We start from the raw sequence: 97137 nt of genomic DNA, 5'->3' as shown, positions 1-97137 counted from the left end.
CAATCCGCGCCGCTTCCCATGCTCGGCCCCTCCCTCGCGTACGCCTGAACGGCGTCGCTCGACTCCCCAAACTTCGTTTCGGGAGAGGTTCTCAAATGCTGAAACCCGCTAAAACGCGGCCTCGATAAACTGCGCGACCTCGAGGTGAAGGAGGGGGCGGTTGCCTCTTCGCTGTTGGTGATCCAGAAAAGGCGAACGGTTCATGCCTTCTGCGAATCTTCACTGAATTCGCATGGAACTCTGTGAGCAACGTTTGCAGCAACTTCATTTTCGATCGTCAGAATCCGCGGGACTTACATCGTCCCCCGTTCTTACATCGAATTTGGATCACTCTCGTGGCAAAACGATTTCTTTCCCGTCGTTCGAATCAACGCCGTCAGCACCTGCGTGCGGGATTGCAAGCACTCGAATCCCGCCAAATGTTGGCTTCTGATTTCTCGTTGCAACTGCTCCACGCCAGTGATTTGGAAGGCGGTGTGGAGGCGATATCCGACGCACCTCACTTCGCGGCGATCGTTGATAGCTTGGAAACAGAAGCTGCCAATGACGGTCGCGGTTCGTTGCTCGTTTCGGCAGGTGACAACTTTATCGGTGGCCCCTTCTTCAGTGCTTCCGGAGATGGCAGTCTGCGAACTCCGCTGCAAGAAGCCTACCAAGGGTTGCTCGGCGAACCCGGCCTGAACAACATTCGCGAAGACGGTGGCCGCGTCGACATTTCAATCATGAATCTGCTGGAGTTCGACGCGTCGGCTCTGGGGAACCATGAATTCGACTTCGGTACCGACACGCTCGGTGGTTTGATTGGCACGGATATTCGCGGCAACACGCCGGGTGATGTGCGTTGGCTAGGGGCACAATTTCCTTCGCTCAGTGCCAACCTGGACTTCTCTGGCGATCCTAGTTTGGCCGGTTTGTTCACCGCCGACGTCCTGCCCACCACCGATTACCAAGCCGATCTTGGTGATCTGGCCGCAACCGCCGCTGCTCCCAAGATTGCTCCCGCGACGATTGCCGAAGTGAATGGAGAATCGGTCGCGATCGTCGGTGCGACCACTCAGTTGCTAAGCCAGATTTCGTCACCCGGCGCAACGGTTTCCAACGCGGGAGGAACCAACGACATGCAGGCTTTGGCCGATGTCCTGAACCCGATTATTGCGGACATCGCCGATGGCGACGACGACATCGCGGGCAACGCGGATGATGTCAACAAAGTCATCTTGATTAGCCATCTCCAGCAGATTTCGCTGGAAGAAGAATTGGCTGGATTGCTCAACGGTGTCGACATCATTGTCGCCGGTGGATCCGACACGCTGCTCGCCGATGCGCAAGACACTTTGCGTGCAGGCGATGTAGCCGAAGGGACTTATCCTTTGCAAACGACCAACGCGGACAATGATCCGACGCTGATCGTCAGCACTGATGGTGAATACAGTTATGTCGGGCGTTTGGTCGTGGATTTCGACGCCAATGGCGTTGTGATTCCTTCGATGCTGGACGCTTCGATTAGTGGAGTCTTCGCCACGGACGAAGCGGGAACATTGGCTGTCACCGGTGCGGCAGACATCACCACCGCGATTGCTGATAGCACCAAGGCAACCGAAGTCAACAAATTGGTTCACGCCGTTCGTGGTGTCGTCACTGCCAAAGACGGCGAGATCTTCGGTGCCACTGACGTTTTCCTCGAAGGACGCCGCGCGGAGGTTCGAACTCAAGCAACGAATTTGGGCAACCTGACCGCGGATGCGAACCTCGTGGCTGCTCGTCAGTTCGATTCCACGGTGGCGGTTTCGATCAAAAACGGTGGCGGAATCCGCGCCGCGATCGGTGCAATCGATGGATTGACCGGTGAAGAGCTTCCAACCGCGACGAACCCGGACGCGGGGAAGGAAGCCGGCGAGATCTCTCAACTGGACATCGAGAACGCGTTGCGGTTCGACAACGGTTTGACCGTGATGACCGTCACCGCGATCGAGCTGAAACGACTGATCGAACACGGCGTTGCGGCGACCGATGCGGCCGGCAATGCGACTCCCGGTCAATTCCCGCAAATCGGTGGTGCCAAGTTCAGCTTCGATCCGAACGAACCAGCTTTGGTGTTGGACGCTTCCGCCAACGTCGTTCAAGAAGGCCAAAGAGTTCGCAGTTTCGCATTGGTCGACGACAACGGTGAGGTCATCGATGTCTTGGTGCAAGACGGCCAATTGATCGGCAATCCAAATCGCGAAATTCGAATCGTGACCTTGGACTTCCTCGCTGGGATCTTCTCGGGCGGTTCACCGATCGGAGGCGATGGCTATCCGTTCCCCGCCTACGGTGATTCCCTGACACATCTGGCCTCGGCTGGTTTGTCGGATGGTGCGTCCGATGTCTTTACCACCGGCAAAGAGCAGGATGCGTTGGCCGAATACCTGCTGGCCAACCACAATCCGGACGGCGGAACCGCTCCTTTTCGAGAGAGCGAGACCTCGCCTGTTCAGGATCAACGCATTCAAAACTTGGCGGTCACCAACGACACAATTCTGACGCCATCCTCGATCGACAGTTTCAAAATCTCCGTTGCCGGCACCTTCGAAACCGGTGTGTTCGATGAATCGGCGGCGGAAATCGTGGCTCATGACCCGCAAACCCAGCGAGTCTTCTTCACGAATTCCGACGCCAACCACATTGGCGTGCTGGACATTGCCGACCCGACCTCTCCCACGGAACTCTCGCCGATCACGTTCCCCAGTGGGACCGGTGGCGTGAACAGCGTCGCGGTGTCCGGCGGCATCGTTGCAGTCGCAGTCGCTGCTCCAACGCACACCGATCCTGGTGGAGTTCTGTTCTTCGACGTCGACGGCAACCTGCTCGGCAGTGTCACCGTGGGGGCTCTGCCCGACTCACTGGCGTTTTCACCTGACGGGATGAAAGTGGTCGTTGCTGGTGAAGGCGAACCGGACGATTTAGAAGATCCCAGTCCAACCATTGACCCCTTGGGAACGATCAGCGTGATTGACCTGACTCGATTGCGTCAGGACGGCTTCATCACATCCTTCGACGTGACCACGCTCGATTTCACCGCGTTTGATGGACAAGAAGACACGCTACGCTCGCAAGGCGTCCGAATCTTCCCAGGCCGCTCGGCGTCACGCGATTTGGAACCTGAATACGCCTCCATTTCTCCGGACGGAACGCGAGCGTATGTGACGCTGCAAGAAGCCAACTCCGTCGCTGTCGTGGACTTGGTCCAACCTGAAATTTTGGAAATCCAACCGCTGGGCGTGAAAGATCATTCGCTCCCGGGCAACGGCATCGACCCGAGCGATCGGGACGACGCCGTGGCAATTGCACCGCATCCCGTCTTTGGGCTCTACATGCCCGACGCGATCACCTCATTCGAAGTCGGCGGACAAACTTTTTATGCCACCGCCAATGAAGGCGATTCGCGAGATTTCGACGAAGACCGGATCAAAGACATTGTTCTCGACCCCACCGTTTTCCCCAACGCTGCTGATCTGCAAGAAGACGATGTTTTGGGTCGTCTGACCATTTCGAATATCGATGGCGACACCGATGGTGATGGCGACTTTGATCAGCTCTTCACTTTTGGAGCTCGTTCGTTCACGATCTTCAATGCGTCTGGCGACGTTGTGTTTGATTCAGGCGACCAGTTCGAGCAACTCACGGCCCAGTTGGTTCCTGATCTGTTCAACAGCAGCAATGATGAAAACGAGTTTGATTCGCGCAGCGATGCCAAAGGGCCTGAACCCGAGGCCATCACCACCGGAGTCATCGGCGATCGGATGTATGCCTTTATCGGATTGGAACGTACCGGTGGCGTCTTCGTTTACGACATCACGTCGCCCGCGGAAGCCACCTTCGTTCAGTACATCAACAATCGCGATGCCAACGCGACGAACATTGAAGAAGCTGGCGATTTGGGAGTGGAAGACCTGAAGTTTGTCTCCGCAGCAGACAGCCCCAACGGTCAACCGTTGTTGCTCGCGTCCAACGAAGTCAGTGGCAGCGTCACCGTCTTCCAGCTCGGCCAGTCCGTGTTGGACGTGGAATTGCGTGCTGTCGCGACGCCGAGCCTCGCTGGTTCGACCGAATTGCCCTCCGCGATCACGACCAGCCCCATCGGCGGGACTTATTACGTCGAAGCCTGGGTGCAGGATTTCGACAACCAATTCAATGGCCTGGCCGGCGGACAAATTGATGTTCGCTACAACACCGATGTCGTCGACGCGGTTGGGATTTCCAACGATGACTACGACTTGCTGCCATCGGGAACGATTGACGATTCAGCCGGGCTGATTGACGACCTTGGCGGCGGAACCTTGCAGACCGGGCAAGGCTTGGCACCAACTTGGGTCCGTTTGGGTTACTTCGAAGTGGTTGCCACCGCCGGCGGAACCGCGACTTACACATTGGCACCCGGGGCTCTTCCGTTTGCACGATTTGGCGGAGGAAACCTGGACGCTGGGTCCGTGGATCTGACCGATGTTGAATCCGTTCAACATGTTCAAGCCGCAATGCTCGATTTGGCTGTTGTTCGGGACGACACCGTTCTGGGAGAAGGTGGCCGCGTGAACGAGGTGCCTGAATCGGTTGGCTATGTTCACGAATGGGAAAGCTTCACCACAGAAATCTATCTGACTCCCGAAGCCAACACACAAGCCGTAGACGCGGTTTCGTTTGACCTCTCGTACAACACTTCACTGACGAGTGCTTGGACATTCGAACCCGCCGAGTCGTTCAGTTTGGACGGCACGGTGAGCGTCGACGATGCCAATGGCTTGGTCAGCAATATCTCGCTGATCGCATCCACGCCGGTCTCGGATGGCGGTCCGATCCTGCTCGGTCGAATTCGTTTTGCACCAACCGCAAACGATGACGCTCCCGTCGATGAGAACAACAATTTCATTGGTGCGTACAATTTGGAACTGGCGGTCGAAAATGCCACCGTCACTTCAGGTAGCATCGTCGGCAGTGCCGGCGTCGGCCAAACTCCTGATACGGGCATGTGGGCGGTCCTTTACGACGCGGACGACAGCGACCAAATTGACTTCGCTGATTTCTCGATCTTCGCCAGCGTCTTTGGCGCGGTTGTCAGCGGAACCAACAGTCTGGCCGCTTGGGCGGACTTCGATGGTTCAGGACAAGTTGACTTCGAAGACCTTGACCTGTTCGATGCCAACCACGGATTGACTTCCGCGGAAGGCGATCAGCTTGGGTTCAGCAACACCTACCCCACGCCGGAATTGGCAGGTCCACCCGTCGCGATCGAATTTGCTTCGGCAGCCGGCCAACAGCGTTTGGCGGACTTCGGTCCATTCAGCAATCAACGCGTGCAAACGGACGTCAACAATGACGGCCAAGTCAGTGCGTTGGACGCGTTGTTGGTGATCAATGCGTTGAACCAACCCAATACGCAGATGTCTCGTGCGTTCCTCGATGTGAACGAAGACGGTGCCACAACGGCGGTCGATGCCCTTCGTGTGATCAACGCTCTCAGCAACAACGACGTTTTCGACAATGCAGTCCCATCTAGCGAGCCAAGCGATGAATCAAGTGTCGAAGTACTCGATGCCGTTCTCGGACAAGTCGAACGTGAGGCTCGCAAGCTGTTGAATGTGGCACCGCAAGCTTCACTCGACTACGCCGCGATCAGCCAAGTCGACTTGGACTCAGAAGAGGACCGAGAAGAACTGGAAAGCTTGCTCGAATCATTGTCACTCGACCAAGGTCAATTGCGTCTGATGTCCTAAGGCTCACGTCGTTTCCAAACGTCGCAAACGCCAGCGAAGTTCGTCTTCGCTGGCGTTTTTATTTGATAGGTGACCACACCGCGGAACGGTATAGAAAATTACTGCAGAGTTGTGCCGCACCCCCTACAATCGGATCGAATGTTTGAAGACCGTCCTTCGAGACCGTTCATTGTCAGAGGATTCAGCAATGCGTTGGAAACCAGTCACCAAATTGCAGTTTGTTTATTTGATGCTGCTCTTGATGGTCCTTCCGCAGGGCCAGGGGGCCTCGGATGAACTTCCGGATTCAGACGTCGACCGACTCACTGAGATCGCTGGGACGGCAGTTGATGAAGCTGGCAACGCGGTTCCCAACGCAGTTGTAGAGATTCACTATTTCGACGGATCCAATCCGCAACGGAAGAAGGAAGCCAAAGCCGATTCCGACGGCAAATTCCAGTTCAGCCTTCCGATCGCGAAGACGATGCTCGCCGCGACAACTTTTCGTGCGCAGAGCGATGATGGTTCTCTGCTGACGTTTGACCGAATTAGCAGAGATGCTTCCAGCCAGCGTCCTTTGCCAGTTCAGTTGCAGCTCGAAAAGACCCGTCCCGGGACCATTCAGGTGGTTGATCAAGACAATCAACCAGTCGAAGGAGCCAATCTGTTGGTCCAAATCGGCGCCTATTTCACGGTCGATGCTTTCGCGACCTCTGTCCCTGGGCAATACACGTTTTCCTATCCGCTTTCGAGCGGAATCCGATCGGTGATTGCTTGGAAGAACGGTCTGGGAGCGGACTACGAACTGTACGCGCTTTCACGAAACCAGCGAAACGACCAGAACGCAAAAGTCCCCGAGTTTCCAGAGGATGGAGCAACGCTTCAGTTGGACGGTGCGGAGTCAGTCACATTCATCGTCAAGGACGGCGATGGAAAGCCACTGGCTGACGTCGAGGTTTATCCATGGCTACTGCAAAAGGAATCAGAGAACGACCAAGTCAATCTGAGTTTCGGCCAAACTAATTTCGTCGAAAAAACTGGGGCCGATGGGCAGGTGACATTTGATTGGATGCCGCAGTGGCAAAAGAGCCCAGTGACATTTTGGCTGTCTCGCGATGGCTTCGTCCATTCGCGGGGGAACTATTTCCCATCGAAGGGCAACAAAAAGTTGTCGGTCGTCATGAACCGAACCGTTCCCATACGCGGACGCGTGGTCGACCCTGCTGGCAACCCTGCACCTGGGATCACCGTGGTCGCAAATGGTCGAGGCTATGCCACCGACCCCGGGCGAGAAAGAGTCACGACCGAGCATGACGGAACGTTTGAAATGCAAGTGCCGGGAGAGCAGATTTACCTTCTTTCCGTCGAAAGCGAGAAGTGGGCCAGCGACGGAGTTCCGACATTCGTGGTCAATCAGAACCAACCTGTGGATGGTGTGGAACTGAGACTTCGCCAGCCCACAGTCGTCACCGGACGCATCACGGACGAAGCCACCGGCGATCCGATCGCCAACGAGCGAGTTGGTTGCTACTTGTATGGAACGTCACTGGATGACATGGAGGACGTCAAGATCGCCAATCCAGATGGTTCCAACCTCTACGTTCGTCCCATGGTCTACTTCAGCACTCAAACCGATGATGAGGGTCGATACGAGCTGAAACTTGGCAACGGCAACTACAGTTTGCGTCCACCACAACGTGCGAAGTCGGTCGAGTTTGAAGTGGCGGGTGAATTGGAAAAGCAAGTCGACGCGAGCATTGAAACGATTGAAAAGATCGTGTTGCAAGGCATCGTCCGAAATGCCGCTGATGGCGTTCCCGTTCCAAACGCGACACTTGACGGTATCGCACGCGAATTCATCCGCACCGATTGGAAAGCCAAATCAGATGCGGACGGGAAATTCGCGGTCGAGACGGACGGCAGCGCGGCCTACATCCACACGACCGATGAACACGGCAAACTCAGATCCATCACCAAGATTGATGACAAGGTGAAGTCAGTTGAGATTGAACTTCATCCTGTCGGTTCCGCGCAGGGTGTGCTGCACAAAAGTGACTCAGATGAACCGGCGTCTAACACTGTCATTGTTTACGCCATTTATGTCCACGCGAAGGACAATCGTTCCTTCAGTCCGCGGTTTGGTGGGCAAGTGACCACGGACGATGACGGCAATTTCATACTTCCAAACCTGGCCGCAAATCATGAATACGTTCTTACTTTGGCACCTGACTCACAAGGACGCAGCGTTCGACTGGGAACCGTCTTCGTCGAACCAGGTGAAACGGTCGATCTGGGGGCGCTAGGTATCCCTGCTCCCCGGAAACCATATGTCCCACCCACACTGGACGAACGCATCAAGCGAGCCATGGCTGTGGACGGAACGCCTTTGCAACGTTTCAGCCGTGCGGTGCCGCGAGTCCAGCGTTCCAAACAAATGTTGTTGATCGCTATTGGAACCATCGACGAACCTCGCCTGCATGACTTCATGCAGTGGCGATACGAGGACAGCGACTATCGCAAGGTTCGAGATGACTACTTGGTTATGGCGATCTCCACCGAAAGCCAAGAACAAAAAGAACAAGCACGCGAGTTGCTGGACGAACTTGGGGTCAAGAACCTGGATCAAGCCATTGAGTTTTCATTGGTGCTGGTCAACGCGGACGGCGAGCTTATCGAACATGTATCTGACATGGACTTCATTGTCGAAGAGCAGCTTTCGAAGTCACACGTGATCGATTGGCTTGACTCGTTCCGCCCAGATCCGATTGACGCTCGAGAGCTACTGAAGACGACATTGGCTCAAGCCAAGAAAGAGAACAAACGTGTCATCGTTCAAGAAACGGCGACTTGGTGCGGGCCGTGCCACATGTTGTCTGACTTCCTCATTGAGCACCGCGATTGGGAAGCGGACTACCTGTGGGTGAAGATGGATCACCGCTACACCGGTGCTCGTGAATTGATGCAAGAACTTCGTGATGGGGCAGAGGGCGGCATTCCATGGTTTGCAATCGTCGATGCGGACGGCAAACGATTAGTAACTTCCAACCGAGAAAATGATGGCAGCAATATTGGCTTCCCATCCAGCGATAGCGGTCAGAAGCATTTGAAGCACATGTTGATGGAAACAAAGCTGAAGATGACCGAAGATGAGATCACGTCGTTTGTCGAACACTTGAATGACGAAGAGTAGAACAGTCGTCCCAGCTGTTCCGGTGCCAAGTTTGCTTTTGGAACGCATTTCACAAATCGAATGCGTCCAAACGCTCTCTCAATCCGTTCGCCCTCGCAACAACTTGCGAACCTCGCCTGTTGAAGAGGTCGTGCAGTTTTGAAGTGCTGTGCTTGCAAGGTTGAAATCACCCTCCTGAACGCAGTTGGGGAGGGTCGGAATGCGAGCGTTCAGCGAGAATTCCGGGGAGGGTAGTGCACGTCGTCTCCCATGCCCGGCCCTCACCCTCGCGTACGCCTGAACGGCGTCGCTCGACCTAGTATATCGCTCTCCACAAACTTCGTTTCGGGAGAGGTTCGTCATGACGAAACCCGCCCATACGCAGCACTGTTTCGGGCCTTCCGCCTCGAGCTAGGAGCGACGTCCCCTCCGGGGCGCCAAGGTCGTCAATCGGGGAGGGACGTACTCAGAAAAAAACAGCCCGAGAGAAAACTCTCGGGCTGCTGAAATGCTTCCGTTGGCGAGCCCTGCGTCAGGCTGCCAAAGAGTGGCTCATGCTCACGCGAACGGTGAGTACTTGCCTGGTGTTGGAGTTGGGTACTCGCCATCTTCGCCTGGCAGAGTTGGTGGAGTCGACTCGAGTGTGTACTCGTCGATTCCTGGGCAGAGGTCCTTGCCCTTTTCCATCAGGTCGTCCCATTTGACGATCTTTCCGGAGTAGCAAGCTTCGCGGCCGAGGATGGCACAGAAGGTCGATTTTGCTCCGTACTCACCTTCGTTGTAGATCTCGCCACGCATCAGAGCTTCGATCAAATCGTGTTGCTCTTGTTGGTGACCGTTCAGACGCTTGCCTTCGAAAGACCATTCGTTCTCACCCATGATTTTGCCCGATGGGTTGGCGGAACCCTTCGAACCGATGGCGAATTCGCCAACATGGTTCCAACCGCCGGCCAGGTGACGGCCTTGGCTGTGCATCTTCGAGCCGTCGGCGAATGTGTACTCGCAGAACGTGTGGTCAAAGATTTGCGACTTGGATGCGTCACCGCCCATGCGCTGCTCACGTCCGCCCATGCCGTTGCACTCGACGGGGTATTCACCTTTGACCCAGCAACCGACGTCCAAGTTGTGAATGTGTTGCTCGCAAATTTGGTCGCCACAGATCCAGTTGAAGTGGTACCAGTTGTTGCACTGGAAAGCCATTTCGCTTTGGTCTTCGCCTTTGTTGCGATACCAGATGCCGCCACCGTTCCAGTAAACCTGTTGCGAGAGCACATCGCCGATCGCACCGTCGTGGATGCGTTCGATGCACTGCATGTAGTGTGGCTCGTGACGACGTTGCAGTCCGATGCCGACCATCAGGTCTTTCTTCTTCGACTCTTCAACAGCCTTCAGAACTCGTTTGACGCCGGGAGCATCCGTCGCGACGGGTTTCTCCATGAAGATGTGACGTCCCTTGTTGACCGCGTACTCGAATTGTTGCGGTTTGAATCCGGGAGGCGTTGCGATGACGACCAAGTCGCAATCGACATCGATGGCAGCTTTGTAGCCGTCCAAACCGGTGAAGACGTTTTCTGGTGGAACGGCAACCTTGTCACCGAACTTGCGAGTCAGACCTTTGATCGTGCCTTCGGCTTTGTTGCCGAATGCATCGGCCACGGCGACCAACTTGACGTTGCCCTTGGTCGACATGATGTTGGCGGCGGCTCCGGTACCACGACCGCCACAACCAATCACGACGAAGCGAATGACGTCGTCACCGGCTGCGTGTGCGTTGGGAATTGAAACGCCGGCCAGCGTGCTGCCGGCCAATGTGGTGCCAGCAATCAAACCAGAATCCTTGAGGAACGACCGACGGCTCGCGTCGATGGTGCGGCTGGCATCTTTGGAAACGGGTGGCTTCGGCTGTGGCATCAGAGACTTCCTGTAGCAAAACGTGTTGAACGGGGCCCGAGGCGATCGGGACGTCCGCGTGAGGTCGGAAAACAAGGCGGGAACCACGACGAGCACCGAAAAGACAGGCTCGTTTTCAACAGTTAACCAGCGAGTCAAGGGATGGGGATCGGGCAAAATGCGTCGTGGCGAAAATCGATTATACCCGAGATCACTCCCTGCGGTGCCCCCAGTGCGAAGAATTGGTCCCCAAGTATTGGGAATTGTGGACTAAAATGAAGACAAGCGGATCTTTTCTTCCAACGATAACAGAGCAGTGACATGCGACGCTTTTTGATCGCTTCGACCTTGATTTTTGCCGTCTTCATGCCGACAGCGGACGCGCAAGGAGTGGTCGCCCGCTACCGTGGGGGCCCGGGTGCCGGCTTTGGGTTTTACGGACCTGCCTATCGGACGCCCGGCTATCTGGTTCCGCCCCCGTATTTACCGAGCACCATGGCCGTCGTGCCAATTGGTCCGCCGGTGGTTCGGCCGGGTTCGTATCGCGATCCGCTCTATCGATATCGAGGTGTCGTCCCAATCGGGCCGGCCATTCCGGTGCTGCCGTATCCCCCGGCACCCGCGATCGTTCTCACGCCGCCCGTGGTTGCGGGCCCAGGAATCGGTGGAGTTGAAATCAACACGCCCGGTTTCCGCCTCAGCATTCCCGGGCCTCCGCCTTATCCGGTTGAAAGTGCTTATCCGTCCGAGACTTCCTACCCATCGGATCCGGTGGTCGCCGCTTACCCGCCCACCCCCGGGCCAGCATTTGATGTGGCGACGCAGTTGACCGAAGGCGTCGAGCGTCTGGCCGCATCACTGAACACGATCGAGGACGGTGACATCTGGTGGGACTACCTGCAGATCGATGCGTTGCGACAAGTCACCGACAACTCTCAGGTCACCTCGGATGGTTCGATGACCAGTGAAGCTGCTGCGACGATCGAGTCCGCTGCTCGGGCGTATCAAGGTGTCACGTCGAATGGACAACTCGGCAATATCACGAGGCTGGATGGGTTCGCCGAAACGAGAGACGCTTTGGTGGTTCTTTCGCAGTCGCAATCGATTTTGTCCGAGCCAGCTGGCGCACCCGTCGCGGCCCCGTTGCAAGCAACGTCGACAATGTCGAACGAGCCCACGTTGGCTCCGTCGCCCGATGAAGCGAATGACGCGGATGTGTCGCAGCCAACCGGCACGGCGGATGAAGCCGACAGAAGTATTGAAGGCTCGGTCGAGGAATTGCCGGCACCGCCGAAGATCAAGATTTGATCGTTTGGTTGAATTGGGCGGCGCCGAACAGTTGTTCGCTGTTGGGCCGCGTGTTGATGGGCGCGTATGGGTGGCGAGGTGAACGCCTCGCTTTGTTCCAAAGCATCGGTTGGGATGCCATGTGGAACATGGCCTACAAAGCATCGGGCCGATTGCCATGTGGGATATGGCCTACGTGCTTTGTGGGTGACGCTTACTTTTGTGTGGCTAGTTTGCGGAAGTAGGCTTCGATGGCTTCGCGGTAATGAGTCGGCAAATCGCGGCTGATTTGTTGCAGAGATTCTTGACGTTCTGCGGGAGGCAGATTGCCCCAGCCGTTTTGGTCGTCAATCTTTTTGCGATCCGCGTCGCCTTGTCCGTTCGCACCTGCGATTCGGCTGTCATCCATGGGCGACGCTTGACCATCGCTTTGGCCGCCGTTCCCGCTGGCACTTTGTTGTTGCTGCTGCTGTTGTTGCTGTTTCTGCTGCTCTTCTTCGATCTTGTCGATCAGCTTGGTGAGCTTGTCGATGACCTCTTGCTCACGATCCTTGGTCGCTTCGTCGGCACGACCCAAATCCAAACGACGCGTCACATCGCTCATCAATCGAGAGATCTCGTCGAGCGAATCTTTCTTGAGTGGTTTAATGTCCGCGACCATCATCTCGGCGGTACGAGCGTAACGCGCGGGGATCTGGTCTTTACGTTGCAACAAGCGACGCAAGTCCGACAGTGAATCTTTGATCTTCAATTGAGCGTGGTAGCACGCACCGCGATAGAACAACAACGTCGCGGGATCGGGGCAAACCATCGGATCGACTTCGGCGAAAATTGGCAGGGCTTCGTCGTAGTAACGAGCTCGCACCAATTCGCGACCGATCCAAGTCCGAAGAGCGGCTCGCAATTCGTTGGGCATCGATTCAACGATCGCGTAGTCGGGCCCGTTGGGGTCCATGCCTCGCGCGGTCGTCAACAAATCGCCATTCAAGCGACGCATCATTTCCGACAACACATCGAATTGTGCCGATGCGGCATCAACCCAAGCGTTGAGCGGTTCCATGTCGTCGCGTTGGACTCCGATCAGAAAGCTTTCGGTCGCCTGGTCCATCAAATCGGGGGCGACGCCCAGTGCGTCCAATGCCGCGCGAAGTTGCTCGGCCATTTCGTCCGAATCTCGCAGCGGCCAATCAGCGTTGCTCTTCAAGCCGTCGTTGGCTTGGCCGGACTCCAAAGGCTGGGCTTCTGATTCCGGAATGATTTGGACAGATTCAGAACGTGATGGTCGCGAGACTGAGTTTGATGAGAACGATGCTTTGGCGGTGGCCGAGACGATGGCGAGTTCCGACGTGGGTCCGATTTCGGCCATGGCGGGTGACGCCAAAAAGGAGGCCGGCAGCAGAGTCCAGAGCGCAGCAGCGAAACGAATTCTCATCAGCAATGTCCATTCAAGGTCGCGGGAGGTGGTTCCCTATTTGTTCCGCTCGGTCACCAAATCACGCGTGATTTGATAAAGCCGATCTTGTCTTTGCGACAAATCGCGGAGCAATGGCAAGACGTCTTCGGCAGAAGTCTCCTTGCCATCCATCAAACTAGCATAGCGATCCGTGGAGCCCTGGATGCGAGTTTGCATCGTACGGATCAATTTTAACTCAGCCAACTTCTGGACAAGGGGTTCTTCTCCAGAACCCGACGGTTGCCCCCCACCGTCGCCCTGTTGTTCCTGTTGTTTCTTTTTTTCTAGGTCACGTTGTGCTTTGGCTAACGCCGCAATCATTTCCTCCAATCCGGCCAAGATGTCGGATTGAAGACCCTGAGTGACCAAATCAATTTTGCTTTGTCCCAAGCGAGTCGAGACTCGAACGGTGTCTTCACGCAATTGAGAGACGACTTCGGGGAACGCGACACTTGAGCCTTCTTCTCGCAGGAGCAACATCGCGCGGTCTGCTTCCAATGTGATTTTCTGCTCTTCGAACGCCAAATCACCGGCCTTCAAATCGGTTGCACGATTGCGTTGCACTTCGGGCGTTTTTGCGAGTTGAACGGTTTGGTCCAACACGGCGGATTGCATCGCCGCCATCTTTCGCAGACGAGCTTCGAGTTTCGCCAATTCGCGTTCCATCTCTTCTTCGCGAAGTTGTCGAAGGATCTTTTCCAATCGATCGATCGCGCGACGCAGTTCTTCTTCGGCTTGTCGTTGTTGTTCGGTGGCTTCTTTTCGTTCGTTCTGAGCCAGCTTGTCTTGAGCTTCTTTCATTCGCTCGATCGCGCGCTCGAGCTGCTCCTTCGCCTGTTCTTGAGGCGATTGCGGTTTGGGTGGCTGCTGTTGCGAAGACGACTGCTGCTCGCCGGATTGCTTCTCTCCAGTTTTCTGCTCGCCCGATTGTTGTTGTCCTTCTTCGGATTGCTGTTCACCGGAAGGTGCTTGCATGCCTTTCTCTTCGCCTGACTTTTCTTCGGCTGGTTCACCATCGGGTTGCTCGCCGTCTTCGGAAGTTTCCTTGGGCTCATCGCCTTCAGGTTGCTGCTGCGAGTCCTCGTCTTGTTGGCCGCCTTCTTTGGGCTGTTTGCCTTCCTTGGGTTGTCCGCTTTCGTTTTGCTCGCCGCTTTCGCTGGGCTGATCACTGCTGCTTTCTTCGCCCGACTTCTGTTCGCTGGACTCTTCTTGTCCCGCTTCCATCTCGCTCTTGTCGCCAGGCTGGTTCTCAGACTCTTCGCTCTTTGAATCCTGTGCTTCGCCCTCTGATGAATCGCTTTCGGATGGTTCGCCGTCCGCGTCGTCGGATTCCTCTTCGAGTTCCTTGCGAAGTTCTTCCGCGCGTTCGGCGATCGCCTTTTGTTCCTTTTCGACTTCGCTCATCTCGACACCGTTTTCGGTTCGAGCCCGGACGCTGCGTTCGTTGCGCTCGGTCAGGCGAAGTTGTTTGATGAGTTCCGAGATGCGTTTCTTTTCATCGCGAATTCGTGAGCTTCGGTCTTCGCTCATCAAGAGTTTCAGGATCGATTGCAGTTCCTCCGTCGCTGACTTTTGATCCGTCATTGCTTTGGATAGGTGGCCGTCGCCGATCATTTTGCCGGCACCGCGAAGTTTTTCCAGCACGAAACGTTCGCGTGATTGTTTGGCCACGCGTCGCAGCAAGGCCGAGCGTTCTGGGTTTTCGCTGGCTTCCATGTCAGCCAATCGAAGCAACAGTTCTTCGAGCCGTTCGTAACGAGTCGCGACACTGGATTGGCGTGACGCGAGCGTTGTGACTTCGTCGCCGGTTGATGACTGAGCAAACGTCGGTTTCGCGGTGATGCAAACCACCAGCACGGCCGAAGCCAACGCGAGTGCATGGACGAAGCGATTGCGGCCGTTTTCCATCGGCCAAACGATTCGGCGGTGTCGGTCAGCTTGGTTCATGCAATCGGCGTTCATTGAAGTGGCTTTCCATCCGCGGGACACGTCGCGGGGATGCGTCCAGTATGGAACCCGGTCGATCACCCGCATTCCTTTCTACTTGAACAGATCTTGGACCTGCTGGTTTCGAGTTTCTTCGGTTTCCTCGATCAATTCTTCCTGATCGCTGATCAACCCTCGGACCAAATCCAGAATTTCGTTGAAACTTTCTAGGTCAAGCATCTTTTCCAAGACGGCATTGAGCGACAGAAGGACTTCATCCGTCGTTGCAATTGCCGCCGTCGCTGCTTCCGTCATTTTTCCCCCAGACGATTCGGCGGGATCTTCCGCCATCAATACCCGCTCCATCGAAGTGATTTGACGCTGCAGACGCGGCAAGGGTTCCGTCACCACCGTCGACAATGGGTTACGGACGCCGTTTTCCAATCTTTCGCGACGGTCAACCGAATCGACGCGGTTCTGCACCATTTCAAGCAGCAGATCTTCCAGCCCGACGACTATCCCGGCCAACTCTTCCGTGGATTTGGTCGCCTGCAGTTCTGATTGTCGGATTCGCAACTGGACTCTTTGTCTCGCCCGGACATCTTCTTCGCCGTCGTCAGCAGTGTCATCATCAGCGGGATCATCGCCAGAGGATTCATCGCCATCGGATTCGTCGTCAGAGTCCGAGTCGGATTCCTCAGGAGATTCTGCCTCATCCGGAGTTTGCAAAACATCCAGCGCGTCGTTCTGCACCGCAGCCAAACTCTGACGCAAACGTTGGGTTTCATCGATGGCTTGTTCCAAACGCGAACGGAATTCGAGTTCACGTCGCTCGAGCGTCGCGAGCAATGTCTCTGGCGTGACGACTTGCAGACGAACAACCTCGCCGCGAATCGAGTGTGGTTCGCCCAGGTCGAATCGGTCCTTGGCTGTCGTGAAAATTTGCACGCTCGCTCCGGGAGCCAACCCGTTCACGGTGCCGTCGTCAGAGAGGTCTCGCAGGTCAAACGTCCAGGCGGCGTTTCCGTCACGATCCAATTCGGGCAAGACGGTGTGTTGCTGTGGTTCCGCGCTGGTAGTTGCTTCGCCGCTCGTATTGCCAGCATCTTCGGCGGTTTCTTCGGAGGCTCGGACCGCCATGGTCAGGCTCAACGATTCGACGCCGTAGTCATCTTTGGCGGTTGCTTGGATGGGCAGCATGGCGATGGGAGTGATCGACGACCCGATGCCCTTCATCGTCATTGACGTCTCGGGAACTTGGTCTCGAACGACGCCAATGAAGTATCGATACGATGCTTGAGCGGAGATGCCGGTTTCGTCTTTGGGTACCAATCGAACGGAAGTGGGGTCTCGCAAATCCGAGACGGACCATTCAAACGACATTCGATCGTCAGCGATTTTGACGACTGGTTCGGCACCGTCGGTGGATTCATCCCGTACACCTTCGGAAGTCGTGGCAACATCAACCGCGCCGAGTGGTTTGCTGCTGGTGCCTCGAAGAGTCAACGAGCTGCCTTCGCGAATTCGGAAGCCGGCTTGGTACTTGAGGATTTGGTCGGCGGCATCGGGCGATGCACCACCGGCGTCAAAGATTCGCAAGTAGTCCGGATAACGAATCGCCAATTCCATGTCCGCGATTGCGGGCGGATCAACGGCTTCGATTCGGTAGTCGAGCAAGCGATCGTCCAAGCCTCGAATGGTCATCGTCACGGACTCGGCCAACGAAGCGAGCGGAGGTCCGTCGAGAACAAACGATTGATAACCATCTTGAATGCGGCCGACCCGGCGAAGGTTGCTTTGACCACGGTTGCCGGAATCATCCACATAAGAAACGGTGCAGATCTCGGGAACGGTGTGGCCGAGTTCTTCCGTTGCCGCACGAATGCGAAGTGTTGTGCTGCTTCCGCGAGCCAACCGGAGCGTCTTGTCTTCGAATGTCAGAAGCTCGGTGCCGACTTCCTCGGTGGCATCCGCGGTGATGATCGGAGACTCGACACCGATCATTTCAAGCTCGGCTTTTCGTGGCCAAGGTGAATCGGAAAACAATGACAATCGTCCGACCGCGCGGGCGAACGTTTGCGGGCTGGCGATCGCCATCACCAATGCGGCCAGCAACAACGGAATGACCAGCATCAGCTTTCGGCGAATCGGTTCCCACCGGAAGACGCGTCCGAATTCGACTTGGTCGACCGCCGCGGCAGCTTCTTGGTGAACGTGTTGCAACAACACGGGACTGTGCGAATCGTGGGAACGATTTTCTTGAGTCAACTGAACGGCGGTGACCAAACGCCCGCCGAGACTTGGATGGTGACGTTCGATCAACAACGCGAGCGAGTCATCGGGCAATTCTCGGTTGAGTCGCCCCCACAACCATTTGGCCAGGATCAGAACGACCAGAACCGCGACGGCAAACAGCACGACCGCACGGGCCGAACGAGGCATCTCGCTGCCGCCAATTCGGACCGGCAGATAGTCGACCGCGAGTGCCACCCAAAACACGACCAGCACCAGCGCCGCGATTGCGAGCAGCGAATCCCAAACGATGTAGCGTCGCACCCGTTCGCGTAGTCGTGACAATAAATCACGAAGTCCCGGATCCAACGATTCAGTACGACCCATCCGATTCCCAATTCGATTTGTACGTGTTTCCGTCGTCCCCATCGTACCAACGATCCGCGATTGCCGTAGTGGACAACGCCACGAGTATCTCAGCAAAGGCCGTAGTGGATGAGGCAACAAATCCTCGAGTATTGGACTTGTTGCCTCGTCCACCACTGGGATTCAGAAGTTATTGTTGGCGGAGGCGGCTCGCTGTTCTTTTTCGCGTTGGCCGTAAACCACAGTTCGAACGCCTTGTTCATGCCCCACCAAGGCTCGGTCCCAATCGGTTCGCATGGTGGGACCGCCCGCCACCGAGACGTCGCCCGCGAATTCGCGGATCATCCAACCTCTTTGGGCTGCCGGTGAATCCGCCGGAGCGTTGCGACGACGCATCGCGATGTCATCTTCGTCGACCAGCTGGTGTTCCCGGTGGTCGGCGATGAATCGGGTGAAGTATCCCTCCTCGGACAACTCGTGGTATCGCAGGTCGATCTTCTTGCGAGTTACCCAAGAGGCGTGCTCGCCGGGCATTTCACCGGCGGCTTGATCCAGCATCCAGCGTTTGCCGAGCCAATCGATTCGTCCGAGCCCCTGCGACGTTTGGTTGCCGTCTTTGCGGAACTGACGAACCAGACGAATCGACTCCGCCCAATGTTTCAGTGCCTGATCGGCTTCGTCCCACCCGGACGCTTGGCGGGATTGTTGTTGTTGCTCGCGAACGAACTTCGCGGCCGCCCGGTAGTAATGCGTTTGCATCTCCAGCGAAGTCATCTCACCGTGGCTGGTCGGAACTCGCCGCAGCAGATTCCAATCACGATTGAAAACATGCAGTGCTCGAATCGGACGTCGCAATCTTGGTAGTTCTTTCGTCTGCTTTGCTTCGATCATGTCCAACACCAACGCGACGCTTCCGACCTTTGCCCATTGAGCCAAGTCGCTGAGGTTGGAATCAGACAACCCAATTTGCAAACGTTGTTTGCGTTTGAGCAAGTGACGAGTCTCAGCGATCGATCGCCAAGAGCGACCGCACAACTTGGATAGCCAGTGGCCGTAAACAAAGATTGGTCGTTCGCCGTTGAAGCCACCCATGTCGGCAACCCGGTCAATTCCCAACGCTTTACCTGACAAGAAAAAACGGCCGTCATGATCCAGGTGACCGGTTCCCATGATCGCGACTCGCGAAACGAGCAGGCCGGTCAGGTGGCGGCGTTGGGTTCGAAACGCGATGTGTGTCCCAATCACTCGCAGCGACAGAACGAGTGGCAGATGCAGCATTCTCAAACAGGCGATGGATAGCCATTGGAACCAGGTTGGCAGCGCGACGAACGTTTCTTCCGATTCATTGGTGTCGGGATGGTCGTGCAACCACGAAGCGTCGTCCTCGTCCAGCGTTTCGCGTTGAGTGTCGAAGCGAGCACCGCGTCGACGGACGATTGACCGAGCTTGCCGAACCGAGTGTTGGACAAGCGATGCGAAGACGATCGCGACAACAACGGGAAACGACATGAATACGCAAGCGATCTGCAGCGCCCAAACAAAACAGATCGCGATTCGGTAGACCACCAACCCAAAGCCGAATGCCACATCGGTCTCGTAGTTTTCTTGGCAACCGTAAAGATGGCCCGCCGCGTCGCAACTGTTTTTCAGGACTCGAAGTCGCCCGACGTTTTGATTGTCTGACCATCGAGCCTCGTTCGCCGCGTCTCGCATGATCTCGTCGATTGCACGTTGGCACGCGACCAGATCACTGGGCCGATAGACTTCCGGGGTTGCCATTTCAAACAACCCGCCTGGCCCATCGCGAAATGCCAGATGAGTTTCCAGGTTGATGGCCGAGCCGTTGGCCAAGAAACGACGATCGCCTCCATCGAGTCCTTCCACGGCGGGCAAGTGCCGACAAATCGCATCTCGCAACGCGGCATAGACCTCGCGAGCTGAAACGCCGGAGCTCAACGAACCGTCGCGTGGTTCGACAACGGTGGCGAATTCGGTTTCCATTCCCATCAAACGTCGACACAAACGCTGGCGGATGGCAATCTTCGCCGAGGACGGCGTTGTCCGGGGTGGGGGCGTTCGAGGCCTGGTCATGGTGCGGCCGCGGTCATTCGCCGTCGTGATGCGTGTTAGCGCGATGCAGATAGATCGCGGCATCGTCGCCGGCGTCCAGTCCGATCGCAAACGCCAATGTTTCGAGAGTCGCCGAGCAATCTTCTACGGGATTGGGGGCTTTCACGAGTTTCGGGGCTTCAACGGGATTGAGGGCTTCCACCGGACTGCAGGACGCTGGTGTTCTCAATTCAGCAGGTTGCATCCGTGAAGGACGCAGTCGTTGGCGACCTTTGGGCGTTCTGCCTGGCTGATCCAGCGGTTTTGTTTCAGTGACATTCATCGTTCAATGACCTTCCGTTCGCGATTGCGAACGATTCCATTTGCTCGGGCCGATTCATTCGTTCATTCATCGCCGGCATCAGTCCACGCTGACGCGTATCGCGGCTTCGGTTTGCGCTGGCTCAATTCGGTGCCATCCAGTTGGCCACCTTGGTCACCAAGAGCTTCAACGCGGAACGTGTCGTCATTCTAACACCGCATCGAAGCTTGGTTTCACCGTTGGAGAGCAGAATTCGTTTCAATCATGCGCAAAAATGCACCGAAACGAGGACAGACCGCACTGACGAAGCAGCCGTTTGTCCGGGGGGGGCTCACCGATCAAGTGGTTTCCTGAGGCCGAATTGAGTCACCATCGGCGGAGCAATTTGAGAACCACAAATTGCGATCTCAGTGGTCGACCGAAAACTTTCCGAGAGATTTTTTTGCAATTCCGAAAAAATTTTTCTCGCCGCCGCAAAAAATTTGTGGAATTTTTACCTGCGGGGATCACTTCAGGGCCATCTGGAGACCGCTTGGGCTGACCCGACGGCCCTTGACGTTTTGGCCCAAACGCACGTATTCTCTGGAAAAGTCGCCAGCGTAGCTTCAATTGGCAGAGCATCGCATTCGTAATGCGAGGGTTGCCGGTTCAAATCCGGCCGCTGGCTTAGACGAGCAGAAAATTTCCCAGTTTTTTGCCGCCGAGCATCGGGAAAAATTGGCATCGCATTTTGTGCGTCGATTTTCTCGACAAATTTTTGTTTCTGCAGAGCACATGTTTGCAGAGCAGATCGCCACCTGACTCCTTATCCCTCCTTTCGGATCGCTGTGCGAGCGAGCCGAAGTTAGCCCCGGACAAAACGAAGATGAGCGAAGTCGAACTCGAAGTTCTCGACCTGAAGCAAATGGTTCTGGCGAGCAACTCGTTCGGCCCCAGCGACGTCGCCGAAATTCGGCAGGCGATCACCGAAAACTACGGACACTTCGGTGAACTGCGCGACGCGGTCAACGAAATGGAGCAGGACGACGCCCTGACTCCCGCCGGCAAAACCAAAATGGGTGTTTGCCAATTCATGCTGGGCCGTTTCAAAGACGCCTCGGAGACTCTTTCCGCAGCTGACGGCAGCGCGATGGCGTTGTTCTACAACGCTCGTTGCCAGTTCGAACTGTCGAACTTCGACGGAGCGATTGAAGGCTACGAGCAAGCCAAGACGTCGGGATACAACGAAGATCAATGCAAAATTGGTATCGCGGAAGCAAAGCGTTACCAAGGCAAGATCGAAGAAGCGATGGCGATCTTGGACGACATCTTCGGCCCCGCCGAACAAACCGCTGACTACATGTACCAGCGTGCTGCAACCGCCGCTCAGATCGGTGGTCGCATGGAAGAAGCCATCAACTTGTACCAACGAGCCGTGTCGACCGACGAAAACCACGCTGGCGCGTTGTTTGGTTTGGCACTCGAAAACGACCGCTTGGGCAACGACGACGAAGCCCTTCGTTTGTACGAGCGAGCCGCCAAGGCATTCCCAACCGGCATCGGTGCCCTGATCAACTTGGGCGTGATGTACGAAGACAACGGGCAATATGACAAGGCTCAGCTTTGCTACAAGCGAATCCTGGATTGCCACCCCGATCACCCTCGTACGCAGTTGTACATGAAGGACGCTTCGGCGACCGGCAACATGCTGTACGACGAAGAAGCCCAACGTCGAAACGATCGTTTGGCTCAAACGTTGAACATGCCCGTTGCAAACTTTGAACTCAGCGTTCGAAGCCGCAACTGCTTGCAGAAGATGGGCATCGAAACGATTGGCGATTTGACCCGCCACAGCGAACAAGAATTGCTTTCGAGCAAGAACTTCGGCGAAACCAGCTTGGTCGAAATTCGCGAGATGCTGTCGCAGAAGGGTTTGTCGCTCGGCCAGTTCGCCGGCGAAAAGAAATCCAACGATCCGCCCGTCGACACTTCGCACATGTCGCCCGACGAGCAAGCTTTGTTGGAGCGTCCCATCGCAGACCTCAACCTTTCCGTTCGTGCTCGCAAGTGCATGACTCGTTTGCAAATCAACTCCATCGGCGAGCTGATCCGCAAAACGGGTGATGACATGCTTGAGTGCAAGAACTTCGGTGTGACCAGTTTGAACGAAGTTCGTGAAAAGCTGGGCGACCTCGGATTGAAAATGCGGGGCGACTGACCCGCTTGTTTCAAGGCTGTTTTTGAATGAGCCGCACCGCGTTAGTGGCGGTTAACCAGACGCCAACCGGGGCTAACGCCCATCGGCTAATCGTTGTTATTCGGTATACAACTAAATCAACAGCTCGCTAAACGGCTCACGTTAAGAATCGAAAGTCGACTAAATCAACAGCCCGTTTCGCTATGAATTGATTGGCACCGATGGAGGTGCCCGGCGCGGTGTGTTCCATACGCCGCGCGGACCGGTCCGCACGCCTGGCTTCATGCCGGTGGGCACGCTTGGAACGGTCAAAGGCCTGACGATTGATCAAGTTGCCGCCACCGGTGCGGACATGATCCTCGGCAACACATACCACCTGCGATTACGACCCGGACACGAAACCGTGGCCGCTCTCGGTGGTTTGCACAAAATGTGTGGCTGGGATGGCCCGATCCTCACGGACTCGGGTGGATTCCAGGTCTTTTCGCTTGGTGCGATCAACAAAGTCAACGAGCATGCGGCGACGTTTCGTTCGCACATAGACGGTGCGAAAATCGAACTGACCCCGGAGCACTCGATCGAGATTCAGCAGGCTCTCGGCAGCGATGTCGCGATGGTGCTGGACCACGTCATCGCTTTGCCCGCACCGATGACACAGGTCGAAGACGCACTGGCGAGATCGATTCGTTGGGCGGCCCGTTGCCGTAACGCTGCTGACCGAGAGGACCAGGCTCTGTTTGCGATTGTGCAGGGCGGTTTGGATCGAACGCTCCGGCAACAGTGTGCTTCAGAATTGGCGGCGATGTCGTTTGAAGGCTACGCCGTTGGTGGTTTGTCGGTTGGTGAACCTCCCGAAGACATGTACACGACGACCGGATTCACGACGCCGCATTTGCCGGCGGACAAACCTCGGTATTTGATGGGCGTGGGCACGCCACGTGATCTGCTGGAGAACATTGCCCGCGGCATCGATTTGTTCGATTGTGTGATGCCGACACGCAACGGTCGGAATGCTCTCGCGTTCACCGACGAGGGGCCACTGAAGTTACGCAATGCGGTGCACAAACTTGACACTCGTCCGTTGATGGAAGATTGCCCGTGTTTGGCTTGCCGGCACAGTCGTGGCTATCTGCGCCATTTGTTTGTTGCGGGCGAGATGCTCGGACCCATCCTGCTGTCTCATCACAATCTGATGTACTACGGACGTCTGATGCAGGCAACGCGCGACGCGATCGAAGCGGGCGAGTTTGAGGCGTTCAAGAATGCCAAGCTTGCGGGCTGGGGACACGAACCGTTCTACGAGTCGGTCTAGCAGACCAAGTGCACGCCGGTTCCGGGCTCATCACCCGTACGATGGACTTCCAAGTCCGTCGGTCTCCAAGCAGTAGCCGGATCCGCCAATCACGACTCCTCGAGATCGTCGTTTCGCAGAACGCTATCGCCGGCCGACAGACTCCCGTCGGCCAGCTTTTGCTTGATCTTTTCGCGAGTTGCCATCAAACGTTCGGTGCGTTCTTCGTTCTTGGCTTCGCGACGTTTCAGTTTCGCGTAACGCTTTTGAATGCCCTTTTCGGCCGCTTCCAATTCTTCCAAGCGATGCTGCAAGTCCGATGGCAATTTGGCGGACTTCGAACCACCGGTGGTGTCGCCACCCAACGAGGTCATCACGCCCGAAAGCGACGCGTCACCGGATTCATCTTCGGCGAGATCTCCGAGTCGTTTTCGGCGAATCCAATCGGGAGAAACAAATATCCCGTTGGCTCCAATCATCATGATTCCAAACGTCATCATGCCAAGGAACAACGCGATTCCGCCGTGGACAGCAACGGCGAGAGCCAGCGTGATTCCCCGCGTCAATCGTGGCCAAATGATCGCACAGTAGAAAATTTCCCAGAACATCGTGATGTGCGACAACGCCGTGAAGACTCGCGGGAACCGTCCCAGGAATGTCATGTCGAGCGATTGATATTCGTAGTTGGCGACGGCGAACCATACCGCGGTCCCGTCCCACCAAAGTTCACCCCGAGCTTTCGCTATTCCGCCGAACAAATAGATCACACACAGATGAATCTGCAGCAGACGCGTTGCCACGTTGGCGGTGATGGTTTTCTTGTCCGCGGGGAACAACCATGCTTTCAAACCGGACAGCGTTTTCTCGCCGTCATCGGTCAATCGTCGTCGCAGTTTCGAGTCGATCGACCACACCGCTCCGCAGGGAGTGAAGACCAGGTACATCGCGCAGTACGTCACGATTTGGTCCAATCCGAAGAGGCTGCCAAGCAGTCGATGAATCACCATCAGTTGCAGGAACCATGCCAGAGGGCCGGTCACGCGAGTGAGGAAGCCGAGCATGAAGCAGGCGGTGACCAGAATCGTTACGATGTGGTTGAGCCACAGAACGGTCGCGTTGTCGACCAGCCAAAGATACGACCATGCCGCGGTTTGTTCGCCGAGCGTTCCGTCGTGCAATCGAGCACTGGTTTCGTTGTCGATCCAGGCTTCCGTGCCGATGAAGGATGAGAAGTCGGTCGCGAGAACCAAGTGCGAATACAACAGCATCGCTCCGGTCACGATTCGCAGCACGGCGAGCGTGTCGATGTGACGCGGTGTGAACCAGAATCGATCCCAGGCGTCGACCCACGACGCGGCGTACTGTTTGAAGGATTCGATCATCATGACGCGTCCTCCTGTGCATCGTCTGGTTGGTTGGCTTCGTCGATGGAGGTGTCGGTGTCAGTTTTGTTTTCGCCATCCGGGACGGGGACCGGTTCTGAATTCGACGGATCGATGGGAGTTGCGTTCTCGGCGTCCGGTTGAGGCAAGGCTTCGGCGGTACCGAGCAGCCCTTCCAACGTGATCGGAACGTCCGGCAATTCGACGTAGGCTCGTTCGTCAGTCAGCGATAAGTTCTCTCGGGTGAACAGAACGAAGTCAGGCAGTTGGTGTTCCAGACGCACGATCGCGACATCGGATTTGCCGGTCGACTCTAGGTGCCGGACCATCGAATCGAGAATGCGTTCGTAGCGTTTGCGTCCCAAGCGAAGCGTCTGCAATTCTTCAGGGCTGAGTTCGGGCCCGATCAGCTGACTGACCTCCAGTGGCAACGCGGGCTGGTACGAGTCATTCAGGAACTCGGCCAGCATGAAGTGCCGGTGATATTTCAGCCGGGGCCACTGGTCGTCGAGGTCGGGGAACACCTGAACGGTATTTCCGGCGTCGGAGGTCGCTCGAATCAGGTGACTGGGGCCGGGATCGGGAGCGAAAAAGGCATACCCGCGATCCATGTAAAACATTTGGGCGACGGGCGAAATCATCGACAGCAGCGTTCCGACCGATGGTGACAAACCGCGAGCCCCACGTGCTTGGAAAGCGAGCGGTGGCAAAACGATCGTCAGCAGCATTCCGATCAACAGGACGCTGATCAGAAATCGATTTCGGCGTGAAAGCGGCAATGAATCGGGTTGAGTCACTTGTGTTTGGTGGTCCCGGAGGGATTGGCAGTTGCGGAGTGATCGTCGTTGGTTGGCGGCGATTTGGCCGTTTTTTACGACGTGGTTCACACGGCGATACAGTGGAACGGATCGGGGGGACGCTTCGATTTTCGCCCAACCTTAATCCGTCCGCATCCCATGTACAGATGACGGCCTTCGCCAGGCACAACCGCTTTCATGACACGCCCACGCCCCAAATTGCTGGAAACGACCCCCGCGGGGCTGCATTGTCCCATCGGCGGATTTTATGTCGATCCCGTCCGACCGGTCGATCGCGCGGTGATCACTCACGGGCACAGCGATCACGCGAGGTGGGGGTGTCGGCACTATTTGTCAGCCAAACCCGGCGAACCGATTTTGCGAATGCGATTGGGCAATGAAGCTGAATTCGAATTCCTGGAATATGGCGAGCCCCGAACGATTGGCGGCGTCCACGTTTCGCTGCATCCGGCCGGGCACATGCTCGGTTCGGCTCAGGTGCGACTTGAGTATCGAGGCGAAGTCGCTGTCGTGACGGGAGACTACAAATTGCAATCGGATGCGACGTGTGCCGATTTCGAACCGGTGCGGTGCCACACGTTGGTGACGGAGTCGACCTTTGGATTGCCGATTTACCAGTGGCGTGAAGACGTTGAAATATTTGCCGACATCAATGATTGGTGGCGGACATCAGCGGAGGAAGGCAAATGCTGTTTGTTGTACGGTTACGCGGTCGGCAAGTCACAGCGATTGTTGTCCGGTTTGGATTCTTCCATTGGTCCGATCTACACGCACGGTGCGGTTGAAAAAGGCGTGCAGGCTTATCGTCAATCCGGAGTGGAATTGCCTGAGACGATGGCGGTGACACAGCGAATTGAAATGGCGGGCCAAGCCAACGACGCGAAATCCGAGGCGAACGAGTCCGCTGGAAAGTCGCCGAGGAAACGGTCTCACAAACGAACCGCGAAACTGGATTGGGCAGGTTCGATCGTCGTCGCGGTGCCGAGTGCTCACGGAACACCTTGGATGCGAAAGTTTGGATCCGTCAGCACGGCGATGGCCAGCGGTTGGATGGCGGTCCGAGGTGCCCGGCGACGTCGGGCTGTCGATCGCGGGTTTGTGCTGAGCGACCACGTGGATTGGTCGGGGTTGATGAACGCGATTGTTTGGAGCGAGGCCGAGGATATCTGGGTGACGCACGGCAGCACCGCCGTCGTCAGTCGCTTTTTGAATGAAGGTGGTTTGGCCGAACGTTTAGTCGCGGAGCGAAGAACCGATCGGCACCAGATCCGTGCTTGCGAAATTCCTTCCTACTGGGAAACCGCCACGGCCGACTCCGACGCGGACGATGACTGACGGATTTCGCAGTTTCACGTTGGTTCTGTTTCACGCGGCCGATGAGTCGCGTCGCCTGTTCCGCACACGAAGCGAAAAAAAATCGAGCGATTCTGAGCCACAAACCTCGCATCATCGCGATCCGTGGCAGAATTCATCTTGGTTTGGAGAGCCCAATTTAGGCATAAGCGTTTGATCGGCGCAAATCGTCTGGTCGCCGGCCTTCTCAATTGCTCTCTAATATCAGTCATCGAATGCGTCAGGATTCCCGACGATCGCTGTTGTTGTGGCCAATCACGGCATCCATCGCCGTCATCGCAACCACCACTTCGCCCTATCTTCTGCAGTCGACCGGTTTGTTCGACCCGGATGCGGTGTTCGCCAAATTCGGATTCGACCGATCCGTCGATACCGATTTGGCCGCGAAGCCTGATTCCGGTGAAACGTATTTGACGTCGGACGAAAGCGATCCAGTCTGGGATGCTGCTCCGAACAATCCGCCAAACGATTTTCTGTCGACCACTTCGCACGGTTTTGGGGCACCGGAACCGCTGACGCCGCTCAATCAAGCGGACGTGAAATCACCGGAAACGCCCGCCGAAGATGCTCATCGTCCTGACCGTGGCGGTCGAGGATTGTCCTTGCCCGAGCGTTTGGCCGACGATGCGTCGGAGTCTCCCGGTGTGCTTCAAGCCCCGGTGATTGACCTCGAAACTGAGCTGGCTGGATTCTCTGAAACCCTGGAACTGGAACCTGCGCTCGAACACATTGCCGCCGCGGTGCCCGCCTCGTTGTCTCCCGGGTTGGATGACCCAACGACGAAGCAATCTGAATCGGTCTCACTGCCCACTGAGATGTTCCACACAGAATCGCCAGACGCGGACGACGAATCCGATTCGTTGATTCCCGAATCGGTTGCGGTCCTCGCAAAGCCAAGCGTGCGAGCCGAGGATGTTCCCCAGTTGAATCTGGATCTGCCTCGCTTTGTTCGTCCACCAGTCGTCTCGCCCGCCGAAAACGCAAGTGCGGCGAAAACTCACCATGCGACCGGTTGGCCACTTCCGAAGCAATTGCGATTGGAATTGTCGGAGTTGTCCTCTCACGCGAATTTGGCGTTGGATTCCAATGAAGAGCTAAGCGACGTGTTGTTGACATCGGTCGATATCGAGCGAACCGATTTGAAGACCGCTCACGACGAAATGCTGCGAACCGGAAACCTGCAAAATGGTTCCGCATCTTCCGCCGAAGCGATGCGTCGTCAGGCGACGTCGATCGTCATGGGACGCTGGGCGGAGGAAGTCGACGAACGACTGAGCCAACTTCGCCAGCTCGCTCGATTGGGCGAACAAGACGCCGGGCCGATTCTGCGTGAGCTATCGTCGTTGGCCGCTGCCGGATTGCAGTTGGCCGAACGAGCTCCCGAACGCGATCAACAAGTGCGTTGGTTGCAGGCGTCTCATTCGCTATCGCGTCGCACGAGTGTGTGGGCATCGATTTGGCAATTGGCTCGCGGACACGCCGGTTCATTCGAACCGTCCGGCACGTTGCCAAACGAAACGCTGACACTGCACAGTCAAAACAAGGTGCACGAACGGTTTGATGTGCACCAACTGATTCGCGATGTCCGCGAAAGATTGCCTGAGACTGGTGATCCAAATGGTTGGACGACCTTCTTGTTGCTCGACAAAATTCAAACGCTCGCGTCTTCGGATGACATGGACGAGCGTGCCCTGACGGCCCAGCGATATCTTTCGCGTATCACTTCGAAGCGATTGGCACCCGAGCACGAAGAATGGTTGAGCCAGTCGGCGCTTCAGCAATTGACCGAAGCCATGAAGACATGGAGTGCGATCCCAATTGACTATGTCGCGTTGCTGCAAGATCTGGAACGAGCCGAAGCGGACGCGATCGATTTAGCGGCTGTGAAGGTGACCAATGCGTTTCAGTCGCTGCGGTTTTCAGACGACGCTCACGCGGCACGAGTCGCCAAGGCAATTGATCTGAACTACCGCAATGCGAATGTTCGAACCGCGATCTCGGCCAAATTGATCGAGCGATTGATTCCATCGGTTCCCGATCGCACGTCTCCAATCGCGACCCAAGTTGCCGGAACGCCCGTGCGAGGAACCAGCAACGTCAGCACCGCAATGGATCTGCGTTTGAATCCGGTGCCCGGGCAATGGAGCATTGACTTGTTGACGCGAGGCGATGTGTCGACACGCAGCTACGCTCATCAAAGTGGTGTGACCGTTCATGCCAATGGTTGGGCCGAGTTTGACGCGTCGACTCCGATCCGGATCACGCCGGACGGTTTGACCGTTGGCGGCACCGAAGTCCAGGTCAACGCCGACAACCGATTGCAACGCGTGGATTCGAAGGTCAACGAGTGGCCGCTGATCGGATCGTTGGTGCGTGGCATCGCGGTAAAGAAATACGAAGACACCAAGTCGCTGGCCAATCAACGAACACGCCAACAAATTCGAGATGAAGTCACCACGCAGACTCAGTCGGAATTGGGGACTCAAACGTCGAAGGCGGAAGAGAAGTGGGACGACCTCGTGCTCGGACCGCTGGGGCGTTTGGAGTTGTCACCAACCGTGATCGATTTGGAGACCACGTCGGAACGATTGATCGCTCGATATCGTTTGGCGGGCGATTGGCAACTCGCCGCTCACACGCCTCGACCACGCGCGTGGAATGATAGTTGGTTGAGTTTGCAAATGCACCAATCAGCGATCAACAACACGTTGGAACAAATCCTTCCTCGTGGCGAAGTCAAAACGTTCGATCAGCTTTACACCGATACGTTTGCTTTGTTTGGCAAAGAAGGTGCGACGCTACCCGAGGAGGTTCCCGGTGATGCTGAAATCGCATTCTCACCGACTCGGCCGATGACGATTGAAATTGAAGACGGCAAGATGTGGTTGACGCTTCGTGTGGTTCGATTGAGCCAACCGGGCAGTCCCAAGCTGACTCGATTCATCGTCCGCGCAGCGTACAAGCCCGAGATCGACGGTCGCAACGCGAGGTTGGTTCGAGACGGGCACCTGCGAGTCAGCGGGCCAGGGATGTCGATGCGACAGCGACTGCCGATCCGAGCGGTCTTCAACAAAGTGTTGGCGGAAGATCGAGTGATTCCGTTGACGACGCCTAAGTTGATCGAGCATCCTGCGATGCAAGATTTGGTTGTCAGCCAGTTGGAACTTCGTGACGGATGGTTGGCTCTGGCATTGAGCCCCGAAGCCGCACCAAGCGTCGCCAATCGCTCGCAAGCCAACAACCGCTGAGCGTCAAAACGCCCCGCCAAGTATCACACCGATTCGAAACGAATCCCTGTGCTCCTGAGGCCCTGAGCCCCTTTCCACTCCCCCCACTACATCATCTGCATGTAGCAGGCGGCGAAGAGGACGGAGTGGGCGATCAAGCAGAGTGCGGCGCCGACGAGCCGGGACGAGAACATTCCGAGAATGGAAAGGCCGCATCCAAGTCCCGTGACCAGGATGCCGCCGGCCGGGAACAATTGCCAGCAGGCGACCGAGAACACCAGCACGATCAACGCCGCGATGACGCTGGCCTGCAGGATGCCGGACTCGGGCACCCAAACTTCTTCTTGGTGAAACGCCATTGTCGCGGCGATGACGGGGCGATCGGTTCCGGCCGCGAAGGGGCTGCCTCGCCGGATCGGGCTCGGTTCGGCGTCAGCGGAGACAACGTTTCCGGTTTGCGGATCCGATGCCGCATCGGAAACGGATTGATCCGGTGGAGTCGGCGAAGGGTTCGGTTCACTCATTGAAACGGCGACTTCGGGATGGAGACCAAGAAGTTTGACAGGCAAATATTCGGTTGGAATGCCAGATGCTGGACGGTTAATCCTTGTCCATCTTTCCAAGCCCCAGTTATTCTATACATACCGCTCGCCGCCGCCCAATGAGGTCTTTTATCAGCACTATGTCGTCGCCAATCGCTTCCCCCTCTCGCTCGTTTTCCCGTTCTTTGCGTCGGTCGCGGCGTCCGTCTCCTTTTTGTCGCTGGGCAATTGGGCTTGGCCTGATCGTCGGCGCGATGCCGGTGTCCGCCGTTCTGAGTGGCACCGATTTGGTCGGCTCGGTGAGTGCTGACGAGCCAGCCGCCGCGGCGGTGACGAACACCAAACCCGAGGCTCTTGAGCCGGATATCGCTGAGGCGTCGGAAGAAGCGTCTCAGGCGATGGCGGGATTCAAAATCCCCGAAGGCTGGGAAATCAAACTTTTCGCGGCCGAACCCCAAGTCGCCAACATCGTCGCGTTCGCAGTGGATTCGAAGGGCCGAGTCTACGTGTGCGAAAGCTATCGGCAGAATCGCGGTGTGACGGACAACCGAGGCCACGACGACGAATGGTTGCTGGCCGATTTATCGGCGGAGACAGTTCAAGACCGAATTGATTACCACAAACGGTTGCTCGGCGAAGCGGCGATCACCTACGCCCAACATGACGATCGGATCCGCCGTCTGACCGACGCCGATGGCGATGGTGTGGCGGATGAGTCCACCGTGGTGGCCGATGGCTTCAACGGTTTGGAAGAAGGAACCGGTGCGGGCGTTCTGATCAACGGTTCAGACATCTATTACACCTGCATCCCCAAACTGTGGAAATTGACCGACGCGGATGACGACGGCGTCGCGGAAGATTCGCAAGTTTTGTCGGATGGTTATGGCGTCCGAGTCGCTTTCCGTGGTCACGACATGCACGGGCTGATTCGCGGCTACGACGGTCGTCTGTATTTCTCGATCGGAGACCGTGGTTACCACGTGACGACCCCCGAAGGAAAACTGTTGTCCAACCCAGCCGTCGGCGCGGTGTTCCGTTGCGAGATGGACGGCAGCCAGTTGGAAGTTTATTGCAACGGTTTGCGAAACCCACAGGAGCTGGCTTTCAACGACATCGGTGACTGGTTCACCGTCGACAACAACTCGGACAGCGGCGACAAAGCCCGTTTGGTTCATCTGTTGGAAGGTGGCGACACCGGATGGCGAATGCACTACCAGTACTTGCCCGATCGCGGACCGTTCAATCGCTTGAAGATTTGGGAGCCACACCACAACGAACAACCGGCTCACCTTGTTCCGCCGATCATCAACTTCACCGACGGCCCATCGGGACTCGCGTTTTATCCGGGCACTGGGTTCGGCGAACAACTCGACAATCAATTCTTGATTTGTGATTTTCGAGGTGGTCCGTCCAACAGCGGCATCCGTTCGTTCTCGGTCGATCCCGATGGCGCTTTCTACAAGATGGGTGCAAACGACCAACCGATTTGGAACATCCTCGCGACCGACGTCGCATTCACTCCTTCGGGTGAGCTCTTGGTCAGCGACTGGGTCGACGGCTGGGATGGATTGGGCAAAGGTCGTTTGTACACATTGAGTGACCCGGCTCAGCAAGACACCGACATTGTGTCCGAGGTCCAGGAACTGCTCAGTGGCGAGATAACCGCCGCATCGGTGGAAGATCTGACCAAGCAACTTCACCACATCGATCGTCGCGTGCGTTTGAATGCTCAGTGGGAACTGGCCAGTCGCGGCGAAACACAACCATTGATCGACATTGCATCAGCGACCGACTTGGACGCTCGTATTCGTTTGCACGGTATCTGGGGATGCGAGCACGCGGTGCGTTTGGATGCTTCAAAAGCATCGGATGTGTTGGCTGCGAACCGTGGTTGGTTGACGGATTCCGATCCGATCATTCGCGCCGCCGCATGTGCTTTGGCCGGCGATCGGAACGATGCCGAATCAATCGCGAAGATCAGCGAGTTGCTGTCTGACAAATCGGCTCGCGTGAAATACTTCGCGGCGATGTCGTTGTCCGAATTGTTGACTTCCGAAACCGGCAATGCTGCCACCAATCAGCAAGCGTTTGGCATTGTCCTGCAGATCCTGGCTGAGAACGACAACGTTGACCCCGCCCTTCGCCACGCGTGCACTTATTTCCTGCGACGCGTTGCAGCGGAAGAAATGCTGGCGGGACTGGCAAAACACAACAGCGTTCCGGTTCGCCGTGCGGCAATCGCTGCTCTGCGTGGTCAAGGCAGTGAGAAGGTGACGGCATTTTTGTCCGACGCCAGTTCGTTGGTGTTGGCGGAAGCCGCGATGGCGATTCACGATCGACCGATCCCGGCAGGCGTGGACGAATTAGCGAATTTGATTTCGGTTGCGGATCTGCCGCTTAATTCGGAGGCGTTGCTGCGTCGCGTGCTGGCGGCCAATTATCGGATCGGTACGGCCGAGGCTGCCGCAGCACTGGCGTCGTTCGCTGCGTCGGGTGAAAAGCCGACATGGGCTCGGATCGAAGCAATCGACATGTTGGCCAATTGGGCCAGCCCAGATCCGAGAGACCGAGTCACGAACGAATATCGGCCGCTGGAAAGCCGCCCCGAAATTATCGCTCGCGAAGCGTTGGCCAAACACATCGAAGTCTTGATGATCACCGACCAAACCGTTCGTGAAAAAGCGATCGATGTCGGATCCAAACTTGGGATCAAGAAGATTGCTCCGCAGTTGATCGCCCGGACCAATGACGCTCAATCGCGACCCGCGTCACGTGCGTCGGCTTTGACCGCATTGGCTCGTTTGCAACCCGCGCAAGCGGTTCAGATTGCTCGGGCGATTGATCTCGAACAACCGACTCAGTTGGTCACCGCCGCACTTTCTGTTTTGGGCAAACACGACGGCCCCGCTTCCGTCGATCGCTTCATTGCCGCGACGGCGACGGAAAGCCAACTTGTTCGCGGATTGGCTTGGGACTTGTTGGCCGACGTCGAGTCGAAAGAGGCTCTCGAGCATATCATCAAAGGCGTGAACGCTTACCTCGAAAATGATCTTCCGGCCGATGTTCAATTGAACCTCGTCGAAGCCGCCACGAAACGTTTGCCTGAGGAATGGAACGCGAAGATCGCCGCTCACCGAGAGCAGTTGGCGACGACGGAACCCTTGGCGAAGTGGATGGATTCGCTGCACGGCGGCGATCCAGACAAGGGAGCGAAGTTGTTCTTCGGCAAGACCGAACTTTCGTGCGTGCGTTGCCACAAAGTGGATCGCGCGGGCGGTGAAGTTGGTCCGGCCCTGACGACAATCGGCAAAACCCGAGATCGCCGGACGTTGCTGGAAGCGATTGCTTTGCCCGACGCGAAGATCGCCGAAGGGTTCGAAACGGCCGTGATCGCGGATGAAGACGGACAAGTCTTCACCGGGATTGTGGGAATGGAAACCGACGATGTGATTGAACTGATCGCCGCTGATGGTTCGCGGGCTCGGATCGACAAGGACTACATCATCGCACGAAAGAAAGGCAAGTCATCGATGCCGGCCGGTTTGACCGAGCAGATGACCGCTCGCGAATTGCGTGATCTGGTTGCCTATCTGGCTAGCCTTCAAGTCGACCCAAGGGCCGGTGAAGAAGAAGGCCACGAATAGCCGGCAAGCAATCCCATCGTGAATTGAGATAGAATTGGCACCGAGGAGCAAAAGTTCCTCGGTGCTTTTCTTTTTTCAAACGGAGCTCGCGATGAAGACTTGGCTTGGAATGTTCGCAATTCTGGCTGTTGCCGTGTCGTCTGCAACCGGAGCGGAACCACTGCCGCCGGAAGGTTGCTCGCGAATCAAACTGACATTTGTGTTGCCTCCCGAACTCCCGCAGAAACCCAATCAAACGATGACCAACGTCGGCGGATTGGTTCTTCCGATGGAATCCATTCGGCCGGTTTCAATCTTCATCGATGGCCAGTTCACGGGACACACGCTGGCATCGCCGTATGCTCCCATGCGGCCAGACATCCATTTGACAGCGGGTGAGCACGAGTTTGATTTCAAGTGCGATGGCTTTGCACCTGTGAAAATAAAACTGACGGTTTTGGCGAATCAATGCACTCAGTATTTGATTGTGAAAATGACTGAAGCGTCGAACGAGAAAACGGCGGTTTCCAAAACGAAGACGAAGGCGAAAACGCACGTCGTCGGCAGAGACATCTTCGAGGAAGAGAACGTGAAGTGAATTCAATCCACTCGAACGTACAAGGACCGGTTCCATGAGCGTTGTCACCACATTGAATTTTGGTGGGCGTACGGAAGAGGCGGTGGAGCATTACCGTGAGGTGCTCAATGCGAACGTGTTGATGTTGATGCGTTTTCACGAATGTCCCGACTCGTCGTTTTCAAAGCCCGGGTTCGAGGACAAAGTCTTTCACGCGACCATCCGTATTGGTTCGACGGAGGTGATGGCCAGTGACGTCGGCTGCGATGAACCCAGTGTCGAGACCCATTTCGCCGGTTTCGCGTTCGCCGTTCGAGCCAATTCCATTGCAGATGCCGAGCGTCACTTCACTGGTTTGAGCGAACAGGGCGAGGTCATCGTTCCGCTTTCGGAAACCTTTTTCGCGACGCGTTACGGAATTGTGAAAGATCGATTCGGTGTGTCCTGGAAAATCACCGTTCCGGGCGAAAAAGAGTAGACCATTTGTCTTCAATGTTCCGCCGGTTGGTGCTTTCCGCCGGGCTCGTTTTGCGATGTGCGACGTTCTACCTCTTTCGACGAGCGTCAACGACTCGGCGACGATTTTGGGCCGGACGTCTCGCTTTGTTCCAAAGCATCGGCTGGGGGGCCATGTGTGACATGGCCTACGGTTGATCTTGGAAGACGCCTCGATTGAGATCAGGGTTTGTCTTGGAGGGCTCGCTTCAGGGCTTCTTCTCGCGACGTGAGTTTGCCGTCGAGTTGATCGTCGCGAATCGATCGCAAGATGGATTTGAATCCGGGACCGGGACGCATTCCGTTGGCGATCAAGTCGGCACCGGTGACCAAGGGTTGCGGATTGAGTTCGTCGGGATCTCCCGACAAGGCTCTCGCGGCGCGAGCGACACCGCGTGATTTTGGTGCCAAAGCGCGAGCGGTCGCGACGATGATTTTCGCGTCTTCCTCAATCAGGATTGGCTGCAGTCGCGACCACCGCAAACCGTCGCACTGGGTGATCGTTTCGGCGTGAGTCAATGCTGCTTCGATCGCACGCCGTTCAGCGACGGAAAGCTTCCAGTCATTGAAGATGAATCGCAGGCATTGGATGGAATCGCCGGGCAAGTGAAAAAGGGCGAGCGCCATGGCAACTTCGAAAGAGCGATGTTTCGTCGCTTGGACGGCTCGCGAATATTCCGTCCAATTCATCGAACGCAATTGGGGCCAAATATGCAGCGACAGTCCGGTGTCTACCAGTGTCTCCAATCCGAAATCGCTTGCCGACGACGTCATCACGCGTCGCATTTCCGCGCCGATGCGTTCGCCGCTGACGACGCTGATGTCGCTAGCGTGGTTCTGAATCGCGGCAAAAGTTTTGTACTCGATCGAAAAACCGAGAGTTGTCGCAAAGCGAACCGCTCGAAGCATTCGGAGTTTGTCTTCTTCGAAACGCTGCGTCGCCTTGCCGATCGTTCGCAGGTGGCCTTTTTCGAGATCTTCCATGCCGCCGACGTAGTCGACCACTTTGGACTCGAACAAGTCGTAGAACATCCCGTTGATGGTAAAGTCGCGTCGCATGGCGTCGGCTTCCGCATCGCCGTAAGTCACGCTGTCAGGCCGACGCCCGTCGGAGTAATTGCCGTCGGCGCGGAACGTCGCCACTTCGGTCGGCATCAGTTTGGTCGAAGAATCGTCCGTCGAGGCGGATCGCGGTGGCAGCACGCCGATCACGCCGAAGGATTCTCCGAACGCCAGCGTGCTGCGTTTACCGAAAACTTCGCGAACGGATTCGGGCGTCGCATCGGTCGCGACGTCGAAGTCCTTGGGTTTTCGACCCAGCAATGCGTCACGGACGCAGCCTCCGGCCAAGACAGCGACGAATCCGGCGTCTTTCAATTCAGTGATGATGCGAACCGCTTCGGCGGCTTCGGGCGAATTCAGAATTTCGGTCGGGAAGTCAGGCATCGAACAGCGGGGATCGGACAATGGGAGGTCGAGGATCGTGGGGCGACGATTTGACGGAGCGTCGTTCCGCCCGAGTTTCGAAAAGACGCTACCATACCGAAACGATTGATTCTGCCGATCATCGTCGGTCCATCCCATTTTCTCGCACGTTTGAATTTTCCGTTGTCCGCTGATTCCGCTTCTTCGCCCGACCGATTCTCTGATGCGGAATTGGTCGCATTCTTGGATGAGCAACTCGAGCCCTCGCGGTCGTCCGAGATCGAGCAGGCGGTGCGCGAGGACGAAAAACTGCGTCAGCGGCTGATTCAGTTGCGAGGCCAAGATGTTGCCGGATTGCACACAATTGGTGCGATTTGGCGTCGTCAGCGGCTGTCGTGTCCCGACCGATCGACGCTGCAGGCGTACGTCGCCAATCAGCTGGACGCCGAGATGGCGGACTACGTTTTGTTTCATTTGACTGAAATCGGATGCCGCGTTTGTCGGGCCAATTTCGATGATTTGAACCAAGAACTCGCTCGCGGGCGCTCCGCCGAAGAAGCCGCGACACGGCGTCGGCGATTGTTCCAAACCAGTGCCGGGCATCTGCGCCGCCAGGACTGACCACCGGGATGTTTGGTGAGCGTGTCGATCTGGTGACAGCGCGACGTGCCGCGACCAAGCCCCAAACGGTGCGAAAACCCCGTGATTTTGCCGGTTTCAGACGTCTTGACTGATTGACCTAACTACGTGTGCCAAATACGCTTTGCGGCCAAACGTTCTTTTGATTTCCAAACCCCACACAGGGATTGACAGCGACGATGGCAAAAAAAGACAAGATGGTTTACTACTTCGGCAAAACAAAGACCGAAGGAAAAGGCGGAAGCAAAGCCATCCTGGGCGGTAAAGGCCTGAACTTGGCCGAAATGACTTCCATCGGACTGCCGGTCCCTCCCGGGTTCACGATCACCACCGAAGTCTGCGATGGCTACTACAAAGCCGGCAAGAAACTTCCCAAGGGATTGATGGACGAAATTCAGGACGCCGTCAAAATCCTGGAAAAGGAACTCGGCAAGAACTTCGGCGACAATGAAAACCCATTGCTCGTTAGCGTCCGTTCCGGTGCTGCCGTCTCGATGCCCGGGATGATGAACACCATTTTGAACCTCGGTCTGAATGACGAAGCAACCGAAGGTTTGGCCAAGGCGACCAAGAACGAGCGTTTCGCTTACGACGCTTATCGCCGCCTGATCAACATGTACGGCGACGTCGTCATGGGACTGCACCACGAGCAGTTCGAAGCTGCCTTTGACAAGGTCAAGAAAAAACACAACGTCACCGAAGACACCGAAGTTCCCGCCGAAGGTTTGCGTGAACTTTGCGAAGCCTACAAAGAGGTCTACAAAAAAGGCACCGGCGAAGACTTCCCACAAGACCCGATCAAGCAACTTCAGTTGGCCATCGAAGCCGTCTTCGGTTCATGGAACGCTGACCGAGCGATCAGCTATCGCCGCATCGAATCGGCCAAGGGCAACACCGAGATCAACAACTTGATCGGTACCGCCGTGAACGTCCAAGCCATGGTTTATGGCAACATGGGCGACGACTCCGGAACGGGCGTTGGTTTCACCCGTGACCCCAACACCGGACAAAACAAGTTCTACGGTGAGTTCCTGATCAACGCTCAGGGCGAAGACGTTGTCGCTGGTATTCGTACCCCACAACCAGTCGCTCAAATGGCGAAGTGGGACAAAGCGGCTCATAAGGAGCTGATGGAAATCAAGAAGAAACTTGAGGACCACTACACCGACATGCAGGACATCGAGTTCACGATTGAGCGTGGCAAGTTGTTCATGTTGCAAACTCGAAACGGCAAACGAAACGGCATCGCGGCCGTGAAGATCGCTTGCGACATGGTCAAAGAAGGTTTGATCACCGAGAAGGAAGCTGTCCTTCGCGTTCCTGCATCGGACCTGACTCACTGCTTGTTGCCATCGTTCAAACCCACCGCTCGCAACGCGGCTGACGTGTTGTGCCGTGGTCTCAACGCATCGCCAGGTGCCGCGGTTGGTAAGTTGGCTTTCACCGCGACGGAAGCTCGTGAGCGTTTCGAAGCCGGCGAAGACGTAATCCTCGTTCGCCGCGAAACCAGCCCCGAAGATGTCGAAGGCATGTCGGCTGCGGTTGGTATCTTGACCAGCACCGGTGGAGCAACCAGCCACGCTGCTGTGGTTGCTCGCGGTTGGGGCAAGTGCTGCGTCGCTGGTGCCAGCGAAGTGGAAATCAACGAAAAGGGCAAGACGATCACGGTCGGCGGACGCAAGTTCACCGCCAAGGACACGATCAGCCTGGACGGCACGACCGGCGAAGTGATGGCTGGCGAAGTCGAAACCCAAGAGCCCAAGTTGTCCGGCGATTTCGCCAAGTTGATGAAGTGGGCCGACGAGTACCGTCGTCTTTCGATCCGCACCAACGCGGATTCGCCCGCCGACAGCAAGCGTGCTCGTGACTTCGGTGCCGAAGGCATCGGACTGTGCCGCACCGAGCACATGTTCTTCGAAGCTGATCGCATCATTCACATGCGTGCAATGATTTTGGCCGAAGACGAAGATGCACGTCGTGCCGCACTGAAGAAGTTGTTGCCGTTCCAACGCAAAGACTTCGAAGGCATCTTCAAAGCGATGAAGGGTTGCCCAGTGACCGTGCGATTGCTCGATCCACCATTGCACGAGTTCTTGCCTCACGAGGCAGCTGCTCAAAAGCAAATGGCAGAAGAGTTGGGCGTCAAACCTGCGGAAATCAAAAAGCGTGGTGCGGCTCTGCACGAGTCCAACCCAATGCTTGGTCACCGTGGTTGCCGTCTCAGCGTGACGTACCCCGAAATCCTGGAAATGCAGGTTCAAGCGATCGTCGAAGCAGCCATCAGCTGTGCCAAGAAGAAGATCGACGCTCAGCCTGAGATCATGATCCCATTGGTCGGTACCGCCGCTGAACTTCGTATCTTGCGTGAAAAGGTCGAAGAAACGATCGAAGCCACCAAGACCGCCAAGAAGTTCGAAGGCGAGCTGAACATCTTGATCGGTACTATGATCGAGATTCCTCGTGCTTGTTTGACCGCAGACGAAGTTGCCGAGTACGCCGACTTCTTCAGCTTCGGTACAAACGACTTGACCCAAATGACGTTCGGTTATTCCCGCGATGACGTCGGCGGATTCCTGCCCGATTACATCGAGGCAAAGATCGTTCCCGTTGACCCATTCCAATCGCTGGACACCAGCGGCGTTGGACAGTTGGTTGAAATGGGCGTCACCAAGGGCCGCAGCATCAAGAAGAAGCTGAAGGTCGGTATCTGTGGCGAACACGGTGGTGACCCAGCCTCGATCGATTTCTGCAACTCGGTTGGACTGGACTACGTTTCGTGCAGCCCGTTCCGCGTGCCAATCGCACGTTTGGCCGCTGCTCAAGCTGCTTTGAAAGCGTAGTGAATCGAGCCAAACTGGCACCATTCCACGAATGATTGATAGGCCGCGAGACCGGAGAAGCCCTCCGCCTCGCGGCCTTTTTTTTGTGCGTTGGCAGCAGGCCAGGTCATGACTTGGGATCGACGCCGATGCTGTGGAAGAACGCGAGTCGTGACATTAAAACACAAGAGGGCAATCACTCGTCTGGTCACCATTGCCAGGTGGAACCTGGCCTACCGGGGTCGCTAAAATCCCGACGTCGTCCACGTAGGCCATGTCCCACATGGCGTTGTTGAAATGCCGTGACAATCGACACTCGCAAAGGAGCATCGGTTGGTGTGCTGGCCTCGCTTCTTTCGAAGCATCGGCTCGATACGCCAGGTGGAACCTGGCCTACAGCTGGTCACCATTGCCAGGTGGAACCTGGCCTACTGGCTTCGTTACCATAGTCCACGTAGGCCATGTCCCACATGGCATTGGTTGAAATGTCGTGACAACCGACACTCGCGAAGGAGCGTTGGTTAGTGTGCTCGCCTCGCTTCTTTCGAAGCATCGGCTCGATCGCCAGGTGGAACCTGGCCTACGGCAATTGTTCGACGGTGCTGCGTTACCGGGTTCGCTATAATCCCGACGTCGTCCACGTAGGCCATGTCTCACATGGCATTGGTGAAATGCCGTCACAATCGACACTCGCGAAGGAGCGTCGGTTGGTGTGCTGGCCTCGCTTCTTTCGAATCATCGGCTCGATCGCCAGGTGGAACCTGGCCTACAGCTGGTCACCATTGCTAGGTGGAACCTGGCCTACTGGCTTCGTTACCATAGAATTGATGATGGTGACCAAGCACGGACGCCGGCCAACAACTCTCCATCCCAACCAGTCTGCCACATGCCACTCCGCCGAGTCCTATTGATGGCCAGTTCGATGCGTGGCGGCGGAAGCGAACTGCAAACCGCGATGTTGGCTCGGCACCTGGATCGCGAACGGTTCGACGTGCATTTGTATTTGACACAGGCGGTCGGTGATCTGCTGAGCACCATTCCGGATGATGTCACGATTCATCATCCGCCCGAATCCTTTCCGCCGCGAATGTTGGATCGAATTCCCGGTGGGATGCTGAAACGACAGGCCGAATGGTTTCGCGATCTCGTTCAGCGGGCTGAAGTGGATGTGATCTACGATCGGACGTTCCACATGACGCTGATCGCCGGTCATCCGATCGTCCATCGCGGATCGGCGACAAATCGTTGTCCGCGTGTTTCGACGATCGTTAGTCCTCCTGATGTGGCATTGCCGCTGGTCGAGAAGCGATTCGTGTGGTTGAAACGTCAACGGCTCGCTCAGGCGTACCGGCGGAGTGCGGCGGTGGTCACGGTCAGCGAAGCGGCACGCCAATCCGCGATTCGGTATTACGGATTGCCCGAATCGCTCGTGAAGACCATTCGCAATCCGATCGATTTGGATGCGATTCGCGATGCGGCGGGCGCGGACCCGCCCGGTCGAGAACCGGAGGATTCGCTGCGATTGGTCGTCGTTGGACGAATGACGGAAGAAAAAGGTCACGCGACGCTGCTCAGTGCGATCGGCATTTTGGCCGAGAACTGGCCAGAGCAGTTGCCGACGCTTCATTTTCGATTGATTGGAGACGGGCCGCTTCGCGGTAAGCTCGAATCTCGATGGAAAGACATGGTGTTGGCGGCTGGGCCGAAGGATGCGATTCACCGAGTCGAGTTCGCCGGTGCGATCCAGCCCGCATGTTCTGAAATCGCCGCGGCGGACGGATTGGTCCTGCCTTCGCATTTTGAGGGGCTGCCGAATGTGGTCCTGGAAGCATTCGCGTTGCAGACCCCGGTCATCGCGACTCGGGCCGGGGGAGCGGTCGAGTTGCAGAGATCGCCCGACGAGCCGACGTGTCACTGGGCCGATCCAGGCGACCCAGCTTCATTAGCAACTGCCATCCGCGAATTCGCCGAACAGGCTGACCAGAGGAAGCTGCACATTGCCAATGCGGACCGGTTGATTCGCGAAAATCACGATTTGCGATCGGCGATCGACCAGATCAGCGATCTCTTGGGGCGGGTTGGAGCGTAGGACAACGGCACTTCGACGATCGTTGAACGCCCAGACGTCGAGCTGGTTCATCTCGCGTTGTGCTCATTCCCCGCTGGTGCGATTTCACCACGAGGCCTGGCCCTCATCTGTAGCGGGGGATGAACACACACGAATCGCCGTGCGGACCCTCACAATCGCTACACTTTCCTTCGAATTGGAGGGTGTCGTCAATTGCGACGGGTTTCAGGCAATTTTGTTGACACTCATTTTTGGGCGTAACTATACTTTGGAATGAAATTCCCGACCTCTTTTCTCCATCCGGAACCGACCACCCATGACCCTACTCGGGAAATCCTTTTCGGTCATAATCCTGCTTCTCAGCGGGGTTTTCATGGTACTGGCACTCGCCGTCAACGCGTCCCATCGCAACTGGCGTGACGTCGTGCTCGGACCCACGGGTTTGAAGGCCCAGATCGAAACCATCGCTCGCACCAACGAACAACTTCGTGATTCAAGGGCACGCACGCAAGCGTCCTTGGATCGCGAACAAGCCGCTCGTCGGACCGCTTTGGCAGCTCTGCAAACTCAGCTGGATCAGTTGGAGTCGCAGTTGCGAGAGAGTGAGTCGACTGTACAGCAGTTGCAGGCCAAGAGCACTGAATTGGCTCAGACCGACCGGGCTCGTGCGGAAGAGTTGGAGAAAATGACGGCAGACAATGCTCGTTTGCGAGAGCAAATCCGCACCGAGCAACAAGATCGCGACACCTTGTTCGCCCGCACGTTGGAATTGACCGACCAAATGAACAGCCTTCGCGGCGTGGTTCAATTGCAACAAGATCGCAACGATCAATTGCATACTCAGGTGACGCGATACAAAGAAGTCGTCGACGCCGCCGGCTTGAACATGAACGATCCGCTCGATGGTGCTCCGCCGGAACGCAACGGCACCGTGCTGGTGGTCAATCGTCCTCGCAAGTTGGTCGAAGTCTCGATCGGCTACGACGATGGTCTTCGCAACGGTCACTTCTTGGAAGTCACCCGTGGCGGCCGCTATGTGACTCGTTTGAAAGTGCGTGAGACGGAACCCGATCGTGCGGTTGCCGAAATCATGCGGGACTACAGCGAAGGCGTAGTGGAGGAGGGCGATCGTGTCGACACTTCCATCGAATGATGCACCCACGGGCAAGCAACCACCGAGTGTTTATACGGTGATGTTGTTGCTGGCGATGTTGTTCATGTTGATCGCGGTCATCGCGATGTTCGTGGAACTGAATCGCTGGGGACCCGACTACTACAAAACCAACACGGCGCGTCCAACCGTGATGCTGACAACGAACAGTCCCTTGATTGGCTGAGACTTCGCAGCAAGAAATTGAGTCCTCGCACCCAGACCTTCGTGTCTGGGTGTTCTCGTTTCTGCTTGACTCATAGCCGTGCCCGCTCAACCGAACCGGTTGCGGCAAGTTGACGTTGTCTGCGGCGGAAACGAGAGACGACTACTGCTCGCCGGTCGATTCAGCGGATTTGACGTCGGTTATGGCCGTCGATCCGGTGATCACCTCTAGCAAACGGTGAGTCAGTTTTGGCGACTTTTGGCTCTTCGATTGAGAGACATCGGTCGGCCAATGCGTGATGGCTGCGGCACCGCCAAGTGGTGATTCGTCAAAACGAATGGTGCCTCCACAGGAAAGCACCAATTTGCGGACCATGGCCAAACCCATTCCGCCTTTGCCGCTCGCACGGTCGCTCTTCAATGTTTCGAACATCCGGAACACTCGTTCACGGTGTTCCTCCGGGATTCCTTGCCCATCGTCTTCCACAATGACTTCCGCGGTCCCGTCTTCGTTTATGCCACCTCGGATGACGATCGTCCCCGAAGGGCCGGGATGGTGTTTGATTGCGTTGTCGATCAGGTTCACCATCACTCGCATCACCGGCGACGAGTTCCCAATGATGGTTGGCAGCTCCGAATCCAAACGAACTTCAAAGTCATCCGGGGCTTCGACGAAGGCGATCGCTTCCGAAACAATTTGGTTTAGATCGACAGGTTCGGTCGACGTATAGCTTTGGTCAATCCTAGCGTAGGCCAACAAACCGTCGAGCAACGATTGCATGCGAGCGATTTGTTTGCCCATCGTGGCACAGTGTTCGAGTACCGACTCAGGGACTTCGAGTCCCGCCTCTTCCATGTCCTCGCGGATCCAGGCGGTTAGGTTTTGCAAACCGCGTAGAGGTGAACGCAGGTCATGTGAGGCGACGTAAGCAAATTGTTCGAGTTCTTGATTGCTTCGCTGCAATGATTCGTTTGCGCGAATACTGTCCTCTAGTGCTGCGTCGAGTGCCTGTTCAATCTCGATTCGCCGGGTGATATCTTGATGAGTCCCGATCATCCGGACCAAGTTGCCGCTGTCGTCGTAGATGAAATCTCCGATCGACTCGATCCAACGGTAGCCGCCGCTGGAATGTTGAAGGCGGTAGACGTTGAAATATTCCGACGGCTTCCCATCCGTCACCGTCGCCAATTGGCTCATCGCGCGGTCGTAATCATCCGGATGCAGGCGATCCTTCCAGCTTTGAAGACTCCATTGGAAGTCGGGCGGGAGCCCCAATTGGTTGAGTAGCTCTTCGGACACCTCCACGTGAGACGATTTCACGTCGAAAACCCAATAGCCAAGCTTCGCGGTTCTCGTGGCAATGCGAAACCGAAGGTTGGTTTCGATCAGCTGTTTTTCAATGTCCGTCGTCATGGTTGAAAATGTATCACAACGTTGCCTCGCGATGGGCCACAACTGTTCAGATCGTTGGTTCTGGCGGGCGTTGCCGAATCTGGTAATCTGGCGGCATGAATGAATCATCCGACGAGTCTGGTTTGGCCTTCGACATCGACGCCCTTTTCTCGTATCTGGTCGACGAGTTAGGAGTTGATCTATCGATCCCGATGGACTGGACCTTCACACTTCGAGGGACCGACATTGGGCAACTCAAGTCGATCGCCGACACGCTGGACGACTATCAATGCGAACTCGAAGAGGCCGTCGAAGAAATCGATCGCCAGGGTCGTTTGTCGCTCGGACGTCCGATGCTCAGCGTCGTCAAAACGGGAGCTCTCGTTCCCAGCGAAGTGAAGAAAATCGCGGACCAGATGCAGCAGATCGCGAGCCGGACCGGCATCAAGTACGAGGGTGTCGAAGTCTTCGATGCAATCGATGACGACGAGTTGTTCGATTGGTTGAGCTTGGACGAAGCCGTGTGGCGACTCCGGCACTTCAGCGACAGCGGAATGAACCCAGGCGAAGTGCTGCCGTGGGTGTTCCTGCTGATGGGGAACTCATTGGAGCAAATGCAATCGCTCGCGGAAGCTCTCGTCGCCGGCGGGTTCGACAACAGCCAAGCGGACGAAGATCCCGATGAAGACGGACGCTTCGGCGTCTTTGTTTTTCAGGAAGGCAGCAACGACGAAGAACGCTTGGTCGCGGCCCACCGACAGATCACAAAAATCGCGAGCGACTATGGGGCGGAGTTTGAAGGCATTCAGTTTTTGTCAGAAGAGGACTTCGTCGACGTTACAGTCGACCTAGACGGCTGATCAGAACAAGCCGCTTAGCGTTGCATTGTGCGGACGCGTTGTTGGTTGCAAGCGTTGTCGTTTTCAGCCGTGTTGTCAGCGCATAAAAAAACGTGCGAGGATTGAAATCCCCGCACGTCTCGATTCGCTTTCGCCGAGCAGTCTCCGACTTGGAACCCCGGACAGTTATCAAACCGGAGTCCACCCGGCAGAACCTACCGCCTATCAGGAACTGGAAGCTCCTGCCGAGTTCAGCTTAGAAGTCGATGACACAACCGAGGTCGATGCCGTGGGTGTACAAGGAACTGTCCTTGCGTTCTGAGGCTGGCTGAGCCAGTGCAGCGGGTGGCGAGGTGATCGCGTCGCCGTTGTAAACGTTGTTGATGTTGTCGCCGGCCAACAAAACGTCATCCCAGTAGATGAAGCTGTAGCCAACGGACATCGAAACGTTCGGACGGAACTGGTAAGCCAGCTTCACGTTCGCTTCGGGTGCGAAGGTGAACTTGTCTTCGTCCAGTGCAGTCGTGTTGAACGTGTCGCCCAAGGCGAGAACACCACCGTTGGTCGAATCGGCTGGAACGCCACCAGTGGTGAACGTACGCAAGCCGGTGCCACGGTAGATTTGTTCCATGTTGCCCAAGTGAACCTTGGTCAACGTCTTGAACGACCACTTGCCACGATTGATTTGGCTTTCGAAACCAATTTGACCACCGAAGAATCGGTTTTCGGTTTCGATCAAGTCGCTGATGTCGGTACGGTCGCCGACGAGTCCACCCAAGGCATCCGTCGTTTGGATGCTGGTGCTGTTCACGCTCAAGGTATCGTCGATACCGAAGTGCGAGAAACCACCGATCAAGTCGGTGCGGAATCCTGAACCGCTGAGCATTTTCATGCGAGCGTAGGCTTCCGCTGCGTAGATGTCGAGCGAGCTTTCAGCCGAGAACGAACCTTCGAAGTCATCGCTGCCGGCGACTCCCGTGTTCGCAATCAGAATGCTGTTGTCCGACGGGATGTTGGTGTCATAGAACGGGCGACCAAACGAGTTGGCAGCACCGTTGACGATTCCGCCCGAGCTGGCGCTTTCGCTGCTTTCGCTGAGCCACCAGAAACGACCGCCGACACCAAAGTCATCGCTGAGGTTCTTGCCGATGTCGATGCGGAATCCAGCCGACAGGTCGCCGCCCAAGGATTCGTCGCCACCGAAGATGGTGGTCGTGCCGGGGACGTCCAATTCAGGAGCCGCACCAGTCGCGTTTTGAGTGATCAAAGGAGTGGTCGAGCGAGCTTGTGTGAACCACAGCAACGCTTCGGCAGTCATCCACATGTCATGCTTTTGCATCATCTTGCGAACGGGACGCTTGCGACATTTGCCACAGTCTCCGCCGCAAGACGATCCACAGCTGCTGGCCATCTCGTAGGAGCTGCCCATGTCGTAGCTGTTGCCACAATCGCCCGTGCTGCATCCGCTGCCGGTGCTCATGGCGTAGGGATCGTTCATCATGGGAGCAGGCGTTGGAACGCTACTTCCTTGATGGTCGCCAACGAAGGCAACTGGCTGAAGCGATTGAGCTTCGTCGCCGTAGAACGATGCCGCCATGTTGTCCGCGGAGTAGTCGACATCGTCATAAACGATTTCGCCTTCCTCTGCGGTCACTGGAGCAGCACCGGTGTAGTACTGATTGATGTCCGAGTTGCCTTGATCCGCCGCCGAGGCAGATCCAGCTGACAGCATGGCTGCCAACGCGAGCAACTTCCATTTCGTCGTTTTTTTCGTTTCCATTGGTACTCTCGTGTAGTCCGGGAACACGGGATTCATCTGGTTAACTGTTTCGACCAGATTCAGCGGACCATTCAGAACCAGCCCTACCCTAGGAACAGCCGACGCAGATTGCCTGTTTTGAACCCCACCTGTGGTACAAGTTCGCTATCTTTCCTCAAAGTCAGATAAAATGGTGTTTCACGGCGATTGGAGGTCGCTCTACGCGCGCTCTCGTGCGTAAAAATGGTAATTCTTTGCATCGCTTTTCTTTCCGTTGGCCCGCTCGATGTCCGAATCTTCCGCTCGCGAAACGACCAACCCAAACGAATTGGATCCATCCGGTGTCCCGCTCTCCTCCAGCTCGACGGAGGAAACCGGCCCCGACCCGAACTGGACGCCGCCCGATCCTGTTCTTTCCGAATCCACTGCGCTTGACCCATTGGCACCCAATGAGCCATTGGAAGACGCCGGCAACGATGTCGAAACGACACAAGAAGCGGTCGTGCGCCGATCCAGTGACCCATCTGCGAATAAGAAGAAGTGGACCAAGGCGTCGAACTGGCGGCCGAGAATGGTCCGTTGGCAACGCCAATTGGCCCGCGTCAACGCTCTCGAGTCGACCTTGCAGGCGGAAGACGACCAAACGCTGCGCAAACGTAGTTTGGCTCTTCGTTACCGCGCGATGGCCGGTGAGAAACTCGGTGAGCTGTTGCCCGAAGCCTACGCGCTATGTCGCGAAGCGGGCCGGCGAAGTTTGTCGATGCGTCACTACGACGTTCAGATTCTCGGTGGCATCGCATTGTTCGAAGGCCACATCACCGAGATGCAAACCGGGGAAGGTAAAACGTTGACCGCGACGCTGCCGTTGTATCTGCACAGCCTGGTTGGCAAAGGCGCTCACCTGGCAACGGTCAACGATTACTTGGCCAAACGAGATGCCGAGTGGATGATGCCGCTGTTTGAGATGCTGGGCGTTTCCGTCGGCATTATACAAACCGAAGACGATCAAGGTGCACGCCGCAAGAGTTACGGTGCCGCGATCACCTACGGGACGGCAAAAGAATTCGGGTTCGACTTTCTGCGTGACCGTTTGTTGTTGCGAGCCCAGAACCGAATGCAAACCGAAATGTTGGGCTCCGGCGACGGCGGTTTCAGCAATTCAGGTGACCAAGTCGTGATGCGAGGGATGCACTTCTGTTTGGTTGACGAGGCGGACAGTATCCTCATCGATGAGGCTCGTACGCCGCTAATCATCGGCAGCATCGAAGACACGGTTCGCGATCAGATCATCGAAACTTACAAGTGGGCCGCTGAGAACGCTCCGCTGTTTGAACTCGACGAACACTTCGAAATCGATGACGAAACCAAACGCTACGAACTGACCGCCCGCGGACGAAGCAAGGTCCGTGCTTTGCCAAAGAGCGATCTTGTTCGCACGATGGGATTGGTCGATATGTACGAGTACATCGAACGATCAATTAAAACGCATCGGGAATTCTTGTTGGATCGCCAGTACGTGATTCGTCCGAGCGAGAAGGATCCCAACATCGACGAGATTGTGATCGTCGATGAGTTCACGGGACGATTGGCGGAAGGTCGTAAATGGCGAGATGGCATTCACCAATCCATTGAAGCCAAAGAAGGCGTTGAGATCAGCGTCCCGACGGGGCAAGCCGCTCGAATCACCGTCCAGGATTTGTTCTTGCGATACCCGCACTTGGCGGGGATGACCGGTACGGCGGCGACCAGTGCCGGCGAGCTTCGAAAGATCTATCGCACACCGGTCGTTCGTGTTCCAACCAACCGACCGCCTCAACGCATTCAGTTGCCGTCTCGAGTGTTTGGAACACTCAATTCAAAATTCGAAGCGATCGCGAAAGAGGTCGAGGAAATCCACGCGACCGGTCGACCGGTCTTGGTCGGAACTCGCTCGATCGACAAAAGTGTTCTGCTGTCGAAATTGTTGGACGACCTTGGCATCGAGCACGAGGTTTTGAACGCGAACAACGTGGAACGCGAAGCTGAGATCGTGGCCGAAGCTGGTGGTCGCGGGAAAGTGACCGTCGCGACCAACATGGCGGGCCGTGGTACCGACATCAAGCTTTCCAACGACGTTGAACAGATCGGCGGGATGCATGTGATCTGTACCGAGCTCCATGATGCGGCACGGATTGACCGTCAGTTGATCGGTCGTTGTGGCCGCCAAGGTGACCGGGGATCCTACCGCCAATATTTGTCGTTGGACGATGACATATTGAAAGGTGGCTACGGGGCGATCAAATACGAGAAGCTCAAGAAACGCGGTGAAGCGACCAGCGGCAGCGTCGATCGGTTGGCAGCCATGTTCCACAAGGCTCAACGCAAAGTTGAACGCCGTCACTTCCGTGATCGAATGGTGTTGATGCACCACGAGAAGGAACGCAAGAAAATGCAGCGTGAAATCGGACAGGATCCCTACCTGGATACTCCGGACTGATTCTGGGCTCGTTTGGTTGTTAACTGTTTCGTCTTGCGTAGCCGGATTCGCCGGAATTCGGACGGCGGCCGAGCGAATTGACTTCGGATACGTTGTCACCGCAACAACGTCGAACATTCCGTTAAACGAAGCCGGCCGCATAACCGATAAAACCGGCAAGGTCTTGGACAATTCGCTTCGCCTTCTACGGTCATGGGCACATGAATTTCGATCGCATGTGGGAAGTCGTCAAACGGAACGTCAATCCGTTTAAAGGCGCAAACAAACCGAAGTTGATTGCTCTGGATCGATTGATTCAAGAAATTGGCACGAACTTTGGATCAAGTTTCACTCGGCTGCGTGAAGTCGACTGGGCGTACGCTCAGTTCAACTTCAAGTGGGTCCAGTCGCTGACCGAGCCTGAGTACCAGGAATTCCGGGGAATGTGGCTTAGCTGTTTTCAATCACACAATCGGCCTGGCCCTCATGCGTCGCAAGCTGCTGCATCGCCCAATTTTCACCAACTCGCCGCGGCGAATCCTGCCCTTCCTGCCACGAAATTTCCGATTGCTTCAGCCAGCCATCGATTTGCCGATGTCGTCAGTGATGCTGACCGAGCTCGAATGCTGTCGACATTGAGCGACGATGAATTCTGGAATGGTCTTCAGTTCTTGAAAGAGAAATATCAGAAGATCGCGTCGGACCGAAACCTTGGAAACCTTCGCAAGGCATTTCTGATCGTTCAAGGGATCGGCAACTCCGCCGCGGATCGTCTGTATCAAAACAAATACTTTGGTGAGTACGCGGCCAAAGCTGATTTGATCAATAACATTTACGACGATGCCGCAGCAAATGGTCCGCAAAGCAGTTTAGAGAATCAATTGCTGGTAGCCGGTGGACTTTGGCGAGTCGTCAAGACAACGCTATCGCTGGCTTTTGGTGGCATTGTCATGCACGCCAGTATCAGCCCGATGCATGTCCTTAAGAAATCTCTGGGTGCTCTCAACGCACTGGCTGGAATGGTCGCCGGACTAACAGACTTGCTTCTTGGAAAGGACGCAAATTTTCAACCACTGACGGGGCGTCTCGGTATTGACGCGATGATCGAAGGGTACAAAAAGAAGTTGTTGGGGCCTGGATCGCATCGAGACGGTGATACGATTCGGCGTCAGATGGAAGATGGTCCAACGCGATTGGTGAAGAGTTCTGACATCACGATTTACGACTTGGACAAAGTTCGTGATCTGGTCAAGCGTTCGCTTTGGTGGTGCAAGGTTTGGGAGAAGGACATCAAAGAACTTCGTCGTGACTCCGAAAGCGATTTTGGAAATTCGACTTTGGCGAGTGAATTGAAAGATGCCGTGGGTGATAAGGCCGCGAGCGAAGTTGTGAAGTTGAATGCTGCCATTGATGCTGAAAAGGCAAAGCAAAACGAGAAAATCAAAACATTGGAAGCGAAGCTTGCTAGCTCGAAAGCTTTCTATGGCGAACGTCTGACAATCATCAATGATCTGCTGGCTGCATCAGAGACTCGATTGAGCATCGCACGCAAGCAAGCCAAGTCGGCCGCCGCCGGACATTCGTTCGACATCATGAGGCAAATCGCGGTGGAGGCATCGACCTTTGATCGCGCCAATTTGAATCCAGTCAAGCCATCCGATGTTCGACGTGAGAAACCGGTCTGGCGAAAACCCGCGGGAATGACGCGAAAGAGCGTGCTGGAAGAAATCGAGGCGACCATCGAGCACCGAAACCGCAGCCTATCAATCGCATCTTTCGCGGACGGTGATTTCTCTTTGGAAGCGGCTGCATAGTCGGGGGCAGAGGACCCAGCAGTCCACGCTGAGTGATCGGACGAGATTGACGCAAGCGTTGATTTCTAAGATTGGGCGTTGTTGTGGCAGGCGGTGTTTGGTGCGTTGGGCTTTGGGGGCTGATGCTAGTTTCATTGTGGTGGAGGGGGGGATGCCTTGCTTTGTTCCAAAGCATCGGCTCGGGTGCCATGTGAGACATGGCCTACGACAAACTGTAGCTCCGTGATTTTCCACCGAGACGAAAGCGAAATGGCTTTCGCGACTCACGGTGGGGGACCACCATGATACATTCAACGTGTTTCGATTCGGTCTTCGAAGCGTTCAATCGAGATCGCTTTGCCGTCGGCATCGGCTTCGATGATCGCGCCGCACAACCGGACGTCTCGTGTTGCTACGTGGAAGTGCGACGGTTCAAAGCTAATCGTGGCGTTGGTCACGCGTTTGATGTCGCGACCGATGATACTGTCGTACGGTCCACTCATTCCAACGTCGCACTGAAACGCGGTGCCGCCAGGAAGAACGCAACTGTCCGCCGTTGGGACATGCGTGTGTGTGCCCAACACCGCGGTGACTCGGCCGTCCAAATAACGGCCGAGCACCTGTTTGTCGCTGGTCGCTTCAGCGTGCACATCGACCAAGATACAGCGAGGATTTTCGACGGCCATTTCGTTGAGGGCAGCGTCGACCGCTGCAAACGGGCAGTCGACCGGTCGCATGAAGACTCGGCCTAGCAACGAGATCACACCCAGTTTGCCACCGGGAGTTTGCACCACCGTCCAGGTTCGGCCGGAGGAGCTTTCCGGGTAGTTGGCCGGGCGGACAATCCGCTGGCTCGATTGCAGGATCGGAATGATTTCTTTTCGGCGATACAAGTGATCGCCCATCGTCATCACGTCCACACCAGCTTCGATCAAACGTCGGTACTGGCGAGGCATCAGGCCCGCGCCATCGGCCGCGTTTTCCGCGTTGATGACCACGGCATCGAGTCGATGTTGCTTGCGTAGTTCTGCGGTCCGCGCAAGCACGCCGGAATAGCCGGGTTTGCCTACGACATCGCCGAGAAACAAAAAACGCACACGGAGTCCTTGCGGAGAAGGTCGTACCCAATCTGCACGTCATGCTGAATGCCATGCAGCGAAATCTTGCTGGGTTTTGTCGTTCGAAGAGACGGACTCCCTTCGAACGTCGCCCGGAAGATGCTTACCAGCGGAGGCCGAATTTCTCGCCGCCACTCGGACGGTCGTTGCCGCCCTTGAGAGGACCGGAGTGGGAAGCCTTGACCGCCAATTCGCGTGGTGGTTCGACTTCTTCTTCGACCTGCTTCTCGCCTTCCGCAGCCGGTTTGGCATGAGCGGCTTTGATCGACAACCCGACCTTTTGTGAATCACGATCGAAGCTCATGATCTTCACGTCGACTTCGTCGCCAACGTTGACCACCGAGCTGACACGTGACACGCGGTGCGTCGCCAATTCACTGATGTGGCAGAGGCCTTCCACACCGGCGGTCAATCGAACGAAAGCACCAAACTCGGCGGTGCGAGTGACTTCGCCCTTGTGGACTGAGCCAACTGCAAACATCGACTCGGCCGAGTCCCATGGGTTCTCGAGCAAATCGCGATAGGTCAGTGACATCTTGCCGGTTTGCTTGTCGATCTTGTCGACGCGAACCTTGACGTTCTGGCCTTCCTCGATCACTTCGCTTGGATGCTTGATCCGTTCCCAGCTGAGTTTGCTGACGTGGATCAAACCATCGAGTCCACCGACATCGACGAATGCACCAAAGTCGCGAACGCTTCGGACGACGCCTTCGAGAATGTCGCCTGGTTCGATCTTTTCGAGTTGTTCTTGACGTTTGACTTCGCGTTCCCGCTCCAGAATTGCACGGCGCGAAAGAACTAGGTTGCCACGGCGCGCGTTGGCTTCGGTGACTAAGCAGATCATTTTCTGGTCGACGAATTCGCTGCAGTCTTCGACTCGGTATTCCGAGATTTGGCTGATTGGCATGAAGCCGCGAACGCTGCCGACTTTGCATTCCAGGCCGCCGTTGTTGTGGCCGGTGATGGTGGCTTCGACAACACTGCCTTCGTCGATGTCGTCCCAGTCCGAAACTTCGGTCGCCTTGCCGGGCAAGCTGCACGAGAAGAGTCCGTCCTCGGAATTAATCCCGCGAACGATGACTTCGATCGCTTGGCCTGGCGTGGGCTCTTCTTCGGTGAACTGTTCGAAAGGAACGGTGCCCTCATCGGGGCCACCCAAGCTGACGAACACGTTGTCTTGGTGGATCTTGATCACTTGAGCGTGAACGCGAGCACCTTCGCCAAGCGGTTCGCGGCGATCAGGCAAGCCAGCGTTTCCGCCGAGGATTGTGTCCAAGTCGGCTTCCGCCAAAGTGGCTTCGAGTTCCGCCTGCAGATCTTCGCTCAATTGATCGCGGACGTTGGGAACCGCGGTTTTCTTTTGTTGCGGAACGTAGGGCTTGTCGCCTTTTTCGCGAGGTTTCTCGCCAGCCAAACGAGGCAACGGGGCATCTTTGCCGCCCGATTTGCCCTCGCCTTGTTTGCCGCCGCGTTTCGGTTTGTGTTTGACCTTGCCGCCTTCGAGTTGCTCCGTCGAAACCGCTGCGGGAGAAACCGGTTTCGCGATTCCTTGCCCGCGAGCCGCCAGAGGACCGCCGCCGATTCGTGGCAGAGGAGCCTTGTTTTTCTTCGGCCCGGCCGGCTTGGGGCTGCTCGGTTTGGCCTGCTCCGCGGGGGCAGACGACGCCGATTCAGCCGGAGCCGATTCTTGCGAGGCCTGAGTGGCCTCCGCCGAGGCTTCCGGGGCGGGGGCGTCCGAAGTTGGGGTTTCGGCCGTTGCGTCGGTGGATGGTTCGCCGCTGCTCATGGACAGTCAGGGGGGATCTGAGAAAGAGTGAAATGGCAATCGCGCCAAAGGCGTCCCGCAGTCTAGCAATCGGGAGGGCCACTCGGTAGCCTTCCCACGTTCTGTCCCAGCACAATCCACCGACAACCTTCGAGACTATGCCTAACTTTGACGATTGCACGTCTTCTGCCGCATCGAATTCGAGCGACTTGCCGTCCTGGTTGACCGATTTGGACGCTTCCGTGGCTCAACCGTGGATCCAGGCCATCCAGGCCGCGGAAATGCCAGGGTTGGGCGAAGGTCCGGCCAACCGCGAATTGGTAGGTTTGCTGAACAGTGATTCGGCGAAATCGTTCACGCCGCTCCAGCGAAGCGGTTTGTGGTTGCTGGCCGGGGATTTGGATCGGTCGCACACAATCAGCCAAAACGAAAGCTCGTCCGAGGGAAGTTTTTGGCACGGGATCATGCATCGCCGCGAAGGCGACTTTGCCAACGCAAAGTATTGGTTCCACCGAGTCGGCCTGCATTCGATCCTGAGCGATTTGTCGGGCATGTACCCGGAACTGCATCCTGATGCGGATGAGTTCGTCGATCGAGTCGCAAACGCCGTGCGAACTGGGGAGGACGTCGAGGAATGCCAGCAAGTCCAGTGGACCGAATGGCAGTGGCTGATGAACGTCAGCTGAAAGGTTTGTTGCTCGGGGACCGAATTCTTGGCGAATCCGGCCACACCATTGCGAACCACGATCCAACCAACCTGTAGCTCGGTGGTCTCCACCGAGACGAGCGCAACTCAAGCGATGGAGGCGTTTTTACCTGCCAATGGCGAATGTTTGGTAATACGCCTCGCTTTGTTCCAAAGCATCGGCTGGGGTGCCATGTGAGACATGGCCTACGGCAAGACAACCTGCAGTTCGGTGGTCTCCACCGAGACGAGCGCAATTGAATACTGCGACTTGCTCCAGCCAGCCCTCCAAACGTCCGGCTACTTCCCGGCGACGCTGGCTTTGGTGGGGCGTTGGACGTCGGTGATCAGTCCCATCATCTCCCAAACGCGAATGATTCCCCAGGACATATCGAACTCGTACCACTTGTGTCCGTGGCGAGCCGATCGAGGGGTTGCGTGATGATTGTTGTGCCAGCCTTCACCGTGACTGATCAACGCCACCAGCCAATTGTTGGTGCTGTGATCGCGAGTGTCGTAATTGCGATAGCCGAACACGTGGCTAAGTGAGTTGACCGACCAAGTCCCGTGCAGAACAAAAACGGTTCGCATGGCGACCGCCCAAACGGTCCATGACAACAGATAGCGATAGGCAACCGCCCAGTCGCCACCGCTGACGGCATAGCCAACGATTCCGCCGATCAACGAAATGATGATCCCGTGGATCAGGAAAACGAAGAACCAGCCGTCTTTGCGTTCCAGTTTCAGGTAGAAGCGATCTCGCAGCAAATCGCGAACATAGCGTTCGTAATGGCTGGTTTTATCCAGATCCTTGTGCCGGCAAACGACCCATCCCATGTGACCCCACAGAAAGTTGACCAGCGGCGAGTGTGGATCTGGTTGGTGGTCGCTGTGTTGGTGGTGCATTCGGTGAATCGCGACCCAGCGTGCGGGGCTGTCCTGCAGATTGCACATGCCCAAAATCGCGAGTGTGTGCTCCATCCATTTGGGACATTTGAATCCGCGGTGGGTGAGCAACCGGTGGTAACCGATCGTGATTCCGAACATGCCGAAGATGAAGTGGCCGGCGATTCCGGCGATCAAGCCCGACCAAGTGAACAGGTAGGAAAACCAAGCTGGAACGAATGCTGCCAATGCGACTAAGTGGACCAGTGACAGAACGATCACGTATTGCCACATGATCCGAAGTGGCTGGGTTTCTTCGGGGCGAGGAAGGCGTTGAGGGTCGATACCGGATTCGCCAACGGCCATCGCTTCTGTCGGGACGGCTCCCGAACCGTAGTCATTGGACTCGTCGCAAACCAGCTTGTCGCGTTTCGCGGATTCAGGTGGTGCGGGTGCTTCGGAAGTCGACATCGTCAAAACCAGGGTGAATTGGAATTCATGGCCCGATCGGAAGCGAGACTCCCGAATGGGGCGGCTGTTTGCGGACCATGCTAGCTAGCTTTCGAACCGCTCGGGAGGGTGATTTGACAACAAATGCCCCACATCAAGCCCATCCGCTCAAAAAAGAGTCGGCCATTTGGGCGTGCCGCGATGAAATGCGGGCGAACTGGGCATATCCGCACAAAATGCTCGTTCGCAGCACCGACGTCAGACTCAGGACGACCCCGCTTCGCACGTCCGATCACAACGCAAAAAAGGCGACGCACCGCTTGGTGAATCGCCTTTTATTGTATTTGCTGGGAAGGAGCCAAACGCTCCAGCCGCGACTACTTCTTTTTCTTGTCGTCGGCGTCGTCGGCCTTTTTGACCTTCTTTTTCTTCTTCAGCGAGACTTTGAGTACACGCGTCTTCGGCATGCCAATGATGCTCGACTCTTCGTTGAATTTGTCGAGATCCTTCATACGCTCGACACGTTCAGCACGCGTCAGGACGTTGCGACTCTTAATGGCCCCGGCTTGCACCTTGAGGCTGCGATCCATGGTCATGGCGAAATGTGTCAAAATCGAGGGGGAATTCGGATGGTCAAGTCGAACAGGTTATCGACAGTTCGATTTGCTGGCAAGTCGTAAGTCCAGCGGTTGGCCGATGTCCTGTCACAATCGACAACTTTCTGCGACAGGCCCCCGAAATCGAGTCCGAAAACGGGGGCCAGAATCAATCGGGGCCGGTTTAGGCGGCTTGCAACGATCGGTGTTGGGCGGCGTAGGTCACCCATTCGGTGACTTCTTCCAGATCAGGAAGCTTGCCGCCGCGGGCGATTCGCTTGCCTTCACGCGAATGTGAGATCGCGTCGACTTCGCCAAACAGAGTCACTGGGTTCTGCTCGGCCAACTCCTCGGCGGATGTGACTCCGGCGGCAACCAAAAACTGAGCGTCATGGCCTCGCATCATCGGGACGCGGCAAACCAAAGTGGTTTGTTGTTGCCACGCCAACACGGTTTCCGCTTCCACTCGGCGATGGTTGAGCTGCTCGGCAACCTTTTCGGGGTTCGACTTCAGCAAGTCATCGACGGTGTAGATGCCAATTTCATTCAAACGCTCGGCCATTCGGGGGCCGATCGAGGGAGCGTCAACCACGTCGCTGGCTCGTTCCAGGTAGAAACGCAGCTCGGTGGTTTTGCTGGAATCTCGATCGCTTGAGCGTTCTTCCCGTTCGGATCGCTCGTAGCGGTTGCTTCGCGATTCACGTTCGGCACGAGGTTCGCGTTCGGCACGAGGTTCACGTTCTCCGCGTGAGTCACGCTCGGTACGCGAGCTTCGTTGGCCGCGGCTGGATTCGTGATCTCGCATCGAGACGACGCCTTGCGAGCGGTTGGCTCGGCCGCTGCCTGATCCGTTTCCGGATCCTGAACCATTGCCGCTGCCGGAACCGTTTGCGTTACCCGAGCCGTTTGCGGACGATGATCCATTTCGAGTGCGGCTGCTGGACGAACTGCGAGACGACGAGCGGGTGCGGCTCGATCGTCCGCTTTCGCTGCTGCGACTTCGCAGAGTACGTGAGCCAGTTCGTTCGCCTCCGCCGCGTTTGCTTTCACGAAGCGACTGCATTTCGTTGGCCAGTTGGCGGCCGCGACGAGCTGCTTCGACTTCGTAGCGTTCTTGGTCAAATGCATCGTCGTCGTAATCGTCACGCAGATCCAAGTCATGATCGATCACGTGGCGTCCGTTGACGGAGTTGCCATTGAGCGAACGAGTGCTTCGCGAGCGACCGTTCAGGGTTCGACCGTTGACGGTGCGGGTGCGAGTTCGGACTTGAGCGGTTTGGTTGGCTGATGCAATCCAGCTGGTGATGCGAGATAGTTCGTAGCTTGACCCGCTGAGCAAAATTCGCTGGCCGCGTTCGGTTGCCAAGAACGTTTTGACTTGGTCCAGCAAATCGCTGGGGTGAATCGCTGCTAATTGAGCCGGATCGGTGACGCCACAGCCAACCAAAACGCGAGCGTCAAAGCCACGCAGTTGTGGGACTCGGCACATCAAACGGCATTCTGACTGCCATCGGCGAATCGTGCGAGCGTCGACGCCAGCCAATCCCAGCGTGTCGGCCAATCGGTTGCTGTCTTGGCTCATCAAGTGAGTGATGTGCGAGATGCCGATTCGGCGAAGACGTGCCGCGGCGACACCATCGATCGAAGGTGCCGAATCAATCGGGCTGTCAACGGTCAAAAAGAACGGTGTCTCTTCGACTTCCGATTCCGTTGCTTGGCCATTTGCGAGAACTCCATGTTCGGTCGTCGCATGGGTGGCGGCGGGAATTGTGGAAGTGGTTTGGTCGGCGTAGTAGTACCCGTCACGATAAGCGGTTCCCGAAGGAGCGTGATCAGTGGCGGATGCGGGATGGCTGGGCACGAAACCGTTGTTGGCGGCTCGGTTCGTGTTGGCGTGAGCCGAAGCAGCCGGGTAAACCGCGTGTTGCACGTGGCTTGCTGCTGATCCGTGGATCGCGGTTGGACCGCCAACCCATTGGTCTTCGTCCAGCCCAGCGGTTTCGCGGTAGGCGGCTTCGAACTCATGGTTGACGTCCGCGGACGCTCCGTTGAACCATCGTGAGCGTTCGCCGGTTCCGAGTTCGGTTTGGTTGTCCAATCCGTGCGGGCCGACGTAGCGATCGTGGCGACGATCGTTCCGCCAAACAGGTTGGTGCGCGTGGACGATTCGCGAAGCGTGCAAACGGAAGGTCCGTGCACCGCTGCGGGAAAGCGACGATGCGAGTGGCTCGTGGCTGGTCAGCAGCACGATTTGGCGGCCGGGTGAAGCGTAGTCGGACAGGGCGGATGCGATTGCATCGCCCGTCACGCCTTCAGCGGTCCAAGGACGGAATGCATCGTTCAGACCGTGCATGTCAGTTCGACCATCCACCGCGGTGAACAATTCACGATGCGTTTCGAGGATCAACGGAACCGAGCGTCCGGTGCGATCCATCAATTCGCCGGCTGCCATGCGAACAGCCATCGCGGCGATGGCTCGTGTCACACCGGGCAGGCTCATTTCGTCTTGGTCGTCAATTCGCACGTGGATTTGGCGTCCCGCAGCGATCGATCGAGTGTTCGTGAAGCGTTGCTCGGCTTCACTTCGTTGCAATGTGTGAGGATCCACATTGACGGCCGAAGTGGTCCAAGTCACTCGGCGATGACGTCCGCCGGACAATCGAACCAACCAACGACTGGAAAGTTCAACCAGCGACGATTCGGCACGTGTGGCGGGACGGTATCGATTCAGTTCAGTGATCAGCTCGTCTCGACGACGAAGCAATTCAGTGCGACGCGTGTTTCGGACGACTGGGCGAGCGGCGGGCCGAACCGGACGTGGAACGGGAGTTAGTTCCAAATCGTGCTGACGGGTCGCGAGAGCCTGGAGTTCTCGGTCGATTTGACGCAATCGATCGTCGACGGCTGCCAAGTCAAAAGCCGCTTCAGGCATGCCGATTGGGTAGTCGACATTGACGATGGGCAGTGATCGAAGGCTGCGACGGACGCGGGCGGATTCGTCCAGCACACTTCGCAGTTGCGTTTCGGTCTGATGCAGTTCACTCAAGCGAGCGCCGCGTTCGGCCATCCAATCGGGGTGGTGACCCGTGATGGTCACAAAGTCATGCAGTTCGCTTCGAGATGCGGCAAGCTCTTCGACGATTCGAGCTCGATCGCGAAGCAGTTGATCCAACGTGTCAGCGAGTTGACGCGTCACGTTGTCGACGTGATCGCCGACGACGTACGGCGAACGGCGAAGTTCGGTACGGATCTGACGAAGAGTCGATGCGAGTGAGCTTTGACGATTCCAAGCACCACGCAGAGGTTCGAAGGTGACCGGATCGACCGAGCCTGCGGTAGTGGCGGTTTCTCGTTCAATTCGATTTAGCAACCAATCGATTTGCTGGGTCGCGGAGTTGATTCGCAGGTCGATGTCATCGATCTGGTGCAGCGGACGATACGCGTCGCGATAGAAATCGTCCCAAGCGTGATCGACCGAGTAGTGGTCAATCGCGTTGATGAAATGATCGTAGCGGCGGTTGCTGATTCCATCGACATTGACAGAATAAGCATGTTGGCGAGCGTTGGCGATCGAATCGCGAAGGCCACGGATTTCGGCCAACGTGCGACGAAGTTGGATGATTTCCGAATCGGCCAGACGCAGTTGGTCTCGCAATTCAGTTGCCGACAACTTCGCTGCGTATCGCAGGTCGGTCGTCAGGTAACCGTTGCCGGTGTAGTGATCGTGATGAGTCGTTCCGTATGCCAAAGGATCCGTTCCATAGGCGTAGGGTCGAGTCGCGGAAGCGGCGGAACCCGGGAACGAATAGGCTTTTGCGTCGAGGTCCGCGATCCAGCGTTTCAAACCGGCCGCACGGGCTCGCAGCGAGTCGGCTTGCGTGTGCAGTTCCTGCAAGCGTTGGGTGTGTTGGCGATGACGCTCCGCATGAACGCTCTCGTAGCGAGCGGCACGAGAACGATGGGCCAGGATCACGCTGCGACGAGCGGTCAGGGATTCACGTAGTCGCACGCATTCACCCCGTTGACGCTGAATGTCGGCAAGTTCGCGTTGGATTTGCTCGGCACGCAAGTTGGCTTCGTTCCACTGGGCGTTTTCGTCCCATGTGCTGCCGTACCAATCTGATGCTTCCAGGTCTTGGCTTGGCAAAGCGGCCAGTTGAGCTTCAACGTCGGCCAATTCCGAACGCAGAGCACGGCGGCGGCGATCGTCGGATTCGGTGAACGAATGAACGGATTCGCCCGACTGAACCGAGTTGCTGTATGCGTGGTGATTGTGCGTGTAGCGTGCCGTTTCGGATTCGTACGGCAGCGTGGCCAATCCTTCGCGGTCAAGTCCCGATTGGATGCAAGCTGCAACAACCCGAGAAACGCTGGTGACAGTCGTGTCGACCATCACGCCATCGACAATTGACTCAGGCATTTGCACGCTGCGGAGAGCACGTGCGGCCATGGTTGTGTTGCTCTTGGTCGAGACAACATCGTCTTGGTTGCCGAACCATCCGTCGTGATAGCCTTCCCAAGCGGCGGTCGTTTCGCTGCGTGGTTCGAATTCCACGGTGCGGCGTCCGTTGGAAGTGCCGTCGGCTTCGCGGCGGCAGTGAACCCAGCCATTGTTGTCGACCCAGACAACTCGTCCGGTCGAGCCGCTGAGCATTCCGTTGGGGTATTGTCGCGAAACGAGCGAATCGCGAATGAAGCGGCTGATCGCGGTTTTGCCGGATCCGATCGGGCCGAGCACCACATTCAAGTGATGAGACAGCGGTCCAAGTTCCACCCGGTTTAACGGGCCATGATTGTCGATTTCGATTCGATCCAACAACATCGCAAAACGCTCCTTCCGTGGCTGCGCGTGATCACGCCCTGTGAGGGTCCAAGGTCCTTGGCAAAGAAAAGAGGGCCATCCTGCCCACTTGCGGGAACCTTTGCCGGTTTCCTTTGTTCACCACTGGAATGGGTGAACACGCGGAGACTTTAGTCGAATCGGCAAATTTGTGGAAAGGCCGATTTCGTGAAACTGCGACAAGACCAAAAAATCATTTTGTGGTCAGTCGAGTGTGCCCGGCGGAGTATCAAAGGAGCATTCTCACCGGGGCGGCGAGGGTCACGCGGCGCGCCGTTGGCGACGCTTCTGCTTCTTCTTTGACGCCTTTTTACCGGCGTTTTGGCGTGTGAGGCGGATCGCTTGCGGGACCCACAATTCGCGATGGATGCGTCCGCCCAGATTCATCCAATTGTCAAAATGGCCGATTTGCTCGGGCGTCCATGCTGCAATTTGATGATGGTAGAAAATTCCGTGTTCTTGCAAATCGGTTTGCCGATTTGATCCGATGCCCCAGATTTGAGTCAGATCGTCGGGCGATTTTGGACGCGACATATATAGCAGTCCGAGTTCTTCGTGCTGCCGGATCGGAATTCCATTCTCATCGCGAGTTTCGCCGTGCGATTCCGTTGGTGTGGGGTGAATCAGTGCGATGGTGGTTGGCATCGAAGAAGCGTTGGTTGATTTCGCTGCCGTGTTGGAATTGAGCGGAGGTGAGTCGTTTTTGGCTGATGGCTCTGAGGCTTGGTTGACGTTTGGGTTGATCGAGTCGAGTTGGTTGTGGACTTCCAGATGCTCGGCTAGATCGTTCTCGAGCGTTTCGACACGCATTCGCAACGCGGCGACTTCCAAATGCAAGTTTTGGGAATCGTTCGTGATCGAGGCGGAGACCTTGATGAACTTGGCCAATTCGGAACGAAGCAGTCGAATTTCTTCGGTGTCCGCGTGTGCTTTGCGGACGTCGTCGCCAGCGAATCGGTTGCGACTCGATAGCCGCTTGGCGTCTCTTGCTGCTCGCAGTTCTCGCAGACGTTCTTCGCGAGCTTTGCCTTTGCTGGACAGAACCCCATAGAGAACGATGCATCCCAAGCAAGCGTATCCGGCGGCCAGGCCCAGCACCACGAAGTACATCGGATCGGCGATTGCGGATTCGATCGTGGGCATAGCAGGGCAATCCTCGGGGACGCTGGTGGGGCAGTGCTTCCGATCGACGGCGTCGCAGGGAACACCTCATTCGGAATCTGAAGCCTGTTTCGTTCGGGCGGATCGTTCGGGGCGAGGTCCGCTTACAGGATTCGTTCTTCATTTTTCGGAACATTCGGAACAACGCGTTGTATCTTTCTCTCGTTTTCGCACCTTTGGCTGAAGAAGGCGACTTCGCCGTCGCTCGGGACGCCGGGCGTGTTGGTGGTTTACTTTCTTGTTTCGAAGTGTTTCACATGCTCATTGGTTCGAGTGGATTGCTCGTCGCAAGACAGAACGTCCGTTGCGTTTGGTGGTGCTTGTTTGATAACCCTCAGCACGTTGAGGCGATTCTCGACCGGTTTCATGTCGAAACCGCCCACCCAGACAACCCGCCCTGTCACACCCAGATCGCTCGTCCGATGTTTCGGAATCGGCTGCCCATTCGATTTGCGACCCTGCATACCGATCGCTGCTGCGCCCGGAAAAGGTGCCAGAAGCCCTTGTTGCAAACTTCCGAAGAAATCAACGCGATTGAACTTCGTCGAATGCTGGGTACTCATTCGATGAAAATGCTGTTTGGCCTCGGATTGATGCTGGCGATGTTCTCGGGATGTGGGACGACCAAAGAACATCAAGCGACGGAGCAGCTGTTGTTGTCCGACGCCGTTGACCGCAGTGTTTCGACGATCGACTTTCGGCCGCTATCCGGTGAAAAAGTTTATCTCGACACGAGCTACCTCCGGTCGGTGAAAGCCGCCACGTTCGTGAACGCGGACTACGTCACCAGTTCGCTGCGTCAACAAGTCATGGCGGCTGGTTGCTATCTGCAGGATTCCGCCGCGGACGCAGATATCATCATTGAAGCCCGGATTGGGACGTTGGGATACGACGATCACCGGGTTACGCTTGGTGTGCCAGAGAACAGCGCGATCAATTCGACGGTGTCTTTGTTTCCGGGGGCACCCAGCGTTCCTCAGATTCCCGAGATCGCGGTGGCTCGCCGCGACGCGCGAGAGGGTGCGGCCAAAGTGGCCGCGTTCGCCTACGACCGAGAGACCCGCGAAGCTGTTTGGCAATCCGGCATCAGCCAATCTCGATCGACCGCCCGAGATACTTGGGTGATGGGTGTTGGACCATTCCAAGGTGGCTCGATTCGTGACGAAACGAGACTGGCGGGGAGCAAGCTGGTGCGATTTGGTCGTCGATCAACCGGCTCACCGCCAAAAGTTTTTAGTCGTCCACCAGTTGACTACACCGCCGAGACGCGATTCGACGGCGGGTTTCCAGTTCTGACTGATGAGAACCAAGACATGATTGGGGGCGGCTTGTTGCCGGGGGAACCTTTGCCCAGCGTTATGGCGACTGAAATGCTTGCGAAGGACCACGCGGCTGCGAGTACCACGGGATCGGAAGTCGTTCAAGAAGTGTCGCCAGAACCGACATCAAAAAAGGCACAGCCGGCTGAGAAGATCGCCGCTCCGCCTCTGAAGAAAAAGCTGCGTTGATAAAATTCCTCTTTCGAGGGGCTCTCCGCTTTTGTACACGCAGCTGAGAAGATTTGTTCAGTAGGTGCTTTGAGCGCCGCAACTTCATCGACCAGACCGAACGCCAAACGCGCTGTCCAGGAAATCTTGTTTCAAACGGCAGCGAACACGTGGGCTTCCTTTGGATGAACTTGTTCCAAAGAAGAGAACCATGAATCAAACTCATTCCATTCAACCCATCGTTCTCGCGTTGGCCGGTTGGCTGATGCTGTCGACTGGTGTGCGAGCTCAGACGGTTCCGAGTTGGCAATCGGGACAATCAACATTCAATGGCTCGGGATATGATCTTCCGAAGCCGCCCGCCGAAACTTCCCCCATCCCTTCGGTACCAAAACCCACTGCGGTTGATTCGATGGGATTGCCAGCCGATGCACCGGGGGACGGTTCGTCTCTCAATCTGAATGAGCTGCCTTCGGGATGGAACGACGATTTTGGTTTGTCGCCGGTGCAGCTGGAAACGCCGATCCTTGATGCCCCTCTACCCGACAGTGCGATTGAATCGGCCAGCTATTCCGATGTTGTTTCAGCTGGCCAGGTTGTCGAGTCGCCACCGCTCGAGGAAGAGGTCGTCAGTTGGTATCAGCGACCATGGGTTTGGATGACAAATGGTTGGACGAACCATGCCGAGTTTGGTCTGGATGGCAGTTCCGGAAACTCCGACACGCTGGCACTTCAAACCGGCTTGGAAATGAAACGCAAAACAGACAAGTACACCTTGGCATTGGATTTCGATTATCGGCAAGCCAGTGCGAACAATGTGACAACGGAAGAGAACGGTCGTTTTAACCTGGATTACGACCGGTTGATCAACGATTCAAATTGGTCGCTCTTCGGAAAGTTCGGGATGGAATTTGACCAGTTCAAGGCCTTTGATCTGCGTCTGAACCTCAACGGTGGTATTGGGTACTACTGGATCCGCAACGAAAAGACAAACTTTGTCACTCGATTCGGTGCTGGTGCGTCAAAGGAAATTGGATCGCCGGATGATTCTTGGATTCCGGAAGCAGTGTTTGGGATTGAGGCGGATCATCAATTGACCTCACGTCAGAAGCTAAAGGGCAAGCTGGACTTCTTCCCCGCCTTCGATAATTTCAACGATTTTCGTTTGGTGACTGATCTGGCTTGGGAAACGTTGCTCAGCGATTCGGACAACTTCTCACTGCGATTGTCGGTGACGGATCGTTATGACAGCACACCACAGGGTGCTCTCAAGAACGATTTTTATTACTCAGCTTTGCTGCTCTATAAATTCTGATCGCTGACGTTTCTACTCGCTTTGGTAGCTTGTCTGATGCAGATTGCTTCTCTTGTACACACCGCTGCTTAGGAACCATTCGGAAACAACTTCGGGATTCAAAAGGTAGCGGAAGGGCGCGAACCCGCCGGTGACACGCCGGGCGGCTTGCGCCGCTCCGCTACAGCCGAACTTGATTCCGAACGGTTCCTTAGCGGAACTTTCTGCACGCGGTTCGTCGTTGGATGACCGGGCGATGGGCATCGAGGTTTGTCGGCACCGACGAGACCACGCGATCGATTCAGCCGTTGAGACTGGTGTAATCCTCAGAGTCGTTTGGATTGATTGACCAACCGATGGGTTGAGAGGTGATAAACGCTGCTTCCGCGTGAATGCAGGCGAAGCGGTGTCTTTTTGTGACGTAGGATGCATTTGTTCGCTCAAGTAGCGGGCATCAGTAACTTTCCTACGCGGGGAACCAATTCCATGGTCACTCGAAATAAATCACCACGTCGCAGCGGAATCGCAGTCACGGAACTTGCCGTGGGTTTGCCGTTGTTGTTGGTGGTCATGATGGGCACCGTCGAAGCGTGCACAATGATCCGGTTGCAGCAAAAGATGAAGATGGTCGCCTACGAAGGTGCTCGTGTCGGTGTGTTGCCGGATGCCAAGGCCGAAAACGTCGAATGGCAATGCGAAACGCTGAGTGCCGACCAACGATTGAACAGTGTTGTTGTGGTGTTGGATCCAATGGATCCAACGACCCTCGATTCGGGTGAATGGTTCACGGTCGAAGTTCGTGCCTCCTTCGCCGACAACGCTTTGATGGGCGGTTGGGGATTCGGCAGCTACGACTTGTCCGAGTCGGTCACCCTTCAAAAACCGTGAGATTGGAACCATTTTGATGCCCCAGATGAAAAATCAATCCAGACAACGTTCCGGTGCTGTCATCGTTTTGCTGGTGATCATGTTGCCAGTGTTGTTGATCCTGGCGGCTTACGTGATCAACGTTGCCTATGTTGAGGCCGTTACGGCGGACAGCCAAGTGGTGACCGATGCGGCGGTGTGCGCAGCCGGTCGCGTTTACATCCAAACCGGTGATAAAGACGCCGCTCTCGCGGCAGCTCGCGATGCCGCGGAACGCAATCCTGTTGCGGGGCAAGTTGTGCCGATCAATATGTCCGATTTAGAGTTCGGGATCAGTCTGCGTGAAAGTCTGGACGAAGGCTACAGTTTCCAACCGTTGTCCGATGACGCTGAGTTTGGCAATGCCGTGCGATTGACAACGTTGTCGCTTTCCAACTCGCCACAGCCTGTCTTTTCGCCGTTGTTCCCGACAATGGGAACCAACCTGGAGATCCGTCCGCAACGTGTGGCCGTTAGTACACAAAGCACGATGGATGTCGCTCTCGTGATCGACCGGAGTGGTTCGATGGCGTACGCGAATGACGAGACTCCTGATCCATACGTCAATCCGGTGGCCGCTCCACCCGGTTGGGCTTACGGTGACCCTGTTCCTCCGAACTCTCGCTGGTTGGACTTGGTCGCTTCGGTCAATGCTTTCAATGGATTCTTGGCCGATTCACCACAGTATGAAAAGCTTTGTTTGGCGACCTATTCGGACAACGCGAATCGCAATTGTGACCTGACACACAACTACACAGAAATTTCCAATCAATTGGATGCGATCTCCTATCAGTTTGACGGTGGAGGAACAAGCGTCGGCTATGGCTTGCAACACGGTTTGGCTGCACTGACAGACGCCAATCATGCTCGCAAATTCGCGGTTCGCGTGATGGTGTTGATGACGGACGGTCACCACAACACCGGTCTGAGTCCCGAGAGCATGGTCTACCACCTGAAGAACAGTGGAGTGACGTTGTTCACGATCACATTCAGCGACGAGGCCGATCAATCAAGGATGTCGAACTTGTCGAACGCATGTGGAGGCGAGAACTTTCACGCGACGGATGCCAGCCAATTGCAAAACGCGTTTCAAAAGATCGCGAAGAAACTGCCGTCTTTGATGACGCAGTGACATCAATGCCCAATCTTGTTTGAATTCTTTTAGTGACATCGCACCATGCTTGAACTGCTGCACTCAAAATTTCGTTCGCACGCGTCCGCGCGTCGGGGAGCGACGGTGGTAGAAATGGCGGTCGTTTCGACGGTCTTGTTCACCATCTTGGTTTCAGGCATCGAGTTGACGCGTGTCACGATGCTTCGACACTCTGCCGATCATGCCGCCTACATTGGTGCTCGGCGAGGAATCATCACCGGCGCGACCACGTCGAACGTCGAGGATGTGGTCCAAGGCCACATGGACGCGATTGGGATTCGCAACGCGACCGTGACTGTCATTCCCGAAGAAATCACCGAAGCGACGACCCAGGTCGAGGTGGAAGTGGGGATTCCTTTGGCGATGAACACTTGGATCAGTCCAGAACTGTTTGGAAAGAATTTGAAAGGGCGAGCGCGGTTGCTGACCGAACGTGCGGCGATGGTAATGAGTCAATCGATGCCGACGCCTCCGCCCCCGCCCCCACCACCGCCGCCAGAACCTGAGCCGGAACCGGAACCGGAACCGGAACCAAATCCTGAGCCGGAGCCTGAACCCAACCCGACTCCTGAACCGGCTCCCGAACCCGAGCCGGAACCAGAACCTGAACCGCCACCACCGCCGCCGCCACCATTGTTGTAGAGGTCGTGCAGTTTTGAAGTGCCGTACTCGCAAGGTTGAAATCACCCTCCTGAACGCAGTTGGGGAGGGTCGGAATGCGAGCGTTCAGCGAGAATTCCGGGGAGGGTAGTGCGCACCTTTTTACATGCTCTGCCCCCTCCCTCACGTACGCCTGAACGGCGTCGCTTGACCTCTCCCCAAACTTCGTTTCGGGAGAGGTGCGGTGCGCGAAAACAGCATAAATAGCTGCATCAACAAACTACGCGATCTCCGTACGCTGGAGTGGCAGAGCGTTCTGCCTTTGCGGAACGATCGTTGGTCAAGCGGTCGTCCCTCGCGGTCCTTCGTTTGACGTGTGCGACCGCGAGTTGGTCCGGCTTATTTCAGGGCGTCGTTTTGCAGAACATCGCGAAGACCTTCGCGATAGGTTGGGAATTGCATCTGCGGAAGCAAGTCGCGGCGAACGCGACGGTTCCAAATTCGTTTGTCCGTTTCACTACGGAAACGAACTCCGGAATCCACCGTTGGCTCCACGAATGTCGGTTCCGCCGATCGGGTCGCACGTGCGATCTCTCGGTAGAACTCTCGTCGCACGACTGGTTGGTCGTCTGCCACCACGTAAAGCGGTGAGCGTGCTCGCGATGCGAACCGCTGGTTGTCGAAACTGTTCATCACCGTAGTCGCCGCATCGTCGACATGGATCAAATTGAGATGTCCATGAGGCGGCGATGCGATGGGACGCTTGGCGATCACGTCGGCGGCACGGGGGACTCGTCCGGGGCCGTAGATGCCTGCCAAACGAAGTGTTGTGGTGGGACGGCCGACCCGGAGTGAACGCAGCTTGGCTTCCGCTGCCAAGTGAGCTTTGCCGCCTTCGCGTGATGGATGTGTGGGCGACGTTTCATCGACCCACACGCCGCCGGTTTGGTGGTAGACGCCGGTCGTGCTGATGTAACACACGTCGGCGGATTGATGTTCTGGAATACCATTGTCCAAGTGCCGAACCAAACGCGCCAAGCCATCGACTTGCGATGCGAATCGGTCCACGCGGCTGTTTCGATCGTACGCGACAGCGATCAACACGTGAGTCGTTGTCGGCAGGCGTTTGAGGGTGCGAGAATCGTTCCAATCGAACGCGATGGGGTGAAAACCTTCGGCGGCCAATGTTTCGAAACGACTGCGAGTGGTCGCGTGGACTTGCCATCCCGATTGCTGGGCCAACCGGCCGGCTCGCAGACCCAAGTAACCGCAACCGACGATGAGCAACGAATTCGACATGGGGTGGGTGTAACGCGCGGAAAGTGGATGGAAACGCGTGGGCTCACCAAACTGTCGCGATTGGCGGCGGATTCGCGAGAAAACTGCAACTAAAATGAACGGACAGCGAACGATTGGTTTCGTGGCGACATCCAAGGGCTCGTTCGCGGACATTGTTCGCCAATGTGCGGCCGACCCACTGGATTCCGCCGAGAGTGTTGATTCGCGACGATAGGGTGGTTTGGTCCGATTGCACGCGTTGCAGCGGCACTTTATCGCCTGAACAAGATTGTCGCGACCGCCGAGACCTTGAACCAAGAGCTGGTTGGTGGGGTACAATGGGGACCGTCCGTCTTTCCTCCTGATGAATCACGCGATGCCATTTCACGACACGCTCGGACTGAGGCTGGTTGCCAGTTGTTTTCTGTTCGCTCTGGCGATGCCCCAACCGGTGAGTCCCGCGCAGGTTGTTAGCGGAGTTCCCTCGGCAATTGGCGGTGCGCCTCCGTTGCCACCGGGCGCGACCTTGGTGCCTCCGCGACAAAGTTACGGGGCTTCTCCCGACATCACGTCGCAAAGGTTGATCCCACCGGGATCGGTCAACCAGAACGATTTTGCGCAAGAGTCCGCCTCGGACGCTTTTGACAGCCGAACCGGCGGCACCTTCATCGAGCCGCCAACTGAATTGCGGCGATTGATTTCGGATGGTGGTGTGCCAACTTCCTTGGATCAGTTGCGTTCGCTGCAGAGGCAACAACAAAACGTCGCCGCGGCCGCGGAAGCATGCACGGTCAGCGTCCAGATTGGACCGGCTCAAGGTTGTGGCGTGATCATCACTCCAACCGGCTACGTCTTGACCGCCGCTCACGTCGCGATGCGTCCGGGCAAGTCCGCCATGCTGACGCTCAATGACGGCCGGACGGTATCCGCGAAAACGTTGGGGATGAATCGCAGTGTTGATGCGGGGCTGATGAAAATTGACCCGGGACAAAACTCCCGCGACTCGGCGGGACGAGAGATCGGATGGCCACATGCATCGCTTGGGACCAGTGAAAATCTGAAGTCGGGTATGTGGTGCATCGCGACGGGACATCCTGGTGGCTACGAGGCTGAACGAGGCATGGTGACTCGGGTTGGTCGAATTTTGGCTGTGTACCCGGATCGAATCGTCACGGATTGTGCTTTGATCGGTGGTGACTCCGGTGGACCGTTGTTTGATCTGTCCGGCAAATTGATCGCCGTCCACAGCCGGATTGGAAATGATGTCGCCGACAACTTGCATGTCCCCGTCGATCACTACAATGAACACTGGGACAGAATGCAGGGCGGCAACGCCTGGGGATATCTGCCGGGATTTCGTCCGGTGCTTGGGATCCGTGGCAACAGCGAAGGTGGGATCGCCAACGTTGTTCGAGTCGGTCCGGGATCACCGGCTGATCAAGGCGGCATTCGAGCGGGTGACCAAGTCATCACGTTTGGCGAAGTGGATATCACCGATTTTGAATCATTGAAGGCCGCGGTTTCAGACACGATGCCCGGTGAACGAGTGAAGATTTGGCTGCGACGTGACGGCCAACCTGTGAAAGTGATTGTGGAGATTGGCCGTGGCGATTGATTTGCAAATGACATCCTGGAAGCGATCACTGCTCCGTACGTTCGCCTTGATGGCAACCGTTGCGTTGGTGAACGTGTCGCTCGCCGGTGTGGTCGTCGCGCAAGAAGAAACGTCAGTCCCGGCTTGGTTGCAAGAACGCTTGGTCGAGCGTGTCATGCATCGCCGCGACAACGGCGAGATGATGCAATTGGTTCGTCCAATCGCCGAGAGTGTTAGCGATGGAGTGGTCGGTGTGATCTGCGGCGGGCGTCCAGTTTCACTGGGCACGGTAGTCGCTCGATCGAGTCTGCATGTGGGTGCATCCGTTCCGACGACGGATGCGTACGTGATCACCAAGCGAAGCGAATTGTCCAACGATCCCATCCGAGTCCGTTTGCGGGATGGGCGGATGTTTCCGGCACGAGTCGCCGCGGTCCGCCGTCGCAGCGATTTGGCTTTGTTGGTGATCGAACGCGACAGCACCGGCACCCTTCCAATGCTTCGGCCGGTGACTCTGACATCCAAGGTTCCTACCGTGGGAAGCTTTTTGATCAGCCCGGATCGGACCAATCGTGTCATTGGTTTGGGTGTGATGGGGGCAGGACCACGCCGGGTTGCTTACCGAGGAATGCTTGGCGTTCAACTGAATTCGAGAGCGTCGACCGCGGGCGCCCAAGTCGAACAAATTTTGCCCAACAGCAGTGCTTCCGAAGCCGGGTTGGAATCCGGAGACCGGATCATCGCGATCAACGGACAAATGCAAAACAACCGAGATTCGGTGATGTCGACGCTGCGGATGGTTTTCCCGGGTGAGATCGTTCAGCTCACGATCGTTCGCGATGGTGACACGAAAGAGGTCTCGGCAAAAATGCGTGAAGCGGCGATCGTGCAAGAATCTGAAAACGATGCTCGCGTCAACGGCGCTCGAAACATTCGGTTGTCCGGATTCGAAGAAGCGTTGCAGCACGACACGGTTCTCAACCCCGATCAATGCGGCGGACCTTTGCTCAACAGCGACGGGCAAGTCATCGGGGTCAACATCGCTCGTGCCGGACGAGTGGTTAGTTACGCGTTGCCGTCGTCGTTGGTGACGGTGGAAGTTTCCAGCATGATCGCGGAAGCGGGTGGGAAGTGATCGTTGGTTGACGAGGCATCCTCCGGCGGCGATTTCCGACCTTTCGCAGTTCAGTGCGTCAGTTGCCAGTCTCGATTGAAGGTCAGCAATCCGAGCTTGATTGGCACGATTGTGAATTGCCCCAAGTGCAATTCCTTTGTGCAAATCGATCCGCCGCAACACGCCACCAACGTGGCTCAACCCAGTCCGCCTTCACCTCCTCGCGTCACTCTTGGTGATGAATCCATCGGCAGCGAGGCGATGACGGAAGCGGGCATGTCGGTCGGCGACTTGCCCACCGAATCGTCCGTAGCCGCTGGTGATCCTGGTCCGCTGATCGCTCCGCCGTTGGCGAGCGAAACATCGTTTGAGTCTGACGAAGGCGTTTTGCCGGAGACGACCAGCGATTCGGAAACCAATTCGATGGCATCGCCCGGCGGTGTCGATCCAAACGAGTTGTACCAAGCTCGTCGAAGCGGGACATCAAAATCAGTCGCGATGTGGATCGTCGGTTCGCTGCTCAGCGTCTCGGTCATGGCAGGCTTGTTCATTTGGTTTCGTCAGCCCGATCAAACCGCGGGTCTGGCGACGACAGGGCCGGGGCTTGTGTCGAATACGTCCGACGAACCCATTGAAAATGGGGCCGCCAATGTATCGGCCGATTCCGAAGCGGACATTGAATCGAACGGGAACGATCCGGCGATCAGTCCAAAAGTCGACGTCATTGATGCTGGTGCATCGGTGGAAAACGGACCGGACGCGGTTGGAACGTCAGCGGACACCGCCGGCGGCGATCCAATGTCCGACGGCAAGATGTCTGACGCGAATACGGACTCGGGTGCTTTGGATGCGGGCGGTTCGGACGTGCCGGGAGTTCCCAACGACTTGATGCCTCGAAGCCCACTCGACGGTCCGCCCGCTGTTCTCGGACGTGATCAACCAAACGCCGGTCCTGTCACGAAACCACCGCCAACGGAATCAGAACCTGACCCAGTGATGGAGTTGCCGCCTGAATTCGCTCAGTTTCAAATGTTGCTGGAGATGCCCGGGCAGGCTCCCGATGCTCCGCCGATGTCAGAAGCTCCGGTGTTGGAAGACGTCGTTCTGGACATCGCCGCAGACGAGTTTGTCGATCCAATGTTGATCGCGACGCCGCCGGAGGAAATCAACATCGAGACGGCGCTGAAGATGCGTTTGGCGGTCAGCACCAAGGGTTACCCTTTGTCGGATCTGATTTTGTTTCTTGGCGAAGCAACGTTGATCCCGATTCAATTGGATTGGGTCTCGATGGATCTGGCGGATGTTGATTTGAGGCAGCCCGTCGCCACCGACTCCAAAGGAATGACCACGATCGGCCAGTTGCTCGGCCGCGCCGCTCGGTCGGCGGGATTGGAGATCGAAACCGAAGAGGATCGGCTGACGTTGACGTTGCCGATGGACATGCTTCAGGCGAAAACGAAATCGCTGATCGAACTGGAAGACTTTGGTAACGAACGTGGGTCCGCGGAAAAGCTTCTCGATCAACTGAACGCGGTGGTTGAACTCGAACCCAGAGACGCATTGCATTTGCGTTGTTTGACGACGGAATCTTTGCGGCGGCTGCGACAGCACGAGCCTCTGCTCAGCGACAATGTGATGTCGCGATGGTCGGCCGCGTACACTCACAAGCCGACCGAAAAGCTTGTCGATGATGGTCTGCCCCCGGCATGGCGAGTGCTCAGTGAGGGCAAGACAGGGGCGCAACTCGACACCGCGATCGCGATGGCTGGTTTGTTGAGGCGAACGTCTCGAATCAACGATGCGACTTGCGTGATCAACTGGAACGATGCTCAGCGCCGTCGTTTGTCGCCAGGGCAATTGGTGATGGCCTATGCCGGTGAATCTGGGAACGAAGTCTCGGCGGGCGAGATGTTGGAGCGAGTCCTGGATCCGATGGGGCTGCAGGTACGAGAAGTTGATTCATCGCACTGGTGGGTTGGAACATCGGCAACCTATGACCGTCTGCCGGTCGTTGTCCGAAGTGAGCCTCTGGGGCCACGCCGCGATGATGTGCTGCACCGAATTCGCGAATCAGCTCGATTGGTAGGCGCCAGTTTGGCGATTGAACACGATCCAGTCTCAGATGGCTTCTTGGCAGTGATGCCAAGGTTTCTCTACCGTCAATTGCCAAAGATCATCGGTCCCGAACTTTGATTCGGCGATTGATCAATTGTCTGTATCAGGATGACAAGACCAATTCGCTCGGCAGCGTTGGTTGCTGCGGGCTGCTAGGCGTTCCGGGAAATGAGACCGGGAAGATAAGAAAGGGGCGGTTGTTGGCAACCGCGCCATTCATTTCGTTTGAATTTTCAGAAACCAACCGTGGCAGAAGGTTGGTGGTCGTTTGCCAAAAGATGTGTTTGGCAGTTTGGGTAAGACGCGTCGAGCGTAAGGATCCCAGAATGGTTTCGCTCGACTCCGTCGAATTACTTGGCGGCCAGAGTGCGAAGTTCTTCGAGTTCAACTGTCAAACGGTGACGCAAAGGGCTCTCGTCACGCAGTTCACGCTCGAGCAACTCTTCTGCTTGGTCGAAAGTTTCTTCCGTGCATTTCTTGGGTTCGGCGACAAGTTCACGGAACATGCGTTCGATGGTGGCTTCAGTTAACACGGCGGGGACCTTCAACGGGGATGCGGGGTGATTAATGGTCTGTCCATCTTAAGATGGCGCAGAGTGATCGCAAGTGCAAACAAACAGTCGACTTTCAACTTGGATCGGAATGTGCCCTATCCCCCACCAATGAGGAGATCGAAGCATCCAGTCCCGACGACAGATGAACTTTCTGTCGATAGAATGGCGTCGGTTGTCTCCTTTCGCTTCCTCGCAATTGCGGTCCCGATGAATTCTGACACGCCTTCTGAGCCTCCCTTTGACGGTCCACCCAACGACGACAATGGGTCCGGTGACACTCCACCCGGCGATGGTCAACTCGGCGGCGGCCAATGGGGTGACGGCGTGCCGGAGGGCGGTCAACCCGCCGACGGCCAGCCCGGAACTCCGACGCCGGGCAGCAATCCCGCCGCCGAAAATCCAGCCGTTCGAGCCCGGGTTCCTGATCATGTTGCCGGTGGTTGTTTCAGCACCGGCGCGATCGTGATGACTGGCCCCAGCGAATTCATCGTTGACTTTTTGCAGACCGTGGGTCGTCCCCACCGGGTCGCCGTTCGCGTGGTCATCCCGCACGCCGTGATGCCTCAGTTTGTCGACGCTTTGCAAAAGAATCTGGAGTTGTACAAAGGTCGCTTTGGCGATCCGGTGATGCCAACGCCGACACCCAATCCGAACGCGGAACAACGTCGACCGACTCCGCAAGAAATTTATGACGACTTGAAGCTACCCGATGAAGTGCTCAGCGGAACCTATGCCAACGGGGTCATGATCGGCCACGGTGCGACCGAGTTCGGCCTGGACTTCTTGACCAGCTTTTTCCCTCAGTCCGCCGTCAGTGCTCGCGTGTTCTTGGCGGCTGGCCAAGTCCCACGTTTGCTCGATTCACTCCGCGGTGCAACAAAGCAATTGGAAGACCGCCGCAAAGGCAACGAAGGCAATCAGTGACTTGAGTTCACTAGTTGTACGTTGGGCTTCCGAGCCCGACGAAGCGGTTGGTTGACCAGGCTGTCGATTCAATACGGTTCGCAGATGGAGCGATCAGCCGAGGGGCGATCGTCCTCGGTTACCGAGACGAACCGAATGCGATCGCGTTCTGGCTGAGTCAAGCAACCGGTTGTAACTCGACGGGCTTGGAATCCCATCGTACTGGCGATGCTCAGTGAGCCTTTTTATTCACGCTCGAACAGCAACGTTGTTTCGGCGATGACTTCTGCTGATCCGGTGAGCTTTGGGATCACGGCTCCGGATTCGTCGATCCGGTAGCTCGCTTCGAAGCAACTACCGGTGATCGATTCTTGTCGAAACGTTTCGCCGACTTCGAGTTTGCCGGCTGCTGCCAAACAAGCGACTTTGGCACTGGTTCCGGTGCCGCAAGGCGAGCGGTCATAGGCGTTGCCGGGGCACAACACAAAGTTCTTCGCGTCAGCCTTTTTGGATGGACCGACCAGTTCAATGTGGTCAATCTCGTCGCCGTCTTGGCCGGTGATCCCTTGATCAATCAACGCCGCTTTGATGCTCAGCGTCGTCGCCATCAGCTGACTGACGTTGCCCAGTTCCAATTGCAAACCATGATCGTCCACCAAGTAAAACCAATTGCCACCGTAGGCGATGTCGCCGGTGACGAATGTGTTGGCAAGACTTGGTGAACTGGGAACCTCGACGCGAACCGCGGATCGATAGCGTTCGCTCGCCACGTTTTCGAGCGAGACCGTTTTGCCGTCCGAATGCAATTCGACTTCGATGATTCCCACGGGAGTCTCCAAGCGATGGATCCCCGGCGGCAATCCTCCTTGCCACGCAAGCGTCGCAATGACACCGATTGTTGCGTGCCCGCACATCTGCAACACGCCCACGTTGTTGAAGAACACGACCCCCGCGAAACAGCTCGGATCAACGGGTTTGCACATCCACGCCCCCACGATGATGTCGTTGCCCCGAGGCTCGTTGACGATCGGGGCTCCCAACGCCTGGAAATTTTCGCGGAGGTACAGACGGCGTTCTGCCATCGTCTGCCCAACCAGCGTTTCTTCCATTCCGATCACCATGCGCGTCGGTTCCCCACCGGTGTGAGAATCCAACACCCGTACGCGTGCAGGCAGCATCTTCATTCCCGAATCAATGAGAGTAGGAGCAGGATCTCGCCATTGTCGGACGAATCATTCAAAGCGACGCATCGCCTCGTTCTGCTTGACTAAAGTGGACGCAAACCCGCGAAATCAATGGACTTGGAAGGCTCGTTCGTAGTGGGGGCCGAACAGAGCTCGATTGGCGGGGACGCAGCCCACTGAATCACGGTTCCACAGAACATATAGACATGAAATTGCAGTTTCACAATTGGATGCCTGGAATTTTTGCCGGACGATTGTCCGCGAGCGTTGCGTTTCGATTCGCGGCGTTGCTGCTCGGGTTGGCTGCCATTTCGGTCGCTGCTTCCGCGAACGCACAAGATTCTTCGTCGCCGCGACCACGCGTCATTCAGCAGACGTTGACGCCTCACTGGACCAATGACGATTCGTTTTGGTTCCGTCGTCAGAACGCGGATGGATCGTTCACCGGCATTCGAGTGGATGCCGAAACCGGCGAGATGACGGAGGTTGATTCCGAGAACAAAGAAATCACGCGAGACGCTGAACTTCGCGGCGGCCGGTCACCACGATCCGGTCGATCTGCCGAAGCCCACACCGAGATCACGTTCGTCAACCAAACCGATCAAGCGCTGCAATTGTTCTGGGTCGACAGCAGCGGCAAACGAGTCAAGTACGATTCGATCCCTGCGAAAGACACATTGGTTCGCACGACCTTCGCTGGGCACGTTTGGGAACTGGTCGGTGACAACCAAACTCGATTCGGTTACTTCGTCGCCGACATTGAACCGGCTCGCGTGGAAGTTTCAGAACCTGCCCGCGTGACACAACCTGAACCCGAACGCCGTGGACGCCGCCGTCGCGATTTTCAACGCGGCGACGATTGGTCCGCCGGAGTACCTGCCCCCGGGAACGACAAGGTCTTGGCTCGACTGTCAGAGGGACGGTTGCAATTGCGGCTTGCAGAATCGGATGAGTGGAAGACGTTGATCGAAGAATCTCAGTTGGCAGAATCCTTTGGTGATCACGCCGAGGAGTCCGCTCAACCGATGAGGTTGCAGTCGCCTCAATGGTCGCCCGACGGAACCGTGTTGCTGACACGAGCGGTCATTCCCTACGAGACTCAACCGGTTCACTTGGTCGAATCGTCGCCCAAGGCGGCCGGACGAGCGGTCCTGAAATCGCGTCCGTACTTGTTGCCTGGCGATCCAGTCGATGAGACTCGCTTGCTGTCGTTCAACGCGGAAACGGGTGAAGCAATTGAGCTGGATTTGCCTTGGATGTCCCAGCGTTTTTGGAACCTGCGGCTGGTCGGACCACACCGAGCTTTGCTAGCGGTGACCAAGCGGGGCCATCAACGGTTCCGCTTGTTCGATATCGACCTGTTGTCTGGCGAAGTCAAAACCGTCATCGATGAACAATCCGAAACGTTCATTTGGACCACTCATAAAACCGACCTGCCCCAATGGACTTACCTGGATGCCAGTGACGAAGTCATTTGGGTCAGTGAGAAAGACGGCTATCAACATCTGTACTTGGTCGATTTGTCCGGTGAAGGTGAGATCCGCCCAATCACAAGCGGCGAATTCGTCGTGCGTGGAATCGACAACATCGACGAAGAAAATCGCGTGCTTGATTTGGTGGTCAGTGGTGTGCATGAAGGCCAAGACCCGTATTTGAAGCATTACGCTCGGGTGGACTTCAGCGGAGAGAACTTCACCTTGTTGACTGACGGGAACGGGAATCACACCGCCACATTTTCACCCGATCGAAGTCGTTTGGTGGTCACTCATTCGCGGGTTGATTCGTTGCCCGTTCACGAGCTTCGTTCCGCTGATGGCAAACTGATTCAAACGCTGGCCAAAGCAACGGTCACGCCCGACGATGCCGAGCTGAACTTGCCGCAAGTCTTTTCTGCCAAGGGCCGGGACGGCGAAACCGACATCTGGGGATTGGCGTGTTTCCCCGAGGACTACGATCCCGCCGCTGACAAAAAGTATCCCGTTGTCGAGTACATCTACGCCGGACCTCACGATTCACACGTTCCCAAATCGTTCCGTTCGGCACCTTGGCACCGTGACTATTTGAACGCTGGTTTCATCGTTGTGCAGATCGACGGCATGGGGACCGCCAACCGATCCAAAGCCTTCCATGATGTGTGTTGGCACAACCTGAAGGATGCAGGTTTCCCCGATCGCATCGCCTGGATGAAGGCTCTCGCGATAGAGCATCCGGCGATGGATTTGGAACGAGTGGGCATCTTCGGAACGTCGGCTGGTGGCCAAAACACCGGATCCGCGTTGTTGTTCCACGGCGATTTCTATGACGCTGGCGTGGCGGCTTGTGGTTGCCACGACAACCGAATGGACAAAGCCTCTTGGAATGAACAGTGGATGGGCTATCCCGTCGGCGATCACTATTCCGAGTGCAGCAACATCGACAACGCGGCCAACCTGATCGGCGATCTGTTTTTGATCGTCGGCGAGCTCGACACGAACGTGCCACCGGAATCCACGCTGCGTTTCGCGGACGCATTGATCAAAGCGGGCAAGGACTTCGACATGCTGGTCATGCCGAACGTGGGGCACAGTGACGGCGGGAAGTACGGCAAGCGACGAACGTTGGACTTCTTCATCGAAAAGCTAGAACCCGGGAAGGAGATCGACAAATCGACCTCTGATTCCAGTGAGCCATCCGAAGAAGTTGCCACCGTGTTGATCGACTCGGAAAAACTGCAACCACAGATCGCTTGGATGGACATTCAAAATCACTACCAAACTGACCTGGAAACGCTGAAACGTCGTTTGCCAGTTCGCGTGGCGGAAGAACGTCTGTCGCAAACCGCCGCGTTTTTGGCTGCTTGGGAAAGCCAATTGCAGACGGCAATCGGTGCCGAAGGCGATGCCGCGTTGAGCGACGCGGACGCGGAAGTTGCTCACGAACTCCTTGCGGCTGTCGGTGATGAAAGGAAACAACTGAAAACGCTTGTTGCGTCGTCGGAAGAACTCCGCGAGTTGGCTCCCTTCACCGATCAATTGATCTCGCTGACGGATCTTTCCAATCGAGTGAAGCCATTGGATGGACAAGCGATGGCGGCTGAGATGGAAACGCTCAGCAAAACGCTGGATTCATCCCAACAGAAAGACAAGGATAAAACGGTCGCCGTCAGCCAACCGGTCATGGACGCCGCGGATGACTTGTTAGACGCGTACCAATCTTGGCAAACGTTCTACGAAGGCTATCACCCCGATTTCAATTGGTGGGTGCTCGATTTGGCCAAGGAAACCGGCAGCAAACTTCGGGCATGGAAAGAAGGCCTGACGGTTGACGAATCACTGACGGAAAAACTGTCCAAACGAGTCGCCAGCGATTCCATTGAATTGCCGTCGCCTGCGGAAACGTTCGTGTTCGGCGAAGCGTATCCGCCAATCGAAACATGGTCGCAACGAGAAGCGACTTGGATGCCATCGATCGTTCGGCGTTTCACTCGTCGCGGTCGCGATCGTGAAAAGAAGGCGGCACAGTTGCCACAGTGGAAAGAGGAGTTGGCGGCTTTGAAATTGGATGGCAAACCGTTCGAGGAATGGTCTCTGGACGATCAAGTCGATTGGCATCTTTTGACCGCTGAGGTCGAAACACGATTGGAACGCAAGCGAATCGAAGAGTCCGGTGAAAAGCTTGCTCCGGCAACCTCATCGGTCGAAAAGGATTTGTCCGGCACGCCGGTTGGCCGGGAACGAATCGAGTTGGAATTGCGGCGTCAGTTCATCGATCATTCGCCTGAGGAACTGATCGAATTGGCCGAGCAGGAATACGCGATTGTGCGATCCGAAATGGTTCGCGTTGCTCAAGACATGGGTTTGGGCGATGACTGGAAAGCCGCGGTGGAACGGATGAAGAATCACCACGTGGCACCGGGCCAACAGCCGGTTTTGATCGGCAAGATGGCTGACCAATCGGTCGAATGGTTGCGTAAACGTGACTGGATCACGGTCCCACCGTTCGCCGATTATTGCTGGCGGATGATCATGATGACTCCCGAGCGACAAAAGGTGAATCCATTCTTCACCGGTGGCGAAGTGATCAGCGTTTCATTCCCGACTTCGGAGATGTCACCGAGTGACAAACGCCAAAGCTTGCGAGGAAACAACATCGGATACGCTCGCGCGACGGTGCACCACGAGTTGATTCCCGGTCACCACTTGCAGATGTACAGCAATGAGCGGTTCCAACCTCACCGTCGCACGATGAGCACGCCGTTCTGGTTGGAAGGATTGGCCGTCTATTGGGAACTGAAACTGTATGACGATGGGTTCGCTCGCACTCCCGAAGAACGCATGGGGATGCTGGTTTGGCGAGCCCACCGGTGTGCACGAATCATCTTTTCGTTGAACTTTCACCTGGGGCGTTTTTCACCGGATCAGTGCGTCGATTTCTTGGTCGACAACGTTGGGTTTGAACGACGCAACGCGACCGCGGAAGTTCGACGCAGCATCGGTCCGAGCTACCCGCCGCTGTATCAAGCCGCGTACATGCTCGGTGCTTTGCAGATCCGTCAATTGCACCGTGAGATGGTTTTGTCGGGCGAGATGACCGAACGTGACTTCCACGATTCGATCATGGAAGCCGGAATGTTGCCCATCGCCATGTTGCGTCAGGTATTGAAGCAAGAACCGCTTCAAAGAGACGAACCACCACGCTGGAAATTCAACTGACGCCGTACGATGGTCTTCCAAGACCGTCGAGGCAGCAATCTCCGTACGATGGTCTTTCCAAGACCGTCGAGACCGCTTCCTACGTACGATGGTCTTCTAGACCGTCGATCTTGGTTCTCAACCGCCGTCCCCGCTCAGCGTCTCCGCGGTCAGCAATACCTTGCTGAGATTTGCCACGGGAAAGAAATGATCCCCCGGCAACACTCGCAGAGAGAACCCGGCCGACGTGAGCGCTTGCCAGCCTTGCATCTTGGCTCGGTTGGCAACATGGTCTTCCGCCCCGGCGAGAGCCCGAATGGGAACGGGGATGGTCGGGTGCTCAACGGTCGCGACTCCACGTGCCAGTTTTAGATCCGCACGCACGATGGGCAAGAACATCGCGAGCGCGTCGGGATGCTGTTTCAAACCGGCTGGCAAACCGCCATAGCGACGGTCGAGTTCTTCCGCGAACGCGTCGTCGTCCCAGTCCAACCAGTCGCGGTTCTGCGTCCATTGGTTGGGCGGCGAGGCTCCCATCACGATCAAACCTTTTACGGGTGTTTGATCACCGGAGCGTTCCAGCAACTGAATCGCCAACCGATACGCGATCAACGCACCCAGGCTGTGTCCCGCCAGCACCAACGTGTCGTCACCAGCAAAGGTTCGTTCCGTTTCGGTCGCGATCGATTCAACCAACGAGTCCATGTCGGTTTCAAGTGGATCCGAGAAACGGGACTCACGCCCGGCCATCCGAACGGCCCACAAGTGGATGGAACTCGGAGCATTTCGCGACGTTGTCAGACTGCGAAATTGTTTGAACAGCGGAGCGGTCGCACCGCCGGCATGCGGCACCCACAACAGGTGCGTCTTCGACTCCGAAGCGGGACTGATTCGACAAAGGGCGTCATTCGACGTCATCAAATATTCATTCCAAAATGCGTGTAAACTTCGCCGTCTGGGAGCCTTACCGCCGGGGGCGAGTTGTAACAAAACACCCCGTCACGCCAACGCCCCACGCTGCGCATTCGCCCGGTCACCCACAACCTATTGTGGATTCAGCTATAACGGGAACCCCTCAACGATTTCCCCCATCCCGATTCCCACCATGCACACGCTCCGACCCCGCCATCTGTTTTACGGCTTGGCTTGCCTCGTCTGTTCGATTCCGCTTGATGCGTCGGCTCAAGAAGCCTCGCCATCCAAACCGCTCAACGTTTTGATGATCGCGGTCGATGATTTGCGACCGGAACTTGGTTGCTACGGCAAATCGTATATGCACTCCCCGAACATCGATCGCTTAGCCGCATCAGGCATGCGGTTTGACCGTACGTATTGCCAGGTCGCCGTTTGTGGTGCCTCGCGAGCCAGTTTGATGAGCGGTTGCCGTCCGGAAACGACGCAGTGCTGGAACTTCAAAACGCTGCTGCGGTCGAAGATGCCCGACGTGCTGACGCTGCCGCAACACCTGTCTCGCAACGGCTACGAAACGGTGTTTCTCGGCAAGGTCTACCACAGCGCCAGCGACGATGCGGCGGCCTGGACCGTCGATGCCAACGAGTGGGCACCGCGAGATCGCGGCAAGGGAAAAGGCTACGTCCAGGAACTGCCTCGCAAACGCAATCCGGCCAACTCGAGCGAGAAGCCGGGACCATCGATCGAAAACGGCGGCGATGTCCCGGACAATGCTTACGCCGATGGGCACGACGCCGAGCGAGCGGTTGCGATGTTGGAACGCTTTGCCACGCAAGACAAACCGTTTTTCTTGGCCGTTGGATTCTTGAAGCCACACCTGCCGTTCAATGCACCGGGCAAGTACTGGGACTTCTACGACCGCGACGCCATTGAAATTCCTTCTCGCGAAGATGTGATTGATGGTTTGCCGTACGCTCGATCGAGTTGGGGAGAGCTGAAGAACTACGCCGACATCCCCGCGAAAACGAAGATGCTCGACGACGACAAAACTCGTGAGCTGATCCATGGTTACCGGGCCGCGGTCAGTTACATGGACGCACAAGTTGGCAAGGTGCTGGACGCTCTCGAATCCAACGGGCAACGCGAGAACACGATTGTCGTGTTGTGGGGCGACCATGGTTGGTACGTCGGCGATTTTGGCGATTGGTGCAAACACACCAACTATGAAATCGCAACGCGAGTCCCGTTGATCGTGTCCGCGCCGGGCGTACCTGCCGGTGGAACAAAATCGTTGGTGGAATTGGTGGACGTGTTCCCAACCTTGTGCGAGCTGACCGGAGTGCCGGTTCCGGAACATTGCCAAGGCAAGAGCATCGCGGGAGTGGTCCGTGATCCCGAACTGTCGGTTCGTCCGGCGGCGTTCAGCCAATACAAGAAATCCAAACCAGGCGTTGGGCCGGTGCTTGGAACCAGCATTCGCACGGAGCGGTTTCGCTACACGGAATATGTGTCGAGCAAGACCGGCAAACTCGAAGACATCGTCTTGATCGATCTCGACAATGATCCGGGAGCGACTCGGAACGTGGCTTCCGATCCTGCCTATCAATCGTTCTTGCCGCAATTGCACGCTTGGTGCGAACAATCTGCTACGGGGCTATGACCACAAACTCCCGCAAGACCTCTCCCGGCCATGCAACACGTCAGCAGAACTCGAACTCGCTCAGCAGGACCAAAAAGGCCTGCTTTGGTCTCATGACGACCGTGCTGGGATTGGTGGCGATCGAGCTAGCCCTGACGCTAATCGGCGTTGCCCAATCGACCGATCAAGCGGACCCGATGATGGGGTTTTCGAAACAGGTTCCGTTGTTGGAACGCCACGTCGATGAAGACGGCAAAGTCTGGATGCGAACCGCGGAAAACAAGCTGGTCTGGTTCAACGACCAACGCTTTCCGCTGAACAAACCAGCGAACACGCAGAGGATCTTTTGCCTCGGTGGATCAACCACGTTCGGGCGACCCTACGACGACAACACGTCATTTGCGGGATGGTTGCGAGAATGGTTGCCTCGTGTTGATGCAGACACGAACCATGAAGTCTTCAACGCGGGTGGGGTCAGCTACGCCAGTTACCGCGTCGCGGCGGTGATGGAAGAGTTGGCTGAGTACGAGCCCGATTTGTTCATCGTTTACACCGGTCAGAACGAGTTTCTCGAGCGGCGAACGTACGCGGACTTCTTTGACCAGTCCCAGGCTCAACTTTGGTTGACGGGATGGTTGAACAAGACCCGAACGTATCGGGTGATCGATTCCCTTGTGCGCAAAAAGCGTCCACCGAAATCCGACTCAAACTCGATCGGTTTGGCCGCTGAAGTGGACGAACGTCTGAACCACACGGTTGGACCGTCGGACTATGTTCGCGATGAGGAATGGAGCAACAATGTTCGCAAGCATTTTCGATTCAATGTTCGACGCATGATCTCCATCGCTCAATCCGCGAACGCGAAAATATTGTTCGTCGTTCCAGCATCCAACGAGAAGGATTGCAGCCCCTTCAAGGCGGATCCAGCGGATGATTCGTTTGAAACTGGCCAGCGAGCTTTTAATACCGGTGATTTCGAGACGGCACGCAAGGCGTTTCGGTTAGCGATCGATCAGGACATTTGCCCACTTCGTGCCCCGAGCGATTTCGCCCAGTACATTCGCGAAGTGCCCGAATCGGATGATGTTCGCGTTTTGGATTTCGAATCGGATCTTCGCAACCTTTGCCGCGACGAACACGGGCATGAAATCTTGGGCGAAGAATATTTCCTCGATCATGTGCACCCGACCATTGATGCGCATCGTCAATTGTCCCGCTGGCTGATCTCGGAAATGCACAATGCGGGTTGGTTGGCCGCAGAATCGATCGCACTGAAAGAATTGTCTCGCGAGACGGTCGAAGATGTGAATCGAGCGATCCTTGGCCGCATCGATCGAACTACGCAAGGAATCGCGATGCGAAACTTGGCGAAGGTGATGCACTGGGCTGGGAAGTTTCAGGTCGCGGCGCCGCGGGCTCGGGACGCGATTGAATTGCTAGGTGGTGATGCCGAGAGCCAATTCATTTTGGCCGATTGCCTCCGGTGGACCGGGCGAATCGACGAAGCGGTGGTTGAATTTGAAAAAGGCGTCAATGCCTACCCAACGTACTTTCGCGGCGTGCAACGTTACGGCTTGCTTTTGCTGGAATTGGGAGAAGATGATTCTGCTCGCGAAATGTTTAGCATCGCAACGCTCGGATGGCCGGAAACAGATCCGCGACATTGGTCCGCTCGCTTTCAACTTGCGATCGCTCATCTAGGAGTGAGCGACTTTGAGTCCGCGTACGGTGAATTACAAAAATGCCATGAACACAATCCGAGTGACATGGATGTCGTGTTCGCTCTGGCGGAGGCCAGTGTGGGGATCGGAAAAACCAGATGGCGATCGAATTGTACGAGCGAGTTTTGGCTGAATTTCCAAACGATGTTGATACTCATCTCAATCTTGCCCACGCGCTGCTGAGCAGAAAACAATTCGACCGAGCGGCGGAGCATTTCGCCACTGCCTTGTCGTTGGCTCCTAATGACGAGCGAGCACGATCGGGGATGGTTGTCATCAATCAATTGAAACGGACATCGAATTGAGGCTGTTTATTTTGCAATTCATTCGGCGGCAAACTTCGGCAGTTTGGATTGTCATGCCATTTAGTTGGACGCCCAAAACCGAATAGCCAGCAGTGTCTTCGATTGGCGGTGGTCGCATTCGTTGTGAATGGCGATCAACCGACGATGTCGTCATGAAAACATGGTCTTTGAATCACCGCAGGAACTATCCATGCCGCGCTCTTACCTTGCATTCACCGCAGCCATCGCGTTGGCGGTCTCGATGGGAACCCTTTCTGCGTTTGAACCATCCGCCAACCGTGATGTTGTTCGCAACACGCCAGGGCTGGTTGCATTTTGGGACTTCGACCTGCGTGAATCTTCCGGGAATGAGCGTTTTGTCGCTCACGTGCCGGTTGGGTCGCCCAGCAACTATCCCTTGGATGCCGCGAACTATGTGCGAGACTACTGGGGCGAAGGGAGGGAAGCCACCTACGCTGACTTTCCGCTGTTGAATGATGGTCCATTTGGACAAGCAATTCGTATTCGCGAAGAATCCGATCCGAACTTTCGGCCATTTCTGTTTGTCCCCAGGACGCGGCTGCATGACACGCCGCTTGACATCAAAGGTGACGGGAAATCGGTGACCGTTGTTGTCTGGGCGATTCGAGAAAGCGGCAACCATGCACTGGCAGGGATCTGGCACGAAGGGACGGACCTCAAACAATCGTCCACAGCTTCCATCCAAAAGGTCGAACGCGGACAGCGGCAATACGCGTTGTTTGCGGGGCTGAATCGACCTGGCAGCGCGTGCGGACACATCTCTGAAAACGGTGCTAGCTCGTTCCTGAACAAGTATGCGTTGCACAAATGCAATTCGTTGAGGGTAGCTCCGGCCGTGAATGCGGACGTTCCCGCAGAACAGCTCGCTGCATCCTGGCAGTGCTTTGCGATGACTTTCGACGATCAGAAGGACGAAATCACTGGTTGGCTGAATGGAGAGTCCGGTGAACGCTGGCTCAAGAATCCCAAATCGAACAATTTGCTGTCGTATGCCCACAACGCCTACATGCAGGGGCACTACGCTCGGACGCCTGGGATGCAGGAGGGGCAAGACAGCGACTTTCCGAAGGCCCAGTACTACAGCCCGCCGGAAGGTGAGGTGTCTGAGACGGAAGTCTTGCGTGAGGACGAGAACCATCGCGTTGAACGTCGCCGCTACCGCTACACAGAAGTTGTTGTGACGCTGGAGAAAGATGAAAACGGTGAATGGGTTGAGACCGACCGAACCCTTGTTGGCTTGCGATTGAACCCTTGGTGGTACCCGCACGGCATTTATTCACCGCCGGATGCAGAACAAGGCGGGCCGTTCACGATTGGGCGAGTGATTCACAGCAGTCGCAGTGTCGGCTTCACCGGATGGATCGGCGGCGTCAGCGTGTTTGATCGGGCCCTCTCGGAAGCCGAGTTGAAGACGCTTGCCGACCTTCGGAACTGATCGGCTGGGATTGGAGTGCCAAAGTTGAATGCCGATGTCGGTTGCGACCGAGGAATCCGAACTGCGATAAACGTTCTTACCGCTTCTCAAACAACTTCACACAGGACGTACGTGATGGCAGAGCTTCCCCAAGAAACATTGGATCAAATCCGAGCTCATCTCTTGGAAGGGAAAAAGCTCAAGGCAATCAAACTATACCGAGAAGCGACGGATTCATCGCTTATTGAGTCCAAGGAACAAATCGAGAAGCTCAGCGAAGAGCTTGAGAAATCACACCCTCGACAAATGGCCGACAACAAACCGATCGGCTGCGCCGGAATCCTCCTGCTCGCCGTAGCCGGCGCAGGTTGGGTGGCCAAAAGTGGCATAGGCTTCTAGCCTGTGAATACAAAGGGCAACGAAGGTGTGAATCACAGGCTGGAAGCCTATGCCACTTTGGGGACTGGTTCGCCGGCTTGGATTCCGAGTTTCGAACGAATCCGAGCTGATGACCATTGGAAATCTTCCGCACGGTCCACTAATCCAGCCACGACAGGATTCTGCTCGATGTAGTGGATGATTCGAAGCAACTCCTCTTGATCGCGGGCGTAGTGATCGAAAGTCTCCGCTTGCCAAAATGCACCTTCACCGCCACGTGCTCGATTGCACTGCGTCCCCGTGAAGCTTTGGATGCTGTGTGAAATGCTTTCACGTGGAGTGCGTTTCTTTTCCTTGTCCTGTTGTTGGGCTAAAAACTGTTCCGCCCAAATTGGATCGGGCAGGAACACCCAATGGTGATGGCTTGGCATCACAACGAATGCGAACAGCGTGTAGCGTTCCTCCGCGAAATGAAGGAACGCGTCGGCGACGATCTTTGCAAGCCAATCATCGCGAAGATGTGTCACTGGTGACTCGCCATCCAGGATGGAATCCACCAGTTTGAAAAGCAACTTGTGCTTCTTCATTTCCCAATCGGCGTCACTTAGGTCGAGAGGCTTCTTGCGTTGATCCAATTCATCACGATGAGCACGGATGCGTTTCAAACCAGCGGCTGGCAAACTGCCATCCAAGCAGGCCGTGATGAACGATGCTTTGCCCTCGACATCGATGTGCGGCAGATTGCGACGTCGGAAAACTTTACCCTCATTCAATGCGTTGCCTCCTGTGGCATAGGCTTCCAGCCTGTGGTTGAAACAGCGTTTGCTCTTTGTAAATCACAGGCTAGAAGCCTATGCCACTGTGCAGGTTCGATCACAGGCTGGAAGCCTATGCCACCGCTTAGGACTTGATGCCGATGTTGAGGTAGGCGTGGACGTGGGGGGCGCCGCGGAAGTGCCAGACCATTGATGGGCCTTCGACTCGCCAGATGTCCCAGACGCGATCGTTGTCGATGTCTTCTTGTTGATAGAAAGCCATGTGCAGTTGGTCGAGTCCGCCGCTGCTATTCAGGATCTCCATCACTTCCTTCGAATCGTTTTCACGATACGGTGCCAGCAACATCTTGAGGGTCGATTCGACGAGCTCCTTTTGATCGCTTGAAAGTTGGTCGACGCCAATTCCCGGGAAGTGACCGCTCTCGCCTTTCAACTGCACCGCGGTTTCACTGGGAGCTTTCTTTTGCAATGCCTGTTTGGCTTGGTCAGCGTCCAAGGCTTGGAAGACCTTGTTGGCTTGCAACGTTTGCTGAAAGAACGGGCTGTCGGGGAGGTATTCTTCGCCGTGCCCGTAAACAACCGGGCCGCCAAAGCCGATTTTGTCGAGTCGATTTCCGTCGGCTCGCATCGTCACGTGACGGCCGGTCAATTCGAATTGGAACTGGTCCGAGCCTGGTTCACCAAACAACGCGAAACTGTAGCTTTCTAGTCCGCCGTCATCGTATTCCATTTGTTCGAGCAGACGATCGTATCCGTCTTTGGAGGTGATGTTGCGAACGATTTGGTCGACCAGTGTCTTCTGCTTCTTCGAAAAGAGATCGTCGCCGATGGTCGTTTTGCTGACGTGCCAGTTGGGGTTGATCTTCAGGCGATCGGCGTGATCGAACGGTCGCCAGACAGCGGTTTTCTGATTGTCGGACAAGGAAGCGTACAGTTCCCCCACGTAGGTTTCTGCGGAAGCGGTGGGGGCTCCCGCCGCATGAGCAAAACGGGCGTCGAAGAGGGTGGTCGTTGCAACACCGGCGGCGATGGCTCCTCCCAGTTTGACGAAGTCTCGGCGGGCAACGCGTTGGCCATCGGGGCGATTGACGTTCATCGGAAAGCTCATGAGGGTTTGGGGGGAATACAGGCGGGAACCGTTTGCTTTGAACGGCCGCTTTTGATTCTACCAAGTTCAACCCCAGCGAACAAAAATTGGTCGCTGCGAAAACCACGTTGCCCAGCTGAGAGCTTTGCCAAGTTCAGTTCGCGTCTTGCGGAGGCCAATCTTCGATTTGGTCGATTGCCTTCATGACTTGAGGAAGGATGGTCCCGGTCACTCGTGAAAGACGAGCGGTAACCCGTGTGTTGAACAACAACGCGACGTTCTTTCCATCGGAACGACGAACCAGAATCGTGTTGGTGCCGGGAAGTGAACCGCCATGGGAAGCGGTCAATTCGCCAGAGTCATCGGTGACCACCGACCAACCTTGGCCGTAGTACCTGGGCTTGAGGTCACCGTTCTTCTTGTGTCCCGCCAAACCTTCCGGCCGAGCAAACATGTCGTTGATTCTGGCGGACGACAACAGCGGGCTGTTCTCGGGATCGTCGAATGCACTTGCGAACCGAGCCAGGTCGCTCGCCGATGCAATCCACGCTCCGTGGGAATCCATCGCCTCCAGGTGCCAAGCCCCATAGGTTTGCGGCACCCGTGAATTCAAGTCCTCGGCGAAGACGGAGTCACCTTGGTGCGGATCGTAGTAGCGGACCTCTTTTGGTTTGCGGCCTTCCAAACGAGTCACGCCGACAGACATCGATGTCACGCCGATCGGTTGCAGGACATGTTGCTTGACATAGTCTTCGTAAGCTTCGCCACTGATCTTCTCGATGACTCGCCCAAGCAAGCAGTAGCCGTAGTTGGAATACGCGTACCGCTCACCCGGATCAAAGTCGAGAGGTTTGCCTCGCATGACACGGATGATGGTGTCGGGCGTTGCGGGGTGGGATGCACCGAGAGCGTTGGCAAATTGAGTTGAGCGGAACATCGCGTCGAACGATTGGTCTCGATCCCAACCACCACGATGTTGCAACAAGTGCTGGATCGTGATCTCGTTTTGTCGCTCGTCGATTTTGGAACCTTCTTCCACATGAGGCTCGTGGTCGAGGATTTCGAAGACTTTGTCGTCGAGCGACAGTTTGCCTTGATCGACCAATTGCAAGATCGCAACCGCGGTGATCGGTTTGGAAATGCTGGCGATCCGAAACAGACTCTCGGGTGTCACGGGCTCACGCTGGCCGACGTCGGCGTAGCCAAACCCTCTCGCGTAGACGACGTTGCTTTGGTTCGTGATCGCGAGCGATGCACCTGGGATACGATGCTCGCGAAGGAATGATTGCATCACCCTATCGACTTCGCGAAACGCTGGTTGGTCGTTTCCAGTGACGATCGCATGCGACGCGGTGGCGGGATCAAAGCCCGGGCCGCGGAGGACTTTGCCGGGGCGTTTGCCGGTGAACTTGCCATCGGCGAGCACGGGAGTTCCGTTGACGATCACGTGCTTCATGCCAACCGATTCGGCGTGCGGGTTTTCGAAGTTGGCTCGATCGGCGAGTTCATCAAAGTCGAAGATGATCACGTCGGCGGCCAAACCCTCAGCGATTCGGCCGCGGTCATATACCATCACGGCGTTGGCCGCGGCGGCACTGGCTTGCGAAATCGCTTGTTCCATTGAGATCGCCCCCAGGTCGCGGACATATCGCGACAACATCCGTGGGAACGCGCCGTAGGAACGTGGATGCGAGGCGCTTCGGTTGCCACCCGCCGGACCGACATCGGTGCAGAAGGAAACGAACTCTTGTTGCATCGCTAAAATCTTGTTCGCGTCGCTCATCGTTTCGGGCAATGCGAACGTGGATGCATTGCACAGTCCAAAGAATGTGTCCCAAGCGTCTTCGCCAGTTGCTTTGGCGATCGCGGCGACGGATTGGCCAGCGTACTCGCGATAACGAGGTTCAGTGGTTTGGCCGACGATGATGCGGTCCCAATCCGAGCCCGCGTGGCGGTACCAGTTTTCCCAACCGCTGGTGGATTCGATTTCCTCGCGAACTTCAGTTCGCAGTTCTTCGTCGTCAGCCAACCGGTTGAGGAACTTGGCTCGTCCTTCGCCAAAGTGCCGCGGGTGAATCAGGGCATCGATTCCCAACCCGTTGTTGATGTAGGGATAGATGTCGGCGGTGACTTGGTGACCTTCGCTACGAGCGGCTTTGATGCCCGCGATTGCCAATTGCATCTTGCCCCAGTTCTGACGACCGGCGGCTTTCAAGTGAAAGATGTGAACAGGGGTGTTGCCGATACGACCGATTTCCAGGGCTTCGTCGATCGCTTCGAGAAGCTGGTCGCCTTCGTTTCGCATGTGCGTGTAGTAGCGTCCGCCGTGTTCGCCCGCGACTTCGGCCAGGGCACCGATTTCTTCGGTCGTTGCATAAACGGCGGGAGGGTAGATCAACGCGGTGGAAACTCCGATCGCGCCCGCACGCATGGCTTCGCGAACGTGTTCCTTCATCGTCTTCAGTTCATCGTCGCTGGGACGCCGGTCGTCTTCACCCATCACCAACCGGCGGACTTGGGTGTGCCCGATCGTTTGCACGGTGTTGACGGGCATGCCTTTCAGGTCCAGCAACTGAAAGTACTCCGCCATGTTTTGCCAACCGACTGATTTCGCGTCGTGATCTGAAAGCGGCGCGGCCGACGATCCCTCGCCCGCGTTGATGGTCGTGATGCCTTGCGTCAGCAAGTTCATTGCCGACGAAGGATTCCGAAGCATCGGCGTCGCGGTTTGCCCCATCATGTCGATGAACCCGGGAGCGACGATCAATCCCTCGGCGTCGATCGTGTCTTTGGCGGACGCCGGATCGATGCGGCCGATGTGGGTGATCTTGCCGTTCGTGATTCCGACATCGGCTTCGTACCAAGGGGCACCCGTGCCATCGACCACGTGCCCGTTCAGGATCGCGAGATCGAAGGATGGCTCTTTTGATTTGGGCTCGTCGTCCGCGGCGAAGGTCGCCGGTGAAATCAGCCAAACAACCAAGAAACAAAGGGCCAGGGATCGACGCGGCGCAATGTCAGAGGGCTTCTTCCACACAGGATCGACTCGGCAGGCGGGGAGGGGCGGGCGTAGAGAGAGGGCGGGGCTTCGGCTTGAAGCATCAAACCGAGCCGAAAGGACAGCCCGGGTTGCACTGTAGCCCTTAGCTTAGCTGATCTGAGACGGCGTCGGCCTATCGCAATCGCTTCCGGACGGACGTGGTGCAATCGTGGTGCGACAGTCGTTTTCGAGCGAATTCACGATCGAGCGTCGCAGGACCAAATCAATTTCGCGACGGTGGGCTGCTCACTATCAAACGGGTGGCGTCAAACAGATTGCATCGTTTCTTTTTCCTGCCCAAATTATCAGGCTGTTCAGGTTTGACGCCGGAATTTGCTGGTGAACGCAACTCACTTGCTCTCCATATCACGGATCAAATTCGCCACTCCCGTGGAAGGGGGGTTCGATCTCTCTTGGCAACCTGTAACGATAGGGCGCCCTGAGCAGTTTTGGAGTCCCGCCATCCATGACGATTGTGCGGTAAGCAAGGATGCCCCCCTGACGAAATTTGGTCTGTCGTCAAAGAAACGCCATCATGCTTTCAATCCACCTAGCAGAGTTATATGCTAGGACGAATGACGACCCAAATTCACTATCCTGCCCCGGCGAGCCAAACAGTTTTCGAGTTGCCCACCTGATCGGCCATCCGCCCGAGACCGTATGTTACGCAAATCAGAGATTCCTGATTCCACGACCCGCGAGCCCAGTGAGACGCGATGGAAATCGCTCGCTCATTTGCTCGTTGATCGTGCCGCGCGACATCCCGATCGTCCGGCGTTAACGTTTCTGTCTGACGACGCTTTGGACGGTGTGGGCGAACCACAGACGCTGACTTACGCCGAACTGCACCGCCGTGTTTGTGCGGTCGCGACTCGTTTGCTGCGTGACACTGGTGCGACGGCGGGTGATCGAGCGATGTTGTTGTTTCCGCCCGGTTTGGAGTTCATGGTCGGGTTCATGGCCTGCGAGATGGCTCGGTTGATTCCGGTCCCGACCAGTTATCCAAAGCCCGGGCGCGCGATGCCTCGGTTGGATGCTTCGGTGACTGACTGCCGACCTTCCGTGTTGATCAGCGATCAGGAAACCATCGCGGGTATCGATCCGCATCGGGTGTCGCCTGATACTGCGACGCTGCCAAAGATCGCGACGGATGTTTCGATCGAACAAGATCTGACAACGATCGATACGACTGAAAGTGCACTGCCGCTTGGCGAAATCGAATCGACCGACTTGGCTTTGTTGCAATACACCAGTGGATCGACGAGCGATCCAAAAGGTGTGATGGTTTCGCATGCTAACTTATTGAGCAACCTGGAATCGATCCGTCATGCATTCGGAATTGAATGGTCCGATGACGATGGCGACGACTTCGAGCGCGGTTTGTTCTGGTTGCCTCCATTCCATGACATGGGATTGATCGGCGGAATCCTTGAGCCGTTGTACGTCGGCGGTCATGCGATCTTGATGTCGCCCAGGTCCTTTCTTGCTCGGCCGATGCGTTGGCTTCGAGCGATCTCGGACTACAAGGCCACCATCAGCGGCGCACCCAACTTCGCGTATCAGTTGTGCGTTGACCGAGTTGATTTGGCTCAGGCCGAGTCGCTTGATCTGAGCGGTTGGGAGTTGGCGTTTTGCGGTGCCGAGCCGATTATCGCGGACACGTTGCAGCAGTTCACCGATCGATTCTCCGACGCAGGTTTTCGCGGTGAAACATTCTGTCCTTGTTACGGATTGGCCGAAGCAACCTTGATGGCGGCGAGTTGCCGGTCTGGGCAAGCACCCAGTTTGCTGGACGTGGACAAAGACGAATTGGCTCATGGGCGTGGACGAGTCATCCGCCATACCACGCTCGGAAAGACATTGCCGGACGATGCGTCCAGTGCGAAGCCGGACCCTGCGACGTCGCGTCAATTGGTCAGTTCGGGAAGTCCCGCGCACTTGATGACCGTGATGGTCGTTGATGCGAAAACAAAACGTGAACAGCCCGATGGCGAGATTGGTGAAATCTGGTTGGCGGGGCCATCGGTGACGTCTGGTTACTGGAAACGCGAATCTGTGAACGCGGAAGTCTTCGGTGCGACTCTCGCCGATGGAGATCCTGCGGAGAAGTTTCTGCGAACCGGCGATTTGGGATTCATTCACGACGGCGAAGTCTACGTGACTGGACGTAGCAAAGACGTGGTGATCTTGCGTGGTCGTAACCTGTTCCCGCAAGACATCGAGGCGACGGTCAAAGGTTTGTTGCAAGCCAATGTGTTGCAGTGTGCCGCGGTCGCAACGACCGGACGGACAGGAGACGCTTTGACGGTCGCTGCCGAAGTTTCGCGACACGTCGACGCGGAAGAATTACCCGAAATCGTGCGTCACATTCGACGTGCAATCATTGACGATCATGAAGTCGACGCACGCCAAGTGTTGATCACTCGGCCTGGCGGGATTCCGTTGACGACGAGCGGTAAAGTCCAGCGACAACAGTGCCGTTCGATGATCGAAGCCGGCGAGTTGTCGGCACGTTACCAGTGGTCACGCAATCGATTCATCGACGATTCAGAATCCGTGGCTTTGCCTGAATTGCCGACCCGTGTGACTCGGGAAGAGATCCCCGAAGCGACCGAGCAAATCACCGCCTGGCTGTTAGCTTGGTTGTCTGGTCACAGCGGCGAACAGATCCACGAAGACGGCGAACGCCCGGTTCGCAACGCGTCGCTGACACCGGAAACCCCGTTCGCCGAAACCGGTATGGATTCGTTGACGGCGGTGGAGTTGAGCAGCGAGCTGGAAGATTGGTTGGGGATCGAGCTGACTCCCGTGTTGGCGTTTAACTACCCCACCTCTGCACGCTTGGCTGCGTATCTGGCGGAGACCTTGGCCGGTGGTCCGGAACAAGACTCCGCCGCGAATGAATTTGATGGTGCGGAAGACGACATTCAATCGGATATTGAAGCGTCCGATTTGTCGCCCGAAGAGTTGGAAGCTTTGCTGAGCGAAATCGAAAACGATTCGTAGAGGCGCGAAGGGTTCGACGGAGTCGAAACGATCGTGCGCAAATGATTGCGAGTGTTCGTCGTAGGCCATGTCTT

Annotated in this window: 60 protein-coding genes and 1 tRNA gene; 36 read left to right on the top strand and 25 right to left on the bottom strand. The window is 56.4% G+C overall.

Annotation, left to right across the window (positions count from 1 at the left end):
- Positions 1-335 precede the first annotated feature (335 nt).
- Together RE6C_RS11215 and RE6C_RS11210 are read left to right on the top strand one after the other, a co-directional pair.
- Positions 336-5750, top strand: coding sequence for a choice-of-anchor I family protein (locus RE6C_RS11215; protein ID WP_008656662.1), 5415 nt, complete (start codon positions 336-338; stop codon positions 5748-5750).
- A gap of 187 nt (positions 5751-5937) precedes the next feature.
- Entirely contained in the window at positions 5938-8919 is a 2982-nt protein-coding gene (locus tag RE6C_RS11210) for a carboxypeptidase regulatory-like domain-containing protein (RefSeq protein WP_144054730.1), read from the top strand.
- Positions 8920-9456: 537 nt separating this feature from the next.
- Here the strand turns inward: RE6C_RS11210 and RE6C_RS11205 are convergent.
- Complete coding sequence (locus RE6C_RS11205; protein ID WP_039961801.1) at positions 9457-10965, bottom strand: Gfo/Idh/MocA family protein; 1509 nt, start codon at positions 10963-10965, stop codon at positions 9457-9459.
- Positions 10966-11283: 318 nt separating this feature from the next.
- On the opposite strand from RE6C_RS11205, the gene RE6C_RS11200 reads away from it, so the two are divergent.
- The gene (locus tag RE6C_RS11200) at positions 11284-12096 is read left to right on the top strand and encodes a hypothetical protein (protein WP_039961809.1); all 813 of its coding nucleotides are present in this window, start codon (positions 11284-11286) and stop codon (positions 12094-12096) included.
- 193 nt (positions 12097-12289) lie between these two features.
- Here the strand turns inward: RE6C_RS11200 and RE6C_RS11195 are convergent, their stop codons facing one another.
- The 5 genes from RE6C_RS11195 to RE6C_RS11175 all read right to left on the bottom strand — a co-directional run bounded on the left by RE6C_RS11195 (position 12290) and on the right by RE6C_RS11175 (position 20444).
- Positions 12290-13507 carry a hypothetical protein gene (locus RE6C_RS11195; protein ID WP_039961800.1) on the bottom strand — a complete coding sequence of 406 codons (1218 nt, stop codon included), beginning with the start codon at positions 13505-13507 and terminating at the stop codon, positions 12290-12292.
- 36 nt (positions 13508-13543) lie between these two features.
- Positions 13544-15490: a coiled-coil domain-containing protein gene (locus RE6C_RS11190; RefSeq protein ID WP_008656657.1), complete on the bottom strand. Its 1947-nt coding sequence runs from the start codon at positions 15488-15490 to the stop codon at positions 13544-13546.
- A 78-nt stretch (positions 15491-15568) separates the two neighbouring features.
- Positions 15569-18073, bottom strand: coding sequence for a hypothetical protein (locus tag RE6C_RS11185; protein WP_039961799.1), 2505 nt, complete (start codon positions 18071-18073; stop codon positions 15569-15571).
- Between the two features lie 162 nt (positions 18074-18235).
- Positions 18236-20059: a proteasome accessory factor PafA2 family protein gene (locus RE6C_RS11180; RefSeq protein WP_008656655.1), complete on the bottom strand. Its 1824-nt coding sequence runs from the start codon at positions 20057-20059 to the stop codon at positions 18236-18238.
- 97 nt (positions 20060-20156) lie between these two features.
- Positions 20157-20444 carry a hypothetical protein gene (locus RE6C_RS11175; protein WP_008656654.1) on the bottom strand — a complete coding sequence of 96 codons (288 nt, stop codon included), beginning with the start codon at positions 20442-20444 and terminating at the stop codon, positions 20157-20159.
- A gap of 572 nt (positions 20445-21016) precedes the next feature.
- On the opposite strand from RE6C_RS11175, the gene RE6C_RS11165 reads away from it, so the two are divergent.
- From RE6C_RS11165 to tgt, 3 genes are all read left to right on the top strand, one after another.
- Positions 21017-21090: transfer RNA gene (locus RE6C_RS11165), tRNA-Thr, on the top strand.
- Positions 21091-21288: 198 nt separating this feature from the next.
- Positions 21289-22620, top strand: a complete 1332-nt coding sequence (locus RE6C_RS11160; protein WP_007332711.1) for a tetratricopeptide repeat protein — start codon at positions 21289-21291, stop codon at positions 22618-22620.
- 163 nt (positions 22621-22783) lie between these two features.
- A complete protein-coding gene (gene tgt / locus RE6C_RS11155) occupies positions 22784-23911 on the top strand; it encodes a tRNA guanosine(34) transglycosylase Tgt (RefSeq protein ID WP_039961796.1) in 1128 nt (375 codons plus the stop codon).
- A gap of 89 nt (positions 23912-24000) precedes the next feature.
- On the opposite strand, the gene RE6C_RS11150 is transcribed toward tgt, so the two are convergent.
- On the bottom strand, positions 24001-25275 hold the full coding sequence (locus tag RE6C_RS11150) for an HTTM domain-containing protein (RefSeq protein ID WP_008656649.1): 1275 nt from the start codon (positions 25273-25275) through the stop codon (positions 24001-24003).
- On the bottom strand, positions 25272-26069 hold the full coding sequence (locus tag RE6C_RS11145) for a hypothetical protein (RefSeq protein WP_236618115.1): 798 nt from the start codon (positions 26067-26069) through the stop codon (positions 25272-25274). Before RE6C_RS11145 ends, RE6C_RS11150 begins: the two co-directional genes overlap by 4 nt.
- 198 nt (positions 26070-26267) lie before the next feature.
- On the opposite strand from RE6C_RS11145, the gene RE6C_RS11140 reads away from it, so the two are divergent.
- Together RE6C_RS11140 and RE6C_RS11135 are read left to right on the top strand one after the other, a co-directional pair.
- Positions 26268-27425 (top strand): mRNA 3'-end processing factor, encoded by a 1158-nt coding sequence (locus tag RE6C_RS11140; protein WP_008656646.1) that lies wholly within the window; start codon positions 26268-26270, stop codon positions 27423-27425.
- Between the two features lie 233 nt (positions 27426-27658).
- The gene (locus tag RE6C_RS11135; protein ID WP_008656642.1) at positions 27659-30691 is read left to right on the top strand and encodes a hypothetical protein; all 3033 of its coding nucleotides are present in this window, start codon (positions 27659-27661) and stop codon (positions 30689-30691) included.
- 86 nt (positions 30692-30777) lie between these two features.
- On the opposite strand, the gene RE6C_RS11130 is transcribed toward RE6C_RS11135, so the two are convergent.
- On the bottom strand, positions 30778-31194 hold the full coding sequence (locus RE6C_RS11130; RefSeq protein WP_008669978.1) for a hypothetical protein: 417 nt from the start codon (positions 31192-31194) through the stop codon (positions 30778-30780).
- 158 nt (positions 31195-31352) lie between these two features.
- On the opposite strand from RE6C_RS11130, the gene RE6C_RS11125 reads away from it, so the two are divergent.
- The 3 genes from RE6C_RS11125 (at position 31353) to RE6C_RS11115 (ending at position 35890) form a co-directional block, all read left to right on the top strand.
- Positions 31353-34856: a DUF7133 domain-containing protein gene (locus RE6C_RS11125; protein ID WP_008656640.1), complete on the top strand. Its 3504-nt coding sequence runs from the start codon at positions 31353-31355 to the stop codon at positions 34854-34856.
- A gap of 91 nt (positions 34857-34947) precedes the next feature.
- Positions 34948-35433, top strand: coding sequence for a hypothetical protein (locus RE6C_RS11120; protein WP_008669981.1), 486 nt, complete (start codon positions 34948-34950; stop codon positions 35431-35433).
- 34 nt (positions 35434-35467) lie between these two features.
- On the top strand, positions 35468-35890 hold the full coding sequence (locus tag RE6C_RS11115; protein ID WP_008656638.1) for a VOC family protein: 423 nt from the start codon (positions 35468-35470) through the stop codon (positions 35888-35890).
- Between the two features lie 200 nt (positions 35891-36090).
- Here RE6C_RS11115 and RE6C_RS11110 read toward each other — a convergent pair whose 3' ends face one another.
- On the bottom strand, positions 36091-37353 hold the full coding sequence (locus RE6C_RS11110) for a CCA tRNA nucleotidyltransferase (RefSeq protein WP_008656636.1): 1263 nt from the start codon (positions 37351-37353) through the stop codon (positions 36091-36093).
- Positions 37354-37515: 162 nt separating this feature from the next.
- Here RE6C_RS11110 and RE6C_RS11105 point away from each other — a divergent pair, with 162 nt between their 5' ends.
- The 5 genes from RE6C_RS11105 to RE6C_RS11085 all read left to right on the top strand — a co-directional run bounded on the left by RE6C_RS11105 (position 37516) and on the right by RE6C_RS11085 (position 44195).
- The gene (locus tag RE6C_RS11105) at positions 37516-37953 is read left to right on the top strand and encodes a hypothetical protein (protein ID WP_236615996.1); all 438 of its coding nucleotides are present in this window, start codon (positions 37516-37518) and stop codon (positions 37951-37953) included.
- A gap of 197 nt (positions 37954-38150) precedes the next feature.
- Complete coding sequence (gene ppdK / locus RE6C_RS11100; protein WP_008656633.1) at positions 38151-40811, top strand: pyruvate, phosphate dikinase; 2661 nt, start codon at positions 38151-38153, stop codon at positions 40809-40811.
- 865 nt (positions 40812-41676) lie between these two features.
- Positions 41677-42879 (top strand): glycosyltransferase, encoded by a 1203-nt coding sequence (locus tag RE6C_RS11095; protein ID WP_008656631.1) that lies wholly within the window; start codon positions 41677-41679, stop codon positions 42877-42879.
- Positions 42880-43231: 352 nt separating this feature from the next.
- The gene (locus RE6C_RS11090) at positions 43232-44011 is read left to right on the top strand and encodes a hypothetical protein (RefSeq protein WP_008656630.1); all 780 of its coding nucleotides are present in this window, start codon (positions 43232-43234) and stop codon (positions 44009-44011) included.
- Positions 43989-44195, top strand: a complete 207-nt coding sequence (locus tag RE6C_RS11085; protein WP_037250244.1) for a hypothetical protein — start codon at positions 43989-43991, stop codon at positions 44193-44195. Before RE6C_RS11090 ends, RE6C_RS11085 begins: the two co-directional genes overlap by 23 nt.
- A gap of 141 nt (positions 44196-44336) precedes the next feature.
- On the opposite strand, the gene RE6C_RS11080 is transcribed toward RE6C_RS11085, so the two are convergent.
- The gene (locus RE6C_RS11080) at positions 44337-45587 is read right to left on the bottom strand and encodes a sensor histidine kinase (protein ID WP_008656626.1); all 1251 of its coding nucleotides are present in this window, start codon (positions 45585-45587) and stop codon (positions 44337-44339) included.
- Positions 45588-45682: 95 nt separating this feature from the next.
- Between RE6C_RS11080 and RE6C_RS11075 the strand changes: the two genes are divergently transcribed.
- Positions 45683-46426, top strand: coding sequence for a ribonuclease E inhibitor RraB (locus RE6C_RS11075; protein ID WP_008656624.1), 744 nt, complete (start codon positions 45683-45685; stop codon positions 46424-46426).
- Positions 46427-46661: 235 nt separating this feature from the next.
- On the opposite strand, the gene RE6C_RS11070 is transcribed toward RE6C_RS11075, so the two are convergent.
- Positions 46662-48185: a BBP7 family outer membrane beta-barrel protein gene (locus RE6C_RS11070; protein ID WP_008656621.1), complete on the bottom strand. Its 1524-nt coding sequence runs from the start codon at positions 48183-48185 to the stop codon at positions 46662-46664.
- 265 nt (positions 48186-48450) lie between these two features.
- Between RE6C_RS11070 and RE6C_RS11065 the strand changes: the two genes are divergently transcribed.
- Together RE6C_RS11065 and RE6C_RS11060 are read left to right on the top strand one after the other, a co-directional pair.
- Entirely contained in the window at positions 48451-50640 is a 2190-nt protein-coding gene (locus RE6C_RS11065) for a preprotein translocase subunit SecA (RefSeq protein ID WP_008656619.1), read from the top strand.
- 200 nt (positions 50641-50840) lie between these two features.
- Positions 50841-52433: a hypothetical protein gene (locus RE6C_RS11060; protein ID WP_008656617.1), complete on the top strand. Its 1593-nt coding sequence runs from the start codon at positions 50841-50843 to the stop codon at positions 52431-52433.
- Positions 52434-52723: 290 nt separating this feature from the next.
- Here the strand turns inward: RE6C_RS11060 and RE6C_RS11055 are convergent, their stop codons facing one another.
- On the bottom strand, positions 52724-53509 hold the full coding sequence (locus tag RE6C_RS11055) for a TIGR00282 family metallophosphoesterase (protein WP_008656616.1): 786 nt from the start codon (positions 53507-53509) through the stop codon (positions 52724-52726).
- A gap of 124 nt (positions 53510-53633) precedes the next feature.
- The gene (locus RE6C_RS11050; RefSeq protein WP_008656614.1) at positions 53634-55316 is read right to left on the bottom strand and encodes a 30S ribosomal protein S1; all 1683 of its coding nucleotides are present in this window, start codon (positions 55314-55316) and stop codon (positions 53634-53636) included.
- A 137-nt stretch (positions 55317-55453) separates the two neighbouring features.
- On the opposite strand from RE6C_RS11050, the gene RE6C_RS11045 reads away from it, so the two are divergent.
- The gene (locus tag RE6C_RS11045; protein ID WP_008656612.1) at positions 55454-55981 is read left to right on the top strand and encodes a hypothetical protein; all 528 of its coding nucleotides are present in this window, start codon (positions 55454-55456) and stop codon (positions 55979-55981) included.
- 299 nt (positions 55982-56280) lie between these two features.
- On the opposite strand, the gene RE6C_RS11035 is transcribed toward RE6C_RS11045, so the two are convergent.
- From RE6C_RS11035 to RE6C_RS11020, 4 genes are all read right to left on the bottom strand, one after another.
- Positions 56281-57336 (bottom strand): acyl-CoA desaturase, encoded by a 1056-nt coding sequence (locus RE6C_RS11035; RefSeq protein WP_008656611.1) that lies wholly within the window; start codon positions 57334-57336, stop codon positions 56281-56283.
- 356 nt (positions 57337-57692) lie between these two features.
- The gene (locus RE6C_RS11030) at positions 57693-57911 is read right to left on the bottom strand and encodes a small basic protein (RefSeq protein WP_085980236.1); all 219 of its coding nucleotides are present in this window, start codon (positions 57909-57911) and stop codon (positions 57693-57695) included.
- 184 nt (positions 57912-58095) lie between these two features.
- Positions 58096-62733 carry a DUF4332 domain-containing protein gene (locus RE6C_RS11025; protein WP_008656605.1) on the bottom strand — a complete coding sequence of 1546 codons (4638 nt, stop codon included), beginning with the start codon at positions 62731-62733 and terminating at the stop codon, positions 58096-58098.
- A 279-nt stretch (positions 62734-63012) separates the two neighbouring features.
- The gene (locus RE6C_RS11020; RefSeq protein WP_008656603.1) at positions 63013-63894 is read right to left on the bottom strand and encodes a helix-hairpin-helix domain-containing protein; all 882 of its coding nucleotides are present in this window, start codon (positions 63892-63894) and stop codon (positions 63013-63015) included.
- Between the two features lie 524 nt (positions 63895-64418).
- Here RE6C_RS11020 and RE6C_RS11015 point away from each other — a divergent pair.
- The 5 genes from RE6C_RS11015 (at position 64419) to RE6C_RS10990 (ending at position 69394) form a co-directional block, all read left to right on the top strand.
- Positions 64419-65420, top strand: coding sequence for a DUF6655 family protein (locus RE6C_RS11015; RefSeq protein ID WP_039961805.1), 1002 nt, complete (start codon positions 64419-64421; stop codon positions 65418-65420).
- Positions 65421-65610: 190 nt separating this feature from the next.
- On the top strand, positions 65611-66714 hold the full coding sequence (locus RE6C_RS11010; RefSeq protein WP_008656601.1) for a DUF481 domain-containing protein: 1104 nt from the start codon (positions 65611-65613) through the stop codon (positions 66712-66714).
- A 465-nt stretch (positions 66715-67179) separates the two neighbouring features.
- Positions 67180-67581 (top strand): TadE family protein, encoded by a 402-nt coding sequence (locus RE6C_RS11000; protein ID WP_008656599.1) that lies wholly within the window; start codon positions 67180-67182, stop codon positions 67579-67581.
- Between the two features lie 16 nt (positions 67582-67597).
- The gene (locus tag RE6C_RS10995; protein WP_039961792.1) at positions 67598-68731 is read left to right on the top strand and encodes a VWA domain-containing protein; all 1134 of its coding nucleotides are present in this window, start codon (positions 67598-67600) and stop codon (positions 68729-68731) included.
- 45 nt (positions 68732-68776) lie between these two features.
- The gene (locus RE6C_RS10990) at positions 68777-69394 is read left to right on the top strand and encodes a TadE/TadG family type IV pilus assembly protein (protein ID WP_081605622.1); all 618 of its coding nucleotides are present in this window, start codon (positions 68777-68779) and stop codon (positions 69392-69394) included.
- A 357-nt stretch (positions 69395-69751) separates the two neighbouring features.
- On the opposite strand, the gene RE6C_RS10985 is transcribed toward RE6C_RS10990, so the two are convergent.
- Positions 69752-70651 carry an SDR family oxidoreductase gene (locus RE6C_RS10985; protein WP_008656595.1) on the bottom strand — a complete coding sequence of 300 codons (900 nt, stop codon included), beginning with the start codon at positions 70649-70651 and terminating at the stop codon, positions 69752-69754.
- A 343-nt stretch (positions 70652-70994) separates the two neighbouring features.
- On the opposite strand from RE6C_RS10985, the gene RE6C_RS10980 reads away from it, so the two are divergent.
- From RE6C_RS10980 to RE6C_RS10970, 3 genes are all read left to right on the top strand, one after another.
- Positions 70995-72245, top strand: a complete 1251-nt coding sequence (locus RE6C_RS10980; protein ID WP_008656592.1) for a S1C family serine protease — start codon at positions 70995-70997, stop codon at positions 72243-72245.
- Entirely contained in the window at positions 72235-73359 is a 1125-nt protein-coding gene (locus RE6C_RS10975) for a PDZ domain-containing protein (protein ID WP_008656590.1), read from the top strand. The genes RE6C_RS10980 and RE6C_RS10975 overlap by 11 nt, the downstream gene beginning before the upstream one ends.
- Positions 73360-73470: 111 nt before the next feature.
- Positions 73471-75531 carry a hypothetical protein gene (locus RE6C_RS10970; RefSeq protein WP_236618110.1) on the top strand — a complete coding sequence of 687 codons (2061 nt, stop codon included), beginning with the start codon at positions 73471-73473 and terminating at the stop codon, positions 75529-75531.
- Between the two features lie 272 nt (positions 75532-75803).
- On the opposite strand, the gene RE6C_RS10960 is transcribed toward RE6C_RS10970, so the two are convergent.
- Entirely contained in the window at positions 75804-75986 is a 183-nt protein-coding gene (locus RE6C_RS10960) for a hypothetical protein (protein WP_037251833.1), read from the bottom strand.
- Positions 75987-76214: 228 nt separating this feature from the next.
- On the opposite strand from RE6C_RS10960, the gene RE6C_RS10955 reads away from it, so the two are divergent.
- Positions 76215-76931: a DUF3467 domain-containing protein gene (locus RE6C_RS10955; RefSeq protein WP_236618109.1), complete on the top strand. Its 717-nt coding sequence runs from the start codon at positions 76215-76217 to the stop codon at positions 76929-76931.
- Between the two features lie 224 nt (positions 76932-77155).
- Here the strand turns inward: RE6C_RS10955 and RE6C_RS10945 are convergent, their stop codons facing one another.
- A complete protein-coding gene (locus RE6C_RS10945; protein ID WP_236618108.1) occupies positions 77156-78094 on the bottom strand; it encodes a proline racemase family protein in 939 nt (312 codons plus the stop codon).
- Positions 78095-78300: 206 nt separating this feature from the next.
- Between RE6C_RS10945 and RE6C_RS10935 the strand changes: the two genes are divergently transcribed.
- Positions 78301-82785 (top strand): DUF885 family protein, encoded by a 4485-nt coding sequence (locus RE6C_RS10935; protein WP_008656578.1) that lies wholly within the window; start codon positions 78301-78303, stop codon positions 82783-82785.
- Between the two features lie 117 nt (positions 82786-82902).
- On the opposite strand, the gene RE6C_RS10930 is transcribed toward RE6C_RS10935, so the two are convergent.
- Positions 82903-83682, bottom strand: a complete 780-nt coding sequence (locus tag RE6C_RS10930; protein WP_008656576.1) for a thioesterase II family protein — start codon at positions 83680-83682, stop codon at positions 82903-82905.
- Positions 83683-83869: 187 nt separating this feature from the next.
- Between RE6C_RS10930 and RE6C_RS10925 the strand changes: the two genes are divergently transcribed.
- From RE6C_RS10925 to RE6C_RS10905, 5 genes are all read left to right on the top strand, one after another.
- The gene (locus RE6C_RS10925; RefSeq protein ID WP_052034946.1) at positions 83870-85336 is read left to right on the top strand and encodes a sulfatase; all 1467 of its coding nucleotides are present in this window, start codon (positions 83870-83872) and stop codon (positions 85334-85336) included.
- A gap of 92 nt (positions 85337-85428) precedes the next feature.
- Complete coding sequence (locus RE6C_RS10920) at positions 85429-87219, top strand: tetratricopeptide repeat protein (protein ID WP_008656574.1); 1791 nt, start codon at positions 85429-85431, stop codon at positions 87217-87219.
- On the top strand, positions 87135-87341 hold the full coding sequence (locus RE6C_RS32820) for a tetratricopeptide repeat protein (protein WP_236618107.1): 207 nt from the start codon (positions 87135-87137) through the stop codon (positions 87339-87341). Before RE6C_RS10920 ends, RE6C_RS32820 begins: the two co-directional genes overlap by 85 nt.
- Positions 87342-87531: 190 nt before the next feature.
- A complete protein-coding gene (locus RE6C_RS10910) occupies positions 87532-88797 on the top strand; it encodes a LamG domain-containing protein (protein WP_039961803.1) in 1266 nt (421 codons plus the stop codon).
- Positions 88798-88821: 24 nt separating this feature from the next.
- Positions 88822-89175 (top strand): hypothetical protein, encoded by a 354-nt coding sequence (locus tag RE6C_RS10905; protein WP_236618106.1) that lies wholly within the window; start codon positions 88822-88824, stop codon positions 89173-89175.
- A gap of 47 nt (positions 89176-89222) precedes the next feature.
- Here RE6C_RS10905 and RE6C_RS10900 read toward each other — a convergent pair whose 3' ends face one another.
- From RE6C_RS10900 to RE6C_RS10890, 3 genes are all read right to left on the bottom strand, one after another.
- Positions 89223-89927 (bottom strand): hypothetical protein, encoded by a 705-nt coding sequence (locus tag RE6C_RS10900; protein ID WP_008656569.1) that lies wholly within the window; start codon positions 89925-89927, stop codon positions 89223-89225.
- Positions 89928-90054: 127 nt separating this feature from the next.
- Complete coding sequence (locus RE6C_RS10895) at positions 90055-91038, bottom strand: DUF3500 domain-containing protein (protein WP_008656568.1); 984 nt, start codon at positions 91036-91038, stop codon at positions 90055-90057.
- Positions 91039-91171: 133 nt separating this feature from the next.
- The gene (locus tag RE6C_RS10890) at positions 91172-94054 is read right to left on the bottom strand and encodes a serine hydrolase (RefSeq protein ID WP_008656567.1); all 2883 of its coding nucleotides are present in this window, start codon (positions 94052-94054) and stop codon (positions 91172-91174) included.
- A gap of 663 nt (positions 94055-94717) precedes the next feature.
- On the opposite strand from RE6C_RS10890, the gene RE6C_RS10885 reads away from it, so the two are divergent.
- Positions 94718-97063 carry an AMP-binding protein gene (locus tag RE6C_RS10885; protein ID WP_008656565.1) on the top strand — a complete coding sequence of 782 codons (2346 nt, stop codon included), beginning with the start codon at positions 94718-94720 and terminating at the stop codon, positions 97061-97063.
- Positions 97064-97137 lie beyond the last annotated feature (74 nt).

It is taken from the genome of Rhodopirellula europaea 6C (genome assembly GCF_000338295.1).
Classification (GTDB): Bacteria; Planctomycetota; Planctomycetia; order Pirellulales; family Pirellulaceae; genus Rhodopirellula; species Rhodopirellula europaea.
The sequence above is the reverse complement of the archived record's forward strand: the minus strand, read 5'-3'. Positions and strand labels throughout refer to the sequence as shown.

What these genes read in the sequence shown, in the direction of transcription:
- RE6C_RS11045 (WP_008656612.1), top strand. Translation starts at nt 55,454, where the DNA reads ATGCCTAACTTTGACGATTGCACGTCTTCTGCCGCATCGAATTCGAGC.
- RE6C_RS11030 (WP_085980236.1), bottom strand. Translation starts at nt 57,911, where the DNA reads ATGACCATGGATCGCAGCCTCAAGGTGCAAGCCGGGGCCATTAAGAGT.
- RE6C_RS10990 (WP_081605622.1), top strand. Translation starts at nt 68,777, where the DNA reads ATGCTTGAACTGCTGCACTCAAAATTTCGTTCGCACGCGTCCGCGCGT.
- RE6C_RS11115 (WP_008656638.1), top strand. Translation starts at nt 35,468, where the DNA reads ATGAGCGTTGTCACCACATTGAATTTTGGTGGGCGTACGGAAGAGGCG.
- RE6C_RS10945 (WP_236618108.1), bottom strand. Translation starts at nt 78,094, where the DNA reads ATGAAGATGCTGCCTGCACGCGTACGGGTGTTGGATTCTCACACCGGT.
- RE6C_RS11150 (WP_008656649.1), bottom strand. Translation starts at nt 25,275, where the DNA reads ATGATGATCGAATCCTTCAAACAGTACGCCGCGTCGTGGGTCGACGCC.
- RE6C_RS32820 (WP_236618107.1), top strand. Translation starts at nt 87,135, where the DNA reads ATGGCGATCGAATTGTACGAGCGAGTTTTGGCTGAATTTCCAAACGAT.
- RE6C_RS11090 (WP_008656630.1), top strand. Translation starts at nt 43,232, where the DNA reads ATGGTACTGGCACTCGCCGTCAACGCGTCCCATCGCAACTGGCGTGAC.
- RE6C_RS11180 (WP_008656655.1), bottom strand. Translation starts at nt 20,059, where the DNA reads ATGGGAATGGAAACCGAATTCGCCACCGTTGTCGAACCACGCGACGGT.
- RE6C_RS11120 (WP_008669981.1), top strand. Translation starts at nt 34,948, where the DNA reads ATGAAGACTTGGCTTGGAATGTTCGCAATTCTGGCTGTTGCCGTGTCG.
- RE6C_RS10930 (WP_008656576.1), bottom strand. Translation starts at nt 83,682, where the DNA reads ATGACGTCGAATGACGCCCTTTGTCGAATCAGTCCCGCTTCGGAGTCG.
- RE6C_RS11080 (WP_008656626.1), bottom strand. Translation starts at nt 45,587, where the DNA reads ATGACGACGGACATTGAAAAACAGCTGATCGAAACCAACCTTCGGTTT.
- RE6C_RS10925 (WP_052034946.1), top strand. Translation starts at nt 83,870, where the DNA reads ATGCACACGCTCCGACCCCGCCATCTGTTTTACGGCTTGGCTTGCCTC.
- RE6C_RS11195 (WP_039961800.1), bottom strand. Translation starts at nt 13,507, where the DNA reads ATGAGAATTCGTTTCGCTGCTGCGCTCTGGACTCTGCTGCCGGCCTCC.
- RE6C_RS10910 (WP_039961803.1), top strand. Translation starts at nt 87,532, where the DNA reads ATGCCGCGCTCTTACCTTGCATTCACCGCAGCCATCGCGTTGGCGGTC.
- RE6C_RS11035 (WP_008656611.1), bottom strand. Translation starts at nt 57,336, where the DNA reads ATGTCGACTTCCGAAGCACCCGCACCACCTGAATCCGCGAAACGCGAC.
- RE6C_RS11010 (WP_008656601.1), top strand. Translation starts at nt 65,611, where the DNA reads ATGAATCAAACTCATTCCATTCAACCCATCGTTCTCGCGTTGGCCGGT.
- RE6C_RS11075 (WP_008656624.1), top strand. Translation starts at nt 45,683, where the DNA reads ATGAATGAATCATCCGACGAGTCTGGTTTGGCCTTCGACATCGACGCC.
- RE6C_RS10995 (WP_039961792.1), top strand. Translation starts at nt 67,598, where the DNA reads ATGCCCCAGATGAAAAATCAATCCAGACAACGTTCCGGTGCTGTCATC.
- RE6C_RS11000 (WP_008656599.1), top strand. Translation starts at nt 67,180, where the DNA reads ATGGTCACTCGAAATAAATCACCACGTCGCAGCGGAATCGCAGTCACG.
- RE6C_RS11060 (WP_008656617.1), top strand. Translation starts at nt 50,841, where the DNA reads ATGAATTTCGATCGCATGTGGGAAGTCGTCAAACGGAACGTCAATCCG.
- ppdK (WP_008656633.1), top strand. Translation starts at nt 38,151, where the DNA reads ATGGCAAAAAAAGACAAGATGGTTTACTACTTCGGCAAAACAAAGACC.
- RE6C_RS11140 (WP_008656646.1), top strand. Translation starts at nt 26,268, where the DNA reads ATGACACGCCCACGCCCCAAATTGCTGGAAACGACCCCCGCGGGGCTG.
- RE6C_RS10920 (WP_008656574.1), top strand. Translation starts at nt 85,429, where the DNA reads ATGACGACCGTGCTGGGATTGGTGGCGATCGAGCTAGCCCTGACGCTA.
- RE6C_RS11135 (WP_008656642.1), top strand. Translation starts at nt 27,659, where the DNA reads ATGCGTCAGGATTCCCGACGATCGCTGTTGTTGTGGCCAATCACGGCA.
- RE6C_RS11125 (WP_008656640.1), top strand. Translation starts at nt 31,353, where the DNA reads ATGTCGTCGCCAATCGCTTCCCCCTCTCGCTCGTTTTCCCGTTCTTTG.
- RE6C_RS11050 (WP_008656614.1), bottom strand. Translation starts at nt 55,316, where the DNA reads ATGAGCAGCGGCGAACCATCCACCGACGCAACGGCCGAAACCCCAACT.
- RE6C_RS11095 (WP_008656631.1), top strand. Translation starts at nt 41,677, where the DNA reads ATGCCACTCCGCCGAGTCCTATTGATGGCCAGTTCGATGCGTGGCGGC.
- RE6C_RS11020 (WP_008656603.1), bottom strand. Translation starts at nt 63,894, where the DNA reads ATGCCCACGATCGAATCCGCAATCGCCGATCCGATGTACTTCGTGGTG.
- RE6C_RS10955 (WP_236618109.1), top strand. Translation starts at nt 76,215, where the DNA reads ATGAATTCTGACACGCCTTCTGAGCCTCCCTTTGACGGTCCACCCAAC.
- RE6C_RS11175 (WP_008656654.1), bottom strand. Translation starts at nt 20,444, where the DNA reads ATGAATGTCACTGAAACAAAACCGCTGGATCAGCCAGGCAGAACGCCC.
- RE6C_RS10980 (WP_008656592.1), top strand. Translation starts at nt 70,995, where the DNA reads ATGAATCACGCGATGCCATTTCACGACACGCTCGGACTGAGGCTGGTT.
- RE6C_RS11025 (WP_008656605.1), bottom strand. Translation starts at nt 62,733, where the DNA reads ATGTTGTTGGATCGAATCGAAATCGACAATCATGGCCCGTTAAACCGG.
- RE6C_RS10895 (WP_008656568.1), bottom strand. Translation starts at nt 91,038, where the DNA reads ATGAGCTTTCCGATGAACGTCAATCGCCCCGATGGCCAACGCGTTGCC.
- RE6C_RS11200 (WP_039961809.1), top strand. Translation starts at nt 11,284, where the DNA reads ATGGCCGTCGTGCCAATTGGTCCGCCGGTGGTTCGGCCGGGTTCGTAT.
- RE6C_RS11065 (WP_008656619.1), top strand. Translation starts at nt 48,451, where the DNA reads ATGTCCGAATCTTCCGCTCGCGAAACGACCAACCCAAACGAATTGGAT.
- RE6C_RS10985 (WP_008656595.1), bottom strand. Translation starts at nt 70,651, where the DNA reads ATGTCGAATTCGTTGCTCATCGTCGGTTGCGGTTACTTGGGTCTGCGA.
- RE6C_RS11130 (WP_008669978.1), bottom strand. Translation starts at nt 31,194, where the DNA reads ATGAGTGAACCGAACCCTTCGCCGACTCCACCGGATCAATCCGTTTCC.
- RE6C_RS11160 (WP_007332711.1), top strand. Translation starts at nt 21,289, where the DNA reads ATGAGCGAAGTCGAACTCGAAGTTCTCGACCTGAAGCAAATGGTTCTG.
- RE6C_RS11190 (WP_008656657.1), bottom strand. Translation starts at nt 15,490, where the DNA reads ATGAACGCCGATTGCATGAACCAAGCTGACCGACACCGCCGAATCGTT.
- RE6C_RS11210 (WP_144054730.1), top strand. Translation starts at nt 5,938, where the DNA reads ATGCGTTGGAAACCAGTCACCAAATTGCAGTTTGTTTATTTGATGCTG.
- RE6C_RS10885 (WP_008656565.1), top strand. Translation starts at nt 94,718, where the DNA reads ATGTTACGCAAATCAGAGATTCCTGATTCCACGACCCGCGAGCCCAGT.
- RE6C_RS10935 (WP_008656578.1), top strand. Translation starts at nt 78,301, where the DNA reads ATGAAATTGCAGTTTCACAATTGGATGCCTGGAATTTTTGCCGGACGA.
- RE6C_RS11110 (WP_008656636.1), bottom strand. Translation starts at nt 37,353, where the DNA reads ATGCCTGACTTCCCGACCGAAATTCTGAATTCGCCCGAAGCCGCCGAA.
- RE6C_RS11185 (WP_039961799.1), bottom strand. Translation starts at nt 18,073, where the DNA reads ATGGGTCGTACTGAATCGTTGGATCCGGGACTTCGTGATTTATTGTCA.
- RE6C_RS11070 (WP_008656621.1), bottom strand. Translation starts at nt 48,185, where the DNA reads ATGGAAACGAAAAAAACGACGAAATGGAAGTTGCTCGCGTTGGCAGCC.